Source organism: Microcoleus sp. S13_C5, from assembly GCF_036700845.1.
In the GTDB taxonomy this organism is placed as follows: domain Bacteria; phylum Cyanobacteriota; class Cyanobacteriia; order Cyanobacteriales; family Microcoleaceae; genus Microcoleus.
On record NZ_JAUBPR010000001.1, the window covers coordinates 122875 to 236793 of the forward strand.

Here is a 113919-nt window from a genome sequence, read left to right on the forward strand (position 1 = left end):
CAGACTCAGAGTGAATTGGAACAATCCCAGTTACAACTGCATCAGACTCAGAGTGAATTGGAACAATCCCAGTTACAACTGCATCAGACTCAGAGTGAATTGGAACAATCCCAGTTACAACTGCATCAGACTCAGAGTGAATTGGAACAATTCCAGTTACAACTGCATCAGACTCAGAGTGAATTGGAACAATTCCAAGCAGTCCAGCATCAGACTCAGAGTGAATTGGAACAATTCCAAGCAGTCCAGCACCAAACTCAGAGTGAATTAGAACAATTTCAAGCACTACAGCATCAGACTCAGAGCGAATTGGAACAATCCCAGTTACAACTCCATCAAACTCAGAGTGAATTGGAACAATCCCAGTTACAACTCCATCAGGCTCAGAGTGAATTGGAAAGATTAAAGTTTTCGCCAGCTAGGGTTAGAGAAACTAAGGTCAAAAGTCAGATGCAGTACAAAGACTTATTGTGGGAGGGGTGGTACGCTTATTGCAAAGGCGATAGAGCCGGGATGGCTAACTTTCTTAAAGAATCCTTGAAGTGCACGCCTTTTTCAACAACAGAAACAGTTTTGAACTGGTTAGAAAATTTTGCTAGATTTTCGTCAGAAAAAGGAGAGATCCTCGATACCAATACCTTAGTTAACTCAGCAGAATGGAAAGAATTGATGCGTCGTAGCATTAATGGCAAAACTGCGCTAACCATCCATTAGTAAGAGATTGCAAGCAAGCTATGATGACAAACTCGGGTTTCAATATTGAGAAAACTATCATTAAGCATCAGCCATTGATTGTTAACGATGAGCCAAGCCTCACAAATCCAGTCTCGCAAATGGCCACCGAGGCCCAGTGTCGAGCGGATGCCTTCTACTATTGGTGTGAGGAAACTCGCCTGCCGCACGAGCCAATATTTCATCGAAAACTGTGGGAGTACGCCTATATCCTCCAGTGTCTGTCTGAGGCGGGCATGATGTCACCAGGCAGGCGCGGACTAGGTTTTGGTGTCGGCCAGGAACCGTTAGTAGCTGTAATGGCTGCGCGAGGCTCCGAAGTGGTGGCCACAGACCTAGATTCAGAGGAAGCCACTAAGCAGGGATGGGCAGGTACCGGTCAATATGCAGCCACGCTAGAGGCACTTAATGATCGCGGCATCTGCCCCCCCGAACGCTTCGCATCCAAGGTGAGTTACCGCGTGGCAGATATGAACAAGATAGCTCCTGATTTGGTCGGCTTCGATTTTGTCTATTCGTCTTGCGCTTTCGAGCACGTCGGCTCGATCGAACTGGGGCTGCAATTCGTCAAAAACAGCCTTAAGTGTCTGCGTCCGGGCGGAATAGCAGTACATACCACCGAATTCAACGTTTTTTCTAATGACGCGACGATCGACCACCAACAGACTGTACTGTTTCGACGGCAGGACATCGACAGACTCGCAGCAGAGTTGACAAGCCAAGGACACGAAATAGTCCTCAACTACAACACCGGAAGCGGGCCGTTCGATCGTCACATAGACGTACCGCCCTGGTCGGGAATACACTTAAAGCTTCAGTTAGAACAATATGTCACAACATCCTTGGGGCTACTGATTAAGAAGGCTTCATAGATTAAATCGTTTTTCAATCCTATTCAGCTATTTCTATTCAGCAAAAAACAAGACGAATGTTAAATCATCAACTAAATAATTCTTTGGGTGTAAATTTAGCCGGTCATATAACCGGTGATTTTGGGCTAGCAGAAGCCGCTAGAGGAAATCTCAGAGCCCTAGAAGCAGCCAGAATTCCCTTTGCAGCTAAGGATCTGAAAATAGATTGGCTACCCAACTCCGATACCAGCTACAAAAAATTTTCCGACGACAACCCATATCCAATCAATATAATCCAAACCAACCCAAATTGGGTTGAGCAGATTTTAGCAGGATACTTTCCCGGCATTGGTTCTGAATATTTCAAAGGCAAATACAATATAGGTGTCTGGTTGTGGGAACTGCCTGTTTTTCCCTCAGAGTGGCAATGGGCTTTTGATTTATTTGATGAAATCTGGACTACCAGTAATTTTTGTGCAGAAGCATTTTCCGCTGTCTCCCAGGTTCCTGTACTCAAAATTCCTGTTAGCCTCGCTTTCCCGCAACCATTATTAACAAGAGAAAACCTCAACCTACCCAAAAATAAGTTTATTTTTCTATTCATGTTTGACTTCGGGAGTTCCTTTGAACGGAAAAATCCCTTTGCCACCGTTGAGGCTTTTAAACGAGCTTTTGGTAAATCTAATCCAGATGTTTTACTCGTTCTCAAGTTTGCCAATGCTCATCTTTTTCCGCAACGCCGGCAGGAACTAATTGATTTAGCTGAGGGTTGGTCATCTCTTCAGTTTATAGACGGACATTTGAAAAAAGAAGAGATTCACGGCTTGGTTAATAGTTGTGATTGTTATGTGTCTCTGCATCGGGCTGAAGGATTCGGTTTAACAATGTCGGAAGCGATGTACTACGGCAAGCCAGTAATAGCAACCGCCTATTCATCTAATATGGAATTTATGAATGTTGGCAATAGTTTTCCGGTTAAATACGAACTGGTGACAACAACTGAAGATTATGGAGCTTACCCCAAAGGCAGTGTCTGGGCGGAACCAGATATCGATCATGCTGCGTCTCTCATGCAGTCTGTATTTGAGAATTATCAGGAAGCTCAGAAAACAGGAAAAATAGCAGCCAAGGAAATCAGGTCTTTATTAAATCCTCAAGCTGTAGGTATAAAAATCAAAAATCGCCTTGAATTTATCATGGCACATCTCAATCATAGCCAGTTGTCAAATCGGTTCCATGAACTTCAGACAGAAAGAGATCTATTGGCTCGTCAAGCCCAAGCTTGGAGGCAGACAGCGTTACAGGTACAGAAAGAGTTAGCAAAATACTCTTAATTTCAACGAGAATAGCGGTGAATTTTCAAGCATTTATTCGACGAGATATTTCTTAAGTAAAAGACGAACCATGTTAAATCAAACAATAGATTCTAATTTCGGCATCAATTTTATCGGACACCTGAGCGGTGAATATGGTCTGGGAGAAGGTTCGAGGGCCACTCTCAGAGCGATCGAAGCGGCTGGAATTCCCTTTGCACTCAAAGATATTAAAGTAGATTGGCATCGAAATTTAGATAACAGCTACACAAGTTTTTCCGAGCAAAATCCCTATCCCATTAACCTGATTCATACTCTGCCAGAACCCGTTGTTTTCAACATGGTCGATCGCGAATGCTTTAAAGGTCGATACAATATTGGCTTCTGGGCTTGGGAACTGCCGCTATTTCCTCCAGGGTGGTTGTACGCTTTTTCTTTATTTGACGAGATATGGACTTATAGCAATTACTGCGCTGAAGCGATCGCGCCCGTATCCCCCGTCCCTGTGATTAAGATGATGTCCAGCCTGGAATTTCCCGAACCGTCATTTGAGAGAGAAGCATTAGGATTACCCCAAGACAAATTTATTTTTTTGTTCATGTTTGACTTCCACAGTACCATAGGTCGCAAAAATCCCTTTGCTACTTTGGAGGCATTTAAGCGAGCTTTTGCTCAATCCAATGAAGATGTCTTACTGGTACTCAAGTTTTCTAATGGCAACTTTTTCCCCAAAGAACGAGACCAACTCAAAGCGCAAGCAGCAGGCTGGCCAGTTCACTTTATAGATGGGCATTTAAAGAGAGAAGAACTTCATGCTTTAGTGGCCAATTGCGACTGCTATGTTTCCCTGCACCGGGCCGAAGGTTTTGGTTTGACAATGGCGGAAGCGATGTACTACGGCAAACCCGTAATCGCTACTGGCTACTCATCTAATATGGAATTTATGAATGTCGGCAATAGTTTTCCGGTAAAATATGACATAGTGACGCTGACCGAAGATTATGGGCCTTACTTTAAAGGCAATTACTGGGCAGATCCCAGTATCGAGCATGCAGCATCATTAATGCAGTATGTTGTTGAAAATCCCCAAGCAGCCCAACAAGTAGGAGCAAGAGCAGCTCAAGAAATCAAGTCTTTACTGAGTCCTCAACTTCAAGGCATCAAAATCAAAAATCGGTTGGAAATCATTAGAAACAGAATGAACCAATCTACAAACTGGTCAACTCGTATCCATCAGATGCAGGAAGAGACGGCTGTGGCTCACTCCCAAATCCAAGTTTGGCGGCAGACAACACAGCAAGTTCAATCTGAACTAGCACAACACCACAGGCTTGCTAAGACTTAAAAAGTTTAATTTACTGTAGATATTTGTTATTAGGAGTTCAATCATGTTCAATAACACAAATTTTAAGTTGGGAGTTAATATTATCGGTCATGTGAGTGGCGAGTTTGGTTTGGGCGGGGGTGTGCGAGGGACTATCAGAGCGATAGAAGCAGCTAACATTCCTTTCACAATCAAGGATCTCAAAGAAGATTCGCAACGCAACTTAGATTCTACATACACCAATTTTTCCAGCGATCATTCTTATCCCATTAACATCGTCCATACCAACCCGCACGAATCCTTGTTGAATTGTATCGAGCCTGAATATTTTAATAATCGCTATAATATTGGTTTTTGGATTTGGGAACTTCCGGTATTTCCTGATTTTTTCATGGGAGCTTTTAATCGCTTTGATGAGGTGTGGACTTACAGCAATTACACTGCTGAAACGATTTCCGATATCTCGCCTCTCCCCGTTGTCAAATTACCACCTAGCATTTATTTACCGCCCAACGAGTTGAGGAGAGAATCTTTAGGATTACCTAAAGAAAAATTTATTTTTCTGTTCATGTTCGACATGGGTAGCGGTTTTGAGCGAAAAAATCCTTTTGCTACGATTGAGGCGTTTAAAAAAGCTTTTGGGAAGTCTAATGAAGATGTTTTACTGATTATTAAGTTTCGACCTCATCCTTATTATCAAAATCAGTACGATCAATTAAAAGCAATGACAGAAGACTGGCCCTCTATTCAACTTATCGAAGGGCATTTGAGCAAGGAAGAGGTTCATGGCTTAGTAGATAATTGTAACTGCTATGTATCGCTACATCGGGCTGAGGGTTTTGGTCTGACTATGGCGGAGGCAATGTATTACGGCAAGCCAGTCATAGCTACCGCTTATTCATCCAATACCGATTTTATGAATGTCGGCAATAGTTTTTTGGTGAAATACGATTTAGTGGCAACGACTGAAGCTTATGGACTTTACCCAAAAGGTAGTATCTGGGCCGAGCCGGATATCGATCATACAGCTTCGCTCATGCAGTATGTGTTTGAAAATTATCCGCAAGCACAGCAAGTAGGAGCGAGAGCAGCTAAGGAGATTAGGTCTTTATTCAATCCAGAGGTTATTGGTCAAAAAATTAGACATCGCCTTGAATATATTATGAGGACAATAGAAGAGAAAAAGTTGGTTGAATCGCAAGCTCAAGCGTGGAAGCAAGCGGCGCTGCAATCTCAGAGAGAACTAGACAGAGCAAGGCTTCAATTTTGATATTAGCAACTGTCTGGCATCAGGGATTATTTATTGTGGGTCTTCTGATGATAAATTTAGCCTACAAATCTTCCCCTCGCATACAGCAAATGTAGAAACAATAAGAATTATCTGGATTATCATTGATGAGTTCGCCGTGAACGAACTCATGATAGAAATTCTCCATACTTGATGTAGCGATCGATGTTGAAAGATCGATAAGTCCCTTAGTCTGAAGGATTTTAAAGTTGTGCTTCTCTATAAGATTGCACAAATCTTCGTAATAATATTCTATTTTGTGTTCGGCATGGATGTAACTATCAGGACTATGTACCTTTGTAGCTCGCCTGTTTGGGGTATCTAGTGCCAATATTCCCCCTGGTTTCAATAACTTGTAGGCTTCTGAAAGAACCTTTTCAGCCTCCTCTACAGTAACGTGTTCTATTGACTCTCCTGACCAAATTAGATCAAAGTAATTTTTCTGAAAGCAGGTTAAGTCTGCCATGCTTCCATAGACATATTCAATCTCACAGCCTTGGTAATTAACCTGTTGCGACCATTCGGGACCAGGAAACATCATTTGGTCGGGATGAAAATCTAAAATGTAGAGCTTTTCCGGTAGATAAGGATAGCCCAACTGTAACAAAGCACCTCTTTCATCGGAGCCAGAATAACCTCCCATGTCTAAAATAACTTTAGCAGGTGGAAGCAGTGTTCTAACCATTTCCATTCTGGCACTGTGAAGTTTACTAAGTGGGTTTTCGCCTCCTACACCTAGAAGGCGTTCTTGAAATTCATTTGATTCAATCATTTTTTGGATGACAGCAGCTCTAGACACACCTGCACTAATTTCATCCAACCAACCTTCTAATCCATCAGGGTCAGCTTCCCGCTCAAAGATTACCCAATAGGCCATCCAGAGATAACTCTTATCGCTTTTAGCATGAATAGATAAAGTCTTTTGGATATTTGATTCTAGACGCTGAGCTTCTTCCGGTGTCATTTTGGTTTCTCTAAATTCGATTGAGTTTGGTAGGGTAATAATATTGATTATCCGACATTAGACTGCGAAATGTATACCACCTCGCAGTCTAAATTAGAAAATCTTGGGTTCTAGCTCTAAGGCGTGACGGTAACAAGAACTAGCCTCATCTATTTGCCCTTTCTTAGTCAATACTTCCCCTAAATTATAGTGGAACCATGAGAAATCTGGTTTCAGTTCGATCGCGCGGCGGTAACAAGCGATCGCCCCCTCCAAATCTCCTTGATGTCGCAGCATATCCCCTAAATTGTTATGGATATACGGATCGTCAGGTTTTAACTCGATCGCGCGGCGGTAACAGTTCATTGCTTCCTCCCGCTGACCTTTTGCACTCAAAGCATCGCCTAACAATTGGTAAGGTTTATACTCATTTGGTTGAACCTCAATAGCGTGGCGGTAACAAGCGATCGCCCGCTCCATATCATTCTTTTGCCCGAAAAGCAACCCCAACTGCAAGTGCGCCTCACCACATTCGGGATTTACCTGCAACGCCATCTGATAAAAGACGATCGCCCCATCCGGCCAACTGTGCCGCACCAAAGCATTAGCCAACTCAACATAAAGGTCAGCATCATTCGGCGCAATCTCCAGCGCCTTGTGATACAACTGCACGTCATCACGATTCTCCTGAATCGCCCGCCGGTACAAACGCATCGCCTCCTTCAAATCCCACTGCGATCGCATCCTCAAAGCATCAGCCAACTTTTGCGAAAGCCACGGCAAATCCGCCTGAATTTCCGCAGCGCGGCGGTAAGCGGCGATCGACTCATCCCACCGTTCCAGCTTCTCAAAAGCCGTTGCCATGTTGTAATAAGTCCACGGAAAATCAGGATTCAAATCGGCCGCGCGTCGGTAAACATCGATCGCCTCCTCCCACCTTTCCATTTCTAGCAGCACGTCGCCCAACTTGCTCTGCGACCAGAAGAAATTCGGATTAACTTCGTTAGCACGCCGGTACGCAACAACTGCCTCATCCCAACGTTCCAAATTCACCAGCGCTTCTGCTAAATTGTTGTGCGCCCAAAAATGGTCAGGATTGAGTTCGATCGACCTTTGGTAAGCCGAAATTGCCTCCTCCCACCGTTCCAGTTTAATCAGTGCGTCTGCTAAATAGTTGTGCGACCAACTGAAATCTGGATTTAATTCTGTTGCTTTGCTGTAAGCCTCTACAGCTTCTTCCCACCGTTCCAACTTCAGCAGCACGTCTGCTAAATTGTTGTGAGACCAGCTAAAATCTGGATTTAATTCGATCGCCTTGCGGTAAGCATTTACAGCTTCCTCCCACCGTTCCAACTTAACCAGCGACTCAGCTAAATTGTTGTGCGACCAAGAAAGATTAGGATTGTTTCTAATGGCATTAGTGTAAGCTTCTACCGCCGCTTCCCACTGTTCTTGACCCTTAAGAATTTCGCCCAATTCGTGATAAGCTGCGCCAGCATTTGGGTTCAACTCAACCGCGCGCCGGTAACAGTCAATACCTTGATTTACCTTACCTTGCTCGATCAAAGTTTTGGCTAAACTCTCGTGTTCCTCAGCGGTGCCCGACTTGGGGTCGATCGCAAATGCTCGATACCAAGCCTCAGCCGCCTCCTCCGACTTGCCTAACTGACTTAACAGTTTCGCAAAATTGCGAAAAGCACCCGCAAAATCCGGCTTCAGGGCAATCGCCTTTTCGTAAGCTGAAACCGCTTGCTGCCACTGTTCCTGCTGCCCGCAAATGCTGCCGTAATTAGCGTAAGCTTCGGCAAAATTTGGGTTAATTTCTATTGCTTTGACATAGCAACTTTTAGCTTCATCAATTTTGCCGCCAGCTTGCAGCGCGTTGCCCAGCATTTTGTAAAGCGGCGCTTCCGGCTTAATTTGCAGTGCCTTCTTACAAGCTGCGATCGCCTGTTCTAATTTGCCCTGAGCAAAATAGCCTTCTGCCAATATTTTGTATGCTTCTGGATCTTCTATATTAATTGTAGAATTAACAGCCTGCTGCACTGGCGGCTTAACAGCCTGCTGCACTGGCGGCTTAACTGCCTGCTGCACTGGGGTTGCTGCGGGCTGCTGCTTAACTGCACCGTTTGTCGCAGTTGCACCCGCCAAAGTTTCCTGTCCCTCGCTGCCGTTTCTCGCATTAGCTGCGTTCAGTTCAATAGCTTTGCGATAATATGCTGTCGCTTCCTCTAACTTGCCTTGTTTTTTTAGCGCTTCGCCCAAATTTTGGTAAGCAGTCGCCACATTAGGATTTAATTTTATGGCGCGATCGTAACAAGCGATCGCTTCGGGGTATTTTTCCTGCCGAAAAAAAGCGTCGCCCATATTCAAGTGTTCCCCAGGCGCTACTTTTTCCGGTTCCAAACTAAATGCTTGATACCAGCACTGCTGCGCTTCTTCCGGTTTGCTAATTTGTCCGAATACTTTTGCTAAATTCCGGTACACGCCCGCGAAATTCGGCTTAATCGCGATCGCCTTTTGATAAAATCCGATCGCCTCCTGCCATTTTTGCTGCTGCGCGCCCAGGCTGCCCAAATTCGCATATACTTCCGCAAAATTCGGTTCTATTTCAATCGCTTTAGCGTACCAGTGTCGCGCCTCTTCCATCCTGCCTTGAGCTTGCAGCGCGTTGCCCAAAGTCTTGTAAGCCGGTGCAAAATTGGGGTGAATCTTCAAAGCTTGCTCGCAGGAGGCGATCGCTTCTTCTATTTTTCCTTGGGATAAGTATGTTTCTCCCTGTTGGTTAAATTGAACCGCTGTTGATTCTGTATTCACTGTTGATGGCATATGGGCGGCGGCTCCAGAGGCAGGAATTAAATAAGGTAGTCTAAACGTTTCACAATTATACTCGCGTTTGACACTAAGAGTAGCGGGCTTGTTCCCCTAATTCTTAATTTTTTTGATTCCCGCTGCTGGCGAGGAACCGGGATTCTCGGCTGATTTTTTTGATTTTACGGCTAAATATGTAAGAATCAGCCCGGTTTCTGGCTGATTTGCGCGCCCGTCCCGACTCTTGTAGCTTCTGGTCGATCGCCCGTTTTGTAAAGGAAAGTAAACACGGCAGGTTCTTGCTTGTGGGATGCTTTGTTGTGGACTGGGCAAGGGAACCCGCCTAAAAAAATCTTACAAACGGTGCCAGATGTGCGATCGAACCCAAACGAGAATAGCCTTTTTAGCAAAAAACGATCGCTTTTTTGCGAGAAAGCGATCGCCCTTTTTCTTCAACCATTAGTTAGTTAACAACTATTAGGAATTACTCATCAAGCTGCTGCGTCTGCGTCTGCTTCTGCGTCTTCTGCTTCAGAACCTGCTTGAATTCCCAGCACGGTAACAACCACCTGATCTGGTTCGCCGAGAGCTACCACTCCCGCAGGCAAAACTAATTCGTGAATGTGCAGCGCATCCCCAACCTTTAAATTAGAAATATCTACATCAATTCCTTCAGGAATGCTGTCAGGTTTGCACTTAACTGCTAGTTGCGTCAGCACGGTATCCAAGATGCCGCCTTCTAACTTGACCCCCACAGCTTCGCCGACAAAATTCAGCGACACTTCAACTTCCAGACTGTCTTGAGTTGCCACGGAGAAAAAGCTCAGGTGGTAAGGATAGCCTTTCCAAGGATGAACTTGAACTTCCCGCAGCAAGGTTTTTCCGCTCCAAGAGAGGTCGGGAATGGTGAGGTCAATTAGGGTATTGTTGACTACGTGCTTTTTGAGCAGGTGTTCAACTGTTTTGGCTTTGATGGTAAGGGAAATGGATTCAGAGCCTTTGTGGCCGTAGAGGACGGCGGGAATCAATCCAGAGCGGCGGAGGGCGTTAGGTTTGCTGCCTTCTGCCCGCTTTTGACATTCTACTGCGAGTTCCATTTTATGACTTTCTGTTGATTGTTTTCACATTTTATCAAATTTATGCTACAGCGATCGAACTTAATTAAATTCGCTGACTATTTGATAAAAATTGGGAATTGGAAAGTGGGAATTTGGCTATTCTCCGAATCTCGGTCTCTCCAACTTTTCCAATCTCCCCATCACTCTTTCCCAATCTAAAATGGTTAGGCTGGCGTACCGTCTGCTGAAAGCAAAGCGCGTTTCGGGCCGTGAATCGGGTCTTCTACAATAATAGTTTGGTCGCGGCTCGCACCGAGAGAAACGATCGCGATCGGCACTTCCATCAAGTCTGCCAAAAACTTCAGATAATCCAAAGCTTGCTGCGGCAAATCTTCCAAATTCCGGCACTCTTCCGTAGACTGTTTCCAACCTGGAAGGGTTTCGTAAATAGGTTGACACCGAGCAAATATCCGGGAACTTTTCGGGAAATCAACACATTTTTCGCCGTCAATTTCGTAAGCAACGCAAACTTTTATTTCTTCTAATTCATCCAAAACATCTAGTTTGGTAATTGCCAGACAGTCAAGGCCGTTGATGCGGACGGCGTAGCGGCCGATTACCGCGTCGAACCAACCGCAGCGGCGTTTCCTGCCGGTTGTCGTGCCGAATTCTGCACCTCTCTCGCCCAAAACTGCTCCTATTCCATCTACCATTTCGGTAGGGAAGGGGCCTTCTCCGACGCGGGTTGTATAAGCTTTTGCTACGCCAATTACGCGATCGATCGCTGTTGGACCGACTCCGGTTCCCACACAAGCCCCACCAGCGATGGGATTGCTCGAAGTAACGTAAGGATAAGTACCGTGATCTAAGTCTAATAAAGTGCCTTGCGCGCCTTCAAACAGAATATTTTTCCGCTTGTGAATTCCCTCATAAATCTTCAGGGAACTATCTACTACGTGCGGTCGCAAACGTTCGGCATAAACTCGATATTCATCAATTACGTCTTGCGGATTTAAAGGCGGCAAATTGTAGAGTTTTTCTAGAAGGACATTTTTACAATTAATCGTCCATTCCAATTGTTCTTGCAACCCTTCCAAGTCCATTAAATCGAGCATCCGAATGCCGGTACGTTCCGACTTGTCGGCGTAAGTAGGGCCAATGCCGCGTCCCGTCGTCCCGATTTTATAATTTCCCCGCTGCGTTTCCGATGCTACATCAATTAATCGATGATAGGGCATCGTGACGTGAGCCGTCTCCGAAATCATCAGCGAGGCTGTCGAAATATTCAGTGCCTCTAGCTGATCTAACTCTGCAATTAAAACTTTAGGGTCGATGACGGTGCCACAGCCGATAATACACTCTTTATCAGGGTAGAGAATCCCAGACGGAATTAAGTGCAGTTTGAAAGTCTGACCGTTTACTACCACGGTGTGACCGGCGTTGACGCCCCCTTGGTAGCGGACAACGATATCTGCGGATTTGCTGAGCAAATCGGTAATTTTGCCTTTTCCTTCATCGCCCCACTGGGCGCCGATCACAACTACGTTAGCCAAGGGTTTCTCGCGTTCAGTTCAGGTTGACACAATCTCCGATTATCTATGAATGCGTCCTAAATGTCAATCAATTTTAGATTTTAGATTTTGGATTTGAGATTTTAGAGGCTACGCCACGGATACATCGGTTCACAGGTCGATCGGATACGCAAATGAGTGTGAGCCGATCCACAGACGAGTCCGGGGGCAACAGACCCCATTGTTTTCGGCCAAATTAATTTTTGTTAACATTGAGAAAATAGAGGCTTTGTTGCCATGACTTTACACGCTGAGTTGCACCGCCATCTGGGTGGTTCTGTCGTTCCTAGGGTGCTGTGGCGGTATTTCGATCGCCACAATGCTGAGATGGTTAATCGATTTCAAGAATACTCGGAGTTTGAGGATTTTTACACTCGTCCGCGCAATACTCTGAATGAGTATTTGGAACTGCACACGCTGGTAGAAAGCGTTCAAACTGTTGAGACTTTGCCTTATTTCATCTATCGGTTGATGCGGGGCGCTTACGTGTTTGAAAATCTGGCTTATTTGGAGTTGCGCTATACGCCTTATTTGCGGACTCCTGAACATTTGGATCAGTCAGAACGCATTGATTTAATGGCAGAAATTGTACAGGTTGTGGGCAAGGCAAGTCAAATTAGCGATTGTCCGATTGTTACCAGCCAAATTTTGTGTATGCACTCGCGTTTACCCTATGAGGTGAATCGGGCGATCGTAGATTTGGCGGCGCAAATGGGAGAATATGTTTGCGCGATCGATATAGCTGGCGGCGATGCTTGTATTGGCGAGCGTTTGGAGGAGTTTGTCGGATTGTACCAGTACGCGAGGTCGATCGGCATCAAAACTACCGGCCACCTCTACGAAACTACCTCTGGCTGTTATCCCGAACTTTTGCCTTATCTGATGCGTATCGGTCACGGGATTCAAATTCCGTTAAAGTATCCCGAATTGCTAGCAGAAGTCGCGCGCAGGGGTCAATGCTTGGAAGTTTGCCCGACTACCTATCTCAAAACGGGGACGTTGCAGGATATGCGCGAATTGAAGGTTGTGTTCGATCGATGTTTTGAAGCTGGTGTCGATATTGCCATTTGCACCGACAACGCGGGATTACACAACGTGCGATTGCCTTTCGAGTACGAGAATTTGTTAACTTTGGATATCATTGATTTTCGGCAGTTGCAAGCGTGTCAAGAGGCCGCTTTCCGCCATGCTTTCGCGTGGCCATACGGGGAGCGGCCTGTGAAAATGCTAACTGGTTTGTTGCAGCATGAGTCTGTGGAGGCGATCGTTAATTAAAGAATATCTATTTAATTAACCGCTTTCATCGCGGAGCAAGAGAAAGAGGAAGATAGGGAGATGTTTTCCGGTAAAAACTCTACTTGGAAATGACAAAAACCTCTTTCTTCTTTTCCTTCTCGCTCTTTGCGTCTTCGCGGTTCGTTTAAAAAAGATATTTGTAAAATTATAATAAGCGTCTGGCGAGCGATACTCAGCCACAAGCTATAGTTTGGATGCAGAAGTATCAATATAAAAGGATAAAAAAACATGACAAATATGGACGCTTACTGGATGCCCTTCACTGCCAACCGACAGTTTAAAGCGAATCCGCGAATATTGGTTTCGGCAAAAGATATGCACTTTACAAGCGATGATAACCGCTCAATTTTAGATGGTACTGCGGGGCTGTGGTGCGTGAATGCAGGACACGCCCGCGAGACAATTGCCGAAGCAGTTAAACAGCAGGTTTTGCGTTTGGATTACTCTCCGGCTTTTCAGATGGGACATCCGGGGGCTTTTGAATTGGCGGAACGTTTGGTAAAGATGATTCCGGGCAATTTCGATCGCGTTTTCTTTACTAATTCGGGGTCGGAATCTGTAGAAACTGCTTTGAAAATTGCGATCGCTTATCACCGAGTGAAAGGTGAAGGAACTCGCCAACGATTAATCGGTAGGGAACGCGGCTATCACGGCGTTGGTTTTGGGGGAATTTCTGTCGGCGGTATAGGTACAAACCGCAAGTTTTTTGGCAGTTTGCTGACGGGAGTCGATCATTTGCCTCACACTCACAATCTCGAACACAATGCTTTCAGCCGCCAACAACCGGAATGGGGAGCGCATTTTGCCGATGAATTGGAGCGGATTGTCGCTTTGCACGATGCGTCTAATATTGCAGCGGTAATTGTGGAACCGGTGGCGGGTTCTACGGGGGTTTTGATTCCGCCGAAAGGTTATTTGGAGAGGCTGCGGGCGATTTGCGACAAGTACGGAATTCTGCTGATTTTTGATGAGGTAATTACCGGATTCGGGCGTTTAGGTTCTAGTTTTGCAACGGAATATTTTGGGGTGGTTCCCGATATTGTGACGGCGGCGAAAGGTATAACTAACGGTACAGTGCCGATGGGGGCGGTGTTTGTAAAACAAGGCATTTATGATGCTTTTATGAATGCTCCTGAAAATGCGATCGAGCTTTTTCACGGTTATACTTATTCTGGTCATCCTCTGGCTTGTGCGGCTGCTCTGGCGACGCTGGATATTTATGAGGAAGAAAGGCTGTTTGAGCGAGCTGATAAGATGGCTGGTTATTGGGAAAATGCGGTGCATTCTTTGAAGGGGGTGCGGCACGTAATTGATGTTCGGAATCTGGGACTGGTGGCGGGTATTGAGTTGGAATCTATTGCTGGGAAGCCGGGGAAACGGGCTTTTGATTGTTTCTTGCAGTGCTATGAAAAAGGGCTGTTGATTCGTACAACTGGTGATATTATTGCTTTGTCGCCACCGCTGATTATTGAGAAGGAACATATCGATCGCATTGTGGAAATTTTGACAGGGGTTTTGCAGGAACTGGAGTAGAAATAAAATGAGATTTTGCACCATTCTCGCTTAACAGGCAAGATGCCTGTTCCACAAACAGTAAAGTTATTGTGGGGTGGGCATCCTGCCCGCCCATAAAAGAGCTATGGATAATGGCGCAAGATATCAGATTAAATGAACCGCGAAGGCACGAAGGACACGAATGAGGAGAAAGAAGAAGATGCTGTTCTTCCTTCGTGATGTTCGCGGTTCGTTCAAAAAATTGAAAAGCGCTATAATAATTGACAACTAACGACGAATGACGAATAACTATGGTGCAATTAACTGCAAAAATCTCTGCTAACGAGTTAGCAAATTTGGCTGTAGATTTGATTCGGAAAACAGGTTGCGAGTACGGTGATGTGCGTTTTTGCAGTTACCGAAGGCAGAATCTTTACGCGCGCGATCGATCTTTAAGTCAACTGTCAGATAATGTAAGTTCCGGTTTTGGCGTGCGAGTGCTTCTAGACGGCGCTTGGGGGTTTGCCGCCAGTCACAGCAAAACACCTGCAGAGGTTGCAAGAATAGTCGCTTTGGCTGTAGAAATCGCTAAAGGCAGCCGCTTAACTCAGAAGGAACCGGTGCGGTTAGTACCAGTCGAAAAATATGTCGATACCTATGTAACTCCGATCGCCATTGACCCTTTTTCTGTACCGGTTGCTGACAAAGCTGAACTGCTGCTAACTATCAACGAGAAGCTGCTAGCACACGGCGCACAAGGCATCAAAAAAGCTTCTTCTTTTTTGCAGTCAAGCCGCGAAGACAAGGTTTTTGCTTCCACAGAAGGCTCGCTAATCGAACAAACAATCTACCGCAGCTATCCGGGTTTTAGCTGTACGGCAATTGCGGGTGGCGATGCCCAAAGCCGCAGTTACGAACGCCCGCCACTTAATATCGGTTACGAACATATTAATCCCGATGATTTGTTGAGTCAAGTGGAAAGAGTGGCCGCCGAAGCTATTGAGAAAGTGCGCGCTCCCAAAATCCCGGCAGGTATTTGCAAATCCCTGATTCTTAAGCCGACAAATTTGTTTTTGACAATCCACGAATCTGTAGGTCATCCAACTGAATTAGACCGGGTTTACGGCTACGAATCTAATTTTGCTGGCACTAGCTTTGCTACTACTGATAAGTTAAATAAACTGCAATACGCTGCACCTTGGGTGAATTTTAAGTGCGATCGCACTCAACCGGGTGGCCGCGGTACAATGGGTTACGATGATGAGGGCGTAAAATCACAAGAGTGGTACGTTGTCAAGGATGGAATTTTAGTTGATTATCTCACTGACAGAGAGACGGCTTATCGCCTCGGACGCGGTAGCAGCAATGGTTCTGCTTACGCTGACAGTTGGTCGAGCGTGCCGATGGTGAGAATTCCCAATTTGGGATTGGAGCCGGGCCCGGATGGCGGCAGCCATACTGCTACTTTGGCAGAGATGATTGCGGATACGGAAGACGGCATTTTAATCGACGGTATGGGTAGTTATTCCATCGACCAGCAGCGACGCAATTTTCAATTCGGCGGCGATGCTTTTTGGAAAGTGGAAAAAGGTAAAGTTGTCGGTATGTTGAAGGATGTAACTTATCAGGCGATGACTACTGATTTCTGGAATCAAATAGATGCGATTGGGCCAGCTTCGGAGCTGGTTCAATGCGGTACTCATATATGCGGAAAGGGCGAGCCGATGCAGGTTGCTCAAATGACTCATGCTTGTGTGCCGGTGCGAGTGAGGGATATTCAAATTGGGTAATAGGGCATGGGGCATGGGGCATGGAGCATCGGTTCTTAGTTATTAGTTAATTGCTAACAATGCCCAATTCCCAATGTCCAATTTGCAATGCCCAATTCGCAATGCCCAATTCGCAATGCCCAATTCGCAATGCCTAATTACCAATCATGATTGTAACAACATCGCCCGCAAGTTTAAGTGAAGACCAAGCCTTATCTGTAGTAGAAAAAGCAGTCAAACTATCCAAAGCAGAGGAAGTGTTTGTCAGTCTCTCTACAGGCGAGGAATCTCTTTCGAGATTCTCGGAAAATCAAATCAGCCAAAATATCAGCAAAACTGTATTTAGCCTGAGCATTACTAGCTATTTCGGTAACAAAAGCGCCTCTGCTGCTGTTACAGAATTTGATGAAGATGCGATCGCCTCTGCAGTCAAGCGATCGGAAGAATTGGCCCGAATTGCGCCGGCAGACCCCGAATGGATGCCGCTGCTGCCGCCTCAAACCTACGATTTGCGATCGCCCGCATTCGACGCAGCAACGGCAACTGTATCGCCTCTAGCGCGGGCAGAAATGGTGCAGCAAGCTTGCGCTATTGCCGGACAGGGGGGCGCTCATGGTTCGGGCACTTTGAGCGCTGATGCGTGGCTGTACGCGATCGCCTCGTCAACCGGACTCCGCGCCTGCAATCAGTCTACAGAGGCTGATTTCAGCTTTACGGCTCGCGTTGAAGACGGTTCTAGTTGGGCTCAGAGCACTGCTTGGAGTATCAACGAATTGCCCATCGCCGAATTAGCAGAACAAGTGCTCGATCGGGCGATGGCATCCCGCAACCCGCGCCCCATCACTCCCGGCGTTTATCCGGTAATCTTTGACGGCGCTGCTTTTGGGGGCTTGCTACCGTGGGTGATTTGGGGGCTGGATGCGAGGGCGGCGGATGAGGGGCGATCGTTTATGTCGATCGCCGATGCAGAGGGAAAACCAGCGGGAAACCGCGCGGGGGAACAACTTTTTAGCCCGTTAGTGCAAGTGCAGCGCGATCCGGCTCATCCTTTGCTGCGATCGAATACTTTTTTCGGCGACGGATTGAGCAATAACTATTTGGAAATCATCAAAGATGGCGTCCCTCAAAGTTTGTCTTATTCCCGCTACTGGGCCGCACAAAAAGGCAAAGAGGCAAAAGGTGCTTATTACCCGATCGTGATGACAGGTTCCGACCAAAGTTTAGCAGATTTAATTGCTCAAACCGAGCGAGGAATTTTTGTCAGTCGAGCTTGGTACGTGCGCTACGTTAATCCGAAAACATTGGAAGTAACGGGAATGACTCGCGACGGTACTTTTTGGATTGAGGATGGCAAAATTCCTTACCCGATTAAAAACCTGCGTTTCAATCAAGTTTTACCTGATATGTTGCGCGATGTGGATGCAGTTAGTGCGGTGAAGCGTTACGCCGGTAGTGTCCTGCCCGGAGTGCGCGTGAAAGCTTTTAATTTCACGAGTATTACTGACAGTTTGTGACTTGCAAGGGTGAGGTGCGCGGAAACTCACCCCCAGGAGTCGGAATTCTTCATCTCTCTCTTCTCTTGATCTGCGTAAATCCGCGTCAATCTATTGTCATCTGCGGTTCTATAAATTATCTTTTTTTAACCGCAGATGATGGCAGATGCAACACAGATTAACGCAGATGAATTCTATCAATTTTGGTTGTACCGTCGGTGATTGTTGACTGTTGACTCGATTTTACAATTCTGATGGTACCGGATTTGATATAATTTAGGGCGATCGAGAAAAACCAATTCCCTGTTCCTAATTACCCATTATCAATGAATCAATATTTTGCTACAGTTGCGCGCGGTTTAGAAACTATTGCCGCCCAAGAATTAGAACGTTTAGGGGCCCAGGATGTCAAGCCAGATTTTACTGGGGTTTACTTTGCGGGCGATCGCGCTTTATTGTACCGCGTCAATCTGTGGTCGAGAACAATTTTTCGAGTGCTAATGCCGATCGCCGAATTCCGGTGTTACAACTCGGATATGCTCTACCGCGAAGTGCAGAAAATCCCTTGGGACGAATACTTATATCCAGACAATACTTTAGCAGTAAACTGCACGGGTGGCAACGAAAATTTGAACCACACTCACTTTACAGCTTTGCAGGTCAAAAATGCGATCGCCGACCAACAGCGCCTTCAATTTAACAAGCGTTCTAATGTCGATGTAGAGCATCCCGATTTGCTAATTAACATTCACATTCATCAAGATAGAGCTATTTTAAGTTTAGACAGTTCGGGCGGCAGTTTACACCGCCGGGGATATCGACCGGCGATGGGGCTTGCTCCCCTGAAAGAAACCCTAGCTGCGGCTTTGTTGGAGATGGCAGAATGGACGCCAGATTTGCCGTTTTTAGACCCGATGTGCGGTTCTGGGACTTTGCCTTTGGAAGCGACTTTAAAGGGATTGAATATTGCACCGGGATTGTTCCGAGAAAAGTTTGGATTTATGACTTGGCGGGATTTTGACGAACCTTTGTGGGATAAATTGTGGGCAGAAGCTGAAAACAGCGAATTGCCGGAACTTAAAGAGGTGATTGCAGGGTGCGATCGCGATTCCGATATGTTAACTCAAGCTCGCACGAACGCGCAGCAAGCTGGTATTTCTGGTAAGATTCAGTTTGCTCAAACCGAGTTATCTCAGTTGGAAGCACCCGCAGACAGAGGCGTTTTGATTTGCAATCCTCCCTACGGAGAGCGCCTGGGAGATGCTAGCGAATTGGGAGATTTGTACAAGATGTTGGGGGATATTTTCAAGAATCGTTTTAAAGGTTGGAATGCCTTTATTTTAACAGGAAATAAGGAGTTGGGTAAAAAGGTTGGACTCAGGACATCGCGGCGGATTCCGGTTTTTAATGGCTCGATTCCGTGTACTTTACTCAAATATGAACTGTATTAGGGGAGAGGAGCGGGAAAATTGCGGTAATGACCAAGCTACTGCAAAAGTGGATAACCAAGAAAGACGTGCAGCTATGGTAGAATTGCTCCGGCTATAGTTAAATTGAGCTTTTGGATACCGCTTTAGAATCATTTTAATTTACAGCCTCTCAAAATATGAAATCAAAATTTATAGTGTGGGGTGCGATATTTTTTAATATATTAAATTTAATTATCGTACTCTGTTCCTATTCTTTAGCAGGTGTGGAGCTTGACGTGTGGGCGGGATTATTTGGTATATTTGTGTTGTTAATATATGTTTTCTATGTATTTTTAGACCCAGAAATATTAGTACAAAATTCCGACAAGTTAACTGTAAAAATAGTCGCTTTTTCCTTAATTATTTCTACCTGCACCCTACTTTATGATTTGGGTAAATTACCCGAATATGTGATTGGTATAGTTATTGTTGGAGGAAGAGGAGACATTGTACAAGTTGTACAATCACCCAATCAATTAAAATCTATTTATTGCTACTACAACGGAGATTTAATGTTAAACGATCGCGATGATACCACAGGGTCATGTGGCATCAGGTTAAGATACAAGTTAGTCCCTTTTATTGAAAAAAAAATTTACTCTTATGACGGGCAAGAGCTTTATTTTAGAGTAAATGAACATGAAAACGAACCTAATGTGCCACCTTTGCCTATGAAGAATACAGGTAACAAAGCAGAGGCACTAATACTAAAGGAAAAAAAGAATATCTGCGGAATTAAATGGCTCAACAATAATCAAATTCAACTACCGACTGGGGAAATTATTTCACCTTGATCCGAGGTATGTCACCGCTCATCCCTCCATCGGCAAAAAAGAAACGTGAGCGGAAACAATCTTCCACCCTTGAGGAAACTTGCGCCACATCTGACTTTGCCGCCCCAGCCGCACCACTCCATCCATTACACGGCGAAATTCCAGCGTCACAGCCGCCGTGTCTGCATCGAAAGTCACGACTTTGAGGTTGAACATTTCTCGATCGACATTTACAGGCGATCGTCCCTTGCGAAAAGCCCTCACCTCATCGCTCCCGTACAGGTTCTCCGTCACCCCAAACCGCACGACTTCCGGCGCATCCCAGAACAAATTATCGAGAGTTTCAATATCATTCGTACAAAGAGCTTTTTCGTATTTTAAATATAGTTCAGTTAACTCAGCCACCACAGCAGAATCATTGATAACAGTCATTCGATTTTAGATTTTAGATTTTAGATTTTAGATTGACACCACGGATAAATCCGGGGGCTTGAGGATGCAAGGATTTTGGATTTTGGATTGATTCCACGGATAAATCAGGGGGCTTGTACCATCAAGAAATCATTGGTCATAAATTGTATATTTTAAAACTCTTAACTTTCACAAGTTTTGTTTGCAATAAGGACTAAATTCCTTATTGCAAACGCCACTAATTAGAGGAAATTAATGCTCAATTTTGAGCGAAATAATCTTGTCACCTTGGCGGATAGCATTGACGACAGACATATCCTCAGTTTTGCCAAAAGTTGTGTGCACTCCATCTAGATGAGACTGGGGAGAATGGCAAATAAAGAATTGGCTACCACCCGTATCTTTACCTGCGTGAGCCATCGATAAAGTTCCTGCCAAATGTTTGTTGGAGTTGATTTCACACTTGATTTTGTAGCCGGGGCCGCCCGTTCCATTGCCTTTTGGACAGCCACCTTGAATCATAAAGTTAGGAATGACTCGGTGAAAAGCCAATCCATCGTAAAAACCTTTTTCCGCCAAGTCAACAAAATTCTTCACTGTGTTAGGCGCATCCGCATCGAACAATTCCAAATTGATTGTGCCTTTGTCGGTTTCCATAATAGCGCGGGTCATGATTTTTCCTTGCTTCCTAAAATGAGTGTGTTGCCTGCGTGTTAATTGCGGACTTCGCTTTTATAGCGACAGATTCAAACTGTCGTTATATTGTGGCTTTCAGAAGTGTAGCATATTCCGACAACTCTCATAAGACTTATGTGTGTTTTCTGAGGAAACCCGGTTTATTGCGAGATTTCTGGTTAGCAAAGCCCATATTTTCGGAGACACCGGGTTTGTTACCCTCAGTCATATTTTAATCGTTGGTCACTTGCGGGCGATCGGGTTCTTCCTGAATATCGCTCATATTAAAAATGAAAGGAACCCGACTCGAACCTGCGCCCATAACCAGCACTTTTGGCATCTGAGCCCCCCCGCTTCTCCAAGCTTCGATCGCCTCTTTTTGCAGCACTAAATTGCCGCCTTGAGCCTTCAAAGTTTCAGCCAAAAGTCTTTGAGCTTCCGCCCTACCTTGAGCGCGGTTAATGTCAGCTTGAGCTTGTTGTTCTGCTTCCTGAGCCACATAAACAGCCCTTTGCGCCCGCTGTTCAGCAACCTGTTTCTCCTCAACCGCTTTCGCAAAATCTGTCGAGAATCGAATGTTAACAACGCTCGTATCGAGTACGATTACATCATACTTTGATAGCCTTTCCTTCAGCGCAGTATCAAAGTCTCGCTTCAGTTCACTTCTTTGAGTAATAGATTGTTCGGCGGTTCTCAGTGCCGCCGCTGTTTTAAATGCTTCTTGCGTCTGAGGAGCAATAATTTTTGAGACTATATTCTCCAAAGTGCCTTGAGTCCTTCGGACATCAACTATTCTCTCAGGATCGAGGCGAAAGTTGATCGCAAAACTAGCATTTAAATCCTGAAGGTCTTTAGTAGCACTCTGGGCGGGAACTTCAAATTTTTGCACTGTTACATCGTACACATCTACCTTGGATATTAGCGGGGGTCTGAGGTGAAACCCCTCTAACAATGCTCCATCTCGGGCTTTTCCTAAAACACTGACTACCCCTGCTTCGCCTGGATTGATGACGACAAAAGAGTTTAAACCGATGAGTAGCGCGCCTACTAATAGAACCCCAGCGATTGCTGATGATATGCTCTGGAAATTTTGAGTTTTCAACTTACACGCTCCTTTGTGCTCATTCCATTATAATGGTTAAATAGATTGGGTCGCCTCTAAAGTCTAAAATGTAAAATTACAATCTAAAATGGATGGGGTTGCCTCTGAAATCTTAAATCTAAAATGGATGGGCTGATGCTCAAAATTGTTAAATATCCTAGAACTTATCACATTGAAGGTTCGCGTTTCCAACCGGGTGATGAAGACCTCGACAGCGTGCCATTTAGCGCCCTGAGCGATCGCCCGACAGTGATTGAAGAAAAGGTAGACGGCGCTAATACAGGCATCAGCTTCGCACCCGATGGACAAATGCTGCTGCAAAGTCGCGGCCACTATCTCACCGGCGGGCCGAGAGAAAAACATTTTAACTTATTCAAACAGTGGGCTTTCAGTCTCAGCGGAGCCCTGGGAGAAGTGCTGGGAAATCGCTACATTCTTTACGGCGAATGGCTGTATGCCAAACACACTGTTTTTTATGATTTTTTGCCACACTATTTTATGGAATATGACGTGCTGGACTTAGAAACCAGTCAATTTCTGAGTACAGAATCCCGCCAGAAGTTGTTAAGCGGACTGCCGTTAGTGTCCGTTCCCGTGTTGTTTTCTGGAGTGCTGAAATCTCCCAAGCACATGATGCAGTTTATGGAAAAATCTAATTTTATTCAACCGGGACATTTGGATCGGTTGCGTTTGTACTGCGGGGAATTGGGATTAGATGAAGAACGATGCTTGAAAGAGACTGACAAGAGCGATCTCATGGAGGGGCTGTACCTTAAAGTCGAAGAAGATGGCATAGTAAAGGCGCGTTACAAATACGTGCGTGCTAGCTTTTTGACGGCTATTAAAAATGCCGAAGGACATTGGCTAAATCGCCCCATTATACCCAATATTCTGCGTCCCGATGTGAATTTATTTAATTTTAGTTAACCAGCAGGTGAATTTATGAATGCACTGTTATCGCCCTCGGCCACTTGGACTTTTCCCTTTTGTCCCGAACCGCCCCATTGGTTTCTGGATTGGGACAGCATTCAAAATCATTTCGATTGGATTCAAAACTTAAAAGGATGTAAGCAAGACCCGATTTATCACGCCGAAGGAGACGTTTTAACTCATACCAGAATGGTCTGCGAAGCATTAATATCTTCCCCGAATTGGCGGGAACTTCCCGAAAAAGAACGATCGATACTTTTTGCCGCCGCTTTGCTGCACGATGTCGCCAAACCAGCCTTTACAAAAATAGAAGCCGACGGCAGAATTAGCTCAAAAGGTCACGCCCGCCAAGGTGCGAGAATGGTCAGACAAATTTTATCCCAATTCGAGCCGCCTGTGCAGTTTGACATTCGCGAAACAGTTGTGGCGATCGTCCAATTCGGCAGTTTACCCATCTGGCTGATCGACAAACCCAACCCGCAGCAGTCTGTAATTAAAGTCAGTCAAGTTGTCCGCTGCGATTTCCTTGCACTTTTAGCCGAAGCAGACGTGCGCGGCCGACAGTGTAGTGACAGACAAGAATTGCTCGATAAAATAGAACTATTTCGGGAGTTTTGTCAACAAAATAATTGTTTTGATTCTCCCCGACAATTCCCCTCCGCACACAGCAGATTTATCTACTTCCGCAAAGAGAATGGAAACCCAGATTACGACGCATTTGACGACACTAAATGCGAAGTAATTTTGATGTCTGGCTTGCCAGGAAGCGGTAAAGATTATTGGATTCGGAAAAATCTCCCAGATTTGCCAGTAATCTCGCTGGATGCACTGCGAAAAGAGATGAATGTGCCTCCCAACGAAACCCCTGGAAATGTGGTCACCGCCGCCAAACAAAGAGCGCGCGAATACATGAATGAGGGGCACTCTTTTGTGTGGAACGCCACGAATACCACTAAACAAATGCGCCAGCAATTAATTAATTTTTTTGCTGCTTATCAAGCCCGCATTCGCATTGTTTATCTAGAAGTACCTCTACAAGAAATATTGCAGCGGAATCGATCGCGCACAGCAACAGTACCGGAAGCAGTCATTCGCAAATTAGCTGCGCGACTGGATATTCCAGACATCACAGAAGCGCATCAGGTAGAGTGGATACTGAGCGATCGCGCTTAATAGTGGCAATCCACCCGCTAGCGCCCGTATTACTTCAACGCGCTACTAATTCCGGCGTTGCTGAATACAGCTATGAATTCAAAATTTCCCAATTGCGACAAGCCCTCGGAGTCCGCTACTTTTGCCTGTTATCTGGAGCGCGTGGTTAGGCATTAGGGGTGGACGATGGAAGTGGACAGACTTCCATAGCTTGAATCAAGTTGTATTCAAGGGTGAATCGATGGCCCACGTGCTCATCGGCAAGAACTGCTCCAGCCAAGTCACGCACGACCTGATGCACATCGACCAAAATGCGCCCGGCCTCCTCCGAGTAAAAGGAAACCGGCTCGACGTGCGGATTGATTTCGCTCCATTGCTCCATCCAGTAAGCGCGAACTTCTTCAGACCCACGGACAAAACCACCTTTGAACGCTTTCGGCCAAGCCACGTCCGGAGTCATGAGGGCAAGGGCAGCGTCAATGTCTCGCGCGTTAAAGGCTGCGTACGCCGCACGGAGCAGTTCGATTTCTGCAGCAGGTTGATCTGACATAAAAGGTATGGTGAAAGAGATGCAGTAAGGACTAATAATTTAGTGTACAGAGTTTAGGTGATTCGCCCATCTAGACATGGCTAGACAAAGCGCTAGAAATTCAAAAGAAATATTGGCGTTGCTGAATACAGGTATGAATCAACGCCCTAATTCCTTTTTCCCTAAAATAGAATCGTCATAATGCGCCAACAAATCAGCAGGGTGATCGTAAATTGCCGCAGCATTTGCCAGCGAAGCATCATCGAAACCTCCGCACCGAAAAGCAATTACTGGCACCCCGCACTTGCCCGCAGCTTCGATATCGTAAGGAGTATCAGCTAACATCACCGTCTGACTCGCTTCCATCTGCAATTTGCTCAAAGCAGCTTCCACAATATCCGGTTCCGGCTTAGAAGCTTCCGCATCACTCGATGTCGCCGCTTGCGCTTGATCCAATAAATCGTCAACTTGTGCAGCTTTCAGCAAACCGGAAAGTTCTTCGGTGGTAGCTGAAGTAGCAATAATTAGCCGCAATCCTTCTTTCTGCATTTTTAACAGCAAATCGCGCGAACCGGGGGTTGGAGAAAGTTCGGGAGCAAAGCGGTTAATAATCAGTTCTTTGCGCCGCTGTGCAATCTTTTTCCCGTCGCCTTCTTCGTCGGAAAGCCCTGATACCATTTTGGGTATAACTTTGTCGCCTCCCATGCCAATTAGCGGGCGAATTTTATCGAACGGCACCTCGTAGCCGTAAGCGGCAAATGCCTCTACCCAAGCTTGAGCGTGGGCATCATTGCTGAGCGTCAGAGTACCGTCAATATCGAGAATTACTGCTTGCAATTGCATAACTTATTTGTTGTTAGTTATTAGACTTATTGTCAAAACCTGGTTTGTAGTAAGGACGGAAGTCCTTAACTAATTAATTGGCACATTAGCGAGGAAAGTTATTACTACTAACCAAAGGTTAGTAGTAATAACTTTCGTTTTTGTTAGGTTAGGAGTAAGCACTTTAGTCCTTCATTACTTAATTACTCAATCGGGGACAGAAAACTCCACTACTAACTTTTTGATTGGCTATTTCATGCCAGTGCCGTGCAATTTTGGTTCGGGCGGCGGCGGTACTGGTTCTGATCCTAACGGTTGGGGATTGGCTACATATTCAAACTCGCCTTTGCCGTCCATTGATTTGCCTTTCGCCCAGCGTCCCTCGCTACTTTCGGAACCTTCAGAATGATTCCAAAACTGATAAGCAAATTCTGATTTTTCCAACTCCTGCGGGAAGGAACTCGGAACGGGGGTTGTTTCCATTCCCGAACTTTCTAAATCTTCGATCGCCGCCAGCCACAAATTTTGGTGCATCGTGTCGCGGGCGATCATAAAACTCAGGGTGTCTTTCACGCCCGGATCGTCTGACATTTCATACATCCGCACAGCCTGCAATCTTCCTTGCGATTCGGCGTGCAAATTCGAGCGAAAATCTGCTAAAAGATTGCCGCTAGCAACGATATAACGGCCGTTCCAGGGATACCCTACGCTGTCGCTAGGAAGTGCGCCCAAACCCGATACAATTGCGTGCTGCGGATTCATGCTGCTGGCGATCGCATCTCGCGGGCTGTTTCCACCCATCACAGCACCCACCACAGCATCCTTGAAACCGTCTTCTTGCATAGATACAGGAGCTTTATCTAACAAGTGAGCAATCATAGTTGCTAGCATCTCGATATGCCCGATTTCTTCTGTACCGACATCAAGCAACATATCGCGATATTTGGCTGGACCTCGGCAGTTCCAACCTTGAAATAGGTACTGCATCATCACGGTCATTTCGCCAAATGTACCGCCAATTAGTTCTTGTATTTTCTTGGCGTAAACGGCATCTGGCTTTTCTGGTCTTTTGTAATACTGTAGTGGCTTCTTATGGTAAAACATGGGGAATTCCTCCCAGGGTTGTTTGATTAACTTTCATTAGTTTTAACGCTGCCCGTGAGGGAGGGAATCAGCTTTTAGTCATAAAGAAATTCAATCAAATCCGGTTAGGTTTATCACTTTAGTTTAATGCGGTTTCTCGCGCCCGCGAACTAAAGAGTATATTAAATTTGGGCGATCGTACATTCTATTTAAACAAACACAGCGCTGTATCCTCCGGGTGTCAAAAAACACGTCAAAACCGCCCTCCTCCAGGGGTATTAACCCCTATTGGAGAGCGGTTTTTCGGGTTTAGCGGACACTTATGTGCTGTGTCCATCCCCCTAGCTTCGAGTCCCCCCCCCTTGTTAAGCGGGATGGGGAGAATCAGTGGAATCAATGAGTTTGATAATTTTCCTCAGTCCAACAGCGCGGCAGAGCTTCACCGGAAGGAAAGACTAAATTACTTTTTGGAAAAGTTGCTTTCTCTTGCTCTTCTTGACCAGCTTGATTTTTTCCCGGCACTTCTTGTTTTGTAGGGCTGATTAAAGCATCTACATCCAGGATTTCTATCAAGTCGCCTGATTCTTTTTCTTGTAAAAGCATAGTTTTTCCGTGAAGGGTAAATCCGAGTTAGGGTTTGAGGACAATTTTGATGCAGTTGTCTTTTTTGTTTTTGAAAATGTCGTAGCCGTGGGGCGCTTCATCCAATTTCATTCGGTGCGTAATTACGAATGATGGGTCAATTTCGCCTTTTTGAACCCGATCGAGCAAAGGCCGCAAATAGCGCTGAACGTGCGTCTGTCCCATTTTCATGGTCAAGGCTTTGTTGAAAGCTGCACCTAATGGCACTTTGTCCACGAAGCCGCCGTAAACGCCGGGAATTGACACTGTGCCACCCTTGCGACACGCGAGGATTACTTGTCGCAGGGCCGTAGGTCGATCGCTCTCCAACCGCACGGCTTGCTTGGCTTTGTCGTACAAAGCGTCGAGACCTGTGCCGTGGGCTTCCATCCCTACCGCGTCGATGCAAGAGTCGGGTCCGCGTCCCCCCGTCATTTCGGTGACGGCTTCCCCGGCGTCTATTTCTTCGTAATTGATGATTTCAGCTTTCCCCGCGGCCGCCATTTGCAAGCGTTCCGGTATGCGGTCGATCGCAATTACTCGCTCGGCCCCCAGCATAAACGCGCTTCTGATTGCAAATTGTCCGACCGGCCCGCATCCCCAAACTGCTACAGTATCCCCCGGCTGAATGTCGCAGTTTTCGGCCGCCATGTAACCGGTGGGAAAGATATCGGTGAGGAACAATACTTGTTCGTCCGAAAGTCCGTCGGGAATTTTTAAAGGGCCGACATCTGCAAACGGAACCCGCGCGTATTCTGCTTGACCTCCTGCATAGCCGCCCGTTAAATGCGAGTAGCCAAACAGTCCTGCCGGCGAATGACCGAACATTTTTTCAGCCAGCCCAGCATTGGGGTTGGAGTTGTCGCACAGCGACCACAAATCGCGGTTGCAAAAAAAGCAACTGCCGCAAGAAATAGTAAAAGGAATGATGACGCGATCGCCCTTTTTTAAGTTCTTGACTTGGCTGCCGAGTTCGACTACTTCCCCCATGAATTCGTGACCCAGAATGTCGCCCGATTGCATTGTCGGAATGAAGCCATTGTAGAGGTGCAAATCTGAGCCGCAGATTGCTGTAGACGTGATTTTAACTATCGCATCGCGCGGATTGATAATTGTTGGGTCTGGTACATTATCAACGCGCACATCATTTGCTCCGTGCCAGCAAAGAGCTTTCATTATTTCGTTCTCCTCTAGTTAACTACTAGCGAGCAAATTTTTGATTCTAAATCATACCTTTACTAAACCGATAAATTACTCGCTTGGATGTTGCTAATCTTAAGCATATAAAATATATATTCTCTCTATCGGAGGTATAATTTATAAATCTATCTTCCGGATGTTTTCAATAACAAAAATGTAAAGTTTATCCCCCGGCTAAAGTGCGGGAGATTTCACATTCTTCTGTTAAGCCCCAACAGTTATAGCAACCGCACCCGACGTTTAGAACATTCTTAATTGCTGAAACCGTTGCCGAAGATTGCTTCTTCCTTCTCTCATAGATAACTAAAGCCTTTTTCCTTCTCTCATAGATAACTAAAGCCTTTTTTCTTTTTCCTTCTTCCTTCTTCCTTCTTCTTTATTCCTTGAACATCTGCTATAACAGCTAACAACTACATAGCTGAGATTGTTTTTGTCGATCGCCGATCGCTCTCATCTCACAAAAACTAAACTGTTCTCACTTAATCTCACTAAAACCGATGTTTTTGCTCACTTTAGATAAAAAGCGACCGAAAACTTCTCAAGTAAAAGCTGGTTTATAGATTATTAAGCAGGGCGCGTGACTTTTGTATAGGTCAACACTCAGCCCAAATCTTGAGAATTACGCACCCTGCTTAAGGGGGATTAATCGTCAAATATTGTATCATTAGTTATAGTTAAAAGCCGAGCTTGCGCTAAAGTTGTTAAAGATTAAAATTTATCGATCGCCTTTTATGCCTTACACTGCATCTACCCCAACAGACCCCAATCAACCCAACATCCGCAATGCCGACCACCGCCTACTAGAATTCACCAAGCTAACGCCGATGATGCAGCGGTATGTGGAAGTAAAAGAACAGTATCCCCACGCACTTTTATTGTTTCGGGTAGGAGATTTCTTTGAGTGTTTTTTCCAAGATGCAGTTACGATTTCGCGGGAATTAGAACTTGTTTGTACGAGTAAAGAAAGCGGCAAAGAAATCGGCAGAGTGCCGATGACAGGAGTGCCGCACCACGCCCTCGATCGCTACACTTCAATGTTAGTAGAAAAAGGTTATGCTGTGGTAGTTTGCGACCAAGTTGAAGATGCGTCAATTGCTGCTAAAGAAGGCCGCCAAGTCAAGCGCGAAATTACCCGCATTCTGACTCCTGGAACTTTGACTGATGACGGAATGCTCAAACCCAGACAAAATAATTTTTTAGCAGCAGTCGTCATCGCTGGGGAACATTGGGGATTGGCTTATACTGATATTTCTACGGGAGAATTCGTCACTACCCAAGCCGACAGTTTAGAACAATTAACCCTAGAATTGCTGCGCTTGCAGCCTTCGGAAGTCTTGGTACCGACTAATGCGCCGGATTTGGTGACTATGTTAAGGCCCGGAGAGAAATCCGAGCATTTGCCCGATTGTTTGCCGAATTCGTTTTGCTATTCTTTGCGATCGCAAATTCCGTTTACTTTGCCCGAAGCAAAACAGAGAATCCTGCAAAAGTTCAAAGTGCGATCGCTTGAAGGTATGGGATGCGGCCATTTGCCCCTCGCAGTGCGCGCCGCCGGCGGTTTGTTGCAATATCTCGAAGAAACTCAAAAGGAAAAAGCAGTTTCTTTGCAAAGATTGCACACTTACACTCTCACCGATTTTCTCATACTCGACTACCAAACCCGCCGCAATCTCGAAATTACTCAAACGGTGAGAGATGGGGTTTTTCATGGTTCGCTGCTGTGGGCTATAGACAAAACCAGCACCGCAATGGGAGGCCGCGCTTTGCGCCGCTGGGTGCTGCAACCTTTGCTCAACATTAAAGGCATTGGCGCCAGACACGACACGATCCAAGAATTAGTAGAAAATAACGGTCTGCGCCAAGATTTTCAGCAGTTGCTGCGCCAAATTTACGACATCGAAAGACTGACAGGCCGCGCGGGTTCTGGAACAGCTAGCGCGCGGGATTTGGTCGCTTTAGCTGATTCTCTGGGAAAACTGCCGGAATTAGCCTCGATCGCAGTCCAAGGGATCTCGCCCTATTTGAAAGCGCTGCAAAATGTACCGCCAATTTTAGAAGAATTAGCAAGTAAAATTCACGCTCATTTAGTTGACGAACCGCCGATTCATTTAAAAGAAGGAGGTTTGATTCGAGCGGGAATAAATCCGATGCTAGATGAAATGCGCCACACTGCATCAGCCGATCAAGAATGGATTGCCAATTTAGAAGCAACTGAGAGAAAACGCACCGGAATTTCTAATTTAAAAGTAGGCTACAATAAAGCTTTCGGCTATTACATCAGCATTACCAAATCAAAAGTAGACCAAGTACCGAGGGACTACACCCGCAAACAAACTCTCACCAATGAAGAACGTTATAGCACTGAAGAATTAAAAGAAAGGGAAGTGCGAATTCTGACAGCGCGGGAAGATTTAAATCAATTGGAATACGATATTTTTGCTAAAGTGCGATCGGAGGTAGGAGAACACGCCGAAATTATTCGCAACGTTTCCCGCGCCGTGGCGGCGGCGGATGTTTTGTGCGGTTTGGCAGAAGTAGCAGTTTACCAGAATTACTGCCGCCCAACTATGACAGAAAGTCGGGAAATTAAAATTATTGAAGGTTGTCATCCTGTAGTTGAAAAGTCTTTGCCGCCGGGATTTTTTGTACCTAATTCTGCTTTTTTGGGTCGGGAAGAATCGCTAAACCGCCCAGATTTAATTATTTTAACCGGGCCGAATGCTAGCGGGAAAAGCTGCTACTTGCGGCAGGTGGGTTTGATCCAGTTAATGGCGCAGATGGGCAGTTATGTGCCGGCGAAAGCTGCGAGTTTGGGAATTTGCGATCGGATTTTTACCCGCGTCGGCGCAGTAGATGATTTGGCAACTGGTCAGTCTACGTTTATGGTGGAAATGAACGAAACTGCAAATATTCTCAATCACGCGACGCCGCAATCATTGGTGTTGTTAGATGAAATTGGCAGGGGAACGGCGACGTTTGACGGACTTTCGATTGCTTGGTCTGTGGCAGAATATTTAGCAACTGAGATTCGGGCGCGGACGATTTTTGCGACTCACTATCACGAATTGAATGAGTTAGCTTCTATTTTAGATAATGTCGCAAATTATCAGGTTACAGTGAAAGAATTGCCGGATCAAATCGTATTTTTGCACCAAGTTCAGCCGGGAGGTGCTGACAAATCTTACGGAATTGAAGCGGGCAGATTGGCTGGTTTACCGCCGTCGGTGATTGACAGGGCGAGACAAGTGATGAAGCAGATTGAGAAACATAGCAAAATTGCGATCGGGCTGCGGAAAGGTGTTAAAAAAGATGGCAAAAAAGAGTCTGAAGGCGAACAGTTGGATATTTTTGATGATTAAAACTTTAAGTGGATAAAAAAGTTTGTAGATGCGTAGGATGCGTCAGAGCGTCCAAACCTGTTAAAATCGAAAGGCTCGATGTCTGACGCACCCTACAACTGCGACACTGGCCTGTGCCTTAAAAGCTAAGATTTAAAGACTAAAGTCCTTACTACAAACCTGCAACTCAACTTCACTTTCCATTTTGCAACTTTCTTACTTCTTTGTGTACGCTCATCCCAATTTCCAAAGCCTCATTCAGCAACCGCCCGTATTCAGTCGCCCGATCGCTCACATCCACCGCCATCAAAGCGGCTAAATTACTTTCAATATTAGCAAATAACTCGTAACGGCGACCGATAAATTGCTGATTTTCCCTGAGAATCCTTTCTGTTTTTAAAGCACAGACTAAACTTTCTCTAGTAATTTTTAATGCCTCAATTGCATCTCCTCGGTTAATTAAATTGGCTTGTAAATTGCCAGCAGCCGTTAGGCGATCGATAATATCTAAAGCCTGAATCACCTCATGATATTTCTCAACTTCATCCAGCAGAACCGCTAGAATTGCCAGAGGCTTTGCCTTAACCCATTTATAGATATTCCAAGCAACAGTAATCGCTAGCGACAAACCCAAAGTTATTTGTAAAACCCTGACAAATATCTCAGCATCGCTAAATGAACCAACATTATGTTTATTAGCCAGTAAAGCAATCGGCAACGAAACAACTAATGTCACACAAAATATCAGCAACTCATTCAACAAAAGAGAAAACAGCTTTTTGCCCTCCCGGAGTGCAGCAGGTCGGTAAAAATCCGCTGCAAAACCGTCGCTCAAAGCTATTCCGCTCAAATCCTCCAACTCCTTCTCAGGAATTTTTAACTGTTCCAAATCCGCTTGTATCACTCTTCAAAATCTCCTTTAATTGGGATTAATTACGATCCTCCCAGAGACATAATTGATTGCCACAGACTCATATAAAAATTGCTGTCTCGGTCTCGGAAGAGTTGAAAAGCTTGTCCCGGTGAGCCAAAAAATGGTCTCAGCGTCCATCCCAACTGAGTGCCAACAAACGCATAGAGTCCCAACCAAAAGCGCAAAATATTTAACCTGATGTCTTTGCCTTCGGCATCTTGTTCAGACAGAAAGTGCATTCCTTGATAAATGAAACTTACTCCCAAAAATCCTGTGATTGCCATGATAGCAACATTCAGCACCAGATAAAAATTGTAATTGGTACTGCTTATGAGGAAAAACAAACTGACAGGTGCAAATCCAAACAGCAAAACGCTAATCATCGCCATCGCTGTCATCAACAATGTCAAATACTGTTCAAAAGTTCGTTTTGAACCAAACATGACATTAAAAAAGTACAGCGTGGGAAAGCAGATAATCAGCGTCAGCAAGTAAAGTGCTGGCAACTTAATTGCTGAAACCAGACATTGCATCCACGTACTAGAGGCACCTAATATCGCTCCGTAAATGCCAAAAAATACGGTACTAGAAATCAACAAACCGAAAATTTTAGATTTGAGCTTGACACCTTGGCGAATTTCTTCAAGAAACTGTTGCCGTTCCCGCAGCAAATACATTACTACTGAAAAATATTTCACGGGATCTCCTTGTGACTGATGCGACTCCGAATCAGTCATAACTCAAGCTGAGTGCGCTCGGCAAGCTTGTCAAATCAGGGCACTTTATGTTAACCAATTATTCTTGCAGATACAGGACTTACACAGAACCTAATTATGTTGGGTGCTCTTCTGCCGCGCACCTTACCGCTATTGACTATCGGCTGGATATTTCTAGTCAAATTCTAGTCACATTGTCTCCAAATTGTATCCAAAAAAGTCATTTGATAGTCATTTCGTAGTCATTTGATACTCAGTTGATAGTCACTTTGACCCCCGACTCAGCCGTATTCTGGGCAATAAAAAACCTCAAACCGTTGATTTCTCGTTGGTTTGAGGTTCTTATAGGCGCAAGCGGGCAGCGGGAATCGAACCCGCATAGTTAGCTTGGAAGGCTAAAGTTTTACCACTAAACTATGCCCGCGCACAGAAACTAAACATACCACAAGTCTCTGGGGATTGCAATAGGCCTGTGCAAAATTTTTGAATACCTCCCTCACAGTGGCTGAATAGGGACTTGCGGCCCGATCGCCCTCTCGCCCCAAAAATCCCCGTCTCCCCTGCTGCGTAAGACTTTACGGGTGGAAATAATCGTAAATTTGCTGCGCCAGACGCGGGCCAATCCCAGAAACTTCTGCCAACTGTTCGGGAGTCGCTAAACGCAGGTAGTCGATCGACCGAAAATGTGCCAACAATTGTTTTTGTCGGTGGTGTCCCAATCCGGGAATTTCATCAAGGCGCGATCGCTTCATTCTCTCGCTTCTTCGATCCCGGTGAAAACTCACAGCAAATCTGTGCGCCTCATCCCGCACCCGGCGCAATAATTGTACGCCCGGTTGCTCAGAATTAGTTTGCAGCGGCAAAGATTCCCCCGGCAAAAATATCTCCTCTCGCTGCTTTGCCAAACTGACAACGCGCAACTCTTCTAGCAAATTCATCTCCCGCAAAACAGCCACAACTGCTGACAGTTGACCTTTGCCGCCATCTATCATAATTAAGTCTGGTTTGTCGGAAATAGTATGAGAAACCGAGGATAAATTGCTGATTTCTGCCGATTCTTCTAAATCGCTAAATCCATCTTCCATCTTGCCTGTTTCTTCTTCCTTCAATCCTCGGAATCGGCGACCGATAACTTCTGCTAAACTAGCAAAATCATCAGAATGACCCGATTTTATTTCAGGATTTTTAATTTTGTAATGGCGGTAGTGCTGGTTGGCGGGCAAACCGTCAATAAATACGACGCGGGAAGCTACGGCGTCAGAACCTTGAATGTGAGAAATATCGTAACCTTCAATGCGGCGAGGAACTTCTGGCAAATCGAGAATTTCTGCTAAATCTTCCATTGCTTGAGAATTGCGATCGCTCAATCTTTGCATTCTCGCCAATTCATACTCAGCATTGCGTTCCACCATCTCAATCAACTCAGCCTTAGTTTGCCGCTGCGGGGTCAAAATCGTAACTTTTCGGCCCTTACGGTTGCTCAACCAATCAGCTAATATTTCCCCTTCTGGCAATTCGTACTGCACAGAAATTTCGCTGGGAATTTCTACAGATTCGACATTTTGATAGTGTTCTTCCAACACCCGCTGCAAAATCGCTCCGGCCTCTACCCCCCCTCGTTCTTCCCCAAGGCTTGGGGGGGAGGCAAGAGAAAGTTGAGATAACTCTTCCCCCCCCGATTGTAGGGGCGGTGCCCCCGTGCCCGCCCTGGGTTGGGGGGGTATTTCCGCCATGAATCCCAATCTTCCGACCAACTGACCGGCGCGAATTTGGAACAATTGGATGCAAGCGTGCTGACTATCGGCCGCAAGTGCGATCGCATCTCTAGAAACCGTATCGTCTGGCAAAGATACTTTTTGACCCGCACTCAAAGACTGCAAACCCTTAATTTGGTCGCGAAGGCGCGCCGCCGTTTCAAAGTTTAAATCTTCGGCTGCCTCTTCCATTTGGGGCTGCAAAATATTGAGCAATTCCTCAGTTCTTCCCTGGAAAATCATCGCTACTTTTTGGATGATTTTTCGATATTCTTCCGGCGAAGTTAACCCTTGACAAACGCCAACGCAGCGCCCGATGTCGTAGTTCAAACAGGGACGGTCTTTAAATAGCGGTTGAGGGCGCTGTCGCAGCGGGAAAATTCGCTTAATTAAATGCAGCGTACTCCGCAGCGCCCCTGTATCGACGTAGGGGCCATAGTAGCGGTCTTTGGCACTACCTGCGCGGCGTTTGCGGGTGATAAAAATGCGCGGGTATTCCTCCGACCAAGTTATGCACAAATAAGGATATTTTTTATCATCTTTGAGGAGGACATTAAAGTAAGGTTGGTGCTGTTTTACGAGGTTTGCTTCTAAGGCTAAAGCTTCTGCTTCTGTGTCGGTGGCGATGAATTCAATTTCGCGCACTTGCTGCACCATCATCGCGATGCGGGGACTGAGATTTTGGCTTTCGCGGAAGTAGGAACGGACGCGGTTTCGGAGTTTTTTGGATTTGCCGATGTAAAGGATGCGATCGCTCTCATCGCGCATTAAATATACACCAGGAACCGCCGGAATTTCTTTGAGGCGACTTTCTAGGCGTTCCGAGTCTTTAACTAACGGCAGAGTTTTTGTGGATGGCATTGCAAGCTATCTCAGCAAAATAGAGACTGATTGTACACTCTTTTATTTTACCTTAATTATGTCTATTTTGACTGCTGCGACCATCGCCAAACCCACGGATTAAACTTGAGAATCTGTTACAGTATCTGAGATAAAAACTTGCGGGTGCGTTCTTCCTTCGGGTTCTGAAAAAACTCTTCTGGTTGGGCTTCTTCCACTAAAACACCGCCATCCATCAACACAATGCGATCGGCAACTTCGCGCGCAAACCCGACTTCGTGAGTCACCACCACCATTGTAATTCCTGTTTGAGCCAAATTTCGCATTACATCTAACACTTCCCGCACCATTTCCGGGTCTAATGCTGATGTCGGTTCATCAAACAGCATGATTTTAGGCTGCATGGCTAGAGAACGTGCAATAGCGACCCGCTGCTGCTGTCCTCCAGACAACTGTCCGGGATATTTTTTTGCTTGTTCCAAAATTCCCACTCTTTCTAACAGTTGCATTGCCACTTCTTCGGCTTTTTTCTTGGGCCAGCGGCGCACCCACACCGGCGCTAGCATGACGTTTTGCAAGACGGATAAGTGGGGAAACAGGTTGAATTGCTGAAACACCATTCCTACTTCGCGGCGAATTGTCTCGATGTTCCGTAAGTCGTGGGAAAGTTCGATTCCGTCGATCGTAATTTTACCTTGTTGGTATTCTTCTAATGCGTTGAATGTGCGAATAAATGTCGATTTTCCTGAACCGGATGGCCCCATCACCACAACGACTTCACCTCGGTTTACGGTCATGCTGACACCGCGCAGTACGTGAAATTGTCCGTACCACTTGTGGACGTTTTCTGCTACGATTACTTGTTCGGGGGCTGTTAGTTGAGTTTCCATAATAATTGTTTTATTTTTTAACCGCAGATGAACGCAGATGAAAGTAGATGAGTTTTTAGCGCTGACCTACGCCTAAAGTTCGCTCTATTTTGCGGCTTGCTAGGGACATTGAGTAGCAAAATATCCAATAAATGATCCCGACGAATATGTAAACTTCGGCGTATCTACCGATATAGGATGGATTTGCTAAAACTGCGCGGGATATTCCGATTAATTCTAACATTCCGAATAGAGATAGCAGGGATGTATCCATGAATAATCCGATGAATTGACCCCCGATCGCCGGAATGACTATTCGCAGTGCTTGAGGCAGTACAATGAGAATTGTAAGCAGGGGTGTATTGAGTCCGATCGACCTAGCTGCTTCTATTTGTCCCCTAGGCACGGCCTGCAAGCCACCGCGCACGTTTTCTGCCAAGTATGCCGCACTAAATAAGGTTAATCCAGCAATGGCTCTAATCACTCTATCCAATTTCGGATATTCTGGCGGCAAGAAAAGTTGCAGCATTACTTGACCTAAAAACAAAATGCCAATTAATGGTAAACCGCGAATAATTTCAATGTATAAGGTTGATAACAGTCTTACAACTGGCAAAGAACTTTGTCGGCCGAGTGCTAGCAATACTCCCAAAGGAAAGGAAAGCACAATACTAATAACTGCTAAAAACAGCGTCAATACTAAACCGCCCCAATCATTTGTTGACACTTCGGTCAAACCCAACCCGCCTTTAATTAGCCACAAAACTATTGGGAAGGAAAGAACCCAAATTGCAGGCATCCAGCCCATAATTTTTGGGTAAATTTGCCTGCCGATGGCATAGCTGGCGACGGCTGCGATAATAATTCCTAAGAGGTAGAGGCGAGAGGTTAGGTCGATCGGCGAAATGACGGCACCCACAACCGCAGCACCGAGTATAATTAGTAAAGGCGGATTCCCAAGACGTTCTTGCCGCTGAATGTTTCCCCAAGTTAATCCTCCCAACAAGGCAATGATGACCGTTACTATCCACAATCGCCAGTAGGATTCGCGGGGAAATCTGCCAACAAAAAATAGCGGCAAGTTGGCTTCTAACACGTGCCATTGAGCTTTGGTTGTTGCCCAAACAATAATTCCTTTAATAGTTTGGAAGGCGATAATTAGGCAAACTACTGTCAGAATGCTGTTGTACCAGGTACTAAATAGGTTTTTGCGCGCCCAATTCCAAGGGGTAGGCGATTCGGTGGCTGGGGGCGGTAATATGGGGATTGTTTCCATTAGTTTTTAGTTATTATTAATTTTTAATACTGTTCGCTAATATTCCTAAAATTTTATTAACATCTCTGAGGTAATACTCTGTTAAATCTATTTCAATTACTTGGTCTTTTAATTTTAGAAATCTCCAGTTAGTCCCGCTAGTGACAGCGCCAAAAATCGCAGGAATATCGTTGCCTTCACGTTCATTAAATATTCTAGCGCCTAGCATTTCTGCTACGCACTGTCCCAATCCGCCATTGATATTTTCCTTTTTGGCTTCTACAATGATAATTACTGGTGCGGTAAGAATTAATAATTCTGGAGAACGACTAATCAGAAAATCGCAATTTCCATTTAATCCTTTTTCGGGATCGATTGTAAAGTCTATTCCTGAAAAAAAGCTAATTTCAGAATTTAACTGTTTTCTCAGTTCGATCAAAATTGGTGCAATAATCATTTCGGAGCGAGCTTTTTCTGTATTACTGCTAATAGCTAATGGCACAGTATAGAGAAGGGTTTCTTCTAAAAAATTACTACTTTCTAACTCTGGAATAGCAGAAAACATATTAACTGCATCTAAAATTTTAAGTTCAAAAGTTTTAGATACTTTTGCTAAACTAAAATCACTGTATGCCATTTTATTCTCCTTTAATCCTACCTCAAAAATCTCAAATATTCAGCAGTTACCTTTCCTTGATTTGTACGGTTTGATTGTACCAATTCATGAACAGAGAAACTATCAAACTAATTGTTAGGTATGTTACCATGATAATTAACATTGCTTCGATCGCCCGACCGGTCTGATTCAACGTTGGAGAACCCACAACAAAATAAACGTCGGGATAAGCAACGGCAACCGCTAAACTCGAATTCTTAGCTAAATTCAGATACTGACTGGTTAAAGGTGGCACAATCACCCGCAAAGCTTGCGGCAAAATTACCATCCGCATCATTGTTCCAGACTTCAGCCCCAAAGACTTTCCGGCTTCCCACTGGCCTCTCGATACTGACTGAATTCCGGCCCGGACAATTTCTGCAATGTAACTGCCAGTATACAAGCTGAGTCCTGTCACCAGGGCTGCAAATTCAGGAGTTAATTTTAATCCTCCTTCGAGTTGCAAGGCTGGTGTCAAGCGGGGGAAATCTAGCCGATAAGGCAGATTTTTGGTCATAATAAAAGCTAAGATTGCACTCAGCCCGATCGCACCTAGAGCCCAAAACAACTGTCTTCCCGGCTTAGCTTCTTCCAACATCACCCGCGCCCGCCACATCCACAGCGCCGCCGCCGCCAAAACTCCAACAGTTAGCAAAATCAACCAAATCTCAAAACCCGGCAAAGCCACCGGCGTTGGTACAGCAATGCCGCGATTTGTCAAGTAAATCGGCCCGCGTAACTGCGGGTTGTCTTCGAGTTTTGGCAGGGAAATGAAAACTGCAAAATACCAAAAAAATAATTGCAGCAATAACGGCGTATTTCGCAAAATTTCCACATACAAACCAGCCAAACTCCGCAGCAGCCAATTGTCGGAAAGGCGCGCAATTCCTACCGTCAAACCCGCAACGGTTGCGAAAATAATGCCGATACCCATCACCCGCAGCGAGTTGATTAAACCGACAAAATAAGCTTGTCTGTAACTGTTGGCGGGACTGTAGGGGATTACACTTTCGCCGATGTCAAAAGATGCTTGGGAATTGAGAAAATCAAATCCAAACGCAATCCCCAGTTGCGAGTAATTGGCACTGAGATTGTCCCAGAGAATGGCGAGCACAACTATTACTAAAATTAGGGCGATCGCCTGTCCGGCAATTTTCCAGAAGCGATCGTCCCGCAGGAGTTTTGATATATCTTTAAATTTGGGCAATTTCTGCGATTTGCCCGGTTGAGGTTCTGGGTTCATAACTGTTTAATGTAGAGCACACTATACCTAACTTTAGCCTGCCTAAAATATCTTGTAGGGTACACCTAGCAAGCACCTTAAAAGTCTGGTAAGCGCGGAGTACCTTGCTGCCTAAAATATCTTGTTGGTTAACTGTTAACAGTCAACAGTCAACAGTCAACAGTCAACAGTCAACAGTCAACAGTCAACAGTTAACTAAAATTAACGGAACGGCGGCGAATAAAGCAAACCGCCATCTTTCCAGAGTCTGTTTTGACCCCGTTCTAACTTGAGTGTACTTTTGGGGCCGAGGTTGCGATCGTATATTTCCCCGTAATTCCCCACTTTCTTAACAACGCGGACAGCGTAGTCGTTCGGGAGTCCCAAACCTTTACCTAAATCTCCTTCTGTTCCTAGCAAACGTTTGACATTCGGATCTGTAGTGCTTGCCACAATTTGGTCTACATTTCCTGAATTAATTCCCAAATCTTCAGCTTCAATCGTCGCAAAAATAATCCATCTCACCGCATCCGACCATTTAGGATCGCCGCTTTTCACCGCAGGGGCTAACGGTTCTTTTGACATCACGATCGGCAAAACAACATTATTCTCGGGATTCGGCAGAGTTGTCCGCTTCGAGACTAGCTGCGATCGATCGGCAGTAACACCTTGACAGCGACCTTCTTGATAAGTAGCAAAGACAGCATTCACATCTTCAAACACAACTGGAGTGTATTTAATTCCTAATTTTCGCATTTGGTCGGACAAATTTTGTTCGGTGCTCGTACCTGTCTGCACGCAGATAGATTTGCCCGCAAAATCTTTTAAACTTTTGATGCCGCTGTCTTTTTTGACCATGATGCTTTGAGAGTCATAAAAAATCACCGGGGCAAATTCCAGTCCGGTAGTGCTGTCGCGACTCGCTGTGTAGGTGGTATTTCGGCTGAGAATGTCGATTTCTCCCGCCTGCAAAACTGTAAATCTATCTTTAGCGTTGAGCTTTCGGTACTCGACTTTTTCGGGATCGTCAAATATTGCCGCCGCGATCGCCCTGCACACATCGACATCCAGTCCCGAATATTTCCCTTTTTCGTCTAAAAAGCTAAAACCCGGCAGTTCGCCGCTGACGCCACAAATCAGTTTGCCACGGCTGACAATTGTATCTATCCGGCTGGAACCTTGTTGCGATTTGCCTTCGGCAGTTGTTGTTGCTGTTGTTTGTCCGGTTTGTGCCGATCGATCCCTACAAGACGCCAACGATCCCACAAATAACACACTTGCTAGTAGCAGAAATCCCCATTTACGCATAGATTTTAGTAGAACGCTTTCCTGACAATCCTACCTTGTAGCTGTCGAGAACTGTGGCGATCGGCGAACTACAACAGCCTCCGGTTTCAAATTGGCCGTTCTGCATCGGGTGCTGCACAGCGGCAACTGCCCCGACTACCCGCCTGTTTTTTTTTGAGCAAGCTAGGAGCCCAGAGTTAGAAACCCGGTTTCTGGCTGGAGATCTCGTCGTCAAACCCAAGACTTATCCTTGAAACCGGGTTTCTTTTCTGCTATTTCTGCCCAGCGCGAGCGATCATCGCCGTTCCCTGGAATATTTATCCGATTTTGATTGAATCCACTCACAATAGCTATGGTGCGAGCCGCTGCTCAGCTAAATCGCGGATTAGGCACAGCCGAGACTGGATGTATTCGTCCAATAAATCTGCTTCTTTGCCATTGAGCGCAGAGTTGCTCTTTAACTGCTTCAGCAGCCACTGTACCAAGGTGGCATCGTCTAAATTGACTAACAGAGTAGCTTGGGTGGTCTCAATTAATGACCAGAGTTGGCGTAACATGACTGGAGTCATAAAACCTCGTTGAGCGTGAATACGCACTTAATGGGCGGGCATAGCGAAAAGCTGGTCTGGGTGTCTTAAGCTGATCGACGAAAAGCACACTCATGTCGATCGGCTTAATGATTATTTTATATTTGACCACAATAACTTAATGTAGTAGTGTCACAAGTTACAACACACAAGATGTTATAAGAGTTCCCAATTCCTTCACATTGAGATAAACATCTTGATAAAAGATTAAAAATCTTTACACGCGATCGCTCCTGGGGGCTGCCAAGAGCTGTCCGCGATTGGGCCCGATAGCCCTGTTCAAAAGAAAATTGATTGATTACTCAGTAGGCATCAAGTTTTGAACCCGCGCCAGAATTATTTCTAATTCAGCGATGATTTTTGTAGCCCCCTCGAAATCATTTGATTCGGCCAGACTTTGAAGCTGATCTGCCATATCGGGCATTAACCGCACTGCCGCGGTAGCGCTGACACCTTTAATTTGATGAGCGTGGCGGGCGAGTGTCTCCATATCTCCCGAGGCGATCGCCTCCTTAGCAGCTTCTAAATAACTACCAGTATCCACCACAAAAGCTTGCAGTATTTCCTGCTCAAACTCTAAATCAGCGCCCGAAATTTCGTGCAAACGTGCCATATCGACTACCGATTCGATATCTGGCTCAGAATTTTGAAGTTCCTCTCCATGAAACTTGGGAGTTTCAATTTTTAGCTTTGCCGACCAATTTTCTAGTACCGATTTTAACTTTTCAATCGCAATAGGTTTGCTAATATAATCGTCCATGCCCGCCGCCAGACACTTTTCCCGATCGCCCTTCAAAGCATTCGCCGTCATCGCAATCACCACCGTCTTTTGATGCGGCTCCATCTTGCCAGCAGCAGCATCTGCCGCTTCCCGGCGGCGCAATTCCAGCGTTGCTTCGTAACCGTCCAAAACCGGCATCTGACAGTCCATCAACACAATGTCATACTTTTTCAGAGCAACCATAGATAGCGCCTCTGCACCGTTATTGGCGACATCCGCAGTGCATCCCAAAACTCTAAGTTGATTGAGACCAACTTTTTGATTGATTGGAGTATCTTCAACTAACAAAATCTTTAAACTTGCTAACTCCCGGTTGTCAATAGCTGAGGCTCGAGTGGACGTTGAATTTGCCAGCGGCTCATCAATCAGCGTCATCGGGGCGATCGCATTCGCCAAGCAATCAAATAGTCGGTGAGCTTTAACAGGTTTAGTTAAATACCCGCTAAAACCACTATCTACCAAGCGTTTCGCCTCTGCAAGCTGAGTCATTGAAGTCAGCACCACCCACTTTGTCTGCTGCATTGCAGGCTCAGAAATCCTCAAGCGTTCGAGACTTCCCGCCACCATTTCCGGCAACTGAATATCAACCAAAACGATATCGTAAGGGGAATTAAGGCTGACAGCTTTGTACAGAGATGCGATCGTCATCCAACCGTTTTCAACCTCCTCCACCTCCATTCCCCACAAAACAGCCATTCTCACTAGCACTTTTCGTACTGTCGGCTTGTCGCTCGCAACTAACATTTTTCGCCCCGCCAGCACCGTTTCCAAATTAACTTCGCACGCTGCCCCGACAGCAGTTAAATTTTCCTTAACTATCGGCACAGTAAACCAAAAAGTCGAGCCTTTGCCCGGGGTACTTTCCACACCGATTTGCCCACCCATTAACTCCACCAACTCCTTAGAAATAGCCAGCCCCAAACCTGTGCCACCATATTTTCTTGTCGTAGAGGCATCAACTTGAGTAAAAGATTGAAACAGCTTTTTTTTGTCTTCTGGAGCAATCCCAATTCCTGTATCTGTGACTTTAAACAGCAGGAGCATCGAGTCATTGTTTTCTATTTTTGACGGATCGATATTCTCTAAAATTTTCGGATTCTCCCTGGCTGCCAATAACCCAGGATTACTAGCATTGACCACCTCAATTACCACTTCTCCGGCTTCTGTAAACTTAATAGCGTTGTTGATCAAATTAGTGAGTATTTGCCGCAACCGCGCTGCATCACCTTTAATTTGCACCGGCACGTCGCTGTCAATCAGTGCCACCACTTCTATACCTTTTTCTTGTGCGGGAGTTGCCAACAAATCCAGCACTTCATTCACACAGATACTGAGGTTAAATTCGATTGTTTCTAACCGCATTTCTCCTGCTTCCAGTTTGGAGAGATCCAGAATATCGTTAATGATGGACAGTAAATTTTGGCTGCTGAGTTTCAGCGTCTGCACAAAGTCAAGTTGTTCGGGAGTAAGATTCGTTTTCAGCAGCAAATCAGTCATCCCCATCACTCCATTCATTGGAGTACGGATTTCGTGACTCATATTTGCTAAAAATAGCGACTTCATTCGAGATGCTTCTAGGGCTGCTTCTCGGGCCTGCTGCGCTTGTTCAAAAAGAGTAGATTGCTGAATGGCGATCGCCAACTGCACGCTCAACCTTCCCAGCAAATCCATCTCAGAATCAGTCCAAACACGCGGAGCGCTGCAGTGATGGGCAATCAGCAATCCCCACAACCGATTTTGGCTCGTTTCCCAACTCCTTCCCGGCAGTTCACTTCGAGTTTCCGGCGAATATTCTGCTGCGAAACCCTGACTTTCATCGCCTATAAAAATTGGTACAACTACATTAGCCCTTACCTGCAAACTAGCAAGTAAATCTCGGTGTTCCTCGCTCAAATTGGCCGTATAAATATCTGCCATTGCTTGAATTGTTTCTGCACTGTACAGCCATACATAACTTTCCCCCAAGGATGTTCTTTGAACTTTTCTGCCCAGCAGGGGCATCCAATTATCCCCTACAGATTCCACAACAACAACCGCTGTTTCCTCGGAATCAAAACGATAAATTACCGTGCGGTCAGTTGCCAACAACTGCCGCACTTCTTGTACAGCCGTGCTCAGAGTTTGAGTGAGGTTGAGAGACTGCCGGACTCGCTGGGCGATCGCCGAAACCAGGCGTTCTTGTTCTGCTTGTTCCCGCAGCATTCTCTCAGCTTGCTTGCGTTCGGTGACATCGCGAATTACCGCAGCAAAGCACAGCGGTTCGGTGGTTTGAGGGTGCTTGACCAGAAAAGCATTCATCGCAACATCAATGCGTCTTCCGCTTTGCAAGTGCTGCATTTGACCTTCTCCTTGCCACTGGCCCTGGTTGCTAATTGTTGGCAAAATCTCTTGACTGAATTTCTGTTTAAAAGTTGGGCCGATATACTCCCATATCTCGGTATCAAGCACTGCCGAAAGATTCTCTACACCCACCAGTTTTCGTCCGGCTTCGTTGACAAACAGCGTTTTGCCTTTCAGGGTAGCCATACCGATAAAATCGCTGCTGTTTTCAATCAGCGACACAAATTTTTGCCGTTCTTCTTCTCCTTTTTTGCGTTCGGTAATGTCGCGCTTGACGCAGACATGACAAATTACATCGTCGGCGTTGTTAATCACAGAGTAGGCCGCAACGTCGATCGCCAGCGTCTGACCTTTTTTAGTGGAGTTAGTAATTTCGCCCCGAAAACTTCCTGTTTTCGCTAAACTTTGGGCAATTGCCAAAAAGCGCTCCCCCGCAACCAGCGGCGAAGCTTCTGCTTCTAATTCCGCGTCTGTGTATCCTAGAAGCGTTTGGTGAGCAAGATTTTGTTCGAGGAAAAACCCGTCAGCATCGATAATGACGATCGCATCATTGGAGTTTAAAAATATTTCTCGGTAAAGCTTTAGTTTTTCCTCAGCTCGCTTTCGTTCGGTTATGTCTCTTTTGACACTTACGTAACAAACTACATCCCCAGCATCATTGAGAACCGCAAAAGCCGAAAGCTCGACCTCAACTGTTCCTTCTGGCAAAGCCTTAATAAAGGTCATTTCGCCTCGGTAACTCCCAGTTTCTGCCAAGGTTTGCATTACCGAGGCAAATGCCTGTTCTCCCATGTGAGTTGTCGGGGTTTTCCCCCACAATTTCGATGCACTGTAACCCAGCAAAGCCGTGTGAGCTTGATTTGTTTCTAAGTAATAGCCTTGGGCGTCTAAGATCGCGATCGCATCGTTGGATTTCAAAAAGATTTGTTGATAAAGTTGCAGCTTCAGTTCAGCTTGTTTCCTGGCGCTAATATCCGTGAACAAGCCGTAGTAAACTATCTCCCCCGATGCTTGGAATTCTGGCTGGGAAGCTCCTTGCACCCATTTAAGTTTTCCCGACGGAGTGACAATTCTTCCTTCCCACCGCCAAGGCTGCAAATTTTCAGCAGAAAGCGTCACCGAGTTGAGAAAATCATCTCGATCTTCCGAATGAATCATGTCAACAATTACATTAAAATTCTGCTGAGCAGCCTCTGGTTCTATTTCATACAATTCTCGGCAGCCCGCGCTCACAAACGAGAAGACCATCGAGCCGTCTGGATGCAAGTCAATTTGATATACCGTACCCGGTACGCTAGCAGTAATTTTTTGCAGTTGGGCTTGGCTTTGATTCCTGGCTTCATCTGTAGCCTGCAATTGACCAATCTCTCTAGAAAAACCCAAAACCCCAAATATATTACCCTCTGCATCGCACAGTGGCACTTTTTGCGTGTCAAAGATGTGTTGTTTGCCACCTTCAAAGACGATCGCCTGGTAGGGATTGCGAACCCTCTCTCCAGCCAGCACAGCTCGATCTTCCTCGCGGATGCCCCTAATTTTGCCGTTGCGATCGCCAAATACTAATTCGGCTGAAAACCCTAATTCAATATCATCTTTGCCGATAATTTCCTCAACATTTTTCCCCACATATTCAGCAAAACTTTGATTTACAAAAATGTATCTAAAGTTTCTATTTTTCGCAAAAACTCTGTCCGGGGTCTCGTCCATTACAGCCCGCAACAATAGTTCTTGACTTTCCGAATCTAGAACAAAATTATTTTTAATTTTATCCTTGACACGGGTATTTTTAGCAGCTAAGATATTTAACTGTTTTGCACAAATTTGAGCGACAGTGTGGAGTAAACAAAGGTGTTCCAAATTAAAAGCAGTTGCCTGCTCTGCACCAATGAAATATACTCCCAACAATTCTTCACTTTCCTCCAGGTTGGCTGGTACCATCAAGACCGACTGAAACTGAGCAATTGGTGGCGGAGTCATGTTGTGCGCCCAGTCCCGATTGCCAGCAAGCCATTCAGCGCCAGCAGCTTGCAAGCGCCCTTTAATTTCGGCTCTGGCGCTAGCAGTTAACGGCTGTAAGTGTTCCAGGTATAGTCGATCGTCCGGTGGCGTCAAAATTGCGATCGCCGCGCCCGGAATCAGGCGCCCGAGATGTGCCAGACACGCAGACCAAATTTCATCAGCCCCAGCCGCGAGTTGTACTTTCTCGGTAAGTTCGTTGAGAACTTGCAGTTCCAAGGTACGCTGGCGGACTTTTGCTTTGAGGCTGGCGGCTAGGATTTGCATAGTGCTCACCAAACTGGTTTGCTTATATTATAATTATTGATTTTAAAACTTTGACAAACAATCATCTTAAAATACATCCGGCGAAAAGACAACGGTTTTATATTTATATTACCTTCAATCGCTAAAAAACAATGACGTGATCGGGAGCAAAGAGACACTGCTCAATGCAAGCTCTCGCTCCCGCTGCGACACTTAAGCTCACACCCAAACACAGATGCAAGCTCCGACTTGGGCGATCGAACTCAAAAAAATTTAGACCAAAGTTCAAACCCTCAAATTCAGGTGTTGAGTCAATCAAAAATCGAAAATCGAAAATCAATGGACGGTGAAACTAGCCCATTAAAATCACATTATCGATCACATGGATGACGCCGTTATCAGCTTCGATATCCGCAGCGACAACTGTAGCATTTTTCACCTCAAAACCGTCAGAACAATCAATTTTAATCGGCGAACCTTCCAAGGAAGTAACAAAGCCGAGTTTTGCCAAATCAGCTTTCATGAACTTACCGGAGACGACATGAAACATCAAAATCCTAGTTAGTTGGGGAACGTTCTGCACTAGGGTTGTGATAGTTCCCGGCGGCAATTTCGCAAAAGCATCGTCATTGGGTGCAAAGACAGTAAAAGGGCCCGGACTTTTGAGCGCGTCTACTAAATTAGCTACTTGCACGGCTGTTACCAGGGTTTGGAACGAACCCGCACCTACGGCAATATCAACAATATCAGGCATTGTGTTTTACCTCATCTGGGAAAAAAGTTCTATTAAGTATCGTAAACTGAGGCGGGCAACAATACCTACTGTCTTTTTTGAAAAATTGGTAATTCTTTTGTAGTGAGGACTTCAATCCTCAGATTTTTGATGAGGACTTCACTCCTCACTACAAACCTAATAATATAGGACTTACATATGGGGGCCCAGAAACCGGGTTTTTTACGAAAACACTTCGTTAAAACCCGCATATTAGGTAAAAAACCGAGTTTCGAGGAGTCGGAGTCCGTCCCGGACTGTAATAGTTATTTTACCCGATATAATTTTACTAAAACCTTGGCAATTTAACCGGGCGGGGGTTTACAACTGGTACAATACTGCTGGCGATTGTGATACCAAGATCCTTTGTTTCTAAATCTGGTACTTCAGCATTTAGGTTTTCTCCCTTGTGAATGCTAAAACTGCCGTACAAAATTGAAATTTCAAAAATGTCTGTATGAATCAAAGCTGCTTTCCGGTGCGCGTTTTCACCCAAATGAATGCCAATCAAATCAGCTTCAGGATCGGTGACATCTTCAGGATGGAACACCTCCCAACTGATGTCTCGGCAGTCATGAAATACTATGCTATAAGGCAATCGATCGCCTGTCGGATCGTAAATACATTCAAATAAAATTTCATTCCCCCACAAAGACACATTGACATTTGTGATGAGGGATGTAAGTCCACCTAAATTAAGCAAGTTGTAGTCATCGGGCATATTAATTACTCACTTTTTCTCCAGAATTGTGCGTCCCAGGAATCTTATTGCCAAATTCATCGCGTGTTTTGACCAAGCTGCCATCTTTGTCAAGACGTAAACCTTTGTTTATTTTTCGGCCATCTGAACCGTATCTGGGAGCTGGGGTGCGTACAACTTCACCATCAGGACGGATATTGACTCGCGAACGATCGGCAAATTCGTATTCAAGATAACCCCCTTCAGTAGTTCTGATTTCTGCACCCAGCCCGCGCAAAAAGTCATCGACTTCTTGGCGAGTCATCCCGGTTAAGTCTCCAAACTCAGATGCAATTCCATTTCCTCCCACTCCCTGACTCGGCACGCAAGTCTCCTGACCAACCATTGCTTATTGGAGTTTAGCACGGTTGAAGAATCGGAACAAGGAAGTTCGGGAACGGATTCGCTTTCTGAGGATGTAACAGATGGATGGAAGAACGAAGAAGGAAAAAGGAAGAATCATTCCTCAAACTCGCAAGGGCTAATTACTCATTCCCAATGCTTTTCGGCCTAATTACCACTTACCAATTCCAAATTTCAAAAACAAATAGGGGGTGCCTTGCGCCCCCCTACTAATTAACTAAAACTAACTAAAGTAGGAAACAATTCTTAGCCCCCGATTTGCACTTTCACCACGCGGTTCTTTTCTGCTTCCGCTTTAGGCAAATTCAGGTGCAAAACTCCATTTTTGTACTCAGCTTCTACGCTGTCATTTTGAACCCGTGCGGGTAGGGGAATAACCCGACGGAACGAACCGTAACGGAACTCAGAGCGAGTCATGCCTTTATCTTCACTCTTACTTTCGTGACGGCGTTCGCCGCTGATAGCAACAGCTTCTGCGGTTACTTGTACGTCCAAATCCTTAGCTTCCATGCCCGGAACTTCTAATTTAAGGTGGATGGCTTCGGGAGTTTCATCGAGTTCGGCGGGGGGTAGAAAAGCAGAACCGTTAGATCCGCGATCGGTTGCCGGTGATAAGCTATCAAACAACCGATTCATTTCGCGTTGCAAGGAGTCCATTTCCCGCAAAGGTTCCCAACGAATAAGTGCCATAACTAATACCTCGACTATCTGAAGTTTTTAGAAGTTGAGAAACACTTGACTCAACTTGTATTTAATATATTCCAGCTCCAGAAATAGGGGGATTCGGTTTTCCGCAAAAAGGGCGATCGCATTACCGAACATTTGCGAGCAATAATGTAGAGTGAGTCGGTTGGAGATGTGAGATTTGAGATTGACTCCACAGATGAATCTGGAAGTTTGACCAAGAGTCTAAAATTTCAAGTATCCGTTTTTGGGCGAAGTCAGCCGATTTGAGGTTGGAGAGTTGAGATTTGAGATTGACTCCACACATTAATCGGGAAATTTTAACTTTGGTCTAAAATTTTTTGCTCTCCACCACTCCTGTCTGCTAGCAACTATCCGTTTGTAGGTAAAGTCATTGCAGGGGGCGCTATTTGATGGAATCGCAACCCAACAATTTGAGATTTGAGATTTAATTTATAGTTCCCAACCTAAAATCTCAAATCCCATATATAACGAAACAAAATTAACTCCAACGCGAGTGCTGATAAGAAGCGTAGGTATCAAACAAAGCACCCACCAAACCAAAAGTTAGACCGATTACGAAAAAACCCTGGAGGGGACAGCCGGTGCCGAAAGTAGCTAAGAACTGCAAAATCAGGTCTTCTCCAGAACGACCAACTCCTTGGAGAGCAGGGACGAAGCCGATCAGCGAAAAGCTAGTCAATCCCGCGCCGATTAACAATAAGGGGGCGACAAAGCTCAACAGGCTGGTCAGCAGTACAGAGCGAAGAAAATTGGGAAAAATGCTCATAAGAGTCAGTAAATTCAGCTAAACTGCCGAAAGGTGCAAGCAAACAAAACTTGTCCTTTTCTACGATAGGCAGCGATCGCCCTCAGTGGCCAGTTCTGTCAGAAATCTTAAATGTTATAGAAAAAACTTGTTTAAGATTTGTAGATAAATTTCATTTTTTGCAGTTGTTCTAGAGTCGAAATCCCTTGACCCCTACTACATCTTCGAGCCTCAGTTTGTGGAGTCAGCGTTTGCTGGCAGCAATTTTATTGGGCGGCCAAGTCATGCTGCACTTGCTGAAGGGCAAAATTCACCGCCGCAACACCCTCGACCAAATGGCCGCAGTCGGCCCGGAATCTCTGCTGATTGCTTTGCTGACTGCGGGTTTTGTCGGCATGGTATTTACTATTCAGGTAGCGAGGGAGTTTATTAACCTCGGGGCCGGCAATGTCGTCGGTGGCGTTTTGGCTTTGTCTTTGACTCGTGAACTCGGCCCCGTCTTAACAGCCGTAATCGTGACGGGACGGGTAGGTTCGGCTTTTGCAGCGGAAATCGGCACGATGCAGGTAACAGAACAGATAGATGCCCTGCTGATGCTCAGAACAGACCCGATCGACTATTTAGTAATTCCCCGCGTCCTTGCTTGCTGCTTGATGCTGCCCATTTTAACCATCATGTGTCTCGTCACCGGCATCCTCGGCGGACTGCTGATTGCTACGACGATGTACGGCATCTCTCAAAGCGTGTTTTTAGAATCAGTCCGCAATTTCCTGAGTCTGTGGGATATTTGCAGCGCGGCAATTAAGGCTTTTGTATTCGGTGGTTTGATTGCTGTAATCGGCACTAGCTGGGGTTTGACAACCACCGGCGGGGCAAAAGGCGTCGGTCAATCGACTACTACGGCGGTAGTTACGGCTTTACTGGCTATTTTTATTGTGAACTTTTTCATGACTTGGCTGATGTTTCAGGGGACGGGCTCTAGCGTACTCAAAGGCTTGTAAGCTTGGAAACAGATAAAATATGAATAATCGGCAACATTCGTTTACTACCCTTGATTTAAACCCGTGAATACCACTGCCTCTTCGACTGCGCCGACAAATACGATCGAACTCGCTCCGAGTTATGCGATTCCCCTAGTCCTGGTACTGGCGGCCCTACCGCTGCTGTTCGTGCAGAAGTGGGCGAGTTTGCCACTTTCGCTGTTCGGCTTGTTTCTGATGTACCAAGCCGCCACCATCCGGCTGCAATTTACCCCAACCGATTTGGACATTTATCGATCGTCCAACTTAATCCGTCGCTTTCCTTACCGAGAATGGCAAAATTGGCGGATATTTTGGCCCGCTGTGCCGATTTTGTTCTATTTCAAAGAAATTAACAGCATTCACTTTCTGCCGGTTCTGTTCGATCGTAAAATGCTACAGACCTGCTTAGAACAGCGCTGTCCCCGTCAAGACTAAAAAAGTTGTTAATTTTTAATTTTTAACTTTTCCGTGCCCTACGCCGAACCAAATTTCCCATGAATTCAGACGAATCTCCAACCCAAGAACCGCAACCACAACCAGCCGCCCCAAGCCGTGCCGGCGAAGTCGATTTACCCGTAAATGAGACGGATTACCAACTTCCATCTCAAACAGAGGATTTGTGGCTCGACCAAAATGAACTTCAAGCCCAAATCCCGGCAGAAACAGACCCGCCCCTGGGCGAGGAAGATGCCGAAATCGCCCAATTCGTGGACGAAGCAGGCGCAATCGCCCAAATTCAGCCCAACACCGACGATGGCGAATCAGAAAGCCCGATCGCTCAAATTGAGCTTCCAACAGACTCCCAGCCAACAGCAACCGCAGAAATGGTAACGCACATCCCAGAAAATGTTACCGAACAGTTGGCAGAGAGAGTCAAAGAATTGCAGCAGCAAGAACAAGCTTTGACAGAAAAAATTGCCGCCTTGGAAGCCGACAAAGCCAATGCTATAGAAGCGTTGGGTTCCGCTCAAGCCTCGATCGGGCGTTTGGTACAAGACGGCTTGATTCAACTAGATCAGCGCAAACAAGCGCTGCAAATCGAAGTAGAAAAACTCGAACGCCGGCGCGATCGAATTCAAAAGGAAATGCGAACCACTTTTGCCGGCGTTTCCCAAGATTTAGCAATTCGAGTCCAGGGTTTCAAAGACTATCTAGTAGGCAGTTTGCAGGATTTGGCAGCCACCGCCGAACTCTTAGATTTGACGCCACCGATGCAAGAGACGCCCAAGCAAATTCCTGCTGAGGAGTCTCAATCCTCAGCACCAGTAAATCCCAAATTTGCCGAACAGGGATTTCAAGAACAAGCCAAACAAATTCGCCGCACCCTCGATCAATACCGCACTCTTCCCGACTACTACGGCCCGCCTTGGCAACTTCGCCGCACTTTTGAACCCATCCACGCGGAACGAGTTTCTAATTGGTTTTTCACCCAAGGAGGAAGGGGTGCTTTGCGGACTATGGGTTCGCGCTTGCAAAATATCTTGATTACTTCGACTATTATTTCTGTACTCAGAAGCGTCTACGGCGGACGGGTGCGGACTTTGGTGCTCGCCAACAGTCCCGAACGTTTGGGAGAGTGGCGCCGGGGTTTGCAGGACTGTTTGGGGATTACTCGCAGCGATTTTGGCCCGGAACGGGGGATTATTATGTTTGAGTCTGCGGAAGCTTTGGCTCAAAAAGCCGATCGACTGGTGAAAGATGGCAAATTGCCGCTAATTGTTATTGATGAAACTGAGGATTTAATTAGTTTGTCAATTCTGCAATTTCCGCTATGGCTGGCATTTGCTGCTGATCCGCAAACTTTGACGACTGCTAAGGATTTTTGATTGGGTAATGGGTAATTGGTAATTGGTAATTGCTAATTAGTAATTGCTAATTGCTAATTATGCTAGGGGAAAGGTTGCAAATTTTAAAAGTACACGAAATCTCAAATTAAAAAATGGCTAGCTGGATAATTTTAAATGGCGCACTGTTAATAGCAGCTTATCTGCTGGGTTCGATTCCTACTGGGTACGCTTTGGGGAAATGGATGCTGGGAATTGATATTCGAGAGGTTGGTTCTGGTTCGACTGGTGCGACTAACGTACTGAGGACTTTGGGGAAGTGGCCGGGGTTGGGGGTGTTGCTGGTTGACGTGTTGAAGGGGGTAAGTGCGATCGTCCTAATCCGCTACATTTATTCTCTCACTTTCACCCAGCAGCTAGCAACTGCCGCAGGTTTAGAAAATACTGCAACTGTCATCCCTTGGATAGCAACTTTAGCGGGTTTATCTGCTGTTTTGGGTCACAGCAAATCTATTTGGCTGGGGTTTACTGGCGGTAAATCTGTGGCTACGAGTTTGGGAGTTTTGCTGGGTTTGTACTGGCCAGTTGGTTTGGGAACTTTCGGAATTTTCGGGATAGTATTTGCGGTATCGCGAATTGTTTCTTTAAGCTCGATTATCGGAGCAATTAGCGTTGCTGGATTGATGTTTGCTTTACATCAGCCGCTAGCTTATCTATTGTTTGGAATTGCGGGCGGTGTGTTTGTAATTGTGCGGCATCGGAGCAATATTCAGCGACTGTTGAAGGGTACGGAACCGAGGATTGGGGAGAAATTGGAAACAGCAGCTAGCGATTGATAATTATTATTGTTGTAACGCTGGTTGCAGATTACTATTTCTCTGTCCAATCTTCGATTTAAGCTTTTGCAGGAGGCATTGCAGCGCATTATACAGCTTAGAATCCCTGAACCGAGATAATACTCCCTTGAACCTCAGCCACTCTTACATTTGCCACAAACCCTACTATGTCACCGGAATTCCTAACTTTAATTAGAGTGCCTTGACTCTGTATCGGTTGAGTATCGAATGCACCTGGCGGGACAAATGGTTTGATACTTTCTGGTGCATCAAACCCAAATAAGACTGTCACGTTTGTCACGTATTGCAAATCTACATCGCTAGCAGTCAAACCGCCTGCCAATCCAATTCGATCGAAAGCGGGTCTGAAACCTAAAATAAAATCGGCATTATTGACATCTGTAACTCCGGGTTCTGCTTGGAGGACGTACAAGTTGCTGCCCCCGATTTTGAGTGAAGTATTATTATCATCCGCACTTAGTAAAATGTCGCGACCCAAACCTCCAACCAGAGTGTCATTTCCGTTACCGCTGAGTAAAAAATCATTGCCTCTACCGCCCAAGAGAATATCGTTTCCCGCACCACCCATCACAAAATCTGCATCTTGACCGCCGCTGAGAGAGTCATTTCCCTGATCTCCAGACAGGAAGTCTTTACTTTTTCCTCCGAGTAAAGAATCGTTGCCCAACTCCCCGCTCATAAGATCTTCCCCTTCGTTGCCAAATATCAAATCATTAGCTGTTGAGCCGGTGACTAGATCGTCACCTCCGAGCATCCAACCTCCCAAAGGAAAATTAGTTGCATCTGCGATCGACAAAGTAACGACTTCGGATGTATTGTCGCCAATTAATCGCCGCTGTTCTGACGGATCGGGTTTTAAAGCCATAAAAAATCTCCGCGTAAAATCTCAGATGCCAAGATTATTAAATAAGCCACTCTCGAAATCAATTCATATATTCATAACTTTGAGTTCATAAAAGTCATAACTTTGAGTTCATAAAAGTCATATTTGTGGTACGCTCGGCACCAAGGAGTGCAGCGAGTTAAGGGGATGGAACAATTTATGTGTCTGAATCCAGGGGATATTCTGCGCGATCGCTACCGAATTATCGCTAAATTAGGTGAGGGAGGGTTTGCTAAAACCTATACGGCTAACAACGCTTTGGGCAGCCCCGGAAATCCCCTGTGCGTCGTCAAGGAAATTGAGCCTCCTCAATCGAACGATCCCGATGTTTTGCACAGGGCACAGGTGCAATTTGAAACAGAAGCTGAATCCCTGATATCTCTGGAAGAGTGTTCGCGCATTCCCAGGTTAATCGAGCACTTTCAAGAACAGGGAAGATTTTACTTAATTCAAGAATATATTGAAGGAAATCCGCTGAACAAGGAGATCGGTTCAGGCAGGCAGTTTAGGGAATCAGAAGTTATTGATTTATTGCAGGACATTTTAGAAGTTTTAGATTGCGTCCACAAAAAACATATTATTCACCGCGATATTAAACCGTCAAACTTAATCCGGTGCAACCGCTCCGGCAAAATTGCCGTGATTGACTTTGGGGCAGTCAAAGGTATTAGCAATTTGGCGATTCAGGGCGGTCAAATAACTCAAACTCGCATCATCGGTACAGACGGTTATATGCCGGCTGAACAGTGGAAAAATCAGCCAAGATTTAACAGCGATATCTATGCTGTGGGAATCATCGGCATTCAAGCGATCGCAGGTTTAGATATTCAAGACTTTTTTAATGATAAAAAAACTGGGGAACTCGTCTGGCACTACTCAACTGACGATCGCCCGATGGTACAAATTAGCGACAAGCTGGAAAAAGTTTTAAATAAAATGGTGCGCTACCACTTTAACGATCGCTATCAATCCGCTGGTGAAGTGTTGCAGGATTTGCGATCGCTAACAGCATTGCAGTCACCGTCGCCGAAACGCAGGCTGTTTTCTCGATCGCGCGATCGCTTGTTGCCATTGGCGATCGGGGGAATGGCAGCGGGACTGGCAGCCCCTATTTTTTTACACACAATTGCACCTAAAACTTGTCCTTTAATCCAGGGAGATGCTTTGAGTTGCGGCGAAGAAATCCTAGTAACAACTTCTTCGCCTCGGTCAAAGCAAAAGGGAGTTGAGGAGTTTGCCAAATCCAATTATCAATCTGCTTTTGATTTATTCAAAAAATCCTGGACTGAAGAAGACAGCATCGATCCAGAAACGTTAATTTACATGAACAATGCTTTCCTGAAGGCTAAAAATATTGATTGTTACACAATTGCTGTTGCCGTTCCAATCCTAAAAAATCAAGATGGTTCCGTAGTTAATGCAGATTCAGCAAAAGAACTTTTGCGCGGCGTTGCCCAAGCCCAAACACAAGTTAATTTAGGAACCATCGCTGCTAATGAGAGGAATAAAAGCTTTCCCGGTCAAAACTTTCTCAAAGCCAAAGCTATTAACGGAAAAGGTCTGAGAGTCATCATTGCTGACGATGCAAATCTCACAACAGAGGCAATTAAAACAGCAAAGGCACTGGTTAAACAGCCGGATATTTTAGGGGTAGTAGGTCACTATGCCAGCGAGATGACAGTATCAACAGTAGATATTTATGACCAAAATAACCTGGTTTTAGTTTCTCCAGCAAGCACAACGGAAGAACTGACAGAAAAGCATCGAAAAATTTTCTTTCGCACATCTTATTCGAGTCGGTTTGCGGCTCAAACTTTAGCCAACTATCTGCGCTCAGCAGGCAAAAACAAAGCAGCAGTTTTATACAATCCAGGGAGTTCGTCAGGTTCTTATTTTACGCGGGATTTCAAAAGGTATTTTCAAGATGACAAAACCGGAAAAATAGTCAGGATTCGCGACTTTGATTTATCTAAAAAAGACTTCAATGCCCAAACAGCTTTAAATCAAATCCAGCAAACCGGAGAAACAGCGATCGTCTTATCTCCAGACGGCCAAATTACCAATTCCTTAAATAACGCGATCGCAATGGTTAAAGCCAACCGCGAGCGCAATTTGATAGCCGGAATTTGGGTACTCTACAAGTGGAGAACTTTAGAAGCAGCATCCCAGCTAAAATCTTTTGAAAAACTAATCGTGTCTGTCCCCTGGCATCCCTTAAGCAGTATTAATAAAAAATTTCCTCAACAGGCTCAAAAGCTGTGGGGAGGAACGGTAAATACCGATACAGCCTTAGCTTACGATGCAACTATTGCACTGATTAAGGCAATGGAAATGCTGCAGCAACCCAGCCGCGAAGGAATGCAGAAAACGCTTTCTCTTCCGAATTTTATTGTGGAAGGAGGAACAGGAACTATTCAGTTTGGAGAGAATGGCGATCGCAAAAATCCCCCCAGCCAATTGGTGCATATTGTTAAGTGTCGAAAAGAACAATTTGGTGTAGCTTTTGTTCCCGTCCAGTATCCGACAGCGGCAGCGGCAGGTTTAAAGTGCGATTGAACTCATTTCCGATTGTTTCTGTGCCTTATTCCTGGCTTATTTACCTAATTCTTGAGAACGCAAACAAGCTGCTTTCACTGCTTCGATTAGGGCCGATCGAAAGCCGCTACTCTCTAATTTAGCAATTCCCGCAATAGTCGTGCCGCCGGGACTTGTAACTTGATCTTTCAATTGTGCCGGGTGCATTCCCGTTTCTTGCATTAGCTTCGCCGTACCGAATACAGTTTGCAAAGCTAATTGAGAGGCGATCGCCCGTGGCAAACCAGCACAAACTCCGCCATCTGTCAAGGCTTCAATTAAAATTGCTACATAACCAGGCCCGGAACCCGAAAGCCCCGTCACCGCATCCAGCATACTCTCAGGCACTTCTACCACTTCTCCCACGGCCTGAAAGATGCGCTTTACCAATTCTAAATCAGCCGGTTGCACGAGTTTTCCCGAGGCGATCGCGCTCATTCCCGCTCCTACCGTGGCAGGAGTATTCGGCATCACCCGCAGCACTCCCCGCCCCGGGAAGGCTGGTTCGAGCTTGCTCAGTGGCACTCCTGCCAAAATCGACACTACCAGCGCTTCTGGCTGGGAATTAGCCGTTTCTCCATTATTGCCCTGTTGGCGATCGGCCGCCACCGCCAGCTCCAAAGCTACGGTATCAAAAACTTGCGGTTTAATGGCCAAAAACAGCACTTCTGTAGCGGCAGCAACTTCTAGATTGCTGGCTGTTGTTCCAATCCCGTAGGTTTCCGTCAAAAATTGGCGCCGTTGAAGTTGTGGGTCGCTCACCAATATTTCTGAAGGCAAATAAACTTTTTGTGCAATTAAGCGGGATAAGAGAGCCTCTCCCATTACCCCGCCGCCGATCGTACCAAATTTTATGTTTGTCATTAGTCAGTTGTCACTTGTCACTTTTGAGTTATCAGTTGTCAGTTGTCAGTTGTCAGTTGTCATTGGTTACTTAGTTGTTAGCTAAGGTTATTAATCCGCAGTGTTTATTCCACAGTTATTAGTTGTTAACTATTGACTACTGACTACTGACTACTGACTACTCACCACTGTCAACTGACTACTAACTACTGACTACTGAGCGATTGGAGCTTGTTCTGCCGGCCACACTGTCGGTGCAGGAGCAGCAGGACGAGGGCGTCCTTGAGCAGGAGGCACTTCGTGAACCACACCAGACTGAGTTCTCACCTGCACGCAGCTAGGCGTAAACAAGAAAATACTTTCGCCAATTCGCTCTTGATGACCGTCCAGGGCATAAGTACCGCCCGCCACAAAGTCCACAGCTCTTTGCGCTTGGTCTGGGTCCATCACCGTCAGGTTCAAAACCACAGACTTCCGTTCCTTAAGCGCTCGAATTGCTGCCGGCATCTCTTCAAAAGTGCGCGGCTCCATTACTACTACTTCCGAAATCCCGTTCATAGCTCCAGGCATTCCTATCACGTTATTCATTACTGACCCTACTCCCGCAGTTGGTGCAACGACATCCATACCTGTCGATCCTACTACTGACCGCTCCCGCATTCTACGATTTTGACGACGTTCTTCTTCTGCTGCTGCGACGGCAGCGGCGTTGGGTTCAGGCGCTTGGTAGAAGTTCTGATAGCGCTCCCCTTCCGTTTCGTCGTACACGTCATCGTACTCAGGCTCATTGTTGATGCCTACAAAATCTCGCAGTTTAGAAAAAATATTCATGATTCACGCTCCTTCACGACTTGGCTGCCCCGACTATACTCGCGTTGCGCGTTAGTCGCGGGTGGCTGACTACTCTATATTTAACCTAAATTGTCTTTATTAGAAGATTTCAATTATTTATCCCCTCCTAGAGCCAAATAAGGTTTGTCCTAGCCGTACCATAGTAGCACCTGCTTGAATTGCCAAATGATAATCCCCCGACATCCCCATCGAGAGCTGCTGCATTTGAATGCAGGGCAAATTTTGCTGCTGGATTTTGTCAGCAAGTTCGCGGGTGCTGTTAAATAATTCTAGGATTTGCGAGTCATTTAACCCCAGTGGGGGTATTGTCATCAAACCTTGAATTTTGATATGCTGACATTTGTTGAGTTCTGAAAGGTCGGCAAGCAGTTCTGGAACGCTCCAGCCGTATTTGTCCGGGTCGGGCAACATTTTGACTTGCAGGCAGACTTGGGGAGAGCAGGACATTTCGCCCGCCAAGCGCGAGAGTCGCTGAGCGAGTTTTAAATTGTCTAGAGAGTGAATCCACTGGAAATGCTCTAGGGCCTTGGCGGCTTTGTTGGCTTGCAAGTGGCCGATCAAGTGCCAGTTGATATCCGGCAAATCTTGCAGTTGGCTTTGTTTTTCGGCAGCCTCTTGAACCTTACTCTCGCCAAAATCGCGGATACCGGCGTCGTATGCTTCGCGTATAGCATCAGTCGGTACCTGTTTGGTAACGGCAATTAACCGCACTGATTCGGGCAAGTGTTGGCGAATGCTGTTAATTCGAGAGGCTATGGTCATGGGTGCTCAACGCTGGGAAATGGAGGGAAGGAAAATTAAGAGAGTTACCAATTACCAAATTACTAATTTTCGTTATTGAAATGTGCGCTGGTGAATGGTCTGCAATTGGTCGTACTCTTGATATTGACCGCTGCGACGCAGGGTTCGCAGGCGAATTTCGACCATGAGGCGAGCGTCGGAGCGGCTGATGGGTTCAAATCTCAGCCCGCCAGGGCCGTTTGTTACCAAAAAAAACAGCCGCTGGGCGTATAGGGTGGTAAATAATTCTTGGCTGTCTTCAACCTGGGATACCCTGAAGAGGAGGCCAAAGTTTGGATGATTCAGGTAAGTTTCGGTAGTCATTCACGCTCACAATCGATCAATTTTAGATTTTAGATTTAGATTTTAGATTTTAGTTTCGCTCGATCGCCCGACGGCGTTGTTTGACGGCGGGCTACAAAGGGCGATCGCCGTAGCCGTGCAATAGTCTCCGTCGTGGCTGAGGCTCAATTGCCACTGGCAATTTCCCCAAACAGAGGCTTGTGCTGCCGCGGTTCCGTGCAGTTGCACATTTGGAGCACCGTTTTCGGAGCGCCGAATTTCCACATCTGCATACCGTATTCCCCGCCATCCCGTGCCTAGAGCTTTGACAACGGCTTCTTTTGCTGCCCAGCGCCCCGCTAGTTGGTTGCAGGAAACTCGATTCATTTTACCTTTAATGCTGCTGTGTTGAGAATTTAGTTGCCCGCAATCCCTTTGTTCGGCGGGCGTGTAAACTTTTTCGAGGAAGCGATCGCCAAACCGGTCTAATGCGGCTTGAATGCGGGGAACATATACGATATCTGTCCCAAGATAGATGTTCAAGGTCTGGGTTCTCTAAATATTTATCTCCATTACTTTAGCAGGACTGCCGCGTACCAGACAAAATTTACTAAAATGTAGGCCCGTGATCCAAACCACGGGCTTCATCAGTTATTCCCAATTCTTCAAAATTCTTCAATCTAAAATCTAAAATCTAAAATCTAAAATCTCAACTGTCCCAACCCCAAACCAAGCGGGCACTCCAGAGGACGAGTAAGCAGCCGAGGGCGATCCAATCTCGGATTTTCAATTGCAACTGGTGCCATTCTACACGGTGTCGATCGGGACTGGTGAAGCCGCGAACTTTCATGGCGCTGGCTATTTGTTCAGCTCGCAGGAGCAAGTTTTCTAACAGCCGCTCGGCTATCATCAACCAAACTTGAGCGGCGCGACGAAATCCGAGTTTTTTCCAGTTTATCGCTCGGGTACTCACCGATCGCACTAAATTTTGTATTTCTTCCAATACTAAGGGAATGAATCGCAAAGATAAAGTTAATGTTAAGGCTATTTCCGTAACAGGCCAGTTCAAGCGGCGCAGGGGCTGCATTAAGTTTTCAAGCGCGGCGGTGATTTCTTCACTCGCTGTGGTGAGGAGGTAGAGGTTGGTGCTGTAAATTACTGTAAAAAATAGGGTGCTGACGTTGATAGCTAAATCTAGGGATTTGCGGGTGATTTTAATCGGGCCTTGTTTGAATACAACGTAACGGTAGTTTGTGGGTTGGGGGAGTTGATTTGGGCTTTGGGCTTTGGGATTGGGGATTGGGGAGTTTGAGCCTAAGTTAAAAGGTTTGTACCAGGGCTTTGGCTGGGGCGGGGGTGGAAGAGTTGCGGGCTGTTGGGAAAACGTTAATTCGTCGGCGGGGATGCGGGGCTGGTGTTCTGCGGGGAGTCCGTCGGGGGCGATCGCGCTGAGGCAAAATACTAATAGGCAGAATAGCAGCAGCAGTCCCATTTGCTGTTTCCACACGCGCAAGGGAATTGCTGCGGTTAGTGTCAGTACGATTAACATTCCTACTAGCATGAACCGCCAGATGGGATTGGCCAGTATTGGCGCAATCAGAAATGTCATCAACCAAGCTAATTTTACGCGGGAGTCTAGTCGGTGAAGCCAAGTTACTGGTTGTTCTAGGTAAAGTCCTATGGGGAGCGAGCGAAGTAAGTCCATTTGGGGATTTTAGATTTTAGATTTTAGATTGTCGATTTTTAATAATACTAATTTATTGAACCGCGAAGACGCGAAGGAAGAGAAGAGAAGGAAGAGAATAGAAAAAAACGCAATTTGCTTTGGTCGTTAAATTGCGTTTTTTATTGAATCTAAAATCGAAAATTACTTGACTCGCAGTGCTCTGTTTGTTGTGCTCATTTCGGTGGCACGAACTTTTTTGCCTCTCCAAAGCAGCCGCATTGGTGTACCGGTAAAGCCTAGGTGTTTTCGGAATTGGCTTTCCATGTAGCGGCGGTAATTTTCGGTGAAGCGTTTGGGATCGTTGACAAATAGGGCGATTGTCGGTGGCTGCGATCGCACTTGAGTACCGTAATAGATTTTGCCTTGTTTTCCTTGGCGGGTAACTGGGGCTGAGTGCCAGGTTGTGGCTTCTTCTATGACTTCGTTAATGACGGCGGTAGTGACGCGGCGCTTGTGTTCGTCGGAGGCTTTGTCTACTAATTCAATGATTTTTTCAACTCGCTGTCCACTCATGGCGCTAACAAAAATCATTTCTGCCCAGTCGAGGAAATAAAGTCGGGTTCTTACTTCTCTTTCGTACTCGTATATTGTGTCGGAGTCTTTTTCTACGGCGTCCCATTTGTTGACGACTATGATGCAGGCTCGACCTTCTTGGCTGATACGATCGGCTAATTTTTGGTCTTGATCCGTAACGCCGTCAATTGCGTCAATTACTAACAGTATGACGTTGGCGCGACGGATGGCTTTGAAAGCGCGGTTAATCCCGAAAAATTCTGCACCGTATTCGACGTTCTTCTTTTTGCGAATTCCTGCGGTGTCGATCAGGCGGTAGGTTTTACCGTTGCGTTCTACTAAGGTGTCGATCGCGTCGCGGGTTGTGCCGGAAATCGGGCTGACTATGGCGCGGTTTTCTCCGAGAAATGCGTTTAACAAACTCGATTTTCCGACGTTGGGACGACCGATAATTGCTACTTTAATTTCCTCAACTTCTGGTAATATTTCCGTGGGAAGGTAAGTAATTAATTTGTCTAGCAATTCGCCGGTGCCGTTGCCGTGAATGCCGGAAACTGGGAAAGGTTCTCCGAGTCCCAATTGCCAAAAGTCTGCTGCTTGGGTGAGTCCTGTATTTTCCGATTCGCATTTGTTGACGGCGAGAATGACCGGAACTTTTTGCAACCGCAGCCAAGATGCGATCGATTCGTCGCCGCCGGTGAGCCCGGTTTTTCCGTCAACTACGAAAATGGCTGCGCTGGCTTCTGCGAGGGCCGCCATTGCTTGTTCGCGAATTAAAGGCAGAAATTCTGTCTCGTCGTCGAATACGAGCCCGCCGGTGTCTACGACTTGATATTCCCGATCGCCCCAGTATGCTGGTCTGTAAGTGCGATCGCGCGTGATTCCTGGTTCGTCGTGGACGATCGCGTCTTGGGTGTTGGCTAAACGGTTGACTAGCGTCGATTTGCCTACATTGGGGCGTCCAATAATAGCAACTATAGGTAGAGACATAAAAGTAGCAGCAATTACACTGCGCCGTAATTTTGAGGTTTAGCCTTTTATTGTAAGCGAAACTGGCCCAGATGGTATGCGATCGGGCTGCATCGTGTATGATACGCCCTCCGGGGCTGTGCGGCCGGCGCCGCGAACTCATGGCGACCTCCGGAAACGAGATAAAGTAGGCTCGGACTGTTAATTTGGATTACCAGAACCTCGTAACGATAAATGCTTGCTGCACCTTCTCTAAAAATTGCTAAATGGAACGACTTATTTCTGTATTCGGGTTAGCTGTTTTTGTCGGTTTGTCCTACGCCTTTTCAGTCGATCGGCGCGCTGTCAAGTGGCCTCCCGTATTGTGGGGAATTGCTTTACAGCTAATTTTTGCTATTTTGATTCTCAAAACTGCTCCTGGTTTGGCTGTATTTAAATTTTTGGGAGATTTGGTGACGCAGTTTCTCAATTTTTCTGATGCGGGGGCAAAGTTTATATTTGGAGACAATTTTGCCGAACACTTTATCGCTTTTAAAGTGCTGCCGACTATCATTTTTTTCTCTTCGTTTATCACCATACTTTATCACTACGGCATTTTGCAGCGAGTTGTGCAAGCAGTGGCATGGTTGATGATTAAAACCATGAAAACTTCGGGCGCCGAAACCCTTTCTTGTGCTGCGAATATCTTTGTCGGGCAAACGGAAGCTCCTTTGTTAATTAAACCTTATTTGGCGGCGATGACGCTCTCGGAACTCCATGCTGTCATGACGGGAGGATTTGCCACAATTGCCGGCGGGGTCATGGCAGCTTATATTTCTTTTGGAGTACCGGCTCACCATTTAATTGCGGCGTCGGTGATGTCTGCACCAGCAGCTTTGGCTATTTCTAAATTGCTGTACCCAGAAACTGAAAAGTCGCTGACTGCTGGGGAGGTGGAGGTGAAGCTGGAACAGGTTTATGCTAATGCGGTGGATGCGGCGGCTTCGGGTGCTCGCGACGGGTTGAAGTTGGCGGCGAATGTGGCCGCTATGCTGATTGCTTTTTTGGGTTTGTTGGCTTTTTTTAATGCGCTTTTGGGATGGTTTGGAGGGCTAATTAGTTTGCCTCAGTTGTCGCTAGAATTAATTTTAGCTTATTTGATGGCTCCGGTTGCTTGGCTGATGGGGGTGCCTTGGGCTGATTGTGCAGAGGTGGGGGTTGTTTTGGGAAAAAAAACGATTTTGAATGAGTTTATTGCTTATTTAGATTTGATGGAATTGGTGAAACAACAGGCGATTTCTGAACGATCGCAAATTATCTCGACTTATGCTTTGTGCGGGTTTTCTAACATTGGTTCGATCGGAATTCAGATTGGGGGAATTGGCGCGATAGCCCCGCAGCGGCAAGGCGATTTGGCGAGGTTGGGCGTGAGGGCGATGATTGCTGGCTCTTTGGCTTGTTTTATGACTGCTTGTATCGCGGGGATGCTGATTTGAAAGTTTTGAGTGTTTAGTTAAGCTGTACGGTGGTTATGGTGCACCTTACATTAACTCCAGTAAATGTTATTAAATAAAAGTTAAAAAACCCACACAACTATTTTATGGGTGGTATTGCTGTGATGATTGGCGAGGCAGGAGATGGAATTTTAGCGATCGGCTATTATTGAAAACAAGCAGGAGTTTAGTTTTTGACGAAAGCTTAAAACAGCAGCTTAAAAATGGAAACTAAATTTCCCTCAAAGCTCAACACATTAGGTGGTAATATGGCTGTTCTGCAACTAGAAGACGGTAGAACATATACGGATATCCGGGCGATCGCGAGTCAACTGGCAGTTTTAAATATTGAGATCGATTCCCTGCCCACAAACGAAAATCCGGCGTTTCAAGAACTGCTCGTTCAAGACATTCTCAATGTTACAGAAAAACAGCAGATTCTCGCAGCATTTAATAGCGAGTTTGAACAGTTTAAGCGCGCCAGCGGATATCGGTGGTGCGACTTAAAAGTGCTGCATCCAGGTTCGCAGCAGATTTACGCGCTGATGACTCAAAGCCATCGCACTCATACCCACACAGATGCAGAAGTTCTTCACATTTTAGCTGGGGAATGCGTTTTTGGGTTTGTGTATTCTAACGGCTCTCAGGTACAATTAATGCTGCAAGCTGAAGAATACATTAAAGTGCCTGCCAATACCGAACATTGGTTTTATCTCACTCCGTCGCTGTACTTGAAAGCCTTGCAGTATTACACAACTGCTCAAGGGTGGGTTCCTCAGTATACTAATCGGCAGTTAAAAATTAAAAATTAAGAGTCAGAAGAAGAGGGGAAATTTGTAGAGGAGGAAGAAGAAGATGAAACAGAATTGGGTGACTTACTATCAAGCGGTGGAAGGTCGCCCGCCGCATGAAACTTTGCTGAAAGCCTTGTCAATTTTTGACACGGAACCGTTGCTCTATCGTCCTCGATTCGCTGTAGATTTAGGCTGTGGCGATGGACGAGATACGGTGGAACTCCTGCGTCGAGGCTGGCGGGTTTTAGCGATTGACAGGGAACAAAATGCCTTCGATCGCCTGCTGGATCGTCCGATTCAACGCGATCTCCTGCAAACTCAATTGATGCGTTTTGAAACCTTAACTTTGCCTCAATCGATCGATCTAATCAATGCCAGTTTTTGCCTTCCTTTTTGTCAGCCCGCCGATTTCCCCCATCTTTGGGAAACGATCGTGACATCGCTAAATCCAGGAGGATATTTCTGCGGTCAATTGTTTGGCGATCGCGACTCATGGACTGTTTATCCTGATCGCACTCATCATACTCGCGAACAAATTCAAGTGCTGCTAAAGTCCTTTGAGATTGAGTGGTTTGACGAAGAAGAACATCCTGGAGTAACGGCGCTAGGCGAGGAAAAACACTGGCATATTTTTCACATTGTTGCTCGTAAGAGAGATTAATATATATAGTGCCGACTGCTTAAAGAAGTCGGCACTCTCTTGAAGTCGGAGTTCTGGAAAAGTTGCAGATCGTTTTTACTGAATTTTTCGGAATTTACCGTTAAATTAGCTTCCTAATGGCTAAGGAATGAAAAATAAATAAGGTGACTAAGCTGTTGCACATATAAACTGTGATACAAGCATTGCCCTTATTTTTGATTTTGCGACCCCATTTAATTATTAATTGCCCTTCATTTAAGAGGCGGTGCAATAAATACTCTAGCTCTTCAATAGATGTAAAAAGTCGATTGGCAATATATTCTTTTGCCGAATGCCATACTAATTCAATTAAGTTATAGTCTGGGCTGTATTCGGGGAGAAATTCTAAATGAAGATTACGCATTTCTGTTTCAATTATTTTCAGGTACTCTTCTTTCTTGTGAAAACTAGCATTATCAAGAATAATCACTATTTTGGCTCCTTTTTCCGCAAATTCTGAGGCTTGATTACCTGCTGAAACCCATTCATTGATTAGCTCTTCATAAAAGAGTTTTAGCACTTGATAAAAATTATATGAATTGCCTTTTTTTAGGAACTCTACCCACCTTTTTTTGTCCGAATTACTCACTCCTCCCATTACATTAACTCTGCCTTTTCTTCGGTCTCCTCGGACCTTTTTTCGGCTGCCTTTTTTACACCAGTTTTTTCTTCTGGTGACTCTTAAACTAAATCCACTCTCGTCCCAAAACCATATCTGTAACCGTTCTGGCGCTTCTTTTTCTATTTTTAAATATTCCGCTATCTTTATTTTAAACGCTGTTCTTTTTTCAGGATTTCTCTTGGACTCTAGGCTATACTTAGCCCAGATGTAAACATACTTTTTTTGTTTTAATATCCTCCGAACTTGTCCTCCACTTAATTTTATTCCTGTGGATTCCTCTAAGTATGTTGCTAATCTCTGCGCTGTCCATCGTCCAAAATTATATCCTAATTCTTGAGGCTCTTTTTCTAGAGTTTCTAATAATATTTTTATATATTTATCTGTGGCTTTTTTGTGATTCCCTTTCATCCTCTCATCTATTAGACTTTCTAGATTGTCTGGGTCTCCCTTGACACACCAATAAGATACTTTGTTGACTGAGCAACCCAAAAACTCAGCAATTTTAGATTGTGTCTTGCCGTCATTGAGCAATAATAAAATTAGAATCCTTTCTCTAATATTTGCCTTTTCTTCCTCTCTTAAGGCTTTTTGTAGTTTCTCTATTTGTTGGGGATTAAGATGGTTCTTAGCTGGCATTTTTGTAGAGATTGACTAAACTAAATTTTCATTATACCCTATTTAAAGGCACAACAGCTTAATAGAGCAATAGTTTACTTGGGATCAAGGCTTCTGGGGTTTAATTGTGCAAGTTATTGATTTTTCATTCCTTAGTCTCGAACCTTTCTGATTTTTTAAATGCTTTATCATTCAGCGGGTGCGGTCATTTCAATTTCTTCGCAGCGCTGCAAAAGCGCTTCTATTTCCTGAGCTAAAAAAATTACTTCCGGCCAAGAAGAACCGTTAATTAAATCTTGAGCGTGAGCTAATTTGTTTCTCAATGCCTCTGCTGACTTTAAAAAACGCTCCCCGTAGCGTTTGGATTTGAGCCCCAGCCGATCGACTATTTCAGCAGAAGTCAGGATTAAATCTCGCTTGTCGCAGAATTGCAGGTAATCGATTAAGTCAATTGCTTCATTTCTGGATCGCCCCAATTCCCAAAGGTGTTTTGCGGCTAAAATGCGATCGCCCTTAAGCAATTTTTGCCAAGAATCTTGGGGAAAGTAAATCCGCACGATTCGCAATAAATTCATTTCGAGAAGCGTCACCAATCCAAACAGCAGCATCCGCACTGGTGCTTTTTGCAAATCGCCGCAGGTAACAATCCCGTTGATCCTGTTGCTTTCTAATACAAATAATCTCGGTTTTTCTCGAAGCAGCGACAGCAATTCCATCAAAGGAGTCGAAGCGGCAATTAATTGTGAGGGGTGAAAAATTTGCTGGTAGTCGCTGCATTTGCCTGTCATTAAGTGCGATCGTTCTACATAGCCGCAAACCGTGCCGTTTTCTTCGATCCCGAGTACGTCAAAATCGCGGGCCTCCATCCACGATCGCAATTGGGCTGCATCTTCGCAAGCGGGGACAGATTTCAGCGGTTCCGCGAGATATTTGACTGTAATGCTGTCTTTGAATAAATCCCGCAAGTCGGCGGAACTTGATTTTAAATGTTTCATCTTATGTGCGGTAATTTCCTGGATCGTTGCCCAACAAAATGATAATTAATATTTTAACTGCAAGTAGAGACACGGCATTATCGTGGGAGAATCTCAATTTTGTAAAAATCGTTTTTTAGGAGTGCGAACGTCCCCCTTGCACTCCTGTAAAATCAAAACTGAGATGCTTCCTTACCGTGTCTCTACAGATTTCATGATATTACTTACTGGCTAATTCCGGGCAATAATGGTTGGCGGCAAGGGTGGTAATAATATCGGCATCGGCGAGAAAACTTTCTTTGACAGTTGGATTTTCGATACTGGCAGCTTGCCCGATCGCTCTTAATTTAACTTCCGGCAGAGAAACTCCCGCTTTTGCTTCCGCACACATTCTTTTAGCGACCGCAATTTTTTGACCGGGCGCTCTTTGGATTGCTTGCAGTAAATTATCCGTTGCTTCGGGAGAGTAGCTTTTTGCTAAGCGTTTGTAGTCTTCGATAAATTTCCCATCGTTTCCTGTCAGCTTAATGTCGGATTCTTGAGGCGAACACAACAAATTTAAGTTAATTACTTCTCCCACTGAATTAACAAGAAAACATCCTTCGCGTTCTTGAGCGATCGCGCTTTGGTTGCTGGGTACAAATTGTATAATAATAACGGCGGACAGAACAGCACTTAAACGCGAGTATTTTAGCATGGCAATTACGTGATATACTTGGGATTTTTAACCGCATAATGCGGAGCAATATGGCTTTCTTGAGTTAGAGCGTGTCCGGTAAATTAACCGAATTACTTGGAAAGGCTAGTTTCATCAACACTCTATAATTTCTACTAAAAATCGGCATACATAAACCAGCTCCAACTAAGCGAAAAGAAATCGTTGCAGGAAAATAAACCGACATAATATCACACCAACATTTCGTTGTCTAGGGAAGTTTTCATTAACAGCAAACATCCCCCTTGTGTGAGCGGCGAATGTGTGGAACCGGGAACCGAGCGAATGTAGTCGCCTTGATGGCAAATTTCCCCTTCTACAATTAAGTCTCCTTCTAATACAAGCACTTCCTCCGAGGCAGCGTGTCGGTGCAGGGGAAATGTTACTCCGGGTTCTAGGCGCATCAAGCAGGTAATTTCGCCCTTTTTTTTGTCAATGTAAAGCTTGCCGAACGAAACTCCGCGAACTCCATAAGATTTCCATTTGACATCGTTGGAGCGCACGATTAAAGATGGAGTATTGTTCTCTGTTGGGGAAGTAGCAATTGGCTTTATATTGACTGATTCTGCCGGGGTGGGCGGCAGTTCGGCTATGCGCTGGAACAGGCGGTTTTTGAGGTCGGGGGCGACAGGAACTGGGGGGGATGTGTAGGCGATCGCGGCAATTGTGGCTTCAACAGCAGCTAATTCACTTGTAAGTTCTGCGGATTCTTTCAATTTCTCTGCAAATGCGCCGCGTTCTGACTCATCAAGGGTATCGAGAGCTTGAAGGGCTGCAAGGATTTTATATTCCTCGTCAGGCATCATTTCCATCTGTTTTCCGCCATTAATTGTAATTCCGCCTAGGTTGATTTTAAACTTGAAATTGGTCTGCTGCCCTCGCACTCAAGATGGATGATTGGAGAGGCCACAATTTTAGATTGATGTTCAACAACTTAAATTGTGTTTTTGGACAATCTAAAATTGTTCGCTCAAAGCTTGACGCAATTTGGAAATACCCAACCGAATTCGGGTTTTGATTGTACCTGTCGGGATACCAGTTTTAGCTGCGATCGCCGCGCAAGTCAGCCCTTGGTAGTAGGCGAGTTCGATCGCCTGTTGCTGTTCCTTTGGCAGTTTTTCTAAGGCTGCTTTGACTTGTTCGCGGCGTTCTTTAAACATTGCATCTTCCATCGGTTCTGCAACGCTAGAGATGGGTATTTTAGCCTCTTCCAGACAAGCTTCAGCAGCCCGGACTGTTCGCTGCATCGCTCGCAGGCGATCGAGGGAACGGCTGCGGGTAAGCATGAACAACCAGGTATCTGCTCGACTGCGAGAAGGATCGTAAGTTGCTGCTTTTTGCCAAATTTGGGAAAAAACATCGAGTACCACTTCTTCAGCTTCTTCTACCGAACCCAGGATTTTGTAAGCGAGAGCGTAACTTGGGCGACCGTAGCGATCGTAAAGTTTAGCTAATGCCGTTTGGTCTTTCCGGGCAATCTGCACTAAAAGCAGCGATTCATCGCCTGACTTCTGGCCTGTCATCTCAGTGTACCGAAAATTTTTGTTTTGACGGCACAGATCCAAAATTAAAATTTCGGCGTATATCACTACAGAACATAATTGTAAGTTTGAAGTCTGGGGTACAAGCTCGAGTATGCCTTTTCGGGCTAATTTTGTTGTTCTTTGAATTTTAAAAATCCCAAGTTATCTTGAATTTTACCACCTGATTAGTAATTTTTTTGAGACTTAGCAATCCGCTTTATGCAGAACGAAGAAATCCCTGAGCCTGAACAGTCAAAACCGCGCTATCCACTCGTTCCCAATCTCTGTCCGCTCGCTCCCAAGAAGAGCCTGGGAACCCATATAAGCGAGGCTCTGGCTCCACTGGATGGATGGAGGCTCTCTCTCCATCCAGGCATTCCCCAGAATACTCCGGGAATGAATAAATCCTCAATAACGCACTTTTTTACATAAATTAATCTTGCAGCACAGATCCAAAATTGCCAAACCTTCGTATACCACCAATAGGAGAAGGCTCAGCAACAGCGCCAAAGCCCGACAGGTTAACTGATTTCAACCTGTTGCTAGAAAAGTAAAACCCGCGAATGCAGGTTATTTACCATTGATTTGTGCAAAAAATTCATTGAAATAAAGGTGCTAACAGTGAAGCTAACAAAAAAAATTCGCCGAACCATACTAGCTATTGAAGTAGCTCTAATTGCTCTATTAACTCCAGGGATAATTGTCGCTTCTGACCACGACGACGGCGAAGTAGATATTAAAGGTCGCGCAGTTAATTTAACTGACCTGTACGTATATCGCGAAAAAGACCAAAACTCCGGTGCTGCGGACGGGGATTTAGTATTTACCATGAATTCAAATCCTAGGTCTGTAGCTCGTTATCAATATTATTTCAGCACTACAGCCCTCTACCAATTTCACATCACGCAAGTAGGTGACGTGAATTCTACACCTACTGGACGCTCGGATATTATCTTGCGGTTTGCCTTCAGTCCGCCTAACAATACAGGTATGCAAGCAGTTGCTGTAACTGTTGTGCGCGGCGGCTCGGAGACAACTACTAAGACTACAGTTAACGGCGGGCTTATTGCCACAACTCCGCTGAATTCTAATGCTGTTTTGAATACAGTACCTGTGGGCGGTTCTAACTTAACTGTATTTGCCGGTTTGCGGGAAGACCCGTTTTTCTTTGATGTGGAACAATTTTTCCGAGTCCGCGCTGGAGCTTTGGGAACGGGGCCGAAAGTAGGTTTCAAGCCAGCCAGTCAAGCGATCGACTTTACTAAAGGTTACAACGTCAATACAATTGCTGTGCGCGTTCCCAAAGCGTTCTTGCAAGCAGGAACTGGGGGGAATGTTTTTGATGTTTGGTCAACAGTTTCGATCCGGGATGGAGCTGGCGGTTTTAAACAATTTGAGCGTTTGGCAAGACCTGCAATTAATGAAGGTTTAATAGTTACTCCCGCTTATCTGGAAGCATTCAATAATATTCCTCCGAGATCGGATTTGAGCGCTGCTGCTGCTCCGGTGCGTCAGGAAGCTGTTGCTACTTTGAATGCTGTGGATCTTTTGGACGGTCGGGATAATGTCGATCCAAATGCGATCGCCGGAGCTTTCTTACCCGATGTCATGCGGATCGATACCACAAAAACCAGCGGCTACGCTAGCGCTACAAATGCTCAAGGAAGCTTAATCGGAGGTCGTATGCTGATGGACGACGTTATTGATATTACTCTGGGAGCTTTGGTAGGTTCTCCGGTTGGCGATAACGTTTCATATAATGGAACTCCGGGAAATCCGGCTCAGGGACACAAACCCTTAGAACCGAATTTTCCTTATTTGGCTTTGCCTAATTAGTCATTAGTCATTAGTCATCAGTCATTAGTCATTGCTTATTGGCTAATGACAGCTCTAAAATACTTTGTTTAACCGCAGATGAACGCTGATGAACGCGGATGTATGAAAGCTAAAACTAAACAGGAAAAAAAATCGGATATTTTCTCATGGTGGCTGCTGATAGTAGCTCCTTTAGTTGGGATGGTAGTAGTAAATTTACCTCCTAATTGGCGTTTTATTGCAGATAATTTTTCTAACAAAAGTCCTGAAAATCTCGAGGCTAATTACCGATATCATTTCTCTGAAAGTTTGAAAAATAATCCCAATCAAAAGGAAGCTATTCAGCAAGAGATTGTTTTTTACCAGCAGCGATTGGCTGTTGATTCCCGCAGCGGTTTGAACCGGGCGGCACTGGCGGGATGTTATTTAAAAATGGCTCGCGCTACTGGGGAGGGAGGTTGGTTTTTATTGGCTGAACAGGCGGCTCAAAGGTCGATCGCCGATTTGCCTTTTGACAACAAAGGTGCGCTGTTAGTTTTAGCTCGAATTGCCGAGGCGAGACACGATTTTCCTACTGCTTTGCGCTTGGCTAAACAGGTGGGTTCTGATAATGAAGATGCGATCGCCCTGGAAGTTACATCTCACTTAGCGATGGGTAAAGTGAGCGAGGCAAATACAGCCGCAGAAGCCTTAGTTAACCGGATTCCCAACTTGGGCTCTCTCACTTTGAGAGCTTTAGTGAGAGAGTCTCAGGGCCGAGATGCTGAGGTTTTGCAGGATTACCGCCAAGCAATGGCGGCGGAGGAACCGGGAGAGGTTGGGGGTTCGGCGCGGGCCCGATCGCTCTTGGGTCGATTTTACGCCCGCCGCGGGCAGTTGACGCAGGCGAAAGCGCTGTTAAAGGAGGCGCTGCGGTTGGTGCCGCGATACCCGCTGGCGCTGATTTATTTGGCGGATTTGGAGACGCGGCAGGGCCATTATCGGGAGGCGGAAGGTTATTACAGCAAGATTTCTGCCTATTCTGGAGGGGCTGCGACGCTGTTCGATCGCACTGTAGATCGCGGTATGGCTAGGGTGAAAGAGTTGCAGGGAGATGCGATCAAATCCCGGCAACTTCGGGACAAAGCAGAAGCGGGGCTGCGACAGGAACAGGCTTTGGGATCTCGCGGTTTTGGACACCGCCGGGATTTGGCGCGTTTGCTGCTGGAAAAAGGGCGATCGCAGGATGTGGCCGAAGCGCTGGCGTTAATGCAGGAGGAGGTGAAAGTTCGCAGGGATGCTTTGACGCTGGATATTTTAGCCTGGGCGCTTTCTAGTGCTGGGGACTGGAAAGGGGCCGATCGAGTGATGGCGGAAATAGTTCGATCGGGCATTCGAGATGCGGGGATGTTTTACCGGGCTAGTGCGATCGCCCGGACTTTAGGTAAAGATACCGAATCTCGCGCTTATTTGCAAAAAGCCAAGGAAATTGACCCGAGTTTCGATAGTCGATCTCGCCAAGCATTAGGTTTAGCAACAGATGAATTTTGAGCCGTAGGGGCGGGTTCACCAATAATTTTATGGGATATAGACAATTTAAATAAACCCGCCCCCACCCGACGAGAAAACTCTTAAAAGGATATACTTATGCAATACAAACTAAACCGACCGCCAAAATTTTTCATCCTATTCTTCCTAACACTTTCATTATTACTAACAATCTCAATCCGACCAGTTTACTCGCACTGGTCAGACTTATCCGTAGCAGAAATAATAGTCAACGATTTGCAAACCGAAGTAACATTAACTTTCCCAACCGGCTTGACAAACTTCGCCGACGACAATCGAGACAGCCAGCTACAACCTGCTGAAGTTCGCACCCACCAAACACAGCTAGAAAAGTTTTTTAGCCAACAAATTCGCATTACCAACAGCAGAAACATTCAAGGCTCCATAGCAGTAAAACCGCTAGAAATAGCAGCTAAAACCGCCAGCTTGATCCAGCAGCCGAATACCCACAGCACCTTAATCTTAAACTACACCTGGGCCGCCCCTTCTCAAAATAAAACCCCCGATTTACCTGATGCAATTGCGATCTCAAAACACGACAAATTTCGGATTAATTATAATCTGTTTTTGCCCGGAGTGCTGACAGCTAGCTGTCAAGCTACGATCGTGCAAGCCGATGCTGTAAAAAGCTTTGTGTTTACGCCGCAAAACCGCGACTTTTTGTTAACGGGAAATGAATCTATCTGGGATTCAGGTTGGAGTTTGCTGCTAGCAGTAGCGGGAGCATTTGCTTGGGGATGCGTGCACTCGATGTCGCCTGGACACGGAAAAACAATAGTCGGCGCTTATTTAGTAGGTTCGCGCGCTACTCCCCTACACGCTTTATTTCTAGCAGCAACAACTACAATAACTCACACTGCGGGCGTGTTTGCTGTGGGCGGAATTACTTTGTTTGCTTCTAACTTCATCGACCCCGAAAAACTAGATCCTTGGCTGAGTTTAATCTCTGGTTTATTAGTAGCCTTGATCGGGCTTAACTTACTCTTAGCAAAAATCCCAACTAAGTTGCTAGTGAGGACTGAAGTTATCAAAAAAATCAAAAGTACAGTTTTTAATAAAAACTGGTTTTTCAGGACTAAAGTCTTTACTGCGGAATGTGAAGAACCAGTAAATCTTTTGAGTAGAGGAAGTTGGGATCGAGACTTTAAGCCTGTAAAACCCGATATATCTCACCACTACCACCATCACGGAGACGGCCGGATTCACTCGCATTTGCCTCCCGGTGCTGACGGTTCTGCTATTACTTGGAAAAGCTTATTAGCGTTGGGAATTTCCGGCGGTTTGTTGCCTTGTCCTTCCGCTTTGGTAATGTTGCTGAGCGCGTCTGCTTTGGGCAATGTTGGTTTGGGGATGACGCTAGTGGTAGCGTTTAGTTTGGGATTGGCTTTAGTGCTGAGTGCGATCGGATTAATCTTAGTTTATGCCAAACGGAATTTTGATAAACTGCCAAAACAGATCACAGCAGTCAAATTTCTGCCTGCGATTAGCGCTATGTTTGTAATGTTTTTGGGGTTGGGAATTACCGGACAGGCGATGTTGAAAATATTGGGGGCGAGTCAATGGGTAATTGGCAATGGATAAGCATAAAATTATGACTCTCCCTCCTAACTACAAACTTACGAATAAGTCTGCTTTTAGATACCCGATTTCTTGAAGAAGCCGGGTATCGGGGTATTTTGTTTTTTAGCCGTGGCTCACTTATCAGGCCGCAGTATGTTTATTAATAATTTCGGCTAAATCCGGTACTCCCTTTTCCACGTAAGTCTTAGCTGATGGGCGAAGTTTGGCATAGGCGCCTTTAACCATCGCTCTTGTGCTTTTCTCGACCCTTTTATCACTTATCTGGAGCAATTCATCTGCTACTTCACCTTTTCTTTGGGCTAGATATTCTACTGGGTTGCCATTGTTTACGGCTTCAGTCCACATCGGATCGAGTGCGATCGAGATTTCTGGCAGAAGTTGATCGACGACTTGGCCGCAATAGTCAGCCCGTATCCCCTTGACAGTAGAGTAGGCAGCTTTAAGAGCCAGACCACCTAATCCGGACGCTGCTGCAACTTGTTGGTCTATCAACTTTACACAGTCATCAACAAAAGTTTCTCTGTGGTTTTCATTCAAGAGAATATCGCTAAGTCCCATTTTCACTTTCCTTGATTTAATAGTCAATGTGCTTATCAGCTTTGAACTCAATCTGACATCATATATCTATTTTGAGATTTTACTCAAGGTTTCCCAAGTTTTTTAAGGTTTGAATGTCTCTATGAGACAACCTAATGTTGAGATTTGTCTAGTATGTTATGGGAACTAATGTTCTATCTGCTACTAATTATTTGCCTACGGTTTGTAGTAAGGGCTTTAATCCTTATTAGGTGATATTAATGAGGACTAAAGCCCTTACTACAAACTGATGAGTTGTGAACACTCACATAAAAAAGAGAACAGCTCGAAAAAAATCTTAGAAAGGCTCTGCCTAAGTCCGATCGCACTTGCACGTATAATCTGGCACGTATCATTAGGATTGGACATTCGGCTTGATGCCCGCAGGTACTGCAACGATGGGAAGTTTCACGGTTTGAACCCGGCGATCGCTCGATTGCAATACCAAATTTTTCGGTAATTTCGCGGAAGTGCTTAGTCCGGGAAATATTTGAAGCGATAAGGTTAAGCCGGCCGCTAATAATAGTTTTTCTAACATGGCATTGTCTCCAATACATATGCCCTAGGGCATAATTTCTCTTACACCTACACCATATAAACATCCTCAGTCGCTTGGTGCGATCGCACGGGCATAGTTAAGTGACATCTATCACCACTGAGAAGGGGGTGATGGGGATAGGGGGTGTGGGGGTGGGGGGTGATGGGCAGTAGGGAAGTGGGGGAGAGTGGGAAATCTTTCCTGGCACTTCTACCGTCAACATCCGTTGAACGTGTTAAATTCCTTACATCGGTTCGTTGCCCAACTTCCCTAAAAATCGAGAATTGTCCTAGAGAAAGAAGCCGTTGAGTCTCTCTCAAAGGTAGAATTAGCGCGTAGAAGTTATTTGACACAGCGGAGGTACCGACAATATGCTTGCATACTTTCTGGCGTTGGCGGTCGGTCTAGGCAGTTTCAGTATTTACATGGCGGCCTTCTTTTTTCCAGAAGTGCACCGCAAAAGTGATTTTACCTGGAGCGGGGTAGGGCTTTTTTATGCGTTAATTTTATGGGCTTGTGCGGGACGAATTACTGGTGCTCTCCTGCTGGGTCAAATGGCGGGCGTGGCGATGTTGGGCTGGTTTGCCTGGGAAACTCTGACTTTGCGCCGGCAGGTGACGCCCGTTGGTGAGCAAACGCCGATTCCTCAGTCGGCGAATTTGGCTGCAGCAGGCGTGCCGTTTGCTGGCTTGTTTGCCAAGAAAAAAGAACCCGCAGCCAAAAAACCTAAGTTTGTTCGATCACCCAAACCGAAAACTGATGTGGTTTCAGCACCCACTCTTGATAAGGGCGAGGTAAAGCTAGAGGAACAGCCAGCGATTCCCCCCATAGCTGAAAGTATTGCTGAAAGTGCGATCGCTCAGACGACTAAAAGTGCGATCGCCCCTGACTTGAAAATTCCAGACTCGAAACCACCTGCAATTGCAGAAATACCCGTGTTTTCAGTCGAAACTCCTGCTGCTGAAACTTCACCAACCCCAGCCGAATTAGCCAGCAGCTTCACTCCTCTACCTCTACCTCTAGAAATTTCAGAAATGGCCGTTGCACCAAGTGTGGAGCCAGCAGAGGCTCAGCCAGAGCCTCAACAACAGCCAGAAGTCGATGATTTTGACGAGGAAACAGAATGGAGGACAGCCGTTAAAGAGTCGCAGGCGGCAGCGGCAGCGGCGGTGGCCCCAACTCCTCCTAAACCAGCTAAAAAATCCGGCGGTTTCGGAAGTCTGTTCGACAATATCAAAAATAGTCTCGGCGGTATGTTGGGAAGAGGTGCGGGTAAAAACAAGTTTGATGCAACTCCCCAGACGCCAAAACCTTCAGCGACTCCAGAATCGATCGCACCTGAATCTAAAATAACGGCAACTCCTGCACCGGGTATCGACGAAATTCTCGAATCCGAATTAGCCGAGGCGGCTGCGGAAGTTGCAGCCGAAAGCAGCAGCACTGCTTTTGAAACCAGCCAAGGAGTGCCTTTTCCCACCGATGTTGAAGCAATGGCCGAGTTGATGGCCACAGAAACCGCGAGTTCTGACACAATAGGGGAAACTACGATCGAAGATCGATCGTCCGCCCAAATCCAGACACCGCTGGCTGCAGTTGGTGAACCGGAAGCAGCAGCAGGCGTACCGGAAGCAGCAGCCCCTGCTGTATCTCTGGAAACCCAGACACCGCTGGCTGCAGTTGGTGAACCGGAAGCAGCAGCCCCTACTGTATCTCTGGAAGCCCAGACACCGCTGGCTGCAGTTGGTGAACCGGAAGCAGCAGGCGTACCGGAAGCAGAAGCCCCTGCTGCATCGATAGAAATGACTGTGGTGGAAATGGCAGCGCCTGTAGAGATAGAAGTACCGGGAGAACCTGGGTTGAGCGTGCAGGTGGAAACGGTTTCAGTATCAGTGATCTCGATCGAATCTACAGGTGAAGAACTCTCTTCTGAGGCAGAACAAACTGAATTGAGTCCCCCGAATCACCCCGATCCGAATCTAGTCGAAACTACTAAACCTACCACTGAATCCAAGTCTGAGAATGTATCCGGCGAAGATAAGCCGTCATCTTGAACCCAAAAGCAAAAGGTAGAAACCAGAATTTTTTTGATTCTGCCTTCTGCCTTCTGCCTTCTTACTTTTTACTTTTTACTTCTTACTTCTTACTTCTTCCCTCTTCCTTCTTCCTTCTTCCTTCTTCCCTCTTCCTTCTCCCTTAATATTATGAAAGCAATTATGGTCGTGGGAACAACATCTCACGCAGGGAAATCTTTACTCGTGGCAGCTTTGTGTCGAATCTTTAAACGGCGAGGCTGGCGGGTAACTCCGTTTAAAGGTCAGAATATGGCACTGAATTCCTATGTCACAGCGGCCGGCGGAGAGATTGGTTACGCTCAAGCAGTGCAAGCTTGGGCTGCGGGCGTCGCACCTTGGGTAGAAATGAATCCGATTTTGCTCAAGCCACAAGGAGACATGACTTCTCAATTGATTGTCAAGGGCCGGGCGATCGCCAATGTGCGAGCATCTCAATATTATGAACAGTATTTCGATATCGGCTGGCAAGCTATTCGGGAATCTTTAGAATTTCTCAAGCAAGAATTTGACATGATTGTGTGTGAGGGAGCCGGCAGCCCTGCTGAGATTAATCTCAAACACCGCGATTTAACAAATATGCGGGTAGCTAAATATTTAAAGGCTCGAACTTTGCTAGTAGTTGATATCGATCGCGGCGGTGCTTTTGCTCACATCATCGGTACTTTGGAATTGCTAGATCCCGACGAACGAGCTTTAATTAAAGGATTCATTATTAATAAGTTCCGAGGGCAAAAATCGATCTTAGATCCGGGCCTGACTTGGCTAGAAGAAAGGACTGGAATCCCGGTAGTTGGGGTGATTCCTTGGATAGACGAAGTGTTTCCCTCAGAAGATTCTCTCGATTTGCTCGATCGGCGTTCTCCCAATTCTCAAACCGACATCAATATTTCGGTCATCCGCCTGCCCCGAATTTCCAATTTTACCGACTTTGACCCCTTAGAATCGGAAACTTCCGTCACCGTCAAATATGTCAGCCCAAAAGACCATTTAGGCCATCCAGACGCCGTGATTTTACCAGGCTCTAAAACTACAATTTCCGATTTGCAGGTGCTGCGCCAAACAGGTATGGCAAAAGCTATTCAAAATTATTTAGTAGCTGGCGGTACAGTCATGGGAGTTTGCGGCGGCTTTCAGATGCTGGGACAAAGTATCACCGATAAAGAAGGCGTTGAGGGAGAAAAGGGAGAATTTCCAGGATTGGGATTGCTGCCTTTGAAAACTGCGATGGCACCGAACAAAATTGCCCGCCAACGCATCGTAACATCTAACTATCCTCAACCGGGTTTGCCCGTTTCCGGTTACGAAATTCATCAAGGAAAAACGCAAATCCTAGAGTCAGATTTGACTCAACCGCTATTTGACGATGCTAGTTTAGGAATTGTCAATACTTCTCAATCAATTTGGGGTACATACCTGCACGGCATATTTGACAACGGAGCTTGGCGGCGAGCTTGGTTAAATCACTTGCGGCAGCAGCGGGGACTCCGCGCATTGCCTACAGGTATTCCTAATTACCGAGAACACCGAGAAACTCTGTTAGACTCTCTAGCAGATACTGTGGAAAAGCATTTAGATATCAAGCATATTTTAGGCTAATTAGTTAACTGTTGACTGTTGACTGTTGACTGTTGATTATTGTTTGTTAGAGTTGAGGTTCAAATTCAATGACAAAAGTTTGTTTTTTACCAGATAACGTGACAGTTGAAGCTGAACCAGGAGAGCTTTTGCTAGACGTAGCCAAACGTGCAGGGGTTTCTATTCCTACCGGCTGTCTCATGGGTTCTTGTCACGCTTGCGAAGTAGAAATTGATGGCGGAGATACAATTTGTGCTTGTATTTCCGGCATCCCTTCCGGGAAAAAGCAAGTGACAATTAATCTGTATGTTGACCCAACTTGGTAATTTGTTAGTCGATGGTTGACTGTTGACTGTTGACTGACAACTGACAACTGACAACTGACTAATTTTTTTGCCATTCTTGCTGTTTCTTGCGAGCAGATTGCAGCCATTTTTGGGATTCGGGATAAACAGTTGTCCCGGGTTTCACGGATTCTAATTGATTGATAATTTGTTGCAACTGGCTGAGGGAGTAACCGGGATTTTGACTCGGAGAATTCACATTATTTTGCAAGTTGGCAAACAAGCTTTTAGCTTCTTGCAAAGCTTTTGCAGAATCTTTTTCTGCTTGCAGTCTAATCTGGGTAATTCCTAAATTTTTTTGATATTCCGCCAGTTTGGTTTGAGCGTCGAGATAGCCCGGGTTATCGACTGAAATTAATTTCAGTCTGTTAATACCTTCTTGCCACAATTCTGCTATTTGTTCCCACTGTGCGGCGGGATGTGGGGGTTTTTGGGAGGCGACGGCGGCGGAGCGAGCAAATTCTTTGGCAGCTTCAATTAAGTTGTCAGCCTGCACAGAACCGGTGGCGACGCCGCCCATTGCTTGAAAGTCTCTTTCTGCTGCTTTGAGTGTTTTCTTAGCCGTTTCTCCAGCGAGGGTTTGGGCGGGAATTTGATTGAGTTGGTCGATCGCACTTTGCCAATTTACCGTCGCTTTTTGTCTATCCGCAGCGGTTTTGGCTTGCTGATACTGCTGTTTCGCCGCGTTGAGAGTTTGTTCGACTTGATTTAACTGAGTAAAAGCATTTTTTTGCTGGAAAATCTGAGCCTCCATCCGCCCCACATTTTTGCGGGCGGCTTGAAATTCATCGACTGTAAACCGCCAACTGCAGCCCAAAAAATTGCAGTAAGTTTGTGGGTAATAGCCGAGGAACCACACTGGCAAGGCGTCGAGGTGTTTTTGCGCCTCTTTTGCTTTAATTTCGCCCAAGTCAAAATCAGCGACAGCCGTGGCTTTATTCACCAGTTGATCGGATTGTTCCACAAGGGCGATCGCCTGCCGGTAATTGTGATCCATACTGATAAAACTCGGCAACAACAATATCGGCATTGTTTTGGCCACGGGCCAGCGAATCATGGGAAAAGGTAGGTTAATCAGCCAAATTATCCCCGCAGCACTTCCCAGCAAACTCCCAGCAAAGATGATTTTACCGAACAATCCGGGCGGGCGGTTGGCTTTGACGGCAGCTTTGAGAGCTTGTTCGCTGAAGTTGGGAAATTCGTCTTTGAAGGTATCGCGGATTTCTTCTCTTGAGGCTAAAGTGCCGTTTTGCAAGCGTAACTTCTCCAACCGCTTGATTACCATCCGTCGGAACACATCACCGGCTAGACTATCAGCCGCCGCGCACTTGTCAACTTCTGCCCGCAAAATTTCAAAAGCTCGATCGGTAAGACGCGCCATAAAACTCACCTATTCCCTTTTAATTATTTTACAGGTTCCAGTCAAAATAATTGTTAAAATATATAAAGTTTATATCAAATAATCAGAATTAAATTCATGCCGACTGCTTTAATCACTGGTGCTTCTGGCGGAATTGGTGCAGCCTTTGCCGCCGAATTAGCCAAACGCCAGCACAATCTAATCTTGGTAGCTCGTTCCGAAGACAAATTGCAACAGCTAGCTGCTCAACTGCAACAGGAATTCAATATTTTGGTCGAAATTATCGTCCAAGATTTGACCGCACCAGGAGCCACAAATGCTGTATTTGACGCGGTTGTTAAAAAAGGTTGGACGGTTGATTTGTTGGTGAACAATGCGGGTTTTGGCGATTACGGTGCTTTTGCCGATCGCCCGCTTGCGAAACAACTAACAATGGTGCAACTAAATATTGTAGCATTAGTTGAACTCTCCCACTTATTTTTGCAGGGAATGCGGCAGCGAAAATCAGGAAGTATTATCAATGTTGCCTCCATCGCAGCTTTTCAACCGATGCCGTACTTGTCAATGTATGCAGCTACTAAAGCCTTTGTTTTGAGTTTCAGCGAGGCACTTTGGGCTGAGAACAAAGATTTAGGAATTGGCGTTTTGTGCCTTTGCCCAGGGCCGACAGAATCGGACTTTTTCGCAGTAGCTGAATTTCCGAAAGCTATGGCATCCAGCAGCGGGCAAAAACTCGTTCCTGCTGCGGAAGTAGTGCGAGATGCTTTGACAGCTTTAGACAAAAATGAGTCTAATATTGTGACAGGGGGAATTCCCAATCAAATCATTGCAAATATGCCTCGATTGATGCCGCGAGAACTTTTGGTGAAGTCGGTAGAAAAGGTGTTTCGGGCGAAAGCGTAATTACGAAGGAAGTTCGGCAAGGAATTAGTCTACCGGATTTAACGGATTTAACCGAGGTGGGTTCTAGGAAAGTTCGGCAACAGATTGTGTACGAGATTTAACCCCTTTAGCCGAGATCGGGAAAAAGGAAGAGGGAAAAAAATTCCCAATTCCCAATTCCCAATTACTAATTCCGAGAATTACAAATACCGAGTTAACTGCACTCGATACCGTTCCTTCTTAGTAACAGCAACTTCCCCAATTTCCAATCTTCCCTTGCCGGTAACAGCAATTAAATCTCCAGACTTGACATTATAACTAGCTTGAGTAACGTCTTTCCAGTTAACTCGCACGTCGCCACTATCAATTAAATCGGCCATTTTGCTGCGAGACATTGCGAATCCAGCCGAGGCGACAGCATCCAATCTCATGGATGCTTCAACGGTTGTCATTTCTTTCTTTTTGGGTTCTCTAATTTTGAGTTCGCTCAACTCAATGCGGCGCGTTTGCACAGGAACCGATCGCACTTGTTGCAAACTCATCTCCAAATACTCTACCATCTCCGGCATGACAATGGCTTGCGCGCCGCGTTCTCCCAAAACAATCACATCGCCAGTTTTCTCGCGGACAATTCCCGTACCCAACATCGCCCCCAAAAAGTCGCGGTGAGAAGCTGTATCGAACAAGAAATTGCCAGCGATTTCTACCGCAGCAACGTTAACGCTAGCAGAGTCGATCGGGATATCCGATCGCGCGATCGCAATTCTTTGTCTTTCAGCTTGCGGGTAGCCGCCCCAAGCCACTAATTCCACATCTGTTAACCGCTTAAATACCGTCAGAGTGTCCGCCAATTCTGGTGGCGACAGAAAATCAGTCAGAGTAACTTCCCAAGTTTTAATTGCTTGTTCCGCTTGGTCGATCGCCCGCGCCACACAGTCGCGGTTTTCGATGCCTTTTAACAGTTCTTCTCTTTGTAACATCAGTCAATTTTAGATTCTAATTTGAAATTGCCAAAGCTTGCTGTAACTAAAAAGTCTACTTTTTTAACAGTCGCACTAATTTAATTATAGTCTAAAATCATCAAATAACGATCCTATGATTTTAGTTGCTGGTAAAGCTGATATGATGAGCACGATTATTGTACCAAATCTATGAAGTCTTCGAGTTAAAGTTTTTGCAAGAGCTCGATCGAGTATGGCAGCAAAATTGTCCACCCAACTACTTATTCTTCTTCACCCGCAAATACAGTTCTTCCATCGCCTCAATAAACGAACCATCCTTGTGCCAAAACTGTGGAAAATCTCCCTGTTTCTTCACCACGATCGCACTTACCCCACTTGGCGCTGCCACCTCAATCGTCTGCGGCAATCGCTTCGCACCATGCCAAAACTCTTTCAGACTGACCGTTTGCGCCTCACTGGCGATCGCCCGCGTGTAATAGGAATCCACCGCCACAGGGGCTGCTGCATCCGCCGTCAACTCCGCCGCCAGCGCCAAGCCCAAAGGCGTTTTTGCTAATTCGCGGTGCAGCACTTCCTTAGAAAGCCCCCGTAATTCAAACAGTAAAAATGGATCTTTGTCCAATTCGGCCGCCACCAAATAATAAACTCCGGCAATATGTTTGCAGGGATTGCTATAGTCTGGGCAAGAGCAAGTGGTTTTAAAGTCCTCGCGGCTGCTGGGTAAAAGGTGCAATCCGAGGGGTGCAAAAGCCTTTTCAATATTGTCGGGCATTTCGTTGAGCAGCAGCCGAGAGATGAAGCTGGCTTTTGATGCCATTTGGGCGATCGCCAGTTTCCACTTTGCCTGACTAATCGCCTGAAACTCAATTTTAGTTTTGTATAGTGGCTCCTTATAAACCCCAAAATAAGGATTTACCGACCCTCTTACTTCTGCCATCACTAAGCCATCATTAATCTTAAAGCTTTTTACCTTGTCATTCCGTGCATAGGAACGTCCCCGTCCGAGCCGCCCAGAATCAGTAAATCTTTCCAGCCCCTCGATAAATTTATTTCCCCACCAAGTCCGAGTAAATTGTGACATATTTTTTGGCTTCTCCTAATCTAAAACCGCATTTTTATTGAGCCTAATTAATTTCTTAAATGCCTCATTATCCAACTCAGTCAACCACGACTCATCCGCACCAATAATTGACCCTGCCAATTTCTTTTTGTCCTCAATCATTTGGTCAATCTTTTCTTCCAAAGTGCCAATCGCCACAAACTTATGCACAAACACATTTTTTTGCTGTCCGATCCGAAACGCCCGATCCGTCGCCTGATCTTCCACTGCCGGATTCCACCAGCGATCGAAATGGAACACGTGATTGGCTTTTGTCAGCGTAATTCCCACGCCCCCCGCCTTCAGTGACAGAATAAATACCGAAGGTTCAGACTCTGGATCTTGAAACTCTGAAATCATCCGTTCCCGTTTTTCGCGACTGGTTCCCCCGTGGATGTAGTAAGTGTTGTAATGTAGCGTTTGTTTAATATATTTTTCCAACGCGCTTCCCAGTTCTGTAAACTGCGTAAATACCAGTAAACTTTCGCCTTCTGCTTTGACTTCCTCAATCATCTCGATCAGCCGTTCCAGTTTGTGCGATCGCTCTGGTGTAAACTCACTTTCATCTTGCAAAAACTGGCGCGGATGGTTACAAATTTGCTTCAGCTTCAGCAGTGTCGCCAAAATCATCCCCTTGCGCTTCATCCCTTCCGCCGCGTCAATTTCTTGTTCTACCTCTTTGACGATCGCTTCATAAAGCGAAGCTTGCTCGCGGGTGAGATTGCAGTAGAGCTTTTGCTCAACTTTGTCGGGGAGATCCTGAATAATCGACTTATCGGTTTTCAGGCGTCGGAGAATAAAGGGTTCCACTAATTTTTTGAGCGCTGCCGATTGCGTGCGATTGCTATTTTTTTGAATCGGGATCTCAAACAACTTCCGAAACTGCGCCTCTTTACCCAGATAGCCGGGATTGAGGAAATTAAAAATTGACCATAAATCCAGCAATCGATTTTCCACGGGTGTTCCAGTCAATGCTAGTCGATGGGTAGCGGGTAACTTTAAAATCGCCTTGGTTTGCGCCGCTTTCGGATTTTTAATATTCTGGGCTTCATCAATTACCACGCGATGCCACGCTACGCTGCTCAACAGCTTCTCATCTTTTCGCACCAAGGTAAAGGAAGTAATCAACATATCGCAACCTTGGACGGCGGCTTTAAATGCTTTGGAATCTTGCAAACGTTGAGGGCCGTGGTGTATGAGTGATCGCAATTCTGGAGCAAACTTTTCCATTTCCTTTTGCCAGTTACCAACTACGGAAGTGGGCGCAATTAGCAGCGTGGGTAGAACCGAAGGTGCGAGCGCTTTTTCTGTCTTTTTTTCTGTCTCTTTTGTAGTAGATAAAACTTCTCTTTCTTGCAATAATCGAGCAATTACCTGCGCCGATTTACCCAAACCCATATCATCGGCAAGACAGCCATTTAATCCCAAACTTTCCAAATAACTCAACCAAGAAACGCCCCGCTTTTGGTAATCCCGTAGCTTGCCTTGAAACTTTGCTGGATCTGCAATTAACTCTAACCGACTCTTATCGTTCAGCTTCTCCAACATATCCGATAAAGCCCGATCGCGCTCAACCTCCAACTGTTCGCTCGCTTCTCCTTCTGCCGTCAACTTCATAAAGTCAATCAGGCTTAAATCGGGGTTTTCTTGGCGATGTTTTTTCCAAAACTCCAACATCTCCTGCATCTTGTCTTTGTCCAGTTCCATCCATTGTCCTCGGAACTGCACCAGCGGTGTTTTGCTATTTACTAACGCCTGCCATTCTTGTTCGCTAACCCGTTCACCCCCGATCGCCAATTCATATTGATATTCCACCAAGGAATCCGCCGAAAACAATCCTTTGCCCTTGATTGCAGCGCTCTTGCTGCCCTTCCCTTTGACTTGCAGGCGAATCTTTGCCCGTTGTCGTCCCTTCGGCGTCCACCAAGCGGGGACAATCACTTTGTATCCGGCATCTTCTAATACCCAAGCGGACTCGCTGAGGAAGGTGAAAGCATCATCTAAGCTGAGGGAAATGTTAGCAGGTTGGTCGGTTTCTAGCCCTTGCCAAAGTTGGGGATAAATGCGGGCAGCGTAGCCGAGATTTGTCAGCAAATGTTGCTCAAAGTTGTCTCCGAATTGTGTTTGCAACTGTTTTTGTTGAGTAGATCGCGATCGCCAATAATCCTGCAACGGCATCCGCAGAGATGGGTCTTTTTTCGCAGCCACCTGAAACTCTAAAACCCAAGGCTGTTCGGGGTTTTCGGGGGATTGTAGTTGAAAGCAAAGGGAGAATGAGTCAGCAGATTGATTGCGCGTAATGCGATCGCGCCAGGTTTGCCATTGCCGGTATTGCTCAAGGCTTACTCGCGCGATTTTTCGTGTTTGGTTGAGACAGATTTGGAGTAAAGAATCCGCAATCTTATTTTCAAACGATGCTGGGATGGGGGTTTGAGTGACAATTTCCGCGATCGCACACTCGGAAAAATGCCGCAGCAACCGTTCGCGATCGTAGAACTTTGGTGTATCTTGTAGCTGGATCTTCCGAAAACCGGACACACAAACTAAAGGCATCCATTCAACATAGCGTTGTAAATCATTTTCGTACTGTGTTGAAACAATTTCCCATCCCGGATAAATCTCAAAGCTGGGTTCAATTTTGGCAGGTGTTTTTGGAGTTTTTGCAGTTGTTTTGGTTTTTGTCTCGCCCGCTTTCTTACGCCCGCGCGTGGCTTTCTCAGCGGGTTCGGATGTTTCGATGGGTGCGATCGCGATCGGAGCAGTTTCTCGATAGCGCAACGCCGGAATATAATGATCTTTCAGAACAATTTGCTTAAAATTTTGGGTGTAGTGATACCAAAATAGCAAGTCTGAACCAAACTGAACTTCTGCTAAATCGTAGAGGGCAAAAAAATGCAGATCGTTCAATACTTTAGTCAAAGTGTGGGTGGCGATGGACACACAGTCAACTTCCCAATACTCCAACTCAAATGTTTCGGGTAATTCTGTCTCTAAATATCGCGCTAACTCTAAAGATGGTAACGGCTGGTTATCGGCAGTGGGGAGTAAAAAATACCGAGGGACGATCGCGTATTCTCGCCCCATCGCACTTGTATTGCTGACTGCTGACAGTTGAATCCCGGCTTCTTTCGTTAGAAACTCTCTTAACTGTGCCGTCCCCAATTGTCGGGGATGAACCTTAGCAGGCTGTTTTTTCTTTTGAGTGGTTTCAACCCAAAGACAAAAAGTTCCACCTTGAACAAAACTCTCTTCTGTTTGAGGAATCCAAGTCCCGTGGAGGATTTTCATAGGTCATACCAAATGCAACCTTTGGCAGCCTATCATATCATGAATGAGTGGGAAAAGATAACTGCCTCCAAATATTACACGAGTTGAATGTCAACAGTTAACCGTCAACAGTCAACTGTTAACAAACAAATAACTAAGTCTCTGTATAACCTTGGATATTTTCGGGTTTAAACTGCTGCAAAATCTTCGCAGCTTTCCCAGTCAAATCATCAGTACCCTTAACCGCAATCAAAAACTTACCCGCATTCAAACGGTTGCGGTAGGGCAAAGCATCGCCGCTGCCAAAAGCCATGCCCCCGGCGCCGCCAACAACAAAGCTGCCCATCCCGCCGGCGATCGCACCTAGCACTCCGCCGATCGCATGATCGCCAATTTCCCCCGCCCACGCAAAAGTCTTCAACTGAGTCATCAGACTGAAAGTAACGCCAGCAATAAAGCCAAACGGCACTAGCCAAACAGCCATGAGTTTAGCTTGTTTATTCGCTTGCTGGTTAGGGTCGATCAAGCCAAATTCATCAGCAGTTTTGTAGCCACGACCCAAAATGCTCACTTGGTTCATGGGCAAGCCTTCTTTTTCCAGAGCACAATAGGCAGCTTCGGCTTGAATTCGATCGGGCAGTACGGCGATAAGATAATTCATTAGAAAACAATTCCTGATAGTTAGGCTTGAATAGCCAAAGTCTATTATAGACCGAAAAGACATACTAGCTAAGCACTTGGGGGTTTTTCAGACATTCAGAGAGTCCGATCGCCCCCCAAGCTAAAATATTTCATGCAAAAAACGGCCGACCTTGACCGAATACAGATACAATTCAAACTGCACAAAGGCAAGCTTGAGCTGAGCTGTTAGATACTGCTCTAAGTCATAAGTCTCAACTTTGAGCTCGCCAACGCTCGGTCTATTTTTACTATTGCACTCAATTGCTTGCTATGCCTAAAGTTCTAGTATCCGATCCGATCGACCAAGCCGGAATTGACATCCTGTCCCAAGTCGCGCAAGTTGACGTAAACACAGGACTCTCAGCCGAAGAACTGGTACGAATTATTCCAGATTACGACGCTTTAATGATCCGTTCTGGCACCCAAGTTACCAAAGAAATCATTGAAGCCGGGAATTCACTCAAAATCATCGGCAGAGCCGGCGTCGGCGTGGATAATGTCGATGTACCCGCAGCTACCCGCAAAGGAATTGTAGTCGTCAATTCCCCCGAAGGCAACACGATCGCCGCAGCCGAACACGCGCTCGCCATGATGCTCTCAATGTCCCGCCACATCCCGGAAGCCAACGCATCCGTCAAAGGTGGTAAATGGGAACGCAACCGCTTTATCGGCGTAGAAGTTTACAAAAAAACCCTCGGCATCGTCGGTTTGGGTAAAATCGGCTCCCACCTCGCGGCTGCAGCCAAAGCAATGGGCATGAAACTGCTGGCATACGATCCCTTCATTTCCACCGAAAGAGCCGACCAGTTGGGTTGCCGCTTGGTAGAACTCGAACTGCTGATGCGCGAATCCGACTACATCACCCTGCACATCCCCAAAACGCCGGAAACCCTGCACTTAATTAACGCTCAGGTGCTGTCGAAAATGAAGCCTACGGCCCGCATCATAAACTGCGCTAGAGGTGGCATCATCGACGAAGCAGCCCTCGCAGAAGCCATCAAAGAAGGCAAGATCGCCGGCGCAGCTTTGGACGTTTACGAACACGAACCCCTCGAAGCCGATTCCCCGCTGCGGAGTGTCGGGCAGAACATCGTGCTAACGCCCCACTTGGGAGCATCCACAGCGGAAGCTCAGGTGAATGTGGCGATCGACGTTGCTGAACAAATTCGTGATGTACTCTTGGGGCTGCCCGCGCGATCGGCTGTTAACATACCAGGAATTTACCCAGATTCGATCGAAAAACTCAAACCCTACCTGCAACTCGCCGAAACTCTCGGCAACCTCGTCAGCCAGCTAGCCGGAGGCCGAGTCGATTACCTCAATGTGCAACTTCAAGGGGAATTGGCTAGCAACCAAAGCCAGCCCGTAGTCGTTGCCGCCCTCAAAGGCCTGCTCTCCCAAGCCCTGCGAGAGCGCGTTAACTACGTCAACGCCAGCATAGAAGCCAAAGAACGGGGGATTCGCGTCGTCGAAACCAGAGACGCCTCAATTCGCGACTACACCGGCTCCCTGCACCTCTCGGCCAAGGGAACTCTCGGCGAACACACAGTCACGGGTGCAGTGCTCGGTGAAAGCGAAATTCGGATTACCAGCGTTGACGATTTCCCGGTCAACGTTTCCCCCACTCACCATATGCTGTTTACCCTGCACCGCGATATGCCGGGGATTATTGGCAAAATTGGTTCCCAATTGGGTAGTTTTAATGTCAATATTGCCAGTATGCAGGTAGGCCGTAAAATCGTGCGAGGCGATGCGGTGATGGTTTTGAGCCTCGATGACCCTCTACCAGAGGGGATACTGGCGGAGATCCTAAAAGTTCCGGGAATTCGGGATGCTTACACAGTAAATCTTTGACGGATTTTGGAGTTTAGATTTTGGATGCAAGGGCTGATAATTGGTAATGGGTAATTGATCGTTGGTAATTGGCCTGAAAGCGGGAATTTTTCTATTAGCCAATCCTCCTTCCTCACTCCCCAGTTCCCAGTCTCCAGTTCCCCTGGGCAAATCTAAAATCTAAAATCTAAAATCTAAAATTGTTATGGCACATAGTTGGTGGGAAATTAGAATTCTTTGCGATCCGGCGCTGGAAGATATCATCTTTTGGCGTCTGGAACGGTTTAACTGTAGGGGAAGTGCTACTGAGATCAAAAGTAATTCCTGTCTGATGTCGGCTTATTTGCCCGAAGAACAGGCAGGATTGCTGGATTTGGCCGCTCTGTCTCTGTGGTTGCGTCAAGATGCTCTGTGTGCAGGTTTGCCCCTACCTGCGATGCAGTGGGATTTGATTGAAGATGAGGACTGGGGCAGCACTTGGAAGGAACACTGGCAGCCTCAAGAAGTGGGCGATCGCTTTTTAATTAATCCCGCCTGGCTGCCCCTACCAACTGATACCGATCGCGTCATTTTGCGTTTAGATCCGGGTGTCGCTTTCGGTACCGGTGCTCACGCTACTACTCAACTGTGTCTGGAGTCGCTGGAAATGCGTCTTGGTTTTGATGACAAAGAGTCCATAGTTGCTGATATTGGCTGCGGATCGGGTATTTTGTCGATCGGCGCGGTGTTGTTGGGCGCTACAAAAGTTTATGCTTTGGATACTGATCCTTTGGCAGTGCGATCGACCATTAGCAACAGACTACTCAACCGCGTTAATTCTCAGCAGTTAGTTGCAGAGCTCGGAAGTATCGATCGCTTGAAAGAAATGCTAGATGAGCCGATCGACGGTTTGATATGCAACATCCTAGCAGAAGTAATCATTGATTTGATCCCGCAATTCACTGCAATTAGCAAACCCACTACTTGGGGCGTGCTCAGCGGCATTTTGCTCGAACAAGCTAAGCCAATTGCTGACACTCTCGAACAGCACGGCTGGATTGTCGCTACTCTGTGGAAGCGCCAAGATTGGTGCTGTTTTAATATTCGTCGTAGTTAACAAGATGGTAATTGCTAATTGGTAATTTTGAGTTCATGTTTCATCTTTGAGAAGTGAATTTAAATAAATCTCGCACCTGAAAATAAACCGCGCCAGCCCAGTAAAAACCATTCACCAAAATTAACAACGTTTTTCCAGCATAAGAATTAACAAAACCAAAAACGCGGTAAGTTGACAGCAGCACTAACAACATTTCAACCAAAGAAACAATTGACCCGTAGTGCTTCCTATCCCAATAAGAAATCGGACTGATAAAACGGTAATTGCTGAACGGAAAAAAGTGTCGGTGAGCGTCGTCATTGTGGACAGGCAAATCTCCCAGAGAGTGCAGTATCATGCTCATAAACAGAATTTGCACACTTTGCAAGCCAAAGTAATAAGCAATTAGCCAGCCGATTGCCGCCAGAGGGATAGAATGAAACAGAGCCACAATATCTTGCACAAAAGGCTCATAATATGCTTTTGACCAAATTGTAGCTGCGGGTAAGCGAGCAATGTATTTCGCCCAAAAGTAAAATAAAAATATCGGAATATCCGGCAAAATTCCGCCGATCACAATAATTAAATTAGCTTGCGGCAGTTGCGGTTTGCCGAGAATTGCGAGATTGATAATAGCGTGGCTGGGAGTCTTCATAAGTAGGGTGCGTCAACTAGGATTATCTTATTTATAATTAATCAGATATTAGCTGACGCACCCTAGGTGTGAGATAATTGGCTCGTGCTACAAGTGAGGTTGCACTCGATCAATCAACTGCGCGGCTTGCAGCACTCCCTCAATGCGATCGACCTCAGCGCCATTTTTGAACAGCACCAAAGTCGGCAAAGCATAAATGTGATGCTGCGACGCCAACTGTTCGTACTTATCCGTGTCAATTTTGACAACCATCAGCTTGTCCTTCATCTGACCGCTGACTTGCTCCAAAATCGGTGCCATCATCTGACAAGGCCCGCACCAAGTAGCGTAAAAATCTACCAACACCGGCAAGTCAGAGCCCGATAGTAACTCTTCAAAACTGCTGAACTGTTTTTGAACTGCCATAAGACAAAATAATTTTTTGGGTTCTGGCTCGATTTTAGTGCAAAATTCTCTGGTAGATTGCGAGGATACAATTATGGAATTATTACCAGAGACTTTTCAGAGATTGCGGGGTCAAGTTGCTGTCGTGACCGGTGCGTCGCGGGGAATCGGCCGCGCCGTTGCTTTAACCCTAGCAGCAGAGGGCGCTAAAGTCGCCGTAAACTATGCGAGTTCGAGTGCTGCTGCTGATGAGGTGGTAGCAGAAATAGTCGCTGCTGGAGGAGAAGCTGTCGCACTTGCAGCAGATGTCTCGAAAACTGACCAAGTAGATTTACTCACCAGTAATGTCATGGAAAAATGGGGACGAATTGACATTTTGGTGAACAATGCCGGCATTACTCGCGATACTTTGCTGCTGCGGATGAAGTTGGAAGATTGGCAAGCGGTAATTGATTTGAATCTAACCGGCGTGTTTTTGTGTGCGAAAGCTGCCAGTAAAATCATGCTGAAACAGCGAAGCGGTCGAATTATTAATATTGCTTCGGTTGCTGGGCAAATGGGCAATCCCGGACAAGCTAATTACAGTGCGGCGAAAGCTGGGGTAATTGGGTTTACTAAAACTGTGGCGAAAGAGTTGGCGACTCGCGGGATTACTGTGAATGCAGTTGCACCGGGTTTTATTACTACAGATATGACTAAGGATGTCAAGTCTGATGAGATTTTGAAGTATATTCCCCTGGGGAGATATGGGGAAGTTGAGGAAGTGGCAGGAATGGTGAAGTTTTTGGCGGCGGATGCGGCGGCGGCTTATATAACGGGGCAGGTTTTTAATGTGGATGGGGGGATGGTGATGGCTTAGGATTTTGGGATTTTTTTAACCGCAGATGCACGCGGATTAACGCGGATATTTGCGGTTAATAATTATTTTAAAGCTGCACGCAACTGACTGAGGACTTTTTTGTATTTGGCAATCCGTTGAAAATCTGCCTCTGTGGGATTGGCGATGCGACGAAGATCGAGGTTATGAGTAACATCAGCGATTTTGACTCGCAGTGCGATCGGGTTGGCAATCACACGTTCTAAATAAGCTGCATAAGCTTCTCCTTCTATTTTGGTAATCGCCACGATCGCCCCGACTAGAACTTCAGGAAAACCTTCGCTTCTAAGTTGCTCAAGTGTAAGTTCAGAATCTTCGACGGCATCGTGTAGAACCGCTACGATTTTTTGCTCTAGAGAATTTACATTTTCCATCACAAATAGCGGATGATCGAGATAGGGATTGCCTGCTTTGTCAACCTGCCCCTCATGAGCTTTGGCTGCGATCGCGATGGCCCGTTGTAGTAATGATTCGTAATCTAAATTCATATTTGGCAACATAGTAAATAAGTTCTCTATTAAAGTTTTATTTCCCTCGCGGGTAAAAGGTCATGTTTGACTTTGGATTTTAAATATTCCTGCAATAATTTCCAAGCCATTTGAGTACCCTCACCTGCGTTGACTTTCTCGAAATCTACATCTTTTCTCAAAACTACTAAACCCACACCTTCTTTGATTTCTATTTTATCACAATCGCTAACTCTAGCCAAAAAAAGGTGGTTGTTTTGTAATACTTTTATATCCTTGGCAGTCTTCTGGTGAGTAAAAGTTGTGATAAACTCCATTTTGTAATCATTGGTTGTGAGGAAAGTTTCTTCCTCTAATTCTCGCAGGGCTGCCTGCTTTGGACTTTCTCCAATGTCCACGCCACCCCCAAAAGTAGAAAGCATTCCTTGACTGGCAATACCTGGAATATTATCTCGCAGTTGTGCCCCAATCTGACCGTTGGGGAGCATGAGAAAAATGCGAACTATTGACTGAGGAATATTCATCTTATCGAGGAAATAACAAAACTCAAAAAAGTTGATCTATAGTTTTCTAATTTGACTCCAAATTTTCCTAATCCAATTGTAAGCCACAGCATACAAAGCCAGCAATTTATTGACAAAACTTTGCCAAATAGAACCTTCCCTTACCTCGGAAATCTCCTCGATTCCCACGGGAAGCGGCGGCATCCCGACTACTTCATACAGCGGATATTCGCCACTTTTCCCCGGAATTTGCACGGATACGCACTGATTGACGATCGCTAATTCCTTAACTTCCTGATAAGTCTCCTCGGAAATCAGTAAACTTGTTCCTACTTGCTTGTTAGCAGCCTCGATCCGGCTGGCAAAATTCACCGCATCTCCGATCGCCGTCACCGTCTGACTCTTCGACGCCCCCAAATTCCCCACAACAACCCATCCGCAGTGAATGCCAATTCCAATCCGCAACTGGTGACGGTATAAAGTCTCAAAATAGGGATTGAGTTTCTCTAGTTCCTCCAGCATATCCACCCCAGCCCTCACCGCTTGTTCCGCCGCCTTGTCGGGATTTTCCAACCCAAACAGCGCCATAAAACCATCTCCCATGTAATTATTAATCATCCCGCCATTGCGGTTAATAACATAACCCATTTTTTGGAAATAGCGATTTAAAACATAAATTACATCGTAGGGCAACAGCGATTCTGCAAACGCTGTAAACCCTCGAATATCGGCAAACAAAATAGCAATTTTCTTCTCTTGACCCACAGGAGAAGAAATCAACTTTCCGGCCATTTCGTCAGTAAATGATTCCAAGTCTTCAGAATCGATCGCCAATCGGCGCAAAATCACCTTGCCGCCCGCAATCTGCGTCTGACAAGCCAGCCTAATTTCCGGTTCTAAACGCAATTTTTTCGCGAGTTCCTCTTCCGGCAAAGTGCGCGGAGAGCAAAATTCTAAACCTTCGACAATCAATACCCGGCAAGTCGAACATCGGGCGCTACCGCCGCAGATGTGGGTGTGGGGAATGTCGGCACGCAGGGAAGCTTCCAGAATTATATCGTCGTCGTCTATCTCGATCGTGCGATCGTCCGGTAGATAGTGAATCTGTGGCATATGTGGCGCGTCTAGCTAATTAGCGAGGAATCTCGCGGACATCTGTTATTGCAGCGAACCTGTATGCAAACCCGGTTTCTGGGCATTTTTTCTGTATCCCTGATTCCTTAACTATAAGTCGCGATCGGCATTTGCTTGTCGTTTCGTCCGCTCAACCGCCAAACTGACACAACTTTAAAAAAAGAAAGCAACTCTAGGCAAGAGTCCAACTCTTAGCTCATCATTTATTTTCAATTCTAAAATCTAAAATGGTATAAATGAACACTCCAATTTTCATCTCACCCTGAAAATATCCCCATTCAAGCTGTGGAGTTAATCTAAAATCTAAAATCTAAAATCTAAAATGGACTGACATAATTCTTAATAAAATTAAGATCGCCCAAACCCCTATAAATCCGTTATCAAATCCCCTTCAACCGCCATATATTTTTAGGATTTTGGGGAATTTTGGTATGTAACGCTTACTTGGCAAGAGTTTCAGCTTTTTTGCTCTCTAACAACCAGCCAATTTTTGTGAGATACAATAGCAGCATCTTTAAAACGAGTATAACCATGACTTCATCAACAGCCCTAGAAAGCATCGAAAACCACATTCCATTCGTAGGAAATATCCATACCAAAAGTCCGATCGCCTACGGAGCAACCCGCCTCGGAGTCAGTGCAGTTAACACGGTGCAAATGGCAGTAGCAGAGTCTTACATCAACGGATTAGAAGTCCCAGATTCAGTATTGCGATCGCTTTTTGATACCTGGATGCCCGTCTTTTTTAAGCATTTCCCGTCCCTGCTTGCACCCTACGAATGGGTACTAACAGAAACAGACCATACAGCCGAAGGGCCGCGGGATTTAATGAAAATTCAGTACGACTTGCCTCAAGCCATGCTGAATCCGATGCTAGGCGAGGGGAAACTCATTTATCCTAAATACAGCATGGGATTGTGGGAAAAAGGAGCCGCAAACCTTGAACAATCGCAAATTCAGATGATTGATGATGTGATTGAAAAGCTAGAGATTCAAGATGGCGACAATATTTTAGACTTTGGCTGCGGTTGGGGTTGTGTTCCCAATTACATTCTTTCCAAATTCCCCAATGTCACCTTTACCGGGATTAACTTGAGCCACCACCAATGCGAGTATATGCGTCAGAAGATGCAAGACCCCGAAAGCTACCTTAGTTCCGGTCGATTTACCCTATATGAAGGCGATTTGAACGACGCCCAATTGGAGACAAAATTTGACAAAATTCTCTCCATTGGAGTTTTTTGTCATGTGGGTAATTTAACGAAAGCTTTCCAAAAGCTGGCCTCTTTCCTGAAGGATAACGGCAAAGTTTTCATTCACATCATCACAGTTCGCACTCCCAACAATATATCCAGCGTTTTCACCCACAAATACATTTTCCCCCACGGCCGTTACTGGAAATACGATGCAGTTCCCAGCTACAATAAAGACCTCAAGACCATTAAAAGATGGTATATCAACGGCTCTAATTACTCCAAAACATTTGCTAACTGGCTGAAAAACTTTGACGATTCTCAGGCAATAGTCAAAGATTTAAACTACGGCATCGACATCGACTATGCCAAATTTCGCCGCATCTGGCGGTTTTACTTAATTTGGTTGGGGACTAATTTCGCCAGTTGCGACGGCGAATATAACGGCAACGGTCAATATTTACTGACTCATACCTAATCGCTAATCAGTAGACCCAGCTCAAAAAACCTAACACCACGAGCCCCGACTTCTTTGAGCAGTCGGGGTTCTTGAGTGCGAGCTACTTATCGGGAGAATCAAACCGCTCTATGTGGATTTAGAGAGATCGAGAAGTGTTGCCTTCTTTTGAGGAATTTTTCTGAGTTTAAAAAAATCCGGAATAAGATTATTGCTCGGTGAATAAGACCTATATCAAGAGTGATCCGGCACAATTCTTTTTAAATTCCATCCTCGATCAGTAGTGATGATGTCCGAGATTTTACTACAAAAAGAGAGTTGATTTATACAATGGTAGACAATATGAAACCTTCTCTTCCTCAAGACGATCCGAACCAAGAACAGCGCAAAGATTCCTTGAAGGGTCAGCAAAAAGCTTATCAGTTTGACTATGAGAGTTTATCACCTTTGGCATTATTGAAAGATGTGCCACCAGTCGAGAATTTTTCGAGTAAGTATATTGCAGAACGGATATTAGCAACATCGGAACTTCCCGCAAATATGCTGGCAGCCGATGCGAGAACTTTTCTCGATCCTCTCGACGAGCTCCAAGACTATGAAGATTTCTTTAGTCTGCTGCCGCTACCTGGTGTTGCCAAAATTTACCAAACCGATCGCTCTTTTGCAGAACAGCGCCTGTCTGGAGCAAATCCGATGGTACTTCGCCTCTTAGATGCGAGCGATCCTCGGGCACAAACACTGACCGATCTTTCTAATTTGCACCCATTATTCGATCGGCGCCAAGAGTTGCAGGACAACAACATTTACATTGCCGATTACACAGGTACTGACGAACACTATCGCGCGCCTGCTCTCGTTGGAGGCGGAACCTATGAAAAAGGCAGAAAATACTTGCCTAAACCGCGGGCTTTTTTCGCTTGGCGGTGGACGGGAATCCGCGATCGCGGTGAAATGACACCTATTGCCATTCAACTAGATCCGACGCCGGGTAGCCATGTGTATACCCCATTCGATCCTCCTATCGATTGGCTGTATGCGAAACTCTGTGTACAAGTAGCAGATGCTAATCACCATGAAATGAGTTCCCATTTAGGTCGAACTCATCTTGTTATGGAACCAATCGCGATCGTCACCGCCCGACAGTTGGCTAAAAATCACCCGCTTAGTCTGCTGCTGAAACCGCACTTTCGGTTTATGTTGACCAATAACGATCTGGCGCGTTCTCACTTGATCGCTCCCGGCGGGCCCGTCGATGAATTGCTAGGCGGCACCTTGGCAGAGACAATAGAAATAAGTAGAGAGGCGTGCAGTACGTGGAGTCTCGATCAATTTGCCTTGCCCGCAGAACTGAAAAATCGGGGAATGGATGACTCCAATCAACTGCCTCACTATCCTTACCGAGATGATGGATTGCTGCTGTGGAATGCGATTGAAACCTTTGTATCTGGCTATCTCAACTTCTTTTACGCGACGAATGAAGAGATCGCACAAGATGTGGAATTGCAAGCCTGGGCCAAAGAATTAGCTTCGGCTAAGGGCGGTAAAGTCAAAGGAATGCCAAGCAAAATCAACACTGTTGAACAATTAATTAAAATTGTCACAACTGTAATTTTTACCTGCGGGCCGCAGCATTCAGCAGTCAATTTTCCCCAGTATGAATACATGAGTTTTGCTGCCAATATGCCCTTGGCCGCCTACCGGGACATTCCTAAAATTACCGCTTCGGGTAATCTAGAAGTGATTACGGAAAAGGACATTTTACGGTTGCTTCCTCCGTACAAACGAGCGGCTGACCAACTGCAAATTCTGTTTATTTTGTCAGCTTATCGATACGACCGTTTGGGTTATTACGATAAATCTTTCCGAGAACTCTACCGGATGAGTTTCAACGAAGTTTTTGCGGGAACGCCGATCGACTTTTTAGCCAGCCAGTTCCAACAAAATTTGAATATGGCTGAACAGAAGATTGATGCCAACAATCAAAAACGAGTAATTCCTTACATTGCTCTCAAGCCTTCGTTGGTACTCAATAGTATCAGTATGTAGGAGTGTATTTTTGGAGTGGGCGAGACACCCACCCCAAAAGAAAATTCCTGTGCCCATTCTCAGCTTTTGTAGTCTTCAGCGATCGAGCAATTCACGCACATTGTACCAGACGAATCTGTGAAGGTGACCTCATCTTGATAATGCCGCGGTGTTTGCATCAGCAACCGCCAAGCTTTACCAGCATCGATTAAATTCATGCGATTGGGATAGTGAATTTGCAACAACTCTTGCACCATCGGATAATAATCTGAGTTGATGCTGGGGAAAATATGATGCTCTGTGTGGTAAGAAAAATTTAAATGCAGCAGGTCAAATATTTTAGGAACCCGCACTGACATACTGTTAATCAGCGGGTCATTAATGTCGGTCATCCGGCAACCCATGTGGTTGGTATAGACGTAAAACATTGCCCCTGCATGACCAATCGCGATCGGCAAAATGTAGCTGAGAGAAATTTTTAGCGGATGAAAGTCTAAGTAGAACAAAATGCTCGCATGAATGGCTAAAATTCCCACACATTCAAAGGCAATCGCCCCTCTATCTTTAGCACTAACTGTAAAAGCAGCCGGTACATAATTAACTGATTTATCATTAAATAACAGTACCGAGGTGAGATTGCGGAAATTATGCACTAACCACGAACCGGCCATCCCTACAATTAACCACAGCGGATTGACTTCAACTGACGGTACAAACAAATTTTGAATCCATTTTCCCCAAGTATCTGGTTGCTGGTACAGATAGTTGCGATCGGGGTCTGCCAAAGAATTCGTGTTATTGTGATGTACGAGGTTGTGCAGATTTTTCCACTGAGTAGGTGGCATGAACAGCATATTTAGCCCCAAAAAGGCGATCGGATAAGTGAGGCGCGACTTTTTCTGAACGCTACCGTGCATCAAATCGTGGGAGCTAAATAGCAAAACTATGATACTATTGCCCATAATCGCGGCTAAAGGTAAGTAAAGCCATAAAAGATAGACAGGCCAGCGATCGAGATTAGCAGCAATTCCCCACCCCAGCAATAAAATAGCAGCGTTGATGAATAGTATGGCTAACTTGCTAGGATCTTGTTCAAAGGCATCTGAGGGCAGCAGCGGACGCAATTTTTTAACATATACCGAGTGGTGAATTAGCGTTTCTTCGCCTAAAGTTGGCGTTGCCGTCTTGTCTAGAGTATTGAGTAATTTTTTTGATTTCATGTTATCGCTAAGAGTATTTTCAGGTGATTTAATAAGTTTCTAAATTTAATTAGATCCCGTACCCACTTTTAAATGGAACCCACACATAAATCCGGCGGCTTATTGTCAGGCTGCGGATATTTTATCTGTTTCCACTGTGGCTATTCGGCAGCTTGTGATCAAATTGCTTTAGATCAAGGCTGCCTAATTTTTGTACCAAGATATTATTGTATCCTATAAAAATAATTTGGAAACACCTCTTAAAGGCTTACTTATCGATAACACTCTCCCACTTTTCAATTGGGTTTAATCTCAATAACCAATCCTAAATAACCTGTAAAATTAAAAAAGTCCGTTTCCTTGAACAATTTCTTTGATTGTCGTCAGCGTATCTAACCCGATCAATCCTCGACGATAACCTTTTTGGTTGGACATTCCCAAAAATATCGCATCTCCCCGATTTTGATAGCGCCAAAACCGAGGTGAGGCATTAATAAAAGTTGAGGCGCTGTTAACATCCAGAGCAAATTGGCGACTTTCTAAGTAAGATTCAGTGGCAATGCAGTCAGCGTGACCGCTGCTGTAGCGGTTGATCCAGCCGATCGCTATCTCTAAACTATCGACAACTTTAAACGCGATGGTTTTGTTTAAATACGGTTGAGTCCACTCGTATGGTTCCGCCAGCTTCAAGTCTGGGAAATCTGCCACGAGATCCGCATCCGCGCTAATTTGAAAGCCTTTTTCTTTTAAACTGTTCCACAGCCTAACTAAGGAAGAAGGCTTTTGGTTGCGATCAATCAGCACTTTCTCGATCGCATTAACAGGATCGGGAACGCTTTGATGGCTGTCCAAAATCATCCACCTAGCCATCTCCAAACTGCCAGTAGGTGACCAATAAAGGTAACAATTTCCCATTGCCGACCTCAAAACTGGTGCTGTGCATAACCTTACTACTTGCTGCACCAAACTTGGCCTGCCGTAGGGAATAATTAAATTGAGATATTGGTCTTGAGTGACCAATTCTCGGATCGAAGCGCCCCGATCCGGCGGCAGTACCTGCAAACATCCTGAGGGCAAACCGACCTCATCGATCGCCGACACCAAAGCTTCTCCAATTACAGTATTAGTTTGCCAGCTTTCGCTGCCACCTTTAAGAATCAAACTGTTAGCACTTTTGAGAGACAAACCGGCTGCGATCGCCCCCAATTCGGGAAACGCTTCGTAAATAAGAGCGATCGCCCCCAGCGGTAGCGACTGACAGTAAACCTGACAGCGATCGACCTGATAAGAAGCATTGATCACCCTGCCGATCGGATCTGGCATTTCCCCCAACCGTTCCAGAATTTGCACAGTTGTCTTGATCCGTTCCGGCGTCAGCTTCAGCCACTCCACAATCAACTCGGGAATCGCCATGTCCCGACTTGCTTCTAGATCCAGAGTATTTGCTTCTAAAATGTCATTTTGCCGGCGTTTCAGCGCGCCCGCCATCGCCTGCAAACCGGCAGCGCGATCAGCACTCTTTGTCGTAGCCAACTCCAAAGAAGCTTGGTAAGCGCGACGCGCCACATTTGCGGCATCTGACGAATGGGTAAAATCCTCTATTATCATCTAGCTAACGCCTATAAGCCAGCCATACCATCAGCGCCGGCAACATTGCTAGCAGCACGGCGACCATTGCCCACAGAATAATATTCGGGCCCGGCGAGTGCAGCGCCAAGGGCAACCAAATCACTAGCGGCACCAATATCATACCCAAAGCCAGTGGCAAATAATGGGCCTTCAAACCCGGATGCGCTCTGTTCCATTGGTTGCCCGTCCACCGCCAAGCCTGCTTGTAAGGATAGTTCGTTGATAGTTGCTCAATCACGTATCCACTTTCGTCCAATACAAATATTTGTTGACAGCGGTTGCAGCCAAAGGCTTCTGTCAACGTTATAGGCACTAAACGACCCCGGCGTCGGCAAGGACAGGGGTACTCATCGTTTAAGTCAATCTTTGGAGCTTTTTGAGATGGCACTAGCGATCGGATAAAAAAAGCGTTTTTACAAAAATAATCGTTAACCTATCCACTTAATCAAACTTGTCAATTCCGCCATAACAAGGCTTTCAACTGCCTATTCGGAGATATCGTCTGATCGGCAATTTTGACTTGCAAGTTCTGCATTCAATCTTACCACTAACTTAGGTATTTTCAACCATCCTTAGGAGTAGACCGAAAACTTTCTTGATCTAGTTTCCGGTTTTCTTACTTTTTTTATTTTCTAAAGCGGGTGACGCGATTCGAACGCGCGACATTCACCTTGGCAAGGTGACGCTCTACCACTGAGCTACACCCGCATTTCCTGCGGTATTAACAATATTGTCTCAATTCTCGGAATTTGTCAAGTCTTTTTAGTAAGTTTTTTTCACAAACCCCGTAAAAACCCCCAAAGCCAGTCCCCACCTGAAATTTCAGCAGCCAGATTATTAACCAAATCAGTAATTGCCGTGAAGAGTCACAGCCATCCGCCGACGGCAAAGCTACAATCAAGCTGGAATTGTGGGAGAACACTGTCATGTCAGATTTAAATCGCGGAATCATGAAGTTCAAGGGAGCTGACAGCCCAATTGCGATCGCCATGTCGGCGATTGTCATTGCCGGCGGAATCGGCTTCTTGATCTGGTGGGCGCTGCAATCAGCCTACACCTTCAGCTAACAGGCTACTCAAACGTAAAAATTAGAAAGCTTGGTCAGAAGGCAGAATTTAAGAAAAATTCTGTCTTTTGCATTTTTTTTACCCTTAGTCTTGAGTTTATTGCCTAGGAATGCAGATCGATTGCTGACGATCGAAGGATTGCTATAAATCACCCGATCGGGCCAGTCGCTAGCATGAGCCGAGATGACTCCCCGATCAACTACTTTTGTAGTACACTTGTAAACAAAGCGCGCCGACAGCGCAATTTTAGATGCAAGTATTTGCAAGGGTTGTATCTCAACACAAATTTATGGCAAGCTTTCAGGACATTTTCCAATACTACAGTCGCTACTGGAAAATATCAGTTTACAGCATAGGCGCATCCAGCGTTTTGGCACTAGCCGATTTGCTTGTTCCCTACGCGATCGGTCAAATATTAAACGTATTGTCCGGTCAACCTACAGATACCGTAACGCAAAAACTCATAACAGCGATTGCCTCTGTTACCCAGCACTCACCCAACCAAATATTATCGCTATCCGTCTTGCTGGGCATAATTTTTCTGGTAACAGTCGCCAAAGCACCGGTACAGCCTTGGGTGGGAAATTGGTTCCACTGGGCGATACCATTGAGGGCAAGGCGCGATCAAATGAGAAGTGCGATCGGCAAAATCCTCACCTTACCCCTAGAATTCTACGACGAAAACAACGCCGGACGGGTTGCCAGCCGCATCGCCAAAGGCATCGCCAACCATACTTGGACTTACCCAGAAATTGCCGGCGAATTCATCCCCGAAGTCGTGCGCTTAATCGGCATTTTTGCCGTTATCTGGTTAATTGAGTGGCGGATTGGCTTATTAATTTTGGTTTCATTCCTATTTATCCTCAGTTTCACCCTCAAAGGCCTGCAACAGGTGACTGCGCGGGAAGAAATTCTGGATGAATACATCGAAGATACCGAAAGCCGCAACTCGGAAATTATCACCAACATCAAAACAGTCAAAGCTTTTGCGACAGAAAGCGATGAACTCAAAAGGCAAACCACCAGACTCGATCGCGAATTAAAAGTCGTGATCAACCGCATTCACAAAGGATACGTCACCCTGGGGACATACCAGCAGACGATCGTCCAGTTGTGTTTGTTTTCAGTTCTTGGTTTTAGCCTAGCAGCCACAGTTGCAGGCAAAATTTCCCTCGGATATTTTGTTACCGTCTACACCCTGGCAAGCATGGCATATTCCCAACTGCGTCCGATTAGCATTATCGCCGAATTATTGGCGCGCCGCTATTCTTCAATGATCCGGTTCCACGAGTTTATGCAAACGCCAGACGGTGTTGATGCGGTTAATTTAGCAGAAAATGCTCGATCGGCGTCGCCTTATAAATTTACCGGCAAAGTTGAGTTCAGCGGTTTGACCTTCGGGTATGACAGTCAAAAACCCGTTTTGCAGGATGTGAATTTATTGATTCATCCCCGTCAGACTGTAGCATTAGTCGGGCGATCGGGTTCCGGGAAATCGACTTTAGTTAAACTTCTGTTTCGCTACTTTGAACCAAACTCCGGCCGCATTCTGATCGACGGCGAAGACATTCGCAGCTTAGACGTGACTCGCTACCGCCAGCGTTTAGCCATTGTCCACCAAGAAGTAGACGTTTTTAACGGTACTTTGCTGGAAAATTTGACTTACGGAAACAGAAATGCAACTTTCGAGGAAGTTGAGGATGCTTGTCGCATCGCCAAAGTAGACGATTTTGTGCGGCTGTTGCCCCAAGGTTACTATACCGTGGTCGGGGAGAGAGGAATGCGGTTGTCCGGCGGTCAGCGGCAGCGGTTGGGGATTGCGAGGGCGCTGTTGGTGGAGCCGGATGTGTTAATTTTTGATGAGGCTACTTCTAGTTTGGACTATGAGTCGGAGCGATCGATCCAGATAGCCATGCGAAATATCCTCGGTACGCGCACCACCATAATTATTGCCCACAGACTGAGTACAATTCGCGAAGCCGATGCGATCGTCGTACTCGACGGCGGTAGAATCGTCGAAATTGGCAGCCACGAAGAACTTTTGAGTCAACAAGGTATTTACCGCCGCCTGCACTCCCTGCAAGAAACCGGGGAATTAGTAAATTAGGGATTTCCTCTTAGTCTAGACTTAGGGTGCTCCGGGCGGGCACCAAGCCTAGACTTAGCAATGCACACCTTAAACAGTGTTCAATTTTCCCGTCTGCCACTAACTCACTTATATTTTCTCAACTTAATGATTAGCGTTTCAAATATAATGTTGCAAATAAAGATTCTGGTGCTAGGATTTATAACTGTGATGGAAATGGGTCGATGCCCGAGTGGTTAATGGGGGCGGACTGTAAATCCGCTGGCTACGCCTACGCTAGTTCAAATCTAGCTCGGCCCACCTCAATTTAATAAAAATTTAAAGTTTAAGAATTAAAAATTAAATTTTTAATTGGAGATTCTTAATTTTTTATGCCCGTGTAACTCAGTGGTAGAGTACCTCCTTGGTAAGGAGGAAGTCACGAGTTCAAATCTCGTCACGGGCTTGCTACTCTATGCCATACAAAAAAATAGGATTTGCGGTTGAAGAAGCAATTCAACCGCAAATCCTATTTTTTAATAGTCGCTTGCAAATAAAGCAGCGGGTCTTCAGCAACCCAACCCAAACCCGAATTGTACCGAACTTCAAAATGCAAATGAGATGGCGAAATGTCCCGTTTTCCCGTCGTCCCCACAGTTCCCAAAACTTCTCCAGACTGCACTTTTTGACCGACTTTTACGGCAATATCTTTCAAATGAGCGTAGCGCGTTTGCTTCCCCGCTTGATGGTTCACCACCACTAAATTCCCGTAATCCCCCTGCGGCCCGGCAAACGCGACAGTCCCCTCGCCAGCCGCCAAAACCTGCGTACCCTCCGACGCCAAAAAATCTACGCCGCTGTGGAAAAAAAATTCGCGCCGCGCCGGATGCAATTGCCGCCCGAAACGCAAAGCTTCCACCGCTGGGGCCGGCAGCGGAAATCCTTCCACCGATGGCGTTGCATCGGGATTTGCAGAAGACCCGATCGACCTATTCACCGCAGGCACAAACACCGTTTTCCCCAAAGGCCTGCACCCATTCGCCTCAAATAGCAAATCTGCAGGTACTTTGTAAGCTTCTGCCAGTTTTTGCCAATTCCAGCCCGCAGGCACTTCTACCTCGATGCCACTGTAGGGAGGAATGACGATCGTACTTCCGGCAGATACTCGACCGCCCCGCAACGTAGGATTTATCCCGATCAGCACCGCAAGATTCACATTGTACTGCCGCGCGATGCTTTCTATAGTTTCGCCCTGGGCCGCAGTGTGGCGACGCAACCGAGACATAGCCGGACTCGGGCAGTCGCGGGCCGGGTCGGGGTTTTCTACAGGTGTACCTGAAGGAAGATTTGCAGGTGGGATCTCGGTATTTGCCGCCGTTTTCCCAACGGGTGCGATCGACCACATTAGTGCAGAAATCAGCGGAAATAAGCGTTTAAAAGTCTTCATGTACATAAAAAAGTATTCATTTCGGAAAGTTGACAATTTTAAAACCCTGTGAATCTGCATATTTGAAAGCTCTAGCCACCCCCCAGACTGTAAATCCCAGGCTAAGCCAAGTTAGGATGAGAATTATTAGTTTTAGTCGCTCTTGGGAAATCAGGCAAACAATTGCCTCTGATGCCCATCAGTGCCTGCCTGTTAACAGCTATGTTCTTGAGGAAGCGGTACGCCCCGCCCCGCTTCCTTCCCGTCGCCAAGACAAAAATGCTTGATTGGGAACGTGTCTGCGGGGATGAGGTATTTAGCGGGAGTTATTAAATGAGTTTATCTTTTAAGCAAGCGACCCTTTATGTGACTTTGGTGTCGATCGGCGGAGGTATGGGATGGTTGGGAAATCGCTATCTGCAAGGCTCAAACAATCTGGAAACCGGATTGGTTTTGCCAGTAGTACGCCAGCAAATCCCCCCCTATGCGTCTCCTCCAGTTCTGGAAAATCGGGCGGTTGATCGCAGCAATCCCAATTTTATTGCTGAAGCAGCCGAAAAAGTAGGCCCGGCTGTAGTGCGGATTGACGCATCAAGCAAGGTGGCGAATCAAGTGCCCGAAGCTTTCAAAAATCCTTTGTTTCGTAGGTTTTTTGGGGAGAATTTGCCGCAGCCGGAAGAACGAGTCAAGAGAGGTACGGGTTCCGGGTTTATTCTCACTTCTGACGGCCGCATCGTTACTAATGCTCACGTTGTCTCCGGGACGGATACTGTCAAGGTGACGCTCAAAGACGGCCGCGAGTTTGAGGGTAAGGTGCAGGGAGTCGATCCGCTGACGGATGTCGCTGTGGTTAAGATTAATGCTAAGGAACTGCCGCAGGTGGCTTTGGGTCGATCGGACAATATTGTACCGGGACAGTGGGCGATCGCGATCGGCAATCCTTTAGGTCTGGACAATACCGTGACTGTGGGCATTATCAGCGCTACAGGTCGATCGAGTTCTCAAGTCGGCATCCCAGACAAGCGAGTCCGCTTCATCCAAACCGACGCCGCCATCAACCCCGGCAATTCTGGTGGCCCCCTGCTCAACGACCAAGGCGAAGTAATTGGCATCAATACCGCTATCCGCGCGGACGCTCAGGGCTTGGGATTTGCAATTCCGATCGAAACCGCCAAACGAGTTTCCGATCAGTTATTCGCCAAAGGTAAAGCCGAACATCCCTATCTCGGCATTCAAATGGTCAGCTTGACAGCAGCGACCAAGGCCGAACTCAATAAACAGCTCGATAATAATAAAATTACCCTCGATCAAGGCGTAGCCGTGACGCGAGTCGTGGAAAATTCCCCCGCTCAAAAAGCGGACTTGCGCGCCGGAGATGTCATTCAAAAAGTTGACGGAATTGCGGTGAACACTCCAGGGGACGTGCAAGAACGGGTGGAAAGCACTGTTGTGGACAAAGAACTAGAAGTGGAAATTAACCGTTTGGGTCAAGTTCAGAAAATTAAAGTACGTCCAGGTGCTTTTCCCCTATCGGGTAGCCCCGCTGGTGGGTAATACCATTTTCGATTTTCGATTAAATAATTAAGAATGACTCACTGCATAAGGATTGGGAGCTTATCTGCAGTTGCATTCTTTTTTGAAATTGGTATTAGTTGCAAGGGTGGAGGATGGAAGATGAATCTGATGCTTTATAGTCCTGGAAGCAGTAACCGGGTTTTTTCACCAAAAGCCTCGGTGTAGCGCGAGGGATATCCGGTTAACAGCCCGGTTTCTTAATTCCCTGTGCCTCCATGATTCAGGATTATTGATTTTTCTGAACAACTTTCATCTTTCTGGCTTCCCCAACCCGTTGATCTTTTTACTTGTCTTTGGGTGAGTTTGGTTGAATCGAGCTGGTGCTTGCTAAATTTTCTTCTAGGTGCATCCTCTGCTCCATTTGCCTCAAAAAATAGCCTGTCATCATCGCTGAAGCTAGCAAACCTGCTAAGTTTTCGCGATCGGTGGTAATTTCGACGTTAAAATTTTCTGAAGGCAAAACGCCGACAAGTCCTTGAACGTTATGAGAGATAATTTCTCTGATTTCGGGGGTGACGGACTTGGCCACGCGGGCTAGAACCTCCGGGGATTGGTGTTGGAGGTACTTCAGCAGTGGATTGACTGCGGTTTGTTGGGCATTGGAGGTGTCAAAGTCAGGGTGAAAAACCATTTGGCGATTCTTAATTTCTGGCTGGTTACATTCTACTTCAAACTACTCGTCATTGCTTGGGTACAAATTTGCCTGAAAGTCAATTTGCAATTGTTTTGGCAGTTGGTCTACTTGAAAGTACCGATGAAATTTATCGGTAACTTGTAACCAATACGATCGCCCCTCACTCGGCCGCCGTTTGCGGACGAAACCCATTTCAACAAGTTCCTGCACTTGTTGGTAAGCTCCTGAACCTCGCAAGTTAACTAAGTCTGGCTGAGCGATGCCGCCTTTGAGGGCGATCGCCGCCAGCGTTCGCAAAGCTCCAACACCTAATTCTGGAGGTATTAAAGTTTGCATTAAACTGGCAAACTCTTCTCTGAGTTGCAGGCTGTATCCCGTGGGGGTTTCTACGACTTCTAATGCACTGTCGCGGCGGGATGAGTCAGACATGAGTTCGATGATCGCGTCTTCGACTTCGGCTCGATCGCACTTGGCAATCTCGGCAATCTCTGCTATTGAGACCGGCTGACCTTTTAGGTAAAGTATGGCTTCTATTGTTGTGGCTAAGCGAGTCATTTGGGAATTAGTAATTAGGAATTGGAACTTTGAAAGAAGAAGGAGGAAGCAAGAAAGAAGAAGGAATCAGCAAAACAACAGCTATCCGTATCTCACTAACTTCCGTGTCGTGAATAATGATAATTGGTAATAAACATTCCCCTTACACAAATGATTAATAGTGTAGGTTAGGTTGAGGAACCAAACCAAACTATTTCAATTTTATTTTTTTTATCTCAGCCCGGGACGCATAAAATTTATATATAGGTGCGTAATGGCGCACCTAATCCCTAGAAGTAGAATGTTAAACTTGTTTTTGCTTCCCAGAGTTCCGATATTTTTGCTAAGAAATCGCCATTTTTTCACGTTAAAGTATCAAACTTAGCGATTAGCTATTTATCAACCTAACTTTCGGCCAGTCAGCTATTATACAAAAATATCCTCTCAATTATAAGGAAGAACCATCATTCCATTTTTATCATCTTTGGCATCGAGATATAAATTAGCTTCTTCCAGAGTAGGCAAAAACTTGTATTCCCAGCGATCGCCTATTTGTTTCATCACTAACCCTTGACCGTGTTGCTGCCGCAGTTGGGCTAACGTTCCGAGTTGAATTAACTTGCCGCCGTCCATAATGCCGATGCGATCGCACAAATACTCCACCTCATCCATATAATGCGTTGTTAACAGCATTGTCATTCCCTGCTTGTTCAAATCTAAAATTATTTCCCACAATCGGCGCCGCGTTTGCGGGTCTAACCCTACAGTCGGTTCGTCCAAAAATAAGATTTGCGGCTCATGCAAAAGTGTTCGGGCAATTTGCAACCTTCGCTTCATTCCTCCCGACAAAGTTTTTTCTAAGTCGTCTCGCCTTTCTGCTAATTCTACATATCCCAACCACTGTTTAATTAACTGTTGCCGCTTCGGGTTTGGGATGTGGTGCATCCGCCCGTGAAACTCCATATTTTCCCATACTGAAAGGTCACTATCAACGCTGATTTGTTGGAGCACGACGCCTCGCCTATACACTGTTTCACTTGCAAGCTTTGCCGCATCACGTCAAATCCAGCTACCTGGATTTGACCGCTGCTGGGCTTAGTCAGGGTAGTCAGCATCCGAATTGTGGTCGATTTTCCAGCACCGTTGGGGCCTAGGAGACCGAACATTTCTCCGGCTTCAATCGTGAACGAAAGGTCATTGATAACGGGTATTTTGTTGTAAATCTTGCAGGCGTTTTGCAGAGAAACAGAGACAGACATAGGTGTCGTGGTAAGATAATTCGATGTTACTCAGCGGTAGAGCAACAAGAACGCCGACTAGGAGGAAATAGACAATGACTTGCACCACCGCATTCAAACATTCCTCGATCGTACTCGCTGGCGCTTTGATTTTAGCAGAAGGTGCTGGCCTCGCTCAGCTAGCCACAGCCCAAGTGAATCTAAAACCAGTTTTAGGGCCCAGTCTACCGCCGCTGGGTCAGCCCTTTTCGCCTCACAAATCGGTGCTGCTTGCCTCTGATCATCGGGAGGATGTGGCAAACAAGATCAATTACTATATCGAGAGCTGCATCAATCAATACTCTAAAAGTGTTTTGGAAAGTCGGCGCCGTTACCTCGAATGGGCGAATGCCACAACTGGTCCGACGGGTAAAGAATCAACACTCAACGGTGTAGACAAACTGGAAGACTCGAATAGGTGCGCTTATGCAGTCAAAAGAGCTGCGACAATCGAGCCTCACAATCAGGCCCTAGAAGCAGCAGCCGATGCCTATCAGAAAGCTCTGGTGGCGCTGGCGCCGCTGATGAATGAGGCCAACCTTTACTACAAACGCGAAAATTATCAGGACGACAATATGGCTAAAGGTAGGGATTTGCACCCCCGGCTGATGGCTGCTTGGGATGCCTTTATTAAAGCTAATTTGGAATTGCGACAACAGGTTAAGACCGTTAGGAAAGAAGTCGATCAAGAGCATCTCAAAAAACTAGAAGCTCAGCCCCTCAAGCTGCGGTATTTTTCTTTAAAAGCCACTTTGGAAGCGGAGGATATTTTGACGGCTGCTACTGAGTTTAGGTCGGTCAGTGATTTTCGGCTAGAGCAATTTGAGACCTTGGTTGCGGCTTATGAAAAAACGGTAGACGATTTGCTTGCTTACCATACTTCGCACCCGGAGCAGGGCAAGCCTGGCTTGTTTTCTGTAAGCTTCTTGAATCATCACGAAGATTTTTTAGTGGCAGCAAAACAGTTTTTACGTCGGAGGCGGGAGCGCCTGGGCGATAATAGCTTACCAGATTCTCCATCTATAATCAGCGGGGACGGAACTCTGTCTAAATTGCGGTATTTGTACGGCGAGATTGTCTCTGGTTATAATTCAAACCCTTTCTGGTAGTGGTGGGGAAAGAATGTTTTTCGCGCGTTCGATCCGACATGCAGACGCCGTTTGCATGGCATTACATTATTACTTTTGCAGGGCTACCCCTTTCTAGAAACATTCTTAATACTCCGAAGTTACTTCAATATCAACAACTGTGCAGTCGCCGCGAGTTACACTCAAAAAATATGGCGATCGATCATCAAAAATATGCATTATGTTTTCCATAGCGGCAGCAAAATATGGTTGACTTGACAAAAATATCTCATCACAATCCTCGGTAAGAATAGCCTAAAAACTCGGTTTCTATGTTATTTTTGCGCTAGGTTTGTTAGTGTAACTAATCTGATACCAGTTTCCACAAAAGATGCAACTGTAGCCCCGCGTTCCAAACTCATACAGAATCAGTTATTCCCAATCGAAAATCGAAAATAGAAAATGGTATGAGTGTCATCTGCAGCTAGAAAACTGATTTTTTTACACCTTGCAGCACCCACTTATTACGGTTGAGTTAAGTCTGGTTTCAATTCCATCATCCGGCTGTCTAATTTGCGCGCTGCTTCGCTGATCGTTACACTCGGTTTGCTGCCGTCGAGATACATAATCGCCATAAAACTTCCTAAGTAGTCAAACAAAATTAATTACACAAACAACTAATATGATATAATAAAAAATATCAAGTTGTGTTCAAAGAAGTTTTATATGTTTTTACTTCGAGATATCAATCCACTTTCCTTGAAATTGCTAAACCGAATTTATCGCGAAAGCAGACATCATCAAGTGCGCCAAAGAGCACATTTCCTGATTTTAGCTTCACAAAATATCAAAAATAAAAACTTAATGAAAATCTTTAAAGTTAGTTATAAGACCATGTATAACTGGTTGAATCGATGGGAAGATGAGGGAATGCTCGGATTATATAATAAACCAGGTAGAGGCAGAAAAGAAACATTTAATTCCGCACAATCCGATCAAATTAGAGACTGGGTAAAATTGCAACCAAAACAATTAAAGCAAGTAGTACAAAAAATCCAAAAAGAATGGTCTGTTAATATAAGTACGGAAACAATTAAGAGAATAATTAAAAAAAAAGGATGAGTTGGCATAGGATGCGTCGAAGTGTTGGCGGCAAGCCAGACCCCATAGAATACAAGGAAAAAAAAGAAAACTTGTCACAATTAAAA

The 113919-nt window shown here is 45.7% G+C and carries 97 protein-coding genes, 4 tRNA genes and 2 pseudogenes; 41 read left to right on the plus strand and 62 right to left on the minus strand.

Annotated elements, in window-relative coordinates; genetic code table 11:
* The 5 genes and pseudogenes from QUA04_RS00510 to QUA04_RS00530 form a co-directional block, all read left to right on the plus strand.
* A pseudogene (locus QUA04_RS00510) lies at window positions 1–714 on the plus strand (hypothetical protein); the annotation flags it as partial.
* A gap of 20 nt (window positions 715–734) precedes the next feature.
* On the plus strand, window positions 735–1604 hold the full coding sequence (locus QUA04_RS00515; protein WP_333252755.1) for a methyltransferase domain-containing protein: 870 nt from the start codon (window positions 735–737) through the stop codon (window positions 1602–1604).
* A gap of 56 nt (window positions 1605–1660) precedes the next feature.
* Window positions 1661–2917 (plus strand): glycosyltransferase family 4 protein, encoded by a 1257-nt coding sequence (locus tag QUA04_RS00520; protein WP_333252757.1) that lies wholly within the window; start codon window positions 1661–1663, stop codon window positions 2915–2917.
* 70 nt (window positions 2918–2987) lie between these two features.
* On the plus strand, window positions 2988–4241 hold the full coding sequence (locus QUA04_RS00525) for a glycosyltransferase (RefSeq protein WP_333252758.1): 1254 nt from the start codon (window positions 2988–2990) through the stop codon (window positions 4239–4241).
* A 43-nt stretch (window positions 4242–4284) separates the two neighbouring features.
* Window positions 4285–5490 (plus strand): glycosyltransferase, encoded by a 1206-nt coding sequence (locus QUA04_RS00530; protein WP_333252760.1) that lies wholly within the window; start codon window positions 4285–4287, stop codon window positions 5488–5490.
* 61 nt (window positions 5491–5551) lie between these two features.
* On the opposite strand, the gene QUA04_RS00535 is transcribed toward QUA04_RS00530, so the two are convergent.
* The 4 genes from QUA04_RS00535 to QUA04_RS00550 form a co-directional block, all read right to left on the minus strand.
* Entirely contained in the window at window positions 5552–6472 is a 921-nt protein-coding gene (locus QUA04_RS00535; protein ID WP_333252762.1) for a methyltransferase domain-containing protein, read from the minus strand.
* 93 nt (window positions 6473–6565) lie between these two features.
* Window positions 6566–9280 (minus strand): tetratricopeptide repeat protein, encoded by a 2715-nt coding sequence (locus QUA04_RS00540; protein WP_333252764.1) that lies wholly within the window; start codon window positions 9278–9280, stop codon window positions 6566–6568.
* A 473-nt stretch (window positions 9281–9753) separates the two neighbouring features.
* Entirely contained in the window at window positions 9754–10359 is a 606-nt protein-coding gene (locus QUA04_RS00545) for a 50S ribosomal protein L25/general stress protein Ctc (protein ID WP_333252766.1), read from the minus strand.
* 185 nt (window positions 10360–10544) lie between these two features.
* On the minus strand, window positions 10545–11873 hold the full coding sequence (locus QUA04_RS00550) for an adenylosuccinate synthase (protein ID WP_333252769.1): 1329 nt from the start codon (window positions 11871–11873) through the stop codon (window positions 10545–10547).
* A gap of 255 nt (window positions 11874–12128) precedes the next feature.
* On the opposite strand from QUA04_RS00550, the gene QUA04_RS00555 reads away from it, so the two are divergent.
* The 6 genes from QUA04_RS00555 (at window position 12129) to QUA04_RS00580 (ending at window position 20206) form a co-directional block, all read left to right on the plus strand.
* The gene (locus tag QUA04_RS00555; RefSeq protein ID WP_333252771.1) at window positions 12129–13166 is read left to right on the plus strand and encodes an adenosine deaminase; all 1038 of its coding nucleotides are present in this window, start codon (window positions 12129–12131) and stop codon (window positions 13164–13166) included.
* Window positions 13167–13415: 249 nt separating this feature from the next.
* Window positions 13416–14720: an aspartate aminotransferase family protein gene (locus QUA04_RS00560; RefSeq protein WP_333252773.1), complete on the plus strand. Its 1305-nt coding sequence runs from the start codon at window positions 13416–13418 to the stop codon at window positions 14718–14720.
* A gap of 272 nt (window positions 14721–14992) precedes the next feature.
* Entirely contained in the window at window positions 14993–16471 is a 1479-nt protein-coding gene (locus QUA04_RS00565; protein ID WP_333252779.1) for a TldD/PmbA family protein, read from the plus strand.
* Window positions 16472–16617: 146 nt separating this feature from the next.
* A complete protein-coding gene (locus tag QUA04_RS00570) occupies window positions 16618–17964 on the plus strand; it encodes a TldD/PmbA family protein (RefSeq protein WP_333252780.1) in 1347 nt (448 codons plus the stop codon).
* 305 nt (window positions 17965–18269) lie between these two features.
* Window positions 18270–19394 (plus strand): THUMP domain-containing protein, encoded by a 1125-nt coding sequence (locus QUA04_RS00575; RefSeq protein ID WP_333252783.1) that lies wholly within the window; start codon window positions 18270–18272, stop codon window positions 19392–19394.
* 155 nt (window positions 19395–19549) lie between these two features.
* Window positions 19550–20206 (plus strand): hypothetical protein, encoded by a 657-nt coding sequence (locus QUA04_RS00580; protein WP_333252786.1) that lies wholly within the window; start codon window positions 19550–19552, stop codon window positions 20204–20206.
* A gap of 18 nt (window positions 20207–20224) precedes the next feature.
* Here QUA04_RS00580 and hpxZ read toward each other — a convergent pair whose 3' ends face one another.
* From hpxZ to QUA04_RS00595, 3 genes are all read right to left on the minus strand, one after another.
* Window positions 20225–20617 carry an oxalurate catabolism protein HpxZ gene (hpxZ, locus tag QUA04_RS00585; protein WP_333252788.1) on the minus strand — a complete coding sequence of 131 codons (393 nt, stop codon included), beginning with the start codon at window positions 20615–20617 and terminating at the stop codon, window positions 20225–20227.
* A gap of 231 nt (window positions 20618–20848) precedes the next feature.
* Window positions 20849–21268, minus strand: a complete 420-nt coding sequence (locus QUA04_RS00590) for a peptidylprolyl isomerase (RefSeq protein ID WP_332982885.1) — start codon at window positions 21266–21268, stop codon at window positions 20849–20851.
* A gap of 235 nt (window positions 21269–21503) precedes the next feature.
* On the minus strand, window positions 21504–22373 hold the full coding sequence (locus QUA04_RS00595) for a prohibitin family protein (protein WP_333252790.1): 870 nt from the start codon (window positions 22371–22373) through the stop codon (window positions 21504–21506).
* 135 nt (window positions 22374–22508) lie between these two features.
* On the opposite strand from QUA04_RS00595, the gene QUA04_RS00600 reads away from it, so the two are divergent.
* Window positions 22509–23300 carry an RNA ligase family protein gene (locus QUA04_RS00600; RefSeq protein ID WP_333252792.1) on the plus strand — a complete coding sequence of 264 codons (792 nt, stop codon included), beginning with the start codon at window positions 22509–22511 and terminating at the stop codon, window positions 23298–23300.
* Window positions 23301–23315: 15 nt separating this feature from the next.
* On the plus strand, window positions 23316–24476 hold the full coding sequence (locus QUA04_RS00605; protein ID WP_333252794.1) for an AAA family ATPase: 1161 nt from the start codon (window positions 23316–23318) through the stop codon (window positions 24474–24476).
* Between the two features lie 145 nt (window positions 24477–24621).
* Here the strand turns inward: QUA04_RS00605 and QUA04_RS00610 are convergent, their stop codons facing one another.
* The 5 genes from QUA04_RS00610 to QUA04_RS00630 form a co-directional block, all read right to left on the minus strand.
* The gene (locus tag QUA04_RS00610) at window positions 24622–25005 is read right to left on the minus strand and encodes a nuclear transport factor 2 family protein (protein WP_333252796.1); all 384 of its coding nucleotides are present in this window, start codon (window positions 25003–25005) and stop codon (window positions 24622–24624) included.
* Between the two features lie 138 nt (window positions 25006–25143).
* On the minus strand, window positions 25144–25827 hold the full coding sequence (locus tag QUA04_RS00615; protein ID WP_333252799.1) for an HAD family hydrolase: 684 nt from the start codon (window positions 25825–25827) through the stop codon (window positions 25144–25146).
* Between the two features lie 228 nt (window positions 25828–26055).
* A complete protein-coding gene (locus QUA04_RS00620; RefSeq protein ID WP_333252801.1) occupies window positions 26056–26910 on the minus strand; it encodes a manganese catalase family protein in 855 nt (284 codons plus the stop codon).
* A gap of 372 nt (window positions 26911–27282) precedes the next feature.
* Window positions 27283–27492 (minus strand): acetyltransferase, encoded by a 210-nt coding sequence (locus QUA04_RS00625; RefSeq protein WP_333094800.1) that lies wholly within the window; start codon window positions 27490–27492, stop codon window positions 27283–27285.
* Window positions 27493–27519: 27 nt separating this feature from the next.
* On the minus strand, window positions 27520–28686 hold the full coding sequence (locus QUA04_RS00630) for a zinc-dependent alcohol dehydrogenase (RefSeq protein WP_333252803.1): 1167 nt from the start codon (window positions 28684–28686) through the stop codon (window positions 27520–27522).
* A gap of 755 nt (window positions 28687–29441) precedes the next feature.
* Here QUA04_RS00630 and mutS point away from each other — a divergent pair.
* Window positions 29442–32069: a DNA mismatch repair protein MutS gene (gene mutS, locus QUA04_RS00635; RefSeq protein WP_333252805.1), complete on the plus strand. Its 2628-nt coding sequence runs from the start codon at window positions 29442–29444 to the stop codon at window positions 32067–32069.
* A gap of 172 nt (window positions 32070–32241) precedes the next feature.
* Here mutS and QUA04_RS00640 read toward each other — a convergent pair whose 3' ends face one another.
* From QUA04_RS00640 to QUA04_RS00715, 16 genes are all read right to left on the minus strand, one after another.
* The gene (locus QUA04_RS00640) at window positions 32242–32952 is read right to left on the minus strand and encodes a hypothetical protein (protein WP_333252807.1); all 711 of its coding nucleotides are present in this window, start codon (window positions 32950–32952) and stop codon (window positions 32242–32244) included.
* A gap of 29 nt (window positions 32953–32981) precedes the next feature.
* Complete coding sequence (locus QUA04_RS00645) at window positions 32982–33659, minus strand: actin-binding WH2 domain-containing protein (RefSeq protein ID WP_333252809.1); 678 nt, start codon at window positions 33657–33659, stop codon at window positions 32982–32984.
* A gap of 371 nt (window positions 33660–34030) precedes the next feature.
* A tRNA-Gly gene (locus tag QUA04_RS00650) sits at window positions 34031–34101 on the minus strand.
* Between the two features lie 151 nt (window positions 34102–34252).
* Complete coding sequence (gene uvrC, locus QUA04_RS00655; RefSeq protein ID WP_333252812.1) at window positions 34253–36292, minus strand: excinuclease ABC subunit UvrC; 2040 nt, start codon at window positions 36290–36292, stop codon at window positions 34253–34255.
* Window positions 36293–36408: 116 nt separating this feature from the next.
* Window positions 36409–37161: an amino acid ABC transporter ATP-binding protein gene (locus QUA04_RS00660; protein ID WP_333036722.1), complete on the minus strand. Its 753-nt coding sequence runs from the start codon at window positions 37159–37161 to the stop codon at window positions 36409–36411.
* A gap of 55 nt (window positions 37162–37216) precedes the next feature.
* The gene (locus QUA04_RS00665; protein ID WP_333252815.1) at window positions 37217–38416 is read right to left on the minus strand and encodes an amino acid ABC transporter permease; all 1200 of its coding nucleotides are present in this window, start codon (window positions 38414–38416) and stop codon (window positions 37217–37219) included.
* 16 nt (window positions 38417–38432) lie between these two features.
* The gene (locus QUA04_RS00670; RefSeq protein WP_333252817.1) at window positions 38433–39032 is read right to left on the minus strand and encodes a hypothetical protein; all 600 of its coding nucleotides are present in this window, start codon (window positions 39030–39032) and stop codon (window positions 38433–38435) included.
* 46 nt (window positions 39033–39078) lie between these two features.
* Window positions 39079–40293, minus strand: coding sequence for an ABC transporter permease subunit (locus tag QUA04_RS00675; RefSeq protein WP_333252819.1), 1215 nt, complete (start codon window positions 40291–40293; stop codon window positions 39079–39081).
* A 201-nt stretch (window positions 40294–40494) separates the two neighbouring features.
* Entirely contained in the window at window positions 40495–41580 is a 1086-nt protein-coding gene (locus tag QUA04_RS00680) for an amino acid ABC transporter substrate-binding protein (RefSeq protein ID WP_333252820.1), read from the minus strand.
* 329 nt (window positions 41581–41909) lie between these two features.
* Complete coding sequence (locus tag QUA04_RS00685) at window positions 41910–42128, minus strand: hypothetical protein (RefSeq protein WP_333158973.1); 219 nt, start codon at window positions 42126–42128, stop codon at window positions 41910–41912.
* Between the two features lie 316 nt (window positions 42129–42444).
* Window positions 42445–47550, minus strand: a complete 5106-nt coding sequence (locus QUA04_RS00690) for a PAS domain S-box protein (RefSeq protein WP_333252822.1) — start codon at window positions 47548–47550, stop codon at window positions 42445–42447.
* A gap of 331 nt (window positions 47551–47881) precedes the next feature.
* Window positions 47882–48283 carry a fasciclin domain-containing protein gene (locus QUA04_RS00695; protein ID WP_015178455.1) on the minus strand — a complete coding sequence of 134 codons (402 nt, stop codon included), beginning with the start codon at window positions 48281–48283 and terminating at the stop codon, window positions 47882–47884.
* Window positions 48284–48590: 307 nt separating this feature from the next.
* Window positions 48591–49022, minus strand: coding sequence for a hypothetical protein (locus QUA04_RS00700; RefSeq protein WP_333252824.1), 432 nt, complete (start codon window positions 49020–49022; stop codon window positions 48591–48593).
* A 1-nt stretch (window position 49023) separates the two neighbouring features.
* Window positions 49024–49386: a hypothetical protein gene (locus tag QUA04_RS00705; RefSeq protein WP_333252825.1), complete on the minus strand. Its 363-nt coding sequence runs from the start codon at window positions 49384–49386 to the stop codon at window positions 49024–49026.
* Between the two features lie 263 nt (window positions 49387–49649).
* Window positions 49650–50093, minus strand: a complete 444-nt coding sequence (locus tag QUA04_RS00710) for an Hsp20/alpha crystallin family protein (protein WP_333252827.1) — start codon at window positions 50091–50093, stop codon at window positions 49650–49652.
* Between the two features lie 496 nt (window positions 50094–50589).
* On the minus strand, window positions 50590–50877 hold the full coding sequence (locus QUA04_RS00715; protein WP_333252829.1) for a hypothetical protein: 288 nt from the start codon (window positions 50875–50877) through the stop codon (window positions 50590–50592).
* 185 nt (window positions 50878–51062) lie between these two features.
* On the opposite strand from QUA04_RS00715, the gene QUA04_RS00720 reads away from it, so the two are divergent.
* The 4 genes from QUA04_RS00720 (at window position 51063) to plsY (ending at window position 54498) form a co-directional block, all read left to right on the plus strand.
* On the plus strand, window positions 51063–51857 hold the full coding sequence (locus tag QUA04_RS00720) for an MlaE family lipid ABC transporter permease subunit (RefSeq protein ID WP_333252831.1): 795 nt from the start codon (window positions 51063–51065) through the stop codon (window positions 51855–51857).
* Between the two features lie 63 nt (window positions 51858–51920).
* Entirely contained in the window at window positions 51921–52313 is a 393-nt protein-coding gene (locus QUA04_RS00725) for a DUF3119 family protein (protein WP_015178462.1), read from the plus strand.
* A gap of 59 nt (window positions 52314–52372) precedes the next feature.
* Entirely contained in the window at window positions 52373–53704 is a 1332-nt protein-coding gene (locus tag QUA04_RS00730) for a DUF3086 domain-containing protein (protein ID WP_333252833.1), read from the plus strand.
* Between the two features lie 113 nt (window positions 53705–53817).
* Complete coding sequence (plsY, locus tag QUA04_RS00735) at window positions 53818–54498, plus strand: glycerol-3-phosphate 1-O-acyltransferase PlsY (RefSeq protein WP_333252835.1); 681 nt, start codon at window positions 53818–53820, stop codon at window positions 54496–54498.
* Window positions 54499–54595: 97 nt separating this feature from the next.
* On the opposite strand, the gene QUA04_RS00740 is transcribed toward plsY, so the two are convergent.
* Window positions 54596–55384 (minus strand): calcium-binding protein, encoded by a 789-nt coding sequence (locus QUA04_RS00740; RefSeq protein ID WP_333171976.1) that lies wholly within the window; start codon window positions 55382–55384, stop codon window positions 54596–54598.
* A 123-nt stretch (window positions 55385–55507) separates the two neighbouring features.
* Here QUA04_RS00740 and QUA04_RS00745 point away from each other — a divergent pair, with 123 nt between their 5' ends.
* Window positions 55508–57958 carry a bifunctional serine/threonine-protein kinase/ABC transporter substrate-binding protein gene (locus QUA04_RS00745; protein WP_333252837.1) on the plus strand — a complete coding sequence of 817 codons (2451 nt, stop codon included), beginning with the start codon at window positions 55508–55510 and terminating at the stop codon, window positions 57956–57958.
* A 36-nt stretch (window positions 57959–57994) separates the two neighbouring features.
* Here QUA04_RS00745 and proC read toward each other — a convergent pair whose 3' ends face one another.
* The 7 genes from proC to der form a co-directional block, all read right to left on the minus strand.
* A complete protein-coding gene (proC, locus tag QUA04_RS00750; RefSeq protein WP_333252839.1) occupies window positions 57995–58840 on the minus strand; it encodes a pyrroline-5-carboxylate reductase in 846 nt (281 codons plus the stop codon).
* A gap of 192 nt (window positions 58841–59032) precedes the next feature.
* Window positions 59033–59650 carry a cell division protein SepF gene (locus QUA04_RS00755; protein WP_333045108.1) on the minus strand — a complete coding sequence of 206 codons (618 nt, stop codon included), beginning with the start codon at window positions 59648–59650 and terminating at the stop codon, window positions 59033–59035.
* 117 nt (window positions 59651–59767) lie between these two features.
* Entirely contained in the window at window positions 59768–60433 is a 666-nt protein-coding gene (locus tag QUA04_RS00760; RefSeq protein ID WP_333252841.1) for a YggS family pyridoxal phosphate-dependent enzyme, read from the minus strand.
* A gap of 72 nt (window positions 60434–60505) precedes the next feature.
* Window positions 60506–60775 (minus strand): transcriptional coactivator PipX, encoded by a 270-nt coding sequence (pipX, locus tag QUA04_RS00765; RefSeq protein WP_006634205.1) that lies wholly within the window; start codon window positions 60773–60775, stop codon window positions 60506–60508.
* Between the two features lie 42 nt (window positions 60776–60817).
* Window positions 60818–61276, minus strand: a complete 459-nt coding sequence (acpS, locus tag QUA04_RS00770; protein WP_333059107.1) for a holo-ACP synthase — start codon at window positions 61274–61276, stop codon at window positions 60818–60820.
* 166 nt (window positions 61277–61442) lie between these two features.
* A complete protein-coding gene (locus QUA04_RS00775) occupies window positions 61443–62438 on the minus strand; it encodes an energy-coupling factor transporter transmembrane protein EcfT (RefSeq protein ID WP_333252843.1) in 996 nt (331 codons plus the stop codon).
* 162 nt (window positions 62439–62600) lie between these two features.
* A complete protein-coding gene (gene der, locus QUA04_RS00780; protein ID WP_333252845.1) occupies window positions 62601–63962 on the minus strand; it encodes a ribosome biogenesis GTPase Der in 1362 nt (453 codons plus the stop codon).
* Between the two features lie 245 nt (window positions 63963–64207).
* On the opposite strand from der, the gene QUA04_RS00785 reads away from it, so the two are divergent.
* The 3 genes from QUA04_RS00785 to QUA04_RS00795 all read left to right on the plus strand — a co-directional run bounded on the left by QUA04_RS00785 (window position 64208) and on the right by QUA04_RS00795 (window position 66868).
* The gene (locus QUA04_RS00785; protein ID WP_333252847.1) at window positions 64208–65416 is read left to right on the plus strand and encodes a NupC/NupG family nucleoside CNT transporter; all 1209 of its coding nucleotides are present in this window, start codon (window positions 64208–64210) and stop codon (window positions 65414–65416) included.
* A gap of 221 nt (window positions 65417–65637) precedes the next feature.
* Complete coding sequence (locus tag QUA04_RS00790) at window positions 65638–66225, plus strand: acireductone dioxygenase (protein ID WP_333252849.1); 588 nt, start codon at window positions 65638–65640, stop codon at window positions 66223–66225.
* A gap of 43 nt (window positions 66226–66268) precedes the next feature.
* Complete coding sequence (locus QUA04_RS00795; RefSeq protein WP_333252851.1) at window positions 66269–66868, plus strand: class I SAM-dependent methyltransferase; 600 nt, start codon at window positions 66269–66271, stop codon at window positions 66866–66868.
* A 178-nt stretch (window positions 66869–67046) separates the two neighbouring features.
* Here QUA04_RS00795 and QUA04_RS00800 read toward each other — a convergent pair.
* The 5 genes and pseudogenes from QUA04_RS00800 to QUA04_RS00820 all read right to left on the minus strand — a co-directional run.
* A pseudogene (locus QUA04_RS00800) lies at window positions 67047–68144 on the minus strand (IS630 family transposase); the annotation flags it as partial.
* Window positions 68145–68311: 167 nt separating this feature from the next.
* Window positions 68312–69118 carry a hypothetical protein gene (locus QUA04_RS00805; RefSeq protein WP_333252853.1) on the minus strand — a complete coding sequence of 269 codons (807 nt, stop codon included), beginning with the start codon at window positions 69116–69118 and terminating at the stop codon, window positions 68312–68314.
* Between the two features lie 199 nt (window positions 69119–69317).
* Window positions 69318–69794 carry a DUF732 domain-containing protein gene (locus tag QUA04_RS00810; RefSeq protein WP_333252855.1) on the minus strand — a complete coding sequence of 159 codons (477 nt, stop codon included), beginning with the start codon at window positions 69792–69794 and terminating at the stop codon, window positions 69318–69320.
* Between the two features lie 209 nt (window positions 69795–70003).
* Entirely contained in the window at window positions 70004–70624 is a 621-nt protein-coding gene (locus tag QUA04_RS00815) for a cupin domain-containing protein (RefSeq protein ID WP_333252857.1), read from the minus strand.
* A 144-nt stretch (window positions 70625–70768) separates the two neighbouring features.
* The gene (locus tag QUA04_RS00820) at window positions 70769–71335 is read right to left on the minus strand and encodes a sigma-70 family RNA polymerase sigma factor (protein WP_333252860.1); all 567 of its coding nucleotides are present in this window, start codon (window positions 71333–71335) and stop codon (window positions 70769–70771) included.
* Window positions 71336–71956: 621 nt separating this feature from the next.
* On the opposite strand from QUA04_RS00820, the gene QUA04_RS00825 reads away from it, so the two are divergent.
* From QUA04_RS00825 to QUA04_RS00835, 3 genes are all read left to right on the plus strand, one after another.
* Window positions 71957–73171: a DUF4331 domain-containing protein gene (locus tag QUA04_RS00825; RefSeq protein WP_333252862.1), complete on the plus strand. Its 1215-nt coding sequence runs from the start codon at window positions 71957–71959 to the stop codon at window positions 73169–73171.
* Between the two features lie 102 nt (window positions 73172–73273).
* Window positions 73274–74680, plus strand: a complete 1407-nt coding sequence (locus tag QUA04_RS00830) for a tetratricopeptide repeat protein (RefSeq protein ID WP_333252864.1) — start codon at window positions 73274–73276, stop codon at window positions 74678–74680.
* A gap of 96 nt (window positions 74681–74776) precedes the next feature.
* Complete coding sequence (locus QUA04_RS00835) at window positions 74777–76279, plus strand: HoxN/HupN/NixA family nickel/cobalt transporter (protein WP_333252866.1); 1503 nt, start codon at window positions 74777–74779, stop codon at window positions 76277–76279.
* A gap of 120 nt (window positions 76280–76399) precedes the next feature.
* On the opposite strand, the gene QUA04_RS00840 is transcribed toward QUA04_RS00835, so the two are convergent.
* Window positions 76400–76837, minus strand: coding sequence for a DUF6918 family protein (locus QUA04_RS00840; protein ID WP_333252868.1), 438 nt, complete (start codon window positions 76835–76837; stop codon window positions 76400–76402).
* A gap of 373 nt (window positions 76838–77210) precedes the next feature.
* Window positions 77211–77393: a hypothetical protein gene (locus QUA04_RS00845; protein WP_333252870.1), complete on the minus strand. Its 183-nt coding sequence runs from the start codon at window positions 77391–77393 to the stop codon at window positions 77211–77213.
* A 371-nt stretch (window positions 77394–77764) separates the two neighbouring features.
* Here QUA04_RS00845 and QUA04_RS00850 point away from each other — a divergent pair, with 371 nt between their 5' ends.
* The 3 genes from QUA04_RS00850 to QUA04_RS00860 all read left to right on the plus strand — a co-directional run bounded on the left by QUA04_RS00850 (window position 77765) and on the right by QUA04_RS00860 (window position 81366).
* On the plus strand, window positions 77765–79444 hold the full coding sequence (locus QUA04_RS00850) for a Ycf66 family protein (protein WP_333252871.1): 1680 nt from the start codon (window positions 77765–77767) through the stop codon (window positions 79442–79444).
* A 150-nt stretch (window positions 79445–79594) separates the two neighbouring features.
* Window positions 79595–81061 (plus strand): cobyric acid synthase CobQ, encoded by a 1467-nt coding sequence (gene cobQ / locus QUA04_RS00855; RefSeq protein WP_333252873.1) that lies wholly within the window; start codon window positions 79595–79597, stop codon window positions 81059–81061.
* A 68-nt stretch (window positions 81062–81129) separates the two neighbouring features.
* A complete protein-coding gene (locus QUA04_RS00860) occupies window positions 81130–81366 on the plus strand; it encodes a 2Fe-2S iron-sulfur cluster-binding protein (protein ID WP_006634188.1) in 237 nt (78 codons plus the stop codon).
* 58 nt (window positions 81367–81424) lie between these two features.
* On the opposite strand, the gene QUA04_RS00865 is transcribed toward QUA04_RS00860, so the two are convergent.
* On the minus strand, window positions 81425–82765 hold the full coding sequence (locus QUA04_RS00865; protein WP_333252875.1) for a hypothetical protein: 1341 nt from the start codon (window positions 82763–82765) through the stop codon (window positions 81425–81427).
* A gap of 96 nt (window positions 82766–82861) precedes the next feature.
* Between QUA04_RS00865 and QUA04_RS00870 the strand changes: the two genes are divergently transcribed.
* Window positions 82862–83647 (plus strand): SDR family oxidoreductase, encoded by a 786-nt coding sequence (locus QUA04_RS00870; protein WP_333252877.1) that lies wholly within the window; start codon window positions 82862–82864, stop codon window positions 83645–83647.
* A gap of 179 nt (window positions 83648–83826) precedes the next feature.
* Here the strand turns inward: QUA04_RS00870 and QUA04_RS00875 are convergent, their stop codons facing one another.
* From QUA04_RS00875 to QUA04_RS00890, 4 genes are all read right to left on the minus strand, one after another.
* Window positions 83827–84606 (minus strand): photosystem II S4 domain protein, encoded by a 780-nt coding sequence (locus tag QUA04_RS00875; RefSeq protein WP_333252879.1) that lies wholly within the window; start codon window positions 84604–84606, stop codon window positions 83827–83829.
* Between the two features lie 238 nt (window positions 84607–84844).
* Complete coding sequence (locus QUA04_RS00880; RefSeq protein WP_333252881.1) at window positions 84845–85669, minus strand: SWIM zinc finger family protein; 825 nt, start codon at window positions 85667–85669, stop codon at window positions 84845–84847.
* 15 nt (window positions 85670–85684) lie between these two features.
* Window positions 85685–88975: a DEAD/DEAH box helicase gene (locus QUA04_RS00885; RefSeq protein ID WP_333252883.1), complete on the minus strand. Its 3291-nt coding sequence runs from the start codon at window positions 88973–88975 to the stop codon at window positions 85685–85687.
* Window positions 88976–89108: 133 nt separating this feature from the next.
* On the minus strand, window positions 89109–89615 hold the full coding sequence (locus QUA04_RS00890; RefSeq protein ID WP_333252885.1) for a hypothetical protein: 507 nt from the start codon (window positions 89613–89615) through the stop codon (window positions 89109–89111).
* 290 nt (window positions 89616–89905) lie between these two features.
* On the opposite strand from QUA04_RS00890, the gene serA reads away from it, so the two are divergent.
* Window positions 89906–91489 (plus strand): phosphoglycerate dehydrogenase, encoded by a 1584-nt coding sequence (gene serA / locus QUA04_RS00895; RefSeq protein ID WP_333252889.1) that lies wholly within the window; start codon window positions 89906–89908, stop codon window positions 91487–91489.
* A gap of 184 nt (window positions 91490–91673) precedes the next feature.
* Window positions 91674–92564 carry a 50S ribosomal protein L11 methyltransferase gene (gene prmA, locus QUA04_RS00900; RefSeq protein ID WP_333048922.1) on the plus strand — a complete coding sequence of 297 codons (891 nt, stop codon included), beginning with the start codon at window positions 91674–91676 and terminating at the stop codon, window positions 92562–92564.
* A gap of 40 nt (window positions 92565–92604) precedes the next feature.
* Here prmA and QUA04_RS00905 read toward each other — a convergent pair whose 3' ends face one another.
* Both QUA04_RS00905 and trxA read right to left on the minus strand, forming a co-directional pair.
* Complete coding sequence (locus tag QUA04_RS00905; protein WP_333252891.1) at window positions 92605–93198, minus strand: hypothetical protein; 594 nt, start codon at window positions 93196–93198, stop codon at window positions 92605–92607.
* 87 nt (window positions 93199–93285) lie between these two features.
* Window positions 93286–93603, minus strand: a complete 318-nt coding sequence (gene trxA / locus QUA04_RS00910) for a thioredoxin (protein ID WP_333048924.1) — start codon at window positions 93601–93603, stop codon at window positions 93286–93288.
* 73 nt (window positions 93604–93676) lie between these two features.
* Between trxA and fabG the strand changes: the two genes are divergently transcribed.
* Window positions 93677–94441: a 3-oxoacyl-[acyl-carrier-protein] reductase gene (gene fabG / locus QUA04_RS00915; RefSeq protein ID WP_333252893.1), complete on the plus strand. Its 765-nt coding sequence runs from the start codon at window positions 93677–93679 to the stop codon at window positions 94439–94441.
* Between the two features lie 62 nt (window positions 94442–94503).
* On the opposite strand, the gene QUA04_RS00920 is transcribed toward fabG, so the two are convergent.
* From QUA04_RS00920 to QUA04_RS00930, 3 genes are read right to left on the minus strand one after another with little or no spacing between them, the layout of a single operon-like run.
* Window positions 94504–94947: a GTP pyrophosphokinase gene (locus QUA04_RS00920; RefSeq protein WP_333252894.1), complete on the minus strand. Its 444-nt coding sequence runs from the start codon at window positions 94945–94947 to the stop codon at window positions 94504–94506.
* A gap of 29 nt (window positions 94948–94976) precedes the next feature.
* Window positions 94977–95450, minus strand: coding sequence for an NUDIX domain-containing protein (locus tag QUA04_RS00925; protein ID WP_333252897.1), 474 nt, complete (start codon window positions 95448–95450; stop codon window positions 94977–94979).
* Between the two features lie 36 nt (window positions 95451–95486).
* Window positions 95487–96542, minus strand: coding sequence for an adenylate/guanylate cyclase domain-containing protein (locus tag QUA04_RS00930; RefSeq protein ID WP_333252899.1), 1056 nt, complete (start codon window positions 96540–96542; stop codon window positions 95487–95489).
* A 552-nt stretch (window positions 96543–97094) separates the two neighbouring features.
* On the opposite strand from QUA04_RS00930, the gene QUA04_RS00935 reads away from it, so the two are divergent.
* Window positions 97095–98234, plus strand: a complete 1140-nt coding sequence (locus QUA04_RS00935; protein ID WP_333048929.1) for a class I SAM-dependent methyltransferase — start codon at window positions 97095–97097, stop codon at window positions 98232–98234.
* A 321-nt stretch (window positions 98235–98555) separates the two neighbouring features.
* The gene (locus QUA04_RS00940) at window positions 98556–100259 is read left to right on the plus strand and encodes a lipoxygenase family protein (protein ID WP_333252901.1); all 1704 of its coding nucleotides are present in this window, start codon (window positions 98556–98558) and stop codon (window positions 100257–100259) included.
* A gap of 59 nt (window positions 100260–100318) precedes the next feature.
* On the opposite strand, the gene QUA04_RS00945 is transcribed toward QUA04_RS00940, so the two are convergent.
* The 4 genes from QUA04_RS00945 to QUA04_RS00960 all read right to left on the minus strand — a co-directional run bounded on the left by QUA04_RS00945 (window position 100319) and on the right by QUA04_RS00960 (window position 103774).
* Entirely contained in the window at window positions 100319–101458 is a 1140-nt protein-coding gene (locus QUA04_RS00945; RefSeq protein WP_333252903.1) for a fatty acid desaturase, read from the minus strand.
* Window positions 101459–101779: 321 nt separating this feature from the next.
* On the minus strand, window positions 101780–103045 hold the full coding sequence (locus QUA04_RS00950) for a glutamate-5-semialdehyde dehydrogenase (RefSeq protein WP_333048932.1): 1266 nt from the start codon (window positions 103043–103045) through the stop codon (window positions 101780–101782).
* 4 nt (window positions 103046–103049) lie between these two features.
* Window positions 103050–103454, minus strand: coding sequence for a hypothetical protein (locus QUA04_RS00955; protein WP_039888086.1), 405 nt, complete (start codon window positions 103452–103454; stop codon window positions 103050–103052).
* Between the two features lie 248 nt (window positions 103455–103702).
* Window positions 103703–103774: transfer RNA gene (locus tag QUA04_RS00960), tRNA-Gly, on the minus strand.
* A gap of 218 nt (window positions 103775–103992) precedes the next feature.
* Here QUA04_RS00960 and QUA04_RS00965 point away from each other — a divergent pair.
* The 4 genes from QUA04_RS00965 (at window position 103993) to QUA04_RS00980 (ending at window position 106664) form a co-directional block, all read left to right on the plus strand.
* Entirely contained in the window at window positions 103993–104133 is a 141-nt protein-coding gene (locus QUA04_RS00965; RefSeq protein ID WP_333048933.1) for a hypothetical protein, read from the plus strand.
* Between the two features lie 289 nt (window positions 104134–104422).
* A complete protein-coding gene (locus QUA04_RS00970) occupies window positions 104423–106240 on the plus strand; it encodes an ABC transporter ATP-binding protein (RefSeq protein WP_333252905.1) in 1818 nt (605 codons plus the stop codon).
* Between the two features lie 197 nt (window positions 106241–106437).
* Window positions 106438–106519 (plus strand) — tRNA-Tyr (locus QUA04_RS00975).
* Window positions 106520–106592: 73 nt separating this feature from the next.
* Window positions 106593–106664, plus strand: a tRNA-Thr gene (locus tag QUA04_RS00980).
* A gap of 63 nt (window positions 106665–106727) precedes the next feature.
* Here the strand turns inward: QUA04_RS00980 and QUA04_RS00985 are convergent.
* Entirely contained in the window at window positions 106728–107651 is a 924-nt protein-coding gene (locus tag QUA04_RS00985; RefSeq protein ID WP_333252907.1) for a M23 family metallopeptidase, read from the minus strand.
* A 306-nt stretch (window positions 107652–107957) separates the two neighbouring features.
* Between QUA04_RS00985 and QUA04_RS00990 the strand changes: the two genes are divergently transcribed.
* Entirely contained in the window at window positions 107958–109178 is a 1221-nt protein-coding gene (locus QUA04_RS00990) for an HhoA/HhoB/HtrA family serine endopeptidase (protein ID WP_333252909.1), read from the plus strand.
* A gap of 304 nt (window positions 109179–109482) precedes the next feature.
* On the opposite strand, the gene QUA04_RS00995 is transcribed toward QUA04_RS00990, so the two are convergent.
* From QUA04_RS00995 to QUA04_RS29840, 4 genes are all read right to left on the minus strand, one after another.
* On the minus strand, window positions 109483–109830 hold the full coding sequence (locus QUA04_RS00995) for a DUF760 domain-containing protein (protein WP_333252912.1): 348 nt from the start codon (window positions 109828–109830) through the stop codon (window positions 109483–109485).
* 42 nt (window positions 109831–109872) lie between these two features.
* Window positions 109873–110388 (minus strand): SMC-Scp complex subunit ScpB, encoded by a 516-nt coding sequence (scpB, locus tag QUA04_RS01000; RefSeq protein WP_333252914.1) that lies wholly within the window; start codon window positions 110386–110388, stop codon window positions 109873–109875.
* A 423-nt stretch (window positions 110389–110811) separates the two neighbouring features.
* Window positions 110812–111378, minus strand: a complete 567-nt coding sequence (locus QUA04_RS01005) for an ABC transporter ATP-binding protein (RefSeq protein ID WP_445242268.1) — start codon at window positions 111376–111378, stop codon at window positions 110812–110814.
* Window positions 111276–111626 (minus strand): ATP-binding cassette domain-containing protein, encoded by a 351-nt coding sequence (locus QUA04_RS29840; RefSeq protein WP_445242269.1) that lies wholly within the window; start codon window positions 111624–111626, stop codon window positions 111276–111278. The genes QUA04_RS01005 and QUA04_RS29840 overlap by 103 nt, the downstream gene beginning before the upstream one ends.
* A gap of 74 nt (window positions 111627–111700) precedes the next feature.
* Between QUA04_RS29840 and QUA04_RS01010 the strand changes: the two genes are divergently transcribed.
* Together QUA04_RS01010 and QUA04_RS01015 are read left to right on the plus strand one after the other, a co-directional pair.
* The gene (locus QUA04_RS01010) at window positions 111701–112753 is read left to right on the plus strand and encodes a YiiG family protein (protein ID WP_333252916.1); all 1053 of its coding nucleotides are present in this window, start codon (window positions 111701–111703) and stop codon (window positions 112751–112753) included.
* Between the two features lie 684 nt (window positions 112754–113437).
* On the plus strand, window positions 113438–113833 hold the full coding sequence (locus tag QUA04_RS01015) for a helix-turn-helix domain-containing protein (RefSeq protein WP_333252918.1): 396 nt from the start codon (window positions 113438–113440) through the stop codon (window positions 113831–113833).
* Window positions 113834–113919: the final 86 nt, after the last annotated feature.

Bases quoted from the DNA above. Each gene is read 5' to 3' on its own strand.
- QUA04_RS00515 (WP_333252755.1), top strand. From the start codon at position 735: ATGATGACAAACTCGGGTTTCAATATTGAGAAAACTATCATTAAGCAT.
- QUA04_RS00520 (WP_333252757.1), top strand. From the start codon at position 1,661: ATGTTAAATCATCAACTAAATAATTCTTTGGGTGTAAATTTAGCCGGT.
- QUA04_RS00525 (WP_333252758.1), top strand. From the start codon at position 2,988: ATGTTAAATCAAACAATAGATTCTAATTTCGGCATCAATTTTATCGGA.
- QUA04_RS00530 (WP_333252760.1), top strand. From the start codon at position 4,285: ATGTTCAATAACACAAATTTTAAGTTGGGAGTTAATATTATCGGTCAT.
- QUA04_RS00535 (WP_333252762.1), bottom strand. From the start codon at position 6,472: ATGACACCGGAAGAAGCTCAGCGTCTAGAATCAAATATCCAAAAGACT.
- QUA04_RS00540 (WP_333252764.1), bottom strand. From the start codon at position 9,280: ATGCCATCAACAGTGAATACAGAATCAACAGCGGTTCAATTTAACCAA.
- QUA04_RS00545 (WP_333252766.1), bottom strand. From the start codon at position 10,359: ATGGAACTCGCAGTAGAATGTCAAAAGCGGGCAGAAGGCAGCAAACCT.
- QUA04_RS00555 (WP_333252771.1), top strand. From the start codon at position 12,129: ATGACTTTACACGCTGAGTTGCACCGCCATCTGGGTGGTTCTGTCGTT.
- QUA04_RS00560 (WP_333252773.1), top strand. From the start codon at position 13,416: ATGACAAATATGGACGCTTACTGGATGCCCTTCACTGCCAACCGACAG.
- QUA04_RS00565 (WP_333252779.1), top strand. From the start codon at position 14,993: ATGGTGCAATTAACTGCAAAAATCTCTGCTAACGAGTTAGCAAATTTG.
- QUA04_RS00570 (WP_333252780.1), top strand. From the start codon at position 16,618: ATGATTGTAACAACATCGCCCGCAAGTTTAAGTGAAGACCAAGCCTTA.
- QUA04_RS00575 (WP_333252783.1), top strand. From the start codon at position 18,270: ATGAATCAATATTTTGCTACAGTTGCGCGCGGTTTAGAAACTATTGCC.
- QUA04_RS00580 (WP_333252786.1), top strand. From the start codon at position 19,550: ATGAAATCAAAATTTATAGTGTGGGGTGCGATATTTTTTAATATATTA.
- hpxZ (WP_333252788.1), bottom strand. From the start codon at position 20,617: ATGACTGTTATCAATGATTCTGCTGTGGTGGCTGAGTTAACTGAACTA.
- QUA04_RS00590 (WP_332982885.1), bottom strand. From the start codon at position 21,268: ATGACCCGCGCTATTATGGAAACCGACAAAGGCACAATCAATTTGGAA.
- QUA04_RS00600 (WP_333252792.1), top strand. From the start codon at position 22,509: ATGCTCAAAATTGTTAAATATCCTAGAACTTATCACATTGAAGGTTCG.
- QUA04_RS00605 (WP_333252794.1), top strand. From the start codon at position 23,316: ATGAATGCACTGTTATCGCCCTCGGCCACTTGGACTTTTCCCTTTTGT.
- QUA04_RS00610 (WP_333252796.1), bottom strand. From the start codon at position 25,005: ATGTCAGATCAACCTGCTGCAGAAATCGAACTGCTCCGTGCGGCGTAC.
- QUA04_RS00615 (WP_333252799.1), bottom strand. From the start codon at position 25,827: ATGCAATTGCAAGCAGTAATTCTCGATATTGACGGTACTCTGACGCTC.
- QUA04_RS00620 (WP_333252801.1), bottom strand. From the start codon at position 26,910: ATGTTTTACCATAAGAAGCCACTACAGTATTACAAAAGACCAGAAAAG.
- QUA04_RS00625 (WP_333094800.1), bottom strand. From the start codon at position 27,492: ATGCTTTTACAAGAAAAAGAATCAGGCGACTTGATAGAAATCCTGGAT.
- QUA04_RS00630 (WP_333252803.1), bottom strand. From the start codon at position 28,686: ATGAAAGCTCTTTGCTGGCACGGAGCAAATGATGTGCGCGTTGATAAT.
- mutS (WP_333252805.1), top strand. From the start codon at position 29,442: ATGCCTTACACTGCATCTACCCCAACAGACCCCAATCAACCCAACATC.
- uvrC (WP_333252812.1), bottom strand. From the start codon at position 36,292: ATGCCATCCACAAAAACTCTGCCGTTAGTTAAAGACTCGGAACGCCTA.
- QUA04_RS00660 (WP_333036722.1), bottom strand. From the start codon at position 37,161: ATGGAAACTCAACTAACAGCCCCCGAACAAGTAATCGTAGCAGAAAAC.
- QUA04_RS00665 (WP_333252815.1), bottom strand. From the start codon at position 38,416: ATGGAAACAATCCCCATATTACCGCCCCCAGCCACCGAATCGCCTACC.
- QUA04_RS00670 (WP_333252817.1), bottom strand. From the start codon at position 39,032: ATGGCATACAGTGATTTTAGTTTAGCAAAAGTATCTAAAACTTTTGAA.
- QUA04_RS00675 (WP_333252819.1), bottom strand. From the start codon at position 40,293: ATGAACCCAGAACCTCAACCGGGCAAATCGCAGAAATTGCCCAAATTT.
- QUA04_RS00680 (WP_333252820.1), bottom strand. From the start codon at position 41,580: ATGCGTAAATGGGGATTTCTGCTACTAGCAAGTGTGTTATTTGTGGGA.
- QUA04_RS00685 (WP_333158973.1), bottom strand. From the start codon at position 42,128: ATGACTCCAGTCATGTTACGCCAACTCTGGTCATTAATTGAGACCACC.
- QUA04_RS00690 (WP_333252822.1), bottom strand. From the start codon at position 47,550: ATGCAAATCCTAGCCGCCAGCCTCAAAGCAAAAGTCCGCCAGCGTACC.
- QUA04_RS00695 (WP_015178455.1), bottom strand. From the start codon at position 48,283: ATGCCTGATATTGTTGATATTGCCGTAGGTGCGGGTTCGTTCCAAACC.
- QUA04_RS00700 (WP_333252824.1), bottom strand. From the start codon at position 49,022: ATGCCCGATGACTACAACTTGCTTAATTTAGGTGGACTTACATCCCTC.
- QUA04_RS00705 (WP_333252825.1), bottom strand. From the start codon at position 49,386: ATGGTTGGTCAGGAGACTTGCGTGCCGAGTCAGGGAGTGGGAGGAAAT.
- QUA04_RS00710 (WP_333252827.1), bottom strand. From the start codon at position 50,093: ATGGCACTTATTCGTTGGGAACCTTTGCGGGAAATGGACTCCTTGCAA.
- QUA04_RS00715 (WP_333252829.1), bottom strand. From the start codon at position 50,877: ATGAGCATTTTTCCCAATTTTCTTCGCTCTGTACTGCTGACCAGCCTG.
- QUA04_RS00730 (WP_333252833.1), top strand. From the start codon at position 52,373: ATGAATTCAGACGAATCTCCAACCCAAGAACCGCAACCACAACCAGCC.
- plsY (WP_333252835.1), top strand. From the start codon at position 53,818: ATGGCTAGCTGGATAATTTTAAATGGCGCACTGTTAATAGCAGCTTAT.
- QUA04_RS00740 (WP_333171976.1), bottom strand. From the start codon at position 55,384: ATGGCTTTAAAACCCGATCCGTCAGAACAGCGGCGATTAATTGGCGAC.
- proC (WP_333252839.1), bottom strand. From the start codon at position 58,840: ATGACAAACATAAAATTTGGTACGATCGGCGGCGGGGTAATGGGAGAG.
- QUA04_RS00755 (WP_333045108.1), bottom strand. From the start codon at position 59,650: ATGAATATTTTTTCTAAACTGCGAGATTTTGTAGGCATCAACAATGAG.
- QUA04_RS00760 (WP_333252841.1), bottom strand. From the start codon at position 60,433: ATGACCATAGCCTCTCGAATTAACAGCATTCGCCAACACTTGCCCGAA.
- pipX (WP_006634205.1), bottom strand. From the start codon at position 60,775: ATGACTACCGAAACTTACCTGAATCATCCAAACTTTGGCCTCCTCTTC.
- QUA04_RS00775 (WP_333252843.1), bottom strand. From the start codon at position 62,438: ATGGACTTACTTCGCTCGCTCCCCATAGGACTTTACCTAGAACAACCA.
- der (WP_333252845.1), bottom strand. From the start codon at position 63,962: ATGTCTCTACCTATAGTTGCTATTATTGGACGCCCCAATGTAGGCAAA.
- QUA04_RS00785 (WP_333252847.1), top strand. From the start codon at position 64,208: ATGGAACGACTTATTTCTGTATTCGGGTTAGCTGTTTTTGTCGGTTTG.
- QUA04_RS00790 (WP_333252849.1), top strand. From the start codon at position 65,638: ATGGAAACTAAATTTCCCTCAAAGCTCAACACATTAGGTGGTAATATG.
- QUA04_RS00795 (WP_333252851.1), top strand. From the start codon at position 66,269: ATGAAACAGAATTGGGTGACTTACTATCAAGCGGTGGAAGGTCGCCCG.
- QUA04_RS00805 (WP_333252853.1), bottom strand. From the start codon at position 69,118: ATGAAACATTTAAAATCAAGTTCCGCCGACTTGCGGGATTTATTCAAA.
- QUA04_RS00810 (WP_333252855.1), bottom strand. From the start codon at position 69,794: ATGCTAAAATACTCGCGTTTAAGTGCTGTTCTGTCCGCCGTTATTATT.
- QUA04_RS00815 (WP_333252857.1), bottom strand. From the start codon at position 70,624: ATGGAAATGATGCCTGACGAGGAATATAAAATCCTTGCAGCCCTTCAA.
- QUA04_RS00820 (WP_333252860.1), bottom strand. From the start codon at position 71,335: ATGACAGGCCAGAAGTCAGGCGATGAATCGCTGCTTTTAGTGCAGATT.
- QUA04_RS00830 (WP_333252864.1), top strand. From the start codon at position 73,274: ATGAAAGCTAAAACTAAACAGGAAAAAAAATCGGATATTTTCTCATGG.
- QUA04_RS00835 (WP_333252866.1), top strand. From the start codon at position 74,777: ATGCAATACAAACTAAACCGACCGCCAAAATTTTTCATCCTATTCTTC.
- QUA04_RS00840 (WP_333252868.1), bottom strand. From the start codon at position 76,837: ATGGGACTTAGCGATATTCTCTTGAATGAAAACCACAGAGAAACTTTT.
- QUA04_RS00845 (WP_333252870.1), bottom strand. From the start codon at position 77,393: ATGTTAGAAAAACTATTATTAGCGGCCGGCTTAACCTTATCGCTTCAA.
- QUA04_RS00850 (WP_333252871.1), top strand. From the start codon at position 77,765: ATGCTTGCATACTTTCTGGCGTTGGCGGTCGGTCTAGGCAGTTTCAGT.
- cobQ (WP_333252873.1), top strand. From the start codon at position 79,595: ATGAAAGCAATTATGGTCGTGGGAACAACATCTCACGCAGGGAAATCT.
- QUA04_RS00860 (WP_006634188.1), top strand. From the start codon at position 81,130: ATGACAAAAGTTTGTTTTTTACCAGATAACGTGACAGTTGAAGCTGAA.
- QUA04_RS00865 (WP_333252875.1), bottom strand. From the start codon at position 82,765: ATGGCGCGTCTTACCGATCGAGCTTTTGAAATTTTGCGGGCAGAAGTT.
- QUA04_RS00870 (WP_333252877.1), top strand. From the start codon at position 82,862: ATGCCGACTGCTTTAATCACTGGTGCTTCTGGCGGAATTGGTGCAGCC.
- QUA04_RS00875 (WP_333252879.1), bottom strand. From the start codon at position 84,606: ATGTTACAAAGAGAAGAACTGTTAAAAGGCATCGAAAACCGCGACTGT.
- QUA04_RS00880 (WP_333252881.1), bottom strand. From the start codon at position 85,669: ATGTCACAATTTACTCGGACTTGGTGGGGAAATAAATTTATCGAGGGG.
- QUA04_RS00885 (WP_333252883.1), bottom strand. From the start codon at position 88,975: ATGAAAATCCTCCACGGGACTTGGATTCCTCAAACAGAAGAGAGTTTT.
- QUA04_RS00890 (WP_333252885.1), bottom strand. From the start codon at position 89,615: ATGAATTATCTTATCGCCGTACTGCCCGATCGAATTCAAGCCGAAGCT.
- serA (WP_333252889.1), top strand. From the start codon at position 89,906: ATGCCTAAAGTTCTAGTATCCGATCCGATCGACCAAGCCGGAATTGAC.
- prmA (WP_333048922.1), top strand. From the start codon at position 91,674: ATGGCACATAGTTGGTGGGAAATTAGAATTCTTTGCGATCCGGCGCTG.
- QUA04_RS00905 (WP_333252891.1), bottom strand. From the start codon at position 93,198: ATGAAGACTCCCAGCCACGCTATTATCAATCTCGCAATTCTCGGCAAA.
- trxA (WP_333048924.1), bottom strand. From the start codon at position 93,603: ATGGCAGTTCAAAAACAGTTCAGCAGTTTTGAAGAGTTACTATCGGGC.
- fabG (WP_333252893.1), top strand. From the start codon at position 93,677: ATGGAATTATTACCAGAGACTTTTCAGAGATTGCGGGGTCAAGTTGCT.
- QUA04_RS00920 (WP_333252894.1), bottom strand. From the start codon at position 94,947: ATGAATTTAGATTACGAATCATTACTACAACGGGCCATCGCGATCGCA.
- QUA04_RS00925 (WP_333252897.1), bottom strand. From the start codon at position 95,450: ATGAATATTCCTCAGTCAATAGTTCGCATTTTTCTCATGCTCCCCAAC.
- QUA04_RS00930 (WP_333252899.1), bottom strand. From the start codon at position 96,542: ATGCCACAGATTCACTATCTACCGGACGATCGCACGATCGAGATAGAC.
- QUA04_RS00935 (WP_333048929.1), top strand. From the start codon at position 97,095: ATGACTTCATCAACAGCCCTAGAAAGCATCGAAAACCACATTCCATTC.
- QUA04_RS00940 (WP_333252901.1), top strand. From the start codon at position 98,556: ATGAAACCTTCTCTTCCTCAAGACGATCCGAACCAAGAACAGCGCAAA.
- QUA04_RS00945 (WP_333252903.1), bottom strand. From the start codon at position 101,458: ATGAAATCAAAAAAATTACTCAATACTCTAGACAAGACGGCAACGCCA.
- QUA04_RS00950 (WP_333048932.1), bottom strand. From the start codon at position 103,045: ATGATAATAGAGGATTTTACCCATTCGTCAGATGCCGCAAATGTGGCG.
- QUA04_RS00965 (WP_333048933.1), top strand. From the start codon at position 103,993: ATGTCAGATTTAAATCGCGGAATCATGAAGTTCAAGGGAGCTGACAGC.
- QUA04_RS00970 (WP_333252905.1), top strand. From the start codon at position 104,423: ATGGCAAGCTTTCAGGACATTTTCCAATACTACAGTCGCTACTGGAAA.
- QUA04_RS00985 (WP_333252907.1), bottom strand. From the start codon at position 107,651: ATGTACATGAAGACTTTTAAACGCTTATTTCCGCTGATTTCTGCACTA.
- QUA04_RS00990 (WP_333252909.1), top strand. From the start codon at position 107,958: ATGAGTTTATCTTTTAAGCAAGCGACCCTTTATGTGACTTTGGTGTCG.
- QUA04_RS00995 (WP_333252912.1), bottom strand. From the start codon at position 109,830: ATGGTTTTTCACCCTGACTTTGACACCTCCAATGCCCAACAAACCGCA.
- scpB (WP_333252914.1), bottom strand. From the start codon at position 110,388: ATGACTCGCTTAGCCACAACAATAGAAGCCATACTTTACCTAAAAGGT.
- QUA04_RS29840 (WP_445242269.1), bottom strand. From the start codon at position 111,626: ATGTCTGTCTCTGTTTCTCTGCAAAACGCCTGCAAGATTTACAACAAA.
- QUA04_RS01010 (WP_333252916.1), top strand. From the start codon at position 111,701: ATGACTTGCACCACCGCATTCAAACATTCCTCGATCGTACTCGCTGGC.
- QUA04_RS01015 (WP_333252918.1), top strand. From the start codon at position 113,438: ATGTTTTTACTTCGAGATATCAATCCACTTTCCTTGAAATTGCTAAAC.